The following is a 111,255-nucleotide window of genomic DNA, read 5'->3' on the forward strand; positions in this document are numbered from 1 at the left end:
GCGAGCGAATCATTCAACACTGCGCTTCCCGCTCAGGGCGCACCGAGCGTCAGCGAGGTGTGCGCATGAGCGGCCCCCGGGTGTTCCGGTTGATCCAGCCCGTCGACGACATCGAGGTCGCCGTCGCGTTCTACGCCGCCGTCTTCGGCGACCCCGGCGAGCGGATCGCGGTCAACCGGCACTACTTCACCTGCGGCGGCGTGGTGCTCGCCTGCGTCGAAGCGCCGCTCGAGCACCGTGAGCCGCGCCCGCAGCGGGACCCGCGGATCGTCTACCTCGCGGTCGAGGACGTCGAGGAGACCTTCGAGCGGGTGCGCGCCGCCGGGCCCCGCTGGGCCGACGACGTCATCGAGACCCAGTTCTGGGGCGAACGCTCCTTCTACGCCGACGACCCGTTCGGCAACCCGCTCTGCTTCGTCCAGGAGGACACGCTCTATTTGGGTGGGCCCGTCGGCTGACCGCCGTTGGCCGGGTTCAGCCGGAACGGCATGGCGAACCACAGGATCCCGAAGATCAGCAGGCACAGCACGCCCATGATCACCATGGCGATCCCGCCGTAGACCACCTTGGCGATCAGCGCGACCGTCGACGTGATCGCCAGGGCCAGGCAGACCAGCCCGACCAGCACGAGCCGGTTGCCGACGGCCAGGATCCGTTCCCGGCTGCCGGTGCGGAACAGCAGCCGGTGCCACGCCGCGGGCGCGGTCAGCAGGGCCGTGGCCGCCACCGCGAGCGCCACCGCGGACAGGTGCAGCGCCTTCTCGAACCCGCTGGCGTCGTGGAACCGGTCGGTGAACACGACCGACAGCAGGAAGCCGAAGAGGATCTGCACCCCGGCCTGCGCGACGCGCAGTTCCTGCAGGAGCTCGCCGATGTTGCGGGTGAGCTGTTCGTTGCGGGTTTCGCCGGTGTGTTCGGGCACGAAATGCACAATAACCGCACACCGGAGCGCCCACCGGGCGGGAATCCGTGAGTTTCCCACGAACCCCCGGACCCTCACCGTCCGAAATGGACTGCTCAGAACCCCCAGGAGCGCTCGGGCACCACGCGGACGCGGACGGAGTACTTGGCGTCGAACCCGTCGGCGGTCAGGCCGAGCGCCGCGTAGTGCGCGCCGTACTTGTCGAGGTACCCGGGTGCCTCGGAAGGCTTGCCCGCCTCCACGTGCGCCTTCCCGGTGACGACGAGGATCGAGCCGCCGCGGGAGTCGCTGTTGAGGTGGAAGCTGACGTCGGGGTTCGCCTCGATGTGCCGGAGCTTCGCGGTGCCGGGCTCGCTGAACACCACGATGTCGTCACCGTCGAGGACGAACCACACGGGCCGGGGCGCGGGACGCCCCTTCGGCGTGACGGTGGTCAGCCAGGCGATCGAGTCGCCGGCCCGGTCGGCGAGTTTCGGTTGTGCCATGTCGGTGCCCCCTGGTCGTCGGGTTGTGACCCAGGTAACCACGGGGCACCGACAATTCTTCCCGCCGCTAGCGCGATGCGACCCGCCGCGCGTACCGCGTCCCGGCCGCCAGCAGCACCAGGCCGGCGCCGAGGAACGCGCCGACCCTGGCCAGGCCGTCCAGCGCCGCCAGGTCGAACAGCACCAGCTTGAGCACCGCGGCGCCGACCAGGACCAGCCCGGTCACCCGCAGCGCGGCGACGTCGATCCCGCGCAGCAGCAGCACGAGCGCCGCGATCGTCCAGGACACCGTGATCAGCGCGTGGCCGAGGAGGAACCCCGTCCGGCCGGGGACCGCCAGCAGCGCCCCGCAGAGCACGACCCCGGCGGCGCCGTAGAGCGCCGAAACCCCGGCGAGCAGCCAGATCGGCAGGTCTTCGGCCGGGCCGCGGAACACCGCCAGGCGCGCGGCGGCCCACGGCAGCACGACCGACACGGCGAGGATCAGCGCGGCGACGGCGAGCGCGCCGGTCAGCTCGGCGACGGCGTGGGCGCGGGGCACGATCAGCAGCGCGGGCGTGACGTCGAAGGCCACGCCGAGCAGGCCACCGATCGCCGCGAACCCGAGCGCGGCGGCGAGCGCGCCCCGGTGGCGGCCGCCCACCGCGGCCACGGCCAGCAGCACCGCCTCGCCGAGCAGCACCCCGGCGCGCACCGGGCCGTCGAACTGGGTGACCGTCGCCTGCAGGAGCGCGACCAACCCGGCCAGCCCGGCCACCTGCCCGGCGAACCCGGGCCACCAGCGGCGCGCCGCCCAGACGGCGAGCAGCACGACGCCCGCCCCGGCGGTGATCGGCACCGCCTGCGCCTTCGGCAGCAGCACCGCCGCGACGAGCGCCGGCACCACCGCCGTGGCCAGCAGGGAAAGGGCCGCGGGGTCGTTCTCGCGGCGGCGCAGCACGATCAGCGCGAGCACGACGGACGTGAGCCCGGTGCCGCCGGCCGCGGCGGTGTTGGCCCAGCTGCCGCCCCCGCCGAGCCACGCCGTGCTGATCACGGAGGCGAGCAGCGGCGGGATGCCGGCGGCGAGCGTCAGCGACGGCCAGTCGCGGCGCAGCCGCACCGGCGCCGTCGCGAGCTGGACCATCAGCAGGAAGGTGACCAGTTCGGGGGTGAACCCGCGCACGATCATCGGCGAGCACACGACACAGCCGATGACGACGGCGGTGGCCAGCAGCGGCGACTCCCAGCGCACGGCCACGAGCAGGCCGCCGACGGCGACCGCCAGCCCGGCCGCGAGCCCGGCGAGCACCGGCAGGAACTCGTACAGCGACGTCGCGGCGACGACGTCCAGGTAGAGCGTCGCGATGCCGGTGGCGGCCAGCGCGAAGGCCCCGGTGCGGCCGGCGGGCTTGCGGTGCAGCCACACGCCGGCGCCGGTCAGCGCCAGCCCGAACGCAGCACCGACGAGCACCCGCGGCAGCGGCCCGAGCCAGCCCCGCTGCACGGCCAGCACGAGCAGCAGCACGACACCGAGCAGCGTCACGGCCCCGCCGACCCAGGCGAGCACGCGGCTGCCGGCACCTTCCCGGCCGAGCTTTTCGCCCAGCGTCGGCCGCGGAACCGGCATGGCGGGCGACGGCGGCGGACCGTAGTAGTGCTGCTGCGGCGGGAGGTACGGCTGCTGGTGCGGCGGCTGCCACTGGTACTGCGGCCACGGGACCGACTCGGGCCGAACCGGCCGGGGCTGTGGCTGCGGTTGCGGTTGGGGTTGGGGTTGGGGTTGCGGCTCAGGTTGCGGTTGCGCTGCCTGCTCCGGCTGTTCGGCCTGCTCGGGCTGAACCTCCCGGACGGTCCGCAGTTCGGAACCCACCACGGCGAGACGACGCCCCAGGTCGTCGATCTCGCCGGCGAGCCGGAGGAGCACATCTGCTTCGGTGGTCATACCGGACAGGGTCACGCACCGGCGTCCACCTGCGGATCCGTAGCACTACTCAATCCCGGGTCACGTCCTGGTCGCGGCCAGCACCGCGTCCACGGTCGTCATGATCGAGACGGTCTCGTCCAGCGGCATCAGCGGGCTCTCGATCTCCCCGGCGGCCAGCCGGAGCGCCACTTCGTCGGCCTCGTGCCGCAGGCCAAGGCCCTCATCGACGTACTCGAAGCGGCTTCGCTCCCCGTCGCGCGGGATCACGGTGAAGGAGGCGGGAGCGTAGAAGGGCCCGTCGACCTCGATGCGCGCGTCCGTGCCGACGATCGTCGCGGTGGTCGGCGAGACCGCGCTCAACGTGCAGGTCAGGACGGCCTGCGCGCCGCTCGCGTAGCCGAACAGCATCGACGTCTGGGCGTCGACACCGGTGAAGGCGGGCGTCGCCATCGCGGCCACGCGCTCGGGCGGCCCGAGGATCATCGACGCGAACGAAACGGGGTAGATCCCGAGGTCGAGCAGGGCGCCCCCGCCCAGTTCGGGAGCGAACAGCCGGAAGGCGGGGTCTTCGGCGAACCACTGCCCGTGATCGGCGGCGACGGTGACGACGTCCCCGAGCTGCGGCACCAGCTCACGGATGTGCCGGATGTGCGGCAGGAAGCGCGTCCACATCGCCTCCATCAGGAAGAGGTTCCGGGCTCGGGCCAGGTCGACGAGGTCGCGGGCCTCGCCGGCGTTCATCGTGAACGGCTTCTCGACCAGCACGGGCTTCCCGGCTTCGAGCGCGAGCTGGGCGTTGGCGTGGTGCATCGGGTGCGGCGTGGCGACGTAGACGACGTCGACGTCCGGATCGTTCGCGAGCGCTTCGTAGCTGCTGTGCCGGGTGGGGATGCCCAGCTCGTCAGCGAACTTTTCGGCGCTCCCGGCCGAGCGTGAGCCGACCGCGGCGACCACGCCGGACTCGGTGAGCCGCAGGTCCCGGGCGAAGGCGCCGGCGATCCCACCGGTACCCATGATTCCCCAGCGGAGGGGCGCGTTCGTCATACGCCGAACCCTATGCCTGTCTAGAGTGACCAAGCGATTACGTCGTGAGGGGGAGTGATGGCGGAGGCGAAGAAGGCCGGGTGCATCGCGGGAGCCGTCGCGCTGATGGGCGCGATCGGCGCACTGCTGACCGGTATCGCCGACTTCGGCGGGCTGTTCAAGAGCGCCGGCGACAGCCCGCCGGGCAGCAGCAGCTCCCCGGCGGCGCCCGGCGCCACGCAGCCCCAGGCAGCGAACACCCCGGCCGCCCCGGCGACGGTGTACTACCAGGGTCACCTGGAGTTCGGCCGCTTCAACTTCGACCTGAAGCCGCCGAAACGCACGGGCGACACGTACGTCTGGGGCGGTGGCGGCGTGTTCGAGAGCTACCACGACGCCGCGAAGCTGGCGGTGTGGACCAGCAGCGGAACCCCGGACCGCGCCGCTTGCGCCTCGGCGGTCGACGAGCAGGGCAAGACGTACATCAGCGGAACGGAGAAGGGCAACCACGTCTGCGGCCGGACGGCGGAGGGGCGCGTGTTCCGCCTCGACGTGACCGGGGTCGCCGAAACCTCCGACGGCGGCGCCACCGGGGACGTCACGGTCTGGGACAAGTGACCCTGCCCGGCGCCCCTGGTCGACGTGATCGACGCCACAAGCGACAATGGAGGACGTGACCGCGACCTTGAGCAAGCCCGCCCTGAAGATCGGCCCCTACGAGGTCGATCCGCCGGTCGTGCTCGCCCCGATGGCCGGCATCACCAACGTCGCCTTCCGGCAGCTGTGCGCCGAGTACGGCGCCGGCATCTACGTGTGCGAAATGATCACCGCCCGCGCCGTCGTCGAACGGCACCCCGGGACCATGCACATGATGACCTTCGGGGCGGACGAAAAGCCCCGGTCCATGCAGCTCTACGGCGTCGACCCGAAGACCATGGCCGAAGCCGTCCGGATCATCGTCGGCGAGGGGCTGGCCGACCACGTCGACTCCAACTTCGGCTGCCCGGTGGCGAAGGTGACGCGCAAGGGCGGCGGGGCCGCGCTGCCGTTCAAGCGGAAGCTGTTCGAAGCCATCGTGCGCGAGTCCGTGAAGGCGGCCGGGGACACGCCGTTCACGGTGAAGTTCCGGATCGGCATCGACGACGACCACCGCACCTTCCTCGACGCCGGCCGCATCGCCGAAGCCGAGGGCGCCGCCGCCGTCAGCCTGCACGCCCGCACCGCCGCGCAGCGCTACTCCGGCCAGGCCGACTGGACCAAGATCGCCGAGCTCAAGGAAGCCGTCACCAGCATCCCGGTGCTCGGCAACGGCGACATCTTCTCCGCCGCCGACGCGCTGCGCATGGTCGACGAAACCGGCTGTGACGGCGTCGTCGTCGGCCGCGGCTGCCTCGGCCGCCCGTGGCTGTTCGGCGAGCTCGAAGCCGCCTTCGCCGGACGCCCCCTCCCGACGCCGCCGAACCTCGGCGAGGTCGCGGCCGTCCTCCGTCGCCACACCGAGCTCCTCATCGAGCACGACGGCCACGACAAGGCCATGCGCGACATCCGCAAGCACATGGCCTGGTACCTGATGGGCTTCCCGGTCGGCTCCGAACTCCGCCGCGGCTTCGCGATGCTCTCGTCGATGGAGCAGCTCGACGACCTGATCGCCCAGCTCGACCACGACGCACCCTTCCCCGAGGCGGCCACCGGCCCCCGCGGCCGCCAGGGTTCACCGGGCAAGGTCACGCTGCCCCACGGCTGGCTGGACGACCCGGACGACGACTGCGTCCCCGAAGCGGAAGACATGCACTCGGGCGGCTGAGCGTCACCCGTTTCGGTGACTTCCCGCCCCGGGCGTCATGATCGCCGCCGCCTGCCCTCTTGTCCGGTGCCGAGGTGATCGGTCCGGCACGCCCCCCGACCGGCCCGACCATCGACGCTTCGGCTCGGCGGCAAAACGCCCCCCGTTTGCCGCCGAGCCCTCATCTCCGCCGAGAGCCCTGACGCAGGCATAAACGGGCCGTGAAATGAAACTTTCACGGTGCGGCACAACAAAAAGCGAGTTTGTGTTAGCGTTCACATTCCGCTCCTGCCCGGCTCGCCGTCAATGCTGATGGGGGTTCCGTTGTCGCACGCGTCCGCACCCGCCGCCCCGCCGCGCCGATCCTTCCGTCCTTTGTGGACGTCGTGGAAGGTGCTCGCGGCGATCCTGGGCCTGCTGTCCGCTTTCGTGGTCTTCGCGGCCCCGCCGAGTGCCGCGGCGGCGGCTCCGATCACCAAGCCGCCGATGGGGTGGAACTCCTGGAACTCCTTCGCCGGGACGATCGACCACACCGTCATCGAGCGGCAGGCGGACGCGCTCGTGACCTCCGGCATGAAGGACGCGGGCTACGAGTACGTCAACATCGACGACGGCTGGTGGACGGGCGCCCGCGACGCGGGCGGCAACATCACCGTCGACACCGCGAAGTGGCCCGGCGGGATGTCCGCCATCACCGCCTACATCCACAGCAAAGGGCTGAAGGCGGGCATCTACACCGACGCCGGCCGCAACGGCTGCGGCTACTACTACCCGACCGGGCACCCCGCCTACCCCGGCACCGGCGCCGAAGGCCACTACGACCAGGACTTCCTCCAGTTCTCCCGCTGGGGCTTCGACTACGTGAAGGTCGACTGGTGCGGCGGCCAGGCCGAAGGCCTCAACGCCCGCAACGCCTACACCGCGATCAGCGACTCCATCGCGCGCGCCACCGCCCAGACCGGCCGGCCGATGGTGTTCTCCGTCTGCGAGTGGGGCAGCAGCCAGCCGTGGAACTGGGCCCCCGGCATCGCCAACCTGTGGCGCACCAGCGGCGACATCATCTACTGGGGCGAGAAGCCCTCGATGTCGCGCGTGCTGGCCAACTTCGACGCCGCCCGGCACGCGAGCGCGCAGAGTCCCGGCCACTACAACGACCCCGACATGCTCGTCGCCGGCCTGCCCGGCTTCTCCGACGCGCAGAACCGCACGCACCTGAGCCTCTGGGCGATTTCGGGCGCCCCGCTGATCGCGGGCAACAAGCCCGGCGAGATGACCGCCGCCACGAAAGCCGCGCTCACCAACCCGGAGATGATCGCGATCGACCAGGACTCGCTCGGGCGGCAAGGCACGAAGGTCGCCGAGGACGCTTCGGGGCTCCAGGTTTACCAAAAGGTGTTGTCCGGCACCGGTCGCCGGGCCGTCGTGCTCCTCAACCGCACCGGCTCGGCCGCGACGATCACCGCCCGGTGGTCTTCCCTCGGCCTGACGGGCTCGGCCACCGTGCGTGACGTGTGGGCCGGCGCCGATCGCGGCACCTTCGCCTCGAGCTACGCGACTTCGGTCCCGGCCGGGGAGGCCGTCCTGCTCACGGTCACCGGATCCGACGGCACGCCCACCGGCGGCGGGGCGATCACCGGCAAGCCGTCCGGCCGCTGCCTCGACGTGCCGAACGCGACCTCGGCGAACGGCACCCAGCTGCAGCTGTGGGACTGCCAGGGCGGCCCGGGCCAGACCTGGACCCGGACGGCGTCGCGGCAGCTGACCGTCTACGGGAACAAGTGCCTCGACGCGTCCGGGCAGGGCACGGCCAACGGGACACCGGTGGTCATCTGGGACTGCAACGGCCAGGCCAACCAGCAGTGGACCGTGAACGCGAACGGCACGATCGCCGGGGTGCAGTCGAACCTGTGCCTGGACGCGAGCGGCCAGGGGACCGCGAACGGCACCAAGGTGCTCCTGTGGGCCTGCAACGGCCAGGCGAACCAGCAGTGGACGGTGCCCGCGGCGTGAGCCAGGCGGCTCACCCGCTCCGGCGGGTGAGCCGCACCAGAGGGTCTTCGCCGTCAGCCATTCGCAGAGGGGCCTGACGACGGATCCGACCGATACCAGCAAGCCGGCCATGACATCTGTCAGCCCGAAGTCGTGGCGGACGGCATCCTTCCGGAGCCGCTCGCCGCGACAAGCTCTTCCCATGACGACGAACCAGCCCGCCGGTGCCCCCCTCAAGTCCCTCGCGATCGAGATCGCCGTTCCCCTCGGCGTCTACTACGGACTCCACTCGCTCGGCGCGAGCGACTTCACCGCGCTCGCCCTCTCCGGGGTGTTCCCGCTCGCCCGGACCCTCTACCAGTTCGCCAAGAACCGGACCCTCAACGGGCTGGCCCTCGTCGTCCTCGTGACCAACGTCGTCGGCATGCTGCTGACCTTCGTCTCCGGGGACACCCGCATGATGATCGCGAAGGACTCGCTGGGCAGCGGCATCACCGGGCTGGTCATCCTGATCTCCGCCTTCACCGCGCAGCCGCTCATGACCAAGGCCCTGCGCCCCTTCCTCACCCACGGCAAGGCCGACCACGAAGCGGCCTGGGAACGGCTGCGGGGCACCCGGCGGTTCGACACCGTCCTGCGCCGCAGCAGCTTCATCTGGGGCGTCGGGTTCGTGCTGGAGAGCGCCGCCCGGGTGATCGGGGCCTTCACCCTGCCGGTGTCCACGATGGTGTGGCTGAGCACCGTCATCTTCGTCGGCTCGTTCACGGTGATCATGCTGGTCGCCGGCCTGAGCGCCAAGGAAGCGGGCATGATGGTCGCCGGAGAAGCCCGGCCGCGGGAACTCGTCGCCGCTTGACCTGCACCGACGCAGGGCGTACAGGTGTGGACATGTACAGCAAGCGGCAGCAGCTGGTCGGGGACCTCACCGACCTGATCCGCTCCGGACGGCTCGCCCACGGCGAACGCCTCCCCGGCGAGAACCAGCTCGCCCTGCGGTACCAGGTCAGCCGCGGCACCGTCCGCAGCGCGCTGTCCGAGCTCCAGCAGCTCGAGCTCATCTCCACCCAGGCCGGCGTCGGGTCGTTCGTCACCTTCGACGGCGTCCAGCTCGACCAGCGGATCGGCTGGGCCCGTGCCCTCGCCGACGCCGGTGCGCCGGTCACCACCGAACTGCTCGGCATCGAAGCCGTCGAAGACGTCGCCCTGGCCGAAGAATTCGGCGAGCGGGCCTACGTCGCCGTGCGGCGGCTGCGGCGGGAGCGCGAGCGCGGGATCTCGCTCGAAACCGCCACTGTGCCCGCCGTCGGGCCGCTCGCCGGCCTCCCCGGGACGGGCCTGCTGGACGGGTCCCTGACCAAGACCCTCGAAGCCGCCGGCCGGCTCTCCGTCGGCGGCGACCAGTGGATCAGCACCGAACGCCTCGACGCCTGCGCCGCCGGACTGCTCGGCCGCTCGATCGGCGAGCTCTTCCTCCGCGCCGAACGCACCTCGGTCGACGTCGAAGGCCGGCTCGTCGAGCGGGTCGTCAGCCTGCTGGACCCGGACCGGTTCCAGTTCCACCTCACGTTCGGACACCGGTGACCGCGCGGGACCGGGCGCTCGGCGCGTTCACCGGGCTGGCCGTCGGCGACGCGCTCGGCATGCCGACGCAGTCGATGTCCCGCGCCACCATCGCCGCCACCTACGGGCCGGTCACCGGGCTGCTCACCGCCGTCGCCGAGCAGCCGGTCGCGCCGTCGATGCCCGCCGGCTCGGTCACCGACGACACCGAGCAGGCCGTTCTGCTGGCCCGGCTGCTCATCGACGGCCGCGGCACGGTCGAGCCGCACGTCTTCGCCGACGCCCTGCTGACCTGGGAGGCCGACATGGTCCGCCGCGGTTCCGCGGACCTGCTCGGGCCGTCCACCAAACGCGCGCTCACCCGGCTCCGGGACGGTGTCCCGCCCGACGAAGCCGGCCGCACCGGCACCACGAACGGCGCTGCCATGCGGGTCACGCCGGTCGGCATCGCGACGCCGTCGGACGACCTGCACCGGCTGGTCGACGCCGTCGTCGCGACCGCGCGGGTCACGCACAACACCAGTCTGGGCATCGCGTCGGCCGCCGCGGTCGCCGCCGCCGTTTCCGCCGGGGTCGACGGCGCGAGCCTGGCCGAAGCGCTCGACGCGGGCGAGCGCGCCGCCGTCGTCGGCGGGGAACGCGGGCACTGGGCCCCCGGCGGGGAAATCGCCGCCCGGATCCGCTGGGCGCGCGACTGGGTGCGGGGCATGGCTCCCGCCGCCGTTGCCGACGCGGTCGCGCGGGTGATCGGGACGTCGGTCGCGTCGCAGGAGTCCGTGGTGGCCGCGTTCGCGCTGGCCGAGGCCATGGGCGACGACCCGCCGTCGGCGTTGCGCCTGGCCGCCGGGCTCGGTGGCGACACCGACACCGTCGCCGCGATCTGCGGGGCGATGCTCGGGGCCACGCACGGTATCGGCGCCTTCCGCCCCGACGTCGTCGAGACCGTGCTCGCCGTCAACCGGCTCGAATTCGGGCCGCTGGTCGACGAACTCCTGAAGCTGCGCCGCCGATGACCGGGCGGCTGGTGCACACCGGGCAGGTCGTCCTCGACCTCGTCATGGCGGTGCCGGCCCTGCCTCCGCCGGGCGGCGACGTGCTGGCCTCATCGACGAATCTGGTGCCCGGCGGCGGTTTCAACGTCATGGCCGCCGCCGCACGCTCCGGGGCGCGCGTGCTTTACGCGGGCAGCCACGGCACCGGCGGCTTCGGCGATCTCGCGCGCGCCGCCCTCGCGGCCGAGGGCGTGGAACTGGCGCACGAACCGGAGTCCGAAATGGACACCGGGGTCGTCGTCGTGCTGGTGGACGCGACCGGCGAGCGGACGTTCGCGACCGGCACCGGCGCCGAAGGACGGCTGCGGACGGATTTGCTCGACCGGATCCTCCCAAAGAAGGACGACGTCGTGTACGTCAGCGGATACAGTTGGTTGCACGAGATCAATCGCGCGGCCCTCATCGAGTGGCTGCCCCGGCTGCCCGGCTCGAAGATCCTGTTCGACCCCGGCCCGCTCATCACCGAAATCGACCCTGGAGACATCCATGACTTGCTGTCCACAACAGACATCTTGAGCTGTACTGCCCGCGAAGCCGAGGTGCTGGGCGAGCTGCCGCCCGTCGCCGTCGCCGTCGTCCGCGAAGGCGCGAAAGGCTGTCGTGTCCACGAAAACGGCCGGATCACCGACGTCCCCGGGTTCCCGGTCGACGCGGTGGACACCACCGGAGCGGGTGATACGCACTGCGGCGTGCTGGCCGCGGAGCTGTTGCGCGGCAGCACCGTCCTCGACGCCGCCGTGCGCGCCAACGCGGCGGCCGCGCTTTCGGTGACCCGGCGCGGCCCGGCGACCGCGCCGGGCCGGGAGGAGATCGACCAGCTGGTGGAGGCCACGCGATGACCGGTTCCCGCAAGCTCGAGGTGGAGACGAACGGCCTCGACGTGATCGACGACGCCGAGCGGCGCGGGCGCCCACGGCAGCTGTTCTGGCCGTGGTTCGGCGCGAACGTGTCGGTGCTGGGATTGAGCTACGGCTCGTTCACCCTCGGCTTCGGCATCTCGTTCGGGCAGGCGCTCGTCGCCGGCCTCGTCGGCATCCTGTTCTCGTTCCTGCTGTGCGGGTTCATCGCCATCGCGGGCAAACGCGGGTCGGCGCCGACGATGCTGCTCTCGCGGGCGGCGTTCGGCGTGCGTGGCAACCGGCTGCCGTCGGCGATCTCGTGGCTGCTGACGGTCGGCTGGGAAACCGTGCTCGCCGCGCTGGCGACGCTGGCCACGGCGACCGTGTTCGAGCGCCTCGGCTGGGGCGGTGGGACACCGACGAAGGTGGTCGCGCTCGTCGTGGTGGCGGCGCTGACCGTCGCCGCCGGTGTGCTCGGCTTCGACGCGATCATGAGGCTGCAGACGTGGATCACCTGGATCACCGGGGTGCTCACCGTCGTCTACGTGGTTCTCGTGGCCGGCGACGTGCACTGGGAAGCTGTCCGCGCGCTGCCGTCCGGTTCGGCGCAGCAGTGGGTGGGCGCGCTGGTGTTCCTGATGACCGGCTTCGGCCTCGGCTGGGTCAACGCGGCCGCGGACTACTCGCGCTACCTGCCGCGGTCGTCGTCGAGCCGGGGCGTGGTCGGCTGGACGACGTTCGGCGCGTCGGTGGCGCCGGTGGTGCTGCTGGTGTTCGGGCTGCTGCTGGCCGGCTCGTCGCCGGACCTGAACAAGGCGATCTCGGCGGATCCGATCGGCGCGCTGACGACGTTGCTGCCGCTGTGGTTCCTGGTGCCGTTCGCGATCGTCGCGGTGCTCGGCCTGGTCGGCGGCGCGGTGCTGGACATCTATTCGTCGGGCCTGGCCCTGCTCTCGGCGGGCCTGCGCATCCCCCGCCCGGCGGCGGCGCTGGTCGACGGCGTGATCATGATCCTCGGCACGATCTACATCGTCTTCTTCGGCGGCGAGTTCCTCGGCCAGTTCCAGGGCTTCCTGGTGACGCTGGGCGTCCCGGTGGCGGCGTGGTGCGGCGTGATGCTGGCGGACGTCCTGCTGCGCCGGCGTGACTACGCCGAGCGCGACCTGTTCGACCCGGCCGGCCGCTACGGCGACATCCGCGTCGGCCCGATCGCCCTGGTCCTGGTGTCGACAGCGCTCGGCTGGGGCCTGGTCACGAACACGTCCGCGGAGTGGCTGAAGTGGCAGGGCTACCTGCTGGAACCGTTCGGGCTCGGCGGCCGCGAAGGCGCCTGGGCCTTCGCAAACCTCGGCGTGCTGCTGGCGCTGGCCCTGGGCTTCCTGGCGACGTTGCTGACGCGGCGGCGGGTCCGCGAGCAGGAGGCAGCGTGAAGAGGATTCTGGCGGTCATCGACCTGCAGAACGTGTTCGCCGACCCGGCGAGCCCGTGGTTCACCCCCCGCTTCGCCGAGATCCTCCCCCCGATCCAGCGCCTGGTGACAACCTTCGGCAACGACGTCGTGTTCACGAGGTTCGTCGCACCTTCCACCCCGGAAGGAGCATGGCGGCGGTACTACGAGCAGTGGCCGTTCGCGTTGCAGCCACCCGACGCACCCCTGTACCAGGTGGTCGACCCGTTCGAGCCACAGTCCACTGTGGTCGCAACAACGTTCGGCAAGTGGAACGCCCGCATGGCCACCCGAGTGGGCGGCGCGGGCCTGGTACTCGCGGGCGTCTCAACGGACTGCTGCGTGTTGTCAACAGCCCTGGCCGCGGCGGACGCGGGCGTCGCGGTAACGGTGGTATCCGACGCTTGCGCAGGCGCGAACGACGAAAGCCACGCGAAGGCACTGGACATCATGAGGCTGTACGCCCCACTAGTGACCGTCGTCACAACCGCGGAGCTGCTCGGCTAGGCTCAGCTCGGTGAGCATCGAAGCCTCGGCGATCGCGTTGACGACTGCGGTGGTGAAGGCGGCCGCGAAGATCTGGCTGGGTGATCGCCCCGTCGCCGCCGACGCCTCGGCCAAGGCGCTCGATCTGCTGGAGAAGCAGGTCACCGGCCTCAACGACCGCCGCAAGCTCCGGCTGCTGTTCACCAACCTCGAAGACCGCGTCGCCGACAGGCTGCTGCCGTTCCTCGACGTCGAGTTCCGTGCCGTGCCGGAAAACGAGCGGGCGGCCGCGGTGGAGGCGGTGCGCGAGACGTTCGAGTGCGCCGCGTTGACCGATGACGACCTGTTCGACGCCGACCTCGACGCCGCGTACCTCTACCGCTACCTGCTCCGGACCGTCCCTCGCGTCACCCGGCTCCTCTCGGCCGACGCGACCGAGCTGTACCGGCGGGTGCTGCGGGAATGCTGCGCCTACCTGGTGCAGGTGACGAGCACCCTGCCGCGCTTCCAGCCCGGCGCACTCGTCGAGATCCTCCAGCGCGAGACGGAGATCCTCGAGACGGTCCGGAACGTGCTGGCGACGCTGCCCGAGCGTCGTCACCCGGACGACTTCGCCGCGGATTTCCGCCGCCAGGTCGTGACGAAGCTCGACCGGATGGAGCTGTACGGCGCGGGCCTGACCGAGGCGACCCGGCTGTACCCGCTTTCGGTCGCCTACTTGAGCCTGAGCGTCACGTCCGACAAGGACACCCCCGGCGACCGGATCGAGCACGTGCTGCCGCGGACGTCGAAAATCCTCCTCCGCGGCGAAGCAGGCTCCGGCAAGACCACGCTGCTGCAGTGGCTGGCCGTCCAGTGCGCGAGCCGGCAGCTGCCGGACGTCGGCGGCTGGGAAGACGTCGAGCCGTTCCTGGTGCGGCTGCGCCGGTTCAGCCACTCGCCGCTGCCGGCACCGGAACGCTTCCTCGACGAGGTCGGCAGGCACATCGCCGACGAGATGCCGCCCGGCTGGGTGCACCGGCACCTGCGCGACGGCCGGGCCGTCGTGCTCGTCGACGGCCTCGACGAGGTCCCGGACGAGCGCCGTCGCGAGGTGCACGAGTGGCTGCGCGAACTCGTCGGCGCGTTCCCCCGTGCCCGGTTCGTCGTCACCACGCGCCCGGCCGCGGTGACCGCCGGCTGGCTGAGCGGCGAGGGGTTCACCGAGGTGCGGCTCCAGCCGATGACCCCGCGCGACGTCCGGACGTTCGTCACGCGCTGGCACCACGCGCTGCCGGGCGAGCCGCTCGACGAAGAACGCGACGCCCTGATCACGGCCATCGGCGCCCGCAGCGCGCTGCGGCGGATCGCCGAGAACCCGCTGCTGTGCGCGTTGCTCTGCGCGCTGCACCACCAGGGCAGCGGACGGCTCCCGGAAAACCGGATGGAGCTGTACGAAGTCGCCTTGCGCATGCTGCTCGACAGCCGCGACATCGAGCGAAAGATCGAGGTCCCCGTCCGGCTTTCGCTGACCGACAAGCTGGTGCTGCTGCGAAGCCTCGCGTACTGGCTGGTCCGCAACGGCCACACGGACGTCCCGGCCGCCGACGCCGAAGCCCGCATCACGGCGAAGCTGCGTTCGATGGGCCAGATCGACGTCACGCCGCACACGGTGTTCCGCCACCTGCTGGATCGCGGAGGCGTGCTGCGCGAACCGGTCCCGGGCCGCATCGACTTCGTGCACCGCACCTTCCAGGAGTACCTGGCCGCCCAGGCGGCGATCGAAGAGGACGACATCGGCATCCTGACCGCGAACGCCCGTCTCGACGAGTGGCGCGAAGTGGTGGTCCTGGCGGCGGGCCACGCCCATCCCGCGCAGCGGGAGCTGTTGCTGGACGGGATCCTCCAGTGGGACACGGACGAGCAGGAGCGGCTGAAGCTCGACCTGGTGGCGCTGGCGTGCTTGGAGACGTCACCGGTGTTGAGCGAGCGCCTGCGGAACGAGATCGAGGACCGCGCCAGCACGTTGATCCCGCCTTCCAACCATGAGGAAGCCAAGGCGCTGGCAGGAGCGGGCGAGTTCGTTCTCGACCTCTTGGCCGACTGCGTACCCGAGACCCCCGAAGCAACGGCTGCGACCATCTACGCGATCGCCTTGATCGGCGGCGCCGGCGCCATGGAGTTGCTGACCCGCTACCGCGGGGCTCGGGATGAGGTTGTGGTCAAGGAGCTGATCGAGGCCTGGCAGCGGTTCGATCAGGTCGAATTCGCCGAACGCGTGCTGGCCGATCTGCCGATCGACTACCTCGGGGTGGATGATCCGGGCGACTTCGCAGCGCTGGAACACCTGCGCCACCTCGAACATCTCGAAATCTGGTGCGAAATACCGAACGTTGACCTGCGTTCACTGGTGAGCACGTCGCTGGAACGCATCAACTTGACAGGCTTCTCCGCCGGCTCGATCGACCTCGGACCACTTGCCGGGATCCCCACCCTGCGCGCCATCGTCGCCGAGGTGAAGACGCACGGGTGGGAACGGCTGGCCGAACTGCCGAACCTGGAATTCCTCCAGCTGAGCCACATCGAAGACATCCACCGGCTCACCGAGCTGGCCCCCTTGCGCCACTTGCCGGCGCTGACTTTGAGCTCGGTGCCGTACCTCGAAGATCTGCAGATACTGTCCTTTTTGGATCAACCCGCCAAGCTCACCTTCCAGGACTGTCCAAGCCTGCGGGACGTCCACGCCCTGATCCGCTGGACGGGCAGCCTGACGGAGCTCACCTTCGACGAATGCCCCAGGGTGGATCTGAGCTCGCTTCCTCCCTTGACCGAGCTCCGGCTGTTGCACATCGCGGAGACCCCCGTTCCGGATCTTCGGTTCTTGTCCGGTCTCAGCGCATTGCAAGAGCTGCGCCTGCACGGCACCAACGAGGTCGATCTGTCCTCCCTCGCCGATCGGCCTGGTCTCAAGATCCGAACGACCGCCCAGTAGACACCTTTCGACGAGGTCGGGGCGGCAAGCAGTAGATTCGGGCCGTGATCGACCACATCAGCATCCCCACCGAGGCCGGTTCCTTCGACGCCATCGCCGCCGGGCCCGAGGACGGGCGGCCCGTGCTGTTGCTGCACGGCTTTCCCGAAGCCGCGGTCGAGTGGGAGCACCAAGTCGCCACGCTCGGGGTGCTCGGGTTCCGGGCCGTCGCGCCGGATCAGCGGGGTTACTCGCCCGGGGTGCGGCCGGAGGCGGCCGGGGACTACTCCATCGATCACCTCGTCGGGGACGTCGTCACCATCACCGATGCGCTGGGGTGGCCGAAGTTCGACCTCGTCGGGCACGACTGGGGTGGCGCCGTCGCCTGGTGGACCGCCGACGCGCATCCCGAGCGGTTGCGCAGTCTCACCGTTGTCTCCACGCCGCACCCCGCCGCGCTCGCCGAGGCCATGAAGACCGACGAGGACCAGCACCTGCGCAGCCGGTACATGACCGAGTGGCGGCAGACCCGCGTCACCGAACGGCGGATGCTGGAGAACGACGGCCGCGCGCTGCGGGAGATGTTCGAGCGGCGGGTGGCGCCGTCGAAGGTCGATGACTACGTGGGGCGGCTGTCCGAGCCGGGGGCGCTCACCGCGGCCCTCAACTGGTACCGGGCCGGGCGGCCCGGCGGGAAGATCGGCAAGATCGCCGTGCCGACGCTGTACATCTGGAGCACCGAGGACGTCTCCTTCGGCTCCACCGCCGCGCTCGACACCGCCAACTGGGTCACCGGGCCGTACCGCTTCGAAATGCTCGAAGATGTCACGCACTGGGCGCCCGAGGAGGCGCCGGAAGCCGTCACCACGCTGCTCGTGGAGCACCTCCACGCGCGGTGACGGCGCGTCACCCCGCCGGGCGGATCACGGGTAACCCACCCGCCTCGCGGTACGGCGCGGCCCGGCCCGTCGTGTTCACTGGGGCACGTGGACATCGCGACCGAACCCGAGACCGAGCAGGTCGTCTTCGTCACCGAGGACGGCGTGCCCACCGGCGAGACCGGCCCGAAGCTGGCCAGCCACCACGAACACACCCGGTTACACCTGGCCTTCTCCTGCTACGTCCTGCGGCGCAGCGACAACGCCCTGCTGATCACCCAGCGCGCCCTCCACAAGAAGGTCTGGCCCGGGGTCTGGACCAACAGCGTCTGCGGCCACCCCGCGCCCGGCGAAGCCCTCGAGGACGCCGTCCGGCGCCGGGCCGGCTACGAGCTCGGGCTGCCGTCGCTGTCCGGGCTGCACTGCGTGCTGCCGAACTACCGCTACCGGACGCCGCCGTTCCAGGGCATCGTCGAAAACGAGTTCTGCCCGGTGTTCGCCGCCTGGGCCGACGCCGAGCCGGCGCCGAACCCCGAGGAGGTCGGCGACTGGCGCTGGGTGGCCTGGACTGACTACATCGAGTTACTGGACGACGCGACGGCCAATGTGAGCTACTGGGCGAAGGACCAGTTCTCGCAGCTCAAGGGCATCGAGCCGTTCTCCGGACTCTGAACTTTTCAATACTCCGGAGAGTAACTGACCGGGTCCCGTTTGAGCGAAATTCACCTTCTTCCGCACCGGCACCTCAAGCGCGACCGCCCCCACGACGACAACCAAGGGGTGGTGGAAGCGGGGATGGTCGCCGAGGGCGAAGGCACTCCGGGCCGGACAGCCGGCCCGCAGCCGCCGGACCTGCTCCGCCTGCACGAGGCCATCGCCGGTCTGTTCGCCACCCAAGGCGATTGGCGGCGCGCCTACCAGCACCTGCGGTCCGCGCTGGCCATCGCCCGCGACGGCAGCCTCCGCGACCCGCTGACGTCGAGCTACAACCGCCGTTACCTCGACGAGCGGCTGTACGGACCGTTCACCGACCGTCCGCCGCTGGCGCTCGCGCTGATCGACCTCGACCGGTTCAAGGGCATCAACGACACGTACGGTCACCTCGTCGGCGACCGCGTCCTGCGCCGGGTCGCCGATCTCCTCCAGGAGAACCTCCCGCCGGGCGGCTTCTGCGCCCGCTACGGCGGCGAGGAGTTCGCCCTGTGGCTGCCCGGGGTCGACGCCCGGGGCGCCCTCCGTGTGGTCGACGACGCCCGGGTGCGCGTCGCCCGTCACCCCTGGTCAGAACTCCAGCCGGGACTCCGGGTGACCATCAGCGCCGGCCTGGCGCACGAGCCCGGCCCGCCGGCGTCACCGGAGCGCCAGCTGCGCCGCGCGGACGTGCTGCTTTATGCGGCGAAACGCGCAGGCCGCAACAAAGTCGTCTATCGCGACGCGCAAACGACACAGTTAATAACCCACTCTGAGTAACACAAAGGCCGCATTACTCCGTCCGCCGACAAGGGCTATCACCCGTTTGTCGACGCACACCGGCCGTTCGTCGACTCAAGGTGAAGAAAATTCCGGGAGGGTGTCGTCACGAACGGGGGGTATCCGTACGATAACGAAAACCTCGGCGGGAACGATCACCTCCTGCGGGGGAAGACGGCCAAGTCGGAGCCACCCCCTGCGAACGCGCGAAAGGAGACCGAGTGCCGGACGAGCTCGACAGCCCGGGAACCGGTCGCCGCCTCGACGGTGCCGCGCGGCCGCGGCCCGGACGGCGCCGGTCCATGGAGGACCAGGGCGGGATCAGCGTCTCGGACGTCGTCGCCAAGACCACCGGCGCCCGCCCGGTGCCGCCCCGCGAGCAGCAGGACCGCTCCGACCAGCCCGGACGCCGGGTCCACGGCGCCGAGCCGGCGACCCCGGCGCGGTCTTCGCAGCCGCGTGCCGCGAGGCCGGCACAGGGGCCCGCTGAAGACCCAGTACCCACGGACGCCACTCGTCAACCGCGCGCCCCGCGACCTCGCCAGCCCCGCCGCACGACGGCCGCGGCCCCGCAGCCGGAGGCCCCCCTCCAGCGGCGCCCGCCGGCTGCGAACCCGGGCCCCCAGCAGACGACGGGCGCGCAGCAGCCGCCCCGCCGCCTCCGCCGCCCGGCACCCGAGGCCCCCCAGGCCGACGGCACCCCGCCGCGCCGCGCACCCCAGCGACCGACGCCGGACAGCCCGGCACCCCGCCGCGCCGCCGAAGGAGCCGCACCCCAGCGCGCGACCGGCGAGGGTCCCGCAGGCCGCCGCAGCGCAGGCCCGGCCGACGCGGCCGCCCCGCAGCGCCCCGGCCCGGCGAGCCCCGCCTCCCGGCGCCCCACGCCGGACAGCCCGGCGCCCCGCCGCACCACCGCCGAGGGAGCCGCATCCCCGCGCCCGGCTGGCGACGGCCCCGCAGCCCGCCGAGCCGCCGAAGGGCCCGCATCCCAACGCGCGGCCAGCGATGGTCCCGCGCCCCGCCGCACGGCAAACGCCGAAGGGATCACCTCCCAGCGAGCCACCGGCGAGGCCCCCGCAGGCCGCCGCCCCGCACCGGATGGCCCGCCGAGCCCCGCCTCCCGGCGCCCGGTGGCTCCGGCCGACGCCGACCCGGCAGCGCCCCCGCGCGCCACACCGGACAGCCCCGCACCCCGCCGCACGGCCAACGCCGAAGGGGTCACCTCTCAGCGCGCCACCGGCGAGGGCCCCGCAGGCCGCCGCACCGCCGCCTCGGCCAACGCCGAAGGGATCGCCCCCCAGCGCGCCACCGGCGACGCCCCCGCAGGCCGCCGCCCCGCTGCGGACGGCCCGGCCGCACCGCAGCGCGCCGCCGCTGAGGGTGGTTCCGCGGCCCAGCGGTCCGCCGCCGTGCCGGCGCGGGCCGAGCTCGATCCGCTGACCATGACCGATGAGATGGAAGCGATCGACGAGGCGACCCAGTACCGTCGCAAGATCGATCACACCCTCGCCCGGTTCTCCGCCGCCCACGACGAGATGGAAGCCGAGGAGGCCAAGCGGCGCGAACGCCGTGAACGGCTCTCGCCCACCTCCTTGATCGAGAGCACCCGCACCGCGCTGCACCGCGTCGTCGCCACGGCTCCTGAAGAAGCCCAAGCCGACGCCGAACAGACCCGGCTGCAGGAAAAGAAGCAGCGGAAGCTCGACCGGTCGGCCCGGTTCGGGCGGATCGCCGCCGCCGTCGTGGCGGGGCTCGTCTTCCTGGGGATCGGGGGTGCCTGGGGGGCGCAGACCTACTTCGACGCCAAGTTCACCCAGGTCTCCGCGCTCGACGAAAACTCCGCCGACATCCAGGACGCCGACGCGCAGGCCAACGACGAGAACTTCCTGATGGTCGGCTCCGACACGCGCGACGGCGCGTCCGACGAGGAAGGCGTCGGCACCGCCGACAGCACCCCGGGCGCGCGCAGTGACACCGTGATGGTCGCGCACATCCCGGCCGACCGGAAACGGGTCGTCGTCACGTCGTTCCCGCGTGACCTCGAGATCAACCGGCCCGCGTGCCAGCGCTGGGACCCGGCGCAGGGCAAGACGACCGACCAGGTCTCTCCCGCGCAGAAGATCGCCAAGCTCAACACCGCGTACGCCGTGGGCGGGCCGCCCTGCGTGACCAAAGTGATCCAGCAGATCACCGGCCTGCGGATCAACCACTTCGTCGGCATCGACTTCAACGGCTTCAAGGAGATGGTCGACGCCGTGCACGGGGTCACCATCCACACCGACATCCCGATCGACGACGAGATCCTCGGCAAGGTGCTGATGCAGACCGGTGACGTGACGATCTCCGGCGACCAGGCGCTGAACTACGTGCGTGCGCGGCACGTCAAGGCCGACGTGGCGAAGTCGGACTACGACCGGATCAAGCGGCAGCAGGCGTTCATCGGCGCGCTGCTGAAGAAGGTCATGTCCTCGGACGTCGTGCTCGACCCCGGCAAGCTCACCGACTTCATCAACGCCTTCGCGAAGGCCACCTTCGGTGACAACCTCGGCGTCAAGCAGATGATGACGCTGGCGCAGTCGATGAAGGGCCTCGACCAGTCGAAGATCACGTTCCTCACCGTCCCGACGGTCGGCATGGCCAACACCCGGGGCAACGAGGTCCTCGTCGTCAGCAAGACGAAGGCGCTGTTCGACGCGCTGCGCAACAACACTCCGCTGCCCGACCCGAAGGCACCGGTCCCGGTGAGCGAGCAGGCCCCGCCGACCAGCTCGTCGTCGAAGCCGAAGAGCAGCGGCAGCTCGAAGCCGACCACCACCAGCCGCAAGAGCACCACCACAGGTTGATCCGCGAGGATCGTTAGTCCGGGTTCACGTGCGGTTCACCGGGCGATGCGGTGTTTGGTCACGGTTGGCCGTAGGGTTGGGCCATGCGTGAGGCTTACCATGTCGAACTCGAACAGCTCGCCGTCAACCTGGCCGCGATGTCGGTCCAGGTCGCCGAAGCGATGGAGCGGGCCACACGGTCGCTGCTGGAGGCCGACCTGGGTCTCGCCGAGCAGGTGATCAGCGACGACGCCAAGGTCGACGACGCGCGCGCCCAGTGCGAGGAGCAGGCATACGCGCTGCTGGCCCTGCAGGCGCCGGTGGCGACCGACCTCCGCACGGTCCTCGCGGCGATCCACGCCGCCGAGAGCCTGGAGCGGATGGGCGACCTGGCGCTGCACGTGGCGAAGGCCGCGCGGCGCCGGCACCCCGATCCGGTGCTGCCGGAGGCGGTGCGGCCGTACTTCGCCGAGATGGGCGAGATCGCCGTCAAGCTGGCCCGGCAGACCGAGCAGGTCATCAAGACGAAGGACGTCGAAGCGGCGAAGACGCTCGAGTCCGACGACGACCAGGTGGACGACATCCACCGCCACCTCTTCACGGTCCTGATGGACCGCGAGTGGCCGCACGGCGTGGCCGCCGCGGTCGATGTGACGCTGCTGGGCCGCTTCTACGAGCGCTACGCCGACCACGCGGTGTCGGTCGCGAAGCGGATGATCTTCGTGGTCACGGGCAAGATGCCGGGCTACGGCTCCGACGAAGACATCTGAGCCGCACCGAACGAAGAAAGCCCCCGGCCGCGGCCGGGGGCTTTCTTGTTGCTCCACTTAGGACAAAACGAAAGGCCTTCCTCGCCGGCCCCGAGCGCCGGCGGGAAAGGCCTTCCGCAGCAACGGCTACTCAGCCGAAGCGACCGGAAATGTAGTCTTCCGTGGCCTTTTCATCCGGGTTGGAGAAGATCTTCTCCGTGTCGTTCAGCTCCACCAGCCGGCCCGGCTGGCCGACGCCGGCGAGGTTGAAGAACGCCGTCTGGTCGGAAACCCGGGCCGCCTGCTGCATGTTGTGCGTCACGATGACGATCGTGTAGTCCTTCTTCAGCTCGCCGATCAGGTCCTCGATCGCGAGCGTGGAAATCGGGTCCAGGGCCGAGCACGGCTCGTCCATCAGCAGCACGTCCGGCTGGACCGCGATCGCGCGGGCGATGCACAGCCGCTGCTGCTGACCGCCCGAGAGGCCGCCGCCCGGCTTGTTCAGGCGGTCCTTGACCTCGTTCCACAGGTTCGCGCCGCGCAGGGCGCGCTCGGCGATGTCGTCGAGGGTCTTCTTGCCCTTGGTGCCACCCAGCTTCAGCCCGGCCACGACGTTGTCCTTGATGGACATCGTCGGGAACGGGTTGGGGCGCTGGAACACCATGCCGATCGTGCGGCGCACCTGGACCGGGTCGACCGCCGACGCGTAGATGTTCTCGCCGTCCAGCAGGACGTCGCCCTCGACACGGGCGCCGGGGATGACCTCGTGCATGCGGTTCAGCGTGCGCAGCACCGTCGACTTGCCACAGCCCGACGGGCCGATGAACGCGGTGACGTTGCGCGGCGGCACGGAAAGGGTGACACCGTCCACGGCGTGGAACTTGCCGTAGTAGATGTCCACGTCCTTGACGTCGATTCGCTTTGCCATGGCTTACAGCTCACTTCTTCTTCGGGGCGACAAGGCGCGCGAACACGGTGGCGAGGAGGTTGATGATCGCGATGATGAGCACCAGGGTCAGTGCCGCGCCCCAGATCCGGTCGAAGCCGACCGAACCGGGATCCATCGAGTTGGTGACACGCTCGTTGTTCATCAGCAACGGCAGTGCCGCCTGCTCGCCGTGGAAGATGTCCCAGTTCGTGTAGGCGGAGTAACCGACGAGGACCAGCAGCGGTGCGGTCTCGCCCATCACCCGGGCCAGCGCCATCATGATGCCGCCGATGATGCCGGACATCGCCGTCGGCAGGACGATCTTCATGATCGTCTTCCACTTCGGCACACCCAGCGCGTACGACGCCTCGCGCAGGTCGTCCGGGACGATCCGCAGCATCTCCTCCGACGACCGGACGACCACCGGGATCATCAGCAGCACCAGGGCCAGCGACACGGCGAAACCGCTGCGCGGCAGGCCGAAGGTGGTGATCCAGAGCGCGTAGATGAACAGCGCGGCGACGATCGACGGGACACCGGAGAGGATGTCGACCATGAACGTCGTGGCCTTCGCGAGCTTGCCGCGGCCGTACTCGACGAGGTAGATCGCCACGAGCATGCCGATCGGCACCGCGATGATCGCGCAGACCAGGCCCTGCAGCAGGCTGCCGATGATGGCGTGCAGCACGCCGCCGCCGACCTCGTCGGACAGGTAGTTGCCCAGGTCCTGCGACCACCAGTTGGAGTACGGGATGCGCTTGATGCCGTTCGCGACGACCGTGTAGAGCACCCACACCAGCGGGACGACGGCGATCAGGAACGACAGCCAGACCAGCGTGGTCGCGATGCCGTTCTTGACCTTGCGGGCCATGCTGACCTGCTGGAACGCCGGCGTCGTGGCAGGGGCTTCGAGCGTGGTGGCGGACATGCTCAGTCTCCCTTCTTGCCGATGACGGACCGGGCCGCGAAGTTCACCAGGAACGTGAGCACGAACAGCACCAGGCCGGCCGCGATGTACGCGCCCGCGGAGATCTCGTTGTTGAACTCGCTGTAGTTGGCGGCGATCTTCGAGGCGAACGTGGCACCGCCGTCGAAGAGGCTCCAGTCGAAGTTCTTGCCCTGCGGGATCAGCAGGATGACGGCCAGCGCGATCGTCTCGCCCAGCGCGCGGCCGAGGCCGAGCATGGACGCGCCGACGTACCCGGCCTTGCCGAACGGCAGCACCGTGGTGCGGATGACCTCCCAGCGGGTGGCGCCGAGCGCGAGCGCGCCCTCCATGTGCGGGGTCGGCGTGCGCTCGAAGACCTCGCGCGAGAGCGACGTGATGATCGGCAGGATCATCACGGCCAGCACGATGCCGGCGGTGAAGATCGTGCCGCGCACGCTGGGCGCGACGTTGCCGGGCGCCAGCAGCGGGAACCACGAGAACGTGTCGTTGATCCACTGCGAGAACGGCTCGATCGCCGGGGCGAACACGAGGATGCCCCAGAGACCGAAGATGATCGACGGCACCGCGGCGAGCAGGTCGACGACGTAGGCGAACGTCCGCGCGAGCCGCTTCGGCGCGTACTGGGTGAGGAACAGCGCGATGCCCAGCGAGACCGGCATCGCGATGATCAGCGCCACGAACGACGTCGCCACGGTCACCTCGAGCAGGTCGAGGATGCCGAACGACATGTTCGCGGGATCGCTGGTCGACCAGCCGTGGTTGGTGAGGAAGCTGCCCTTGTTGGCCTGCAGCGCCGGGATCGCCTGGATGAGCAGGAAGAGCCCGATCAGGCCGATCAGGGCGACGACGAAGATACCCGCCCCGGTGGTCAAGTTCTGGAAGATGCGGTCACCGGGCCGCACCTTCTTCGGTTTCTCGCTCGCGGGCGGCTCCGGCGCCGCCGTCGAGGCTCGTTGCTCCGAAATCGGATCCTCCGGGGGCGTTGTGGCGGACGACGAACGCCCACCGGGGTCGCCGGTGGGCGTTCGCGTCGAGCTTGACTCGCTCATCGACTACTTCTGTCCAGCCTGTATCAACTCGGGGAACAGTCGCAAGACCAGGTCAGGAGATCGCCTTGACCGCGGCCAGGACCTTGGTCTGCAGCGACTGCGGGATCGGCACGTAGCCCTTGGCGGACAGCGGCTGCTGGCCGTCGGTCGCGGCCACCGTCAGGAACGCCTTGACGGCCTTGGCGACGTCCGCGCTGGCGTACTTCGAGCAGACGATTTCGTAGGTCGTCAGCAGCAGCGGGTAGGCACCCGGGGTGTTGCTGGCGTAGATGCCGTTGAGGTCGAGCGCGAGGTCGTTCGAGCCCTCGTTGAGGAACTTCGCCGCGTCGAGGGACTTCGCCACGTTCGCCGCGTTGAGCTCGACACCGCCGGAGCCGCTGTCGATCAGGGCCGCGGTCAGGCCGTCCTTGGCGAACGCGCCCTCGACGTAGGTGATGCCACCGTCGGAGGCCTTCACCGCGGTCGCGACGCCGTTGGAGCCCTGCGCACCGTTGCCGACGCCACCGTTGAACTTCTTGCCGGCACCCTTGGTCCAGTCGGCCTTCGCCGCCGCGCCCAGGTACTTCTGGAAGTTGTCGGTGGTGCCCGACTCGTCGGCGCGGGAGACGACCTGGATCGGCTTGTCCGGCAGGTTCAGGCTCTCGTTGCCCTTGACCGCCTTGATGGCCGGGTCGTTCCACTTGGTGATGCCACCGCTGAAGATCTTCGCGGTCACCGACGGGGTCAGCGTCAGCTTCTCCACACCGGACAGCTTGTAGGCGACCGCGATCGGGCCGACGACGAGCGGGATGTTCCAGGCGTCGCTGGCGCAGCGGGCCTTGGCGGCCGCGGCGTCGGCGTCCTTGATCGGCGAGTCCGAGCCGCCGAAGTCGATCTGGTTGGCGTTGAACTGCTTGACGCCCGCGCCGGAACCGCTCGGGTTGTAGTTGACCTGCTGGCCGGCGCACTTCTTGCTGTACTGCTGCGTGAAGATGTCGATGGCGTTCTTCTGGGCCGACGAACCTTCCGCGGAGAGCGGGCTCTTGCCACCGCACTCGACGTCGGCGGTGCCGGTCGCAGCGGGCGCCGAAGCCGAGTTCGAGCTGCCGCTGTTGGTCGCCGCGGGGTCGGAACCACAGGCGGCGAGCACGAGGGCGGCGCTCGCGACGATGCCCACCGCGCTCAGGGGCCGCATGATCTTCACTGCTGTTTCCTCCATCAGGAGCTTGACCGGGTCGTCGCGGCGTGCTGCCGCGCCGGATCCGGACACTAGGCAGCCCCGATGGACGGTCACCCCTGTCCAGGTGAACGCAAAGTGAACAAGGCCGCCGATGTGAGCAGTGCTACTAGTCTGAAAGTGCGCCGTGTCCCGGCCGTGACCTGCGCGTTCGCGCACCGTGACGAGGCGCTCTCGCGGCGTCCATTGTGGTCACCGACCGTACTGGACGTCGGTTTCGTGACGCGTGAACCCGAGCTTGGTGTAGACCGCCAGCGCCGCCGCGTTGTCACCCTCGACGTACAGGATGATCTGCCGCAGCCCGCGGCCCGCGAGGTACCGCAGCCCGGCGAGCGTGAGCGCCCGCCCGAGCCCGCCGCCCTGCGCGGCCGGGTCGACGCCGACGACGTACACCTCGCCGACGCGCTCGCCGCCGAACCGGCCGGGCGTCGGTTCGTGCACCTTCGTCCAGTGGAAGCCGATGACCGTGTCTTCCGAGCTGCCCTTTGCGGTGTCTTCTTCCACGGCGAGGAAGAAGCCGTCGGCGTCGAACCAGGGACGTGCTTCGTCGGCACGGAGTTCGTCGGCGGTCAGGGCGCCCTGCTCGGGGTGCCAGTCGAAGGCCCGCGCGTTGACCCGGATGACGGCGTCCTCGTCCTGGCCCGGCACGAACGTCCGCAGCGAGACGCCCTCGCGCAGGATCGGCTCCGGCCAGTCCGAGCCTTCGACGTCGACGCGCAGGATGAGCAGCTCGCGCTTGCGCTCCAGGCCCGTCTTCAGCGCCAGCTTCCGCGCGGCCGGGTGGTCGCCGTGCGCCCAGACGCGGAAGCCGACCGCGGCCCGCTCGTCGACCGCCTGAAGCAGCTTCGCGCCGTAGCCGCGGTCACGGTGGGCGGGATGCACGAACAGCTCGACGACCTGGTGGTCGAAGGAGTCGCCCGTGGTGTCGAGGTGCGCGTAGCCGACGACTTCGCCCTCGACGCAGGCGACGAGGTGCTCACCGCCGTCGAACTCGCCGGGCAGCGCGCCGGCCGGCTCGACCTCGGGCCGCCCGTCGGCTTCGCGCACGGCCAGCAGCAGCCGCCGCACGTCGTCGAGCTGCTGTTCGTCCAGTTCCTGGCGCCACTCGCCGTCTCCGCTCACCCTGCGACCGTACCCGTGACGGACGCAACGCGACGGCTGTGCGAGACGTCTTCCGTGTGCGAAAGGGGGATCAGTGGGTGAGTTCGGGAGTCTCCGCGGGAGCCTCGGGGGCGGCGGTAGCCTGGGCGGGCACGCCCGGACGCGGGCCGCCGCTCTTGGCCGGCCGCTCGAACTTGTAGCCGACGTTGCGCACGGTGCCGATCATCTGCTCGTGCTCGGGCCCGAGCTTGGCGCGCAGCCGCCGGACGTGCACGTCGACCGTGCGGGTGCCACCGAAGAAGTCGTAGCCCCAGACCTCCTGCAGCAGCTGGGCGCGGGTGAACACCCGGCCCGCGTGCTGCGCGAGGTACTTGAGCAGCTCGAACTCCTTGTAGGTGAGCTCGAGGGTGCGCTTGCGCAGGCGCGCGGTGTAGGTCGCTTCGTCGATCACCAGCTCACCGACCCGCAGCTCGGCGTCGACCTGCGCGGAACCGCCGTCGCGGGTCGTGACCAGGCGCAGCCGGGCGTCGACCTCGGCCGGGCCGGCGGTCGGGAGCAGGATGTCGTCGGTGCGCCACTCGGCGCTGACCGCCACCAGGCCACCTTCGCCGACGACCGCGATGATCGGGGTGGCCGCTTCGTCCTCGCCGGTGCCCTTGAGCAGGCGGCAAAGGCTCTTCGCCGAGGCCAGGTCGCTGCGGGCGTCGAGGAGGATCACGTCACGGTGGCCCGCGTCGAGCAGGGCCGTCACCTCGGGAGCACGGACGCGTACGGTGTGCGGCAGCAGGTCCAGCGCGGGAAGCACCGTGGTGGCGTCGGCCTCCGCAGTCAGTACCAGAAGGTCCAGGCTCATCGCCGCACCGCCTTCTCGAGTCGTCGCCGCAAAGCGGCGTTGGTCGGTGCTAAGTGAGAATAGCGGCTGAACGGCCGGGCACCTAACCCTTGCTGGATCGATCACACCTGGAGAAACCCGGGTGTCCCCGAAGAACAGGAGTACGGACGCGATGGTGAGCAGGCCCGTGACCCGGGACGACCGACCCGCACCGAGGCCCGACGCGCGACGCCGCGGCCGCCGCGCCCGGCGCTGGGTGATCGCTGTCGTGGTGCTGGTCTTGCTGCTGGTCGGCGCCGATTTCGGAGCCGCCGCGTTCGCCGAGCACATGATTTCGCAGAAGGCCCGCACGCAGCTGCAGCTGACCGACGACCCGTCGGTGACGATCCACGGTTTCCCGTTCCTGACGCAGGCGCTCGGCGGTGACTACAGTCACATCAGCGTGTCCGCCGCGGGCCTGCCGGTCGCGAACAAGCTGCAGGACGTCGCGGTGACCGCCGAGCTCGAGGACGTCAAGGCGCCGCTGTCCGACATCACGAACGGCAACACGAAGGCGATCACCATCGGGCAGCTGACCGGTGCGGTCACCATCAAGGCTGCCGACCTGGCGCGCCTGTCCCCGCTGGACAAGATCAAGGAGCTGCGGATCGAGCCGTCGACCGCGGAGTACGTCCAGAACGGCGACAGCGGGCAGAGCGAGCCGGCCCCGACCACGACGAAGACCACCGAGGGCCAGGCCGACCAGGACGAGTCGAGCACCGGTGTCCGCATTTCGGGACACCTTCCGTTCGCGGGCAAGGACCTGGAAATCTTCTGCTTCGCGATGATCGAGGCGGACGCCGCCAAGGGCACGATCAACTTCCTCCCCAAGCGGCTGCAGTTCGGGAACAACCAGGAGACCACCGTGGTCCCCGCGGCGGTGCAGAAGGCGCTGATGCCGAACTTCAACGTGTCGATCAGCACGAAGGACCTGCCGCTGTCGGTCACCCCGACCGGCGTGCGGGTGCAGAGCGGATCGGTGACGATCAAGGGCAAGGCGGCGAACGTGTCCTTCGCGGACCTGAGCAAGTAGGGAGCGGTGCGGTGACGGGGCTGTGGGTGCTCGTGGCGACGCTGGTGGCCGCCGGGGCCGTCGGTGCGCTGCTCAAGGCCCGGAACGGCCGGGTGCGCGCCGCCAAGCCCGCCGCCCGCGAGCTGCCCGCCCCCGTCACCGCCGCGCTGGACCCGGCCTCCGCCGTGACGCTCGTCCAGATCTCCACCACCTTTTGCGCGCCCTGCCGGCACGCGAAGGCCGTGCTCGCGCCGCTGGCCGAGCGAACCGAGGGCCTGCACCACGTCGAACTCGACGTGACGGAGCAGCCGGAGGTCGCGCAGTCGCTGTCCGTGCTGCGGACGCCGACCACGATCGCGCTCACCCCGGACGGCCGGGAGCTCCTGCGCGTCGGCGGCGTCCCCAAGGGCCCCGAACTGCTCGCCGCCCTGCGGCCGCATCTCACTTCCCGGACGCCCTGACCAGGGCGTTGTCCCAGGAATCGGGAATCGTCCCAAGGTATGAACGTGGTTCCCACTGTGAGGGAGCTCTGGGTACCCTCGCACCCGTGACCGGGCTGACCACCTTCTTGACGCAGCGACGCGCAGTCGACCTCTGCCGCGTCCGCAGCAGCCTGTGTCGTGTTCGGCCCGACCGGCGCTGAACCGTACGAACCGGTCCCCCACCAGCCCTGATGCCGCTGACGCGTGCCGTTCGCACGCACCCTCTTCGCCCAGCTGGAGGAACCATGCCCGCCGGACCGGCCGTCGACCCGCGAGGCCCGCGGTTCGCCGCCATCCTGACCACGATCGTGCTCGCGGTCGTCCTGGTCACCGAGTGGTGGCCGCTGCTGGCGGTCCAGACCGTCGTCTTCGCGATCGGTGCGTTCGTCGGCTTGAAGCAGGCGCCGTACTCGATCGTCTACCGGGCGCTGGTGGCCCCGCGCCTCGGCCCGCCCTCCGAACGGGAGGACGCGGCGCCGCTGCGGTTCGCCCAGGCCGTCGGGTTCGTGTTCGCCCTGGTCGGCACGGTCGGCTTCGCGGTGGGGATCACCCCGCTCGGCATCGTCGCGACGGCGTTCGCGCTGTTCGCGGCCTTCCTCAACGCGGCCTTCAACTTCTGCCTCGGCTGCGAAATGTACTTGCTCATCAAACGCTTCACGCCCGCCCGCGCGTCCTAGAAGTTCAACCCCAGAAAGAGAGTCCGTTCCATGAGCCGTGAAGACGTCCTGGTCACCACCCAGTGGGCCGAGGAGAACCTGGACACCCCCGGCGTCGTGTTCGCCGAGGTCGACGAGGACACCACCGCCTACGACGCCGGCCACATCCGGGGCGCGGTGAAGTTCGACTGGCGGAACGACCTGCAGGACGGGGTGCGCCGCGACTTCGTCTCCAAGGAGGGCTTCGAGAAGCTCCTCTCGGAGAAGGGCATCTCCAACGACGACCTCGTGATCCTCTACGGCGGCAACAACAACTGGTTCGCCGCGTACGCGTACTGGTACTTCAAGCTGTACGGCCACGACAAGGTCAAGCTGCTCGACGGCGGCCGCAAGAAGTGGGAGCTCGACGGCCGCGAGCTGAACTCCGACGAGGTCAAGCGCGACACCACCGAGTACCACGCGCAGGACCAGGACCTTTCGCTGCGCGCGTTCCGCGACGAGGTCGTCCAGTCGATCGGGTCGAAGAACTTCGTCGACGTGCGCTCCCCGGACGAGTTCTCCGGCAAGCTGCTCGCCCCGGCGCACCTGCCGCAGGAGCAGTCCCAGGTTCCCGGTCACATCCCCGGCGCGCTGAACGTGCCGTGGGCGAAGGTCGCCAACGAGGACGGCACCTTCAAGACCGAGGAAGAGATCAAGGAGCTGTACAAGGACGAGGGCATCGACGAGGGCAAGGGCACCATCGCCTACTGCCGCATCGGCGAGCGCTCCTCGATCGCGTGGTTCGCGCTCCACGAGCTGCTGGGCTACGAGGACGTCAAGAACTACGACGGTTCGTGGACGGAATACGGCTCGCTCGTCGGCGTGCCGGTCGAGTTGGGAGCCAAGTGATGGCGGTTGACGACAGCTGCGGCGCACCGGTCCAGGAGGCCACGCCCGCGGACTACGACACGCGCGGCCAGGTCGTGCTGGCCGGCAAGGTGACCGGCGCGAACGGGCCGGTCGGCGGCGCGTTCGTCCGGCTCCTGGACGGCGGCGGCGACTTCACCGGCGAGGTCGTCTCGTCGGCCGACGGTGACTTCCGCTTCTACGCGGCGCCGGGCGAGTGGACGGTGCGCGCGCTGCACCGCTCCGGCAACGGCGAAGCCTCGGTCACCGCCGAAGGACCCGGCGTGCACCAGCTGGCCATCTCGGTCGCCTGAGTTTCTCCCCCGTGAGGGCCTTCCTGCTGCGGCAGGGAGGCCCTCACGGCGTTTCCGGGCGGGTGACCGTCCTCACCGCGGCGACCCTGCGCAGGGCCGCCCGGGGCCGGACGGACTAAGCTGCTTGCCGTGGAAGCTCTGTTTACGACCTTGCTGGTCCTCGCCGGCGTGGCCATCACCTGGTTCGCCGTGTACGTCGTCTACCGGCTGTACGCGGACCAGCGCTGACCCATGACCGCAAGCGGCGACGAAGCCATCGTGGCAGCGGAGAGGCGCGCGGAAAGCACCCGCGCCCGCAACCTCCCGCTGTGGGACGACCTGCCCATCCCCAATGACACCGCGAACCTGCGCGAGGGGCCGAACCTCAACGACGCCTGCCTCGCGCTGCTGCCGCTCGTCGGCGTCTGGCGCGGTGAGGGCGAGGTCGGCTACCCGACCATCGACGGCCCCCGCAAGTTCGCGCAGCAGCTGACGATCTCCCACGACGGCCGCCCGTTCCTGATCCACGAGTCCCGCGCGTGGCTGCTGGACGACGACGGCAACGTCATCCGCCCGGCCGCCCGCGAGTCCGGGTTCTGGCGGCCGCAGGAAGACGACACGATCGAGCTGCTGCTCACGCACAACACCGGCATCCTCGAGCTGTACTACGGCAAGCCGCGCAACCAGACGTCCTGGGAGCTCGGCACCGACGCGGTGATCCGCACGGCCACGGCCAAGGACGTCACCGCGGCCCAGCGCCTGTACGGCCTGATCGAAGGCTCCCTCGGCTACGTCGAGGAGCGGGCGATGATGGGCCAGGAGATGCAGCCGCACACCTCGGCGCTGCTGCACCGCGTCGTCGGCTGACGCCGTGCGCTGGCGGCGGTGTGGCGAGGACGCCGCCCTGCTCGACTGCGACTCGCTGGACCGGATGCGGGCCGCCCACGCCACCGTGCTGGCCGCCCGCCCGCCCGGGGTCACCGATCTCGTGCCGGGCGCGCGCAGCCTGCTCGTCGTCGGCGGTGTGGCGGCCGTGCGGGCCCTGCTCGAAGACGCCGACCTCGCGCACCCGCCCGCGGGCGAGCCCCGGGAAGTGATCCTCGACGTCCGCTACGACGGCGAGGACCTGGCCCTGATCGCCGCCGACGCCGGAGTTTCGCCCGACGCCGTCGTCTCGATGCACACCGAAGCCGGCTACACCGTCGCGTTCACCGGGTTCGCCCCCGGTTTCGGCTACCTGACCGGCCTTCCCGAGCGGCTCCGGCAGCCTCGCCTGGAATCGCCGCGAACCCGCGTGCCGGCCGGGTCGGTCGGGCTCGCCGGCGAGTTCACCGGCGTCTACCCGCGCGAGTCGCCCGGCGGCTGGCGGCTGCTCGGGCGCACGTCGGCGACGCTGTTCGACCCCCACGCGGACCCGCCCGCGTTGTTCGCACCGGGGGACCGCGTCCGCTTCCGGAGCGTCCGGTGAGGAGCCTGGAGGTGCTCGACCCCGGGCGGTACGCGCTGGTCGAGGACCGGGGCCGGCCCGGCTACGCCCACCTGGGGGTGGCGCCTTCAGGGGCTCTCGACACCGCGTCGCTGCGACTGGCGAACCGGCTCGTCGGCAATCCCCAGGACGCCGCTGGGATCGAAGCCCTGCTCGGCGGCCTGTCCGTGCGGTTCACGGCCGCGGTGACGGCCGCGGTCACCGGCCCGGCGGTCGACGTCCGGATCGACGGACGGCCCTCCGGCTCCCACGCGCCGCTGGCGGTTCGGGCGGGCCAGACACTGGCGCTGGGGACGCCCTCGACGGGCCTGCGCTGCTACCTGGCCGTCTCCGGCGGCATCGCGGTGGAGCCGGTGCTGGGCGGCCGGTCCCGGGACGTCCTGTCCGGCATCGGGCCGCCGCCGCTGCGCGCCGGAGACGTCCTTCCGCTCGGCGAGCCCGGCATCCCCGCGGGCGCGGACGTCGTCGTGCCGGTCCGGGCGCCGGCCGAGCTCGTGGTGCCCGTGACGCTCGGCCCGCGCGACGACTGGATCGACGACCCGGCCGCCGGCCTCTCGGCGGGGTGGACGGTGACGGCCGAGTCGAACCGCGTCGGCCTGCGCCTGGACGGGACGCCGCTGCGCCGGGCCGTCGACGGCGAGCTGCCCAGCGAAGGCGTCGTCACCGGCGCGATCCAGGTGCCGCCGAGCGGGCTGCCGGTGGTGTTCCTCGCCGACCACCCGACCACCGGCGGCTACCCCGTCGCCGCCGTCGTCAAGAAAGCCGCCTTGAACGCCCTCGCGCAGGCTCGGCCGGGCACCCGAATCCGGTTCCGGCCGTCCTGAGCAAGGCGTACCGCCGCGCGGGTGAGACCCCGATCACCCGGTGCACCCGTCCGGGTAGGGGCCGGAACCATGTCGCGCCGCCGCCCGTCCTCATAAGCGTGGAACAGGTGACGATCAGCGGTGGCACGGGTTTCCTCGACGTGAACGCGCGGGCACGGGCGGAGCTGCCGCAGTCGCTGCGGATCGCGCTGGCCACCGGTCAGCTGCGCCGTCCGCTGGCCACCACGCTCGGACCGGTCCTCGACCTGCTCGTCGACGGCGACTACCGGGTCAGCGGCCCGGAACGGGTGCCGGCGGGCCAGGAGCTCACGCCGACCGACGCCTGGCCGCCGTCGGACGAGTCCCGCGTCGGCTACTACCGGACGGCCATCCGCACCGGGCACCGGCCGGTCGCGGTGGTGCTGGCCGGCGGCGAACGCGAGCTGATCATCGACGGCCACCACAAGATCGCCGCCTACCGCGCCGAAGAGGTCGCCCCCGCCGTCGTCCGGATCACCCGGGGTCAGGCGTATTCGCCCTCGTAGGCCGCGAGGAGCTCGGCGTACACCGCTTCGGAATCGGGCAGCCGCTCGCCGTCGAGGGTGTGCACCCGGGTCAGCTTGCGGACGCTCGAGGCCATGAAGACGCCGTCGCCCTCGACGAGGTCGCGCACGGTCAGCGGCTCCACCTTGACCGCCCAGCCCGCCTTCTCGGCGCCGCGGAACACCGCGGCCTGGGTGGTGCCCGGCAGGATCCCGATGCTCGACGGCGGTGTGTAGAGCGTCCGCCCCTTCGCGAGCACGACGGTCGACGTCGGCCCTTCGAACACCGATCCGTCGGCCGCGGTGAAAATCACATCCTCGGCTCCATGACGCGCCGCCTCCCGCACCGCGGCCATGTTCACCGCGTACGACAGCGGCTTCGCCCCGAGCAGCAGCCACGGCGCGCGCTCGGCGAGATCCGGCGGGAAACCGCGTTCGAGGGTGATCGCGGCGACGCCTCCGGCGCGGGCCTTGACGATCGACGGCGGGACCTCCGAACCGAGCGCGAAGCCGGTCGGCACCGCGGCCGGGTCGCCGTCGGATCCCCGCGTGTACACCAGTTTCAGCACCATTTCCGCCCCGCCGGTCCACCTTTCGAGCACCAGCGAAACGACCCGCTCCCAGGCCCCGAGGTCGGGCTCGGGCAGGTCGAGCATGGCGGCCGAACGGGCCAGCCGCTCCAGGTGCGGCCGCAGCTCCCGGGGCCGGCCGTCGACGACGAGGATCGTCTCGAAGACGCCGTCGCCGCGCATCAGCCCGAGGTCGTCGACCTTGATCTGGGCGAGGTCGGGGTCGGCCGGGGTTCCGTCCAGGAAGACGAGCACGCGCATGCGGACACGGTACTCACCTAGGCTGGGCGGTATGCCGTACCGCTCGCCGCTGCTGGACGTGCCCGGATCGATCCCTGCCCCCGAGTCGGACCCTGCGCACCCCGAGGCCGGAGTGCCCTGGCACTGGGGGGACCCGTTCGCGGAGCAGCGCACGGCCTCGCGCAGCGTGGTCGTGATCGACCGCTCGCACCGCGAGTTCCTCGCCGTGACCGGCGAAGAGCGGCTGTCGTGGCTGCACCTGGTCATCTCGCAGCACGTGACCGGGCTGGCCGAGGGCTCCGGCACCGAGGCGCTCGTCCTCGACAGCCAGGGCCGCGTGGAGGCGCACATGGTGCTGGCGCACCTCGACGGCACGGTGTACCTCGACACCGACCCGGGCCCGAGCGTGACGAGCGCGCTGCCCAAGGGCGGCCCGCAGACGCTGCGTGAGTACCTCGAGGCGATGAAGTTCTGGTCCAAGGTGGACATCCGGGACGCGACCGGCGAGCTCGCGCTGCTCACCGTGCTCGGCCCGGACGCCGAGCGCGTGCTGAGCGCGGCCGGCGCCGAAGTCGGCCCGGAGCCGTACGCGGTGGCGGCGCTGCCGGGTGGCGGGTTCGCGCGGCGGATGCCGTGGCCCGGCCGGTCGAGCGTCGACCTGGCGGTGCCGCGCGAGGCGCTGGTGGACTGGTGGAAGCGGCTCACCGACGCGGGCGCGCGGGCGGCGGGCAGCTGGGTGTTCGACGCGCTGCGCGTCGAGTCGCTGCGGCCGCGGCTGCGCGTCGACACCGACGACCGCACGATCCCGCACGAGGTCGGCTGGGTCGGCTCGGCCGCCCATGTCGCCAAGGGCTGCTACCGCGGCCAGGAAACGGTGTCGAAAGTCCACAACGTGGGACGGCCGCCGCGGAACCTGCTCCTGCTGCACCTCGACGGTTCGCCCGAAGTCACCCCGGAGACCGGCGACCCGGTGCTGCTGGACGGCCGCACGGTCGGCCGGATCGGCACGGTGATCCAGCACCACGAGCTCGGCCCGATCGCGTTGGCGCTGGTCAAGCGGTCGACACCGGTGGGCGCGGAGCTGCTGGCGGGGTCGGAGGACCACCTCGTCCAGGCGGCGATCGACCCCGACTCCGTGCCCTCGGAACAGCCGGCACCGGGCCGCGCGGCCGCGGCCCAACTCCGTGGCTGAACGAAAGCCCCTGACAGCGAGATCACGCTCAACCGGGATAAACTGCGCTGTGATCGAAGTGCGGCCCGGCGGCAGGCGGCGGATCGACCGCGTGCTCGGCCCGGGGTACCTCAGCGGCCTGGGTGAACTGCCGCTGAAGGTGCTGCGCGAGCGGCGCGACGAAGCCGCACAAGAAGAGACCGACCTGTCCTACCTGCGCCGTCTCCTGCACGCCCGGATCGACATCGTGCGCGCGGAGCAGGCGCGGCGCAGTTCCGGCGGCGAAGCGAGCATCGTCGACCAGCTGGCGACGATCCTCGCCGACAACGCACTGGGCCCGGCGGCGGGCTCGGGGCGGCACCAGCAGCTGGAGCCGTCCCGCGCCGGCGAGCACCGCCGGCACGCGGAGGCCCTGATCGGCGACACGGACCTGACCGACGTCGGGTCCCTCTCGGACGAGAAACTCGCCTCCGCTTTGGACACGTACGCGCGCGAAGAGCTGTCGGTGTCGTCGTTCCGCCGCGAGGTCCAAGGCGTGATGGACACGCTGAACGCGGAGATCGCCCAGCGCTACCAGCAGGGATCGGCCACAGTGGACGAGCTGCTGGAGAACGAGGGCGGCCGCGCCGAGTGACCAACCCCGTGCTCGCCGAAGTCGTCCGCTCCGGCTTCGTCGAAAGCGTCCACAGAGGCGCCCTCGTGATCACGGGCCCGGAAGGTTCTGTCCGGCTGGCCCTGGGAGACGTGGTCACGCCGGTGTACCCGCGGTCGTCGAACAAGCCGCTGCAGGCGGCCGGCATGCTGCGCGCGGGCCTGGACTTCACGGGCGAGGCCCTGGCTCTGGCGTGCGCGTCCCACTCGGGCGAGCCCGGGCACGTGAAGCGGGTGCTGGAGCTGCTGGACGCGGCCGGCCTGCGCGAAGACGACTTGGCGTGTCCACCGGATTTCCCCCTCCACGTGCCGAGCATGCGCGACGCGGCCGAGCCGCGCCGCGTGATGATGAACTGCTCGGGCAAGCACACGGCGATGCTGACGACGTGCGTCCGGGTCGGCTGGCCGACGGCCGGGTACGCCGCACCGGACCATCCCCTTCAGCAGGCGATCGCGTCCTGTGTCACGGAGCTGACCGGCGAACCGATCGCCCACACGGGTGTCGACGGCTGTGGCGCGCCGCTGTTCGCGTTCTCCCTGACGGGGCTGGCGCGCGCATTCGGCCGGATCGCCGGTGCTTCCGAGGGCCCTTCGGCGGCCGTGGCTTCGGCGATGCGGGCGAATCCGTGGCTGGTGGCGGGGACGGGCCGCGAGGACACGGCCCTGATGTCCGGTGTGGAGGGTCTGGTCGCGAAGGCCGGCGCGGAAGGGGTCCAGGCGTTCGCGCTGCCGGACGGGTTCGCCGTGGCGATGAAGCTGGACGACGGCGCGAAGCGGGCTTGCGCGCCGCTGGCGGTGGAGGCGCTGCGGTACCTCGGCGCGGACGTGTCCCGGCTCGAGGAGCTGGCGCGGCCGATCGTGTCCGGCGGCGGGCGTGCGGTGGGCGAGATCCGGGTGCCTGAGCTGCGCTGACGGACGTCGGTGACCGTGGCTGAGCAGCCCCCGTTTTCCACGCTACCGGGAGGCACCGACAGTTCCGGGGCGGAAAGCCGCCGGGCCGTCGGGTTGTCCACTGGTCGGCACGTTCGCGGGCTAGTTGGCGCGTTCGCGGGCTAGTTGGCGCGTTCGCGGTCTAGCTGGCGCGTTCGCGGTCTAGCTGGCGCGTTGCGGGCTAGTTGGCGCGTTCGCGGGCGGCCACGTCGCCCCAGAACTCCCGCAGGTCCGAGAACAGTTCGGCCAGCTCCTCGACGTTGCCCGAACGCAGGGCGTCCAGGATGTCGTGGACCTCGTCGGCCGTGTTGTCGGCTTCCAGGACCGGGTCCGTGAACAGCTGCACCAGGCCGCCGTAGTCGAGCTCGACCACCGAATCCGCGTGGAAGTTGTCCAGCCAGCGGCGCGTCTCGAACAGCACGCGGCCGGGTCCGGAGTCGCCGAAGGTCTGCTCGAGCAGCTCGCCGGCCTCGCGGGCACGGTGCTGCGCGTCGGCGAGGGTCGCCCGCCAGGACAGCTCGCGCCGGGGGTCGGTCCGGCCGTCGCCGAGCACCAGGCGCCGTTCCTCCGGCTCGACCAGCACGAACCACGGCAGCGGGACGGTCCAGGTCGTCGACAGCGTGTGCGCCGCCGACGTGCTCAGGTCCACCATCGCCGACTTCGTCCGGGCCCGGATCGTCTCCTGGGTGAAGCCCCCTTCCTCGAGGACGACGTTCTTCAGCGCCGGGTGCGCGTCGCCGAGGAAGGTGACCAGCGCGGCCGCCGAGCGGGCCCGCAGCTCCAGCGGGCAGACGAGCGGGCCGAGTTCGGCCTTGCCACCCGGCACTTCGCCGGGATCGAGCACCAGGACGTCGGTCAGCAGGCTCGGCGCCGGACGGCCGTCGGCGAGCTCGGCGGGCAGCAGCCGCCGCGGCGCGGCCACCTGTGACCTGAGCCACATGGCCTGCTCGCGCGCGCCCGCGTCCGTCCGCCGCAGCTTGGCCGCGGCGACGGCCGCACGCAGCCGCTCGTCCGGCGGATCGCCCAGGGCGAGCAGGGGTTCGTACACCCGCAGGTAAGCCACGAAGGGACGAAGCACGGGTAGATCGTGGCACGTCTACCTGCGCCGATCGCCACCGACCGGCCGGTAACCGGTGTCCGCCGAACACTGTCGCGACCGGCACACCGTGCCACGTCGCATCCAACCCCCCGGACACGGTACGGTGTGAGCAGGAAATAATTGTCGAGACGATGCGGGGCCGCCGATTCCCCCGGCCGCCCCGCCCCTGTGCGAGGGGGTCGAGCCATGGGGCGCGGCCGGGCTAAGGCCAAGCAGACGAAGGTGGCGCGTGAGCTCAAGTACAGCTCGCACGAGACCGACTTCGATGCTTTGCAGCGCGAGCTGTCGAGTAACTCCTCCAGTGTCCACCACGAGGAGTCCGACAGCGATGATCAAGACCCGTACGACGACGGGTATGACGATTACCGTCGTTGAGCACGCGTAACCGCGCGAGGGCGTAGCCGGAACACATCCGGCGACCGCCCTCGCGCGTCGCGTGCTGCCCAAAATCGCGTCCACAGTGTCGTCCGGGCGAGTGTTGCCCGGATGAGGCGCGCGGGCTGCGAAGCGATGAAGGAGTGAACCGGTGGTAAGTCGGGTTGGAGTCGTCGGGGCGGGCCTCATGGGGTCCGGCATCGCCGAGGTGCACGCGCGGTCCGGGTTGGACGTCGTCATCACCGAGGTGAACCAGCCGGCGCTCGACGCGGGCAGGGCGCGCATCGAGAAGTCGCTGCAACGCGGCGTCAAGAGCGGCAAGCTGACCACCGAGGACGCCGACGCGGCGCTCGCCAGGCTCCGGTTCACCACGGACATCGCCGAGTTCGCCGACCGCGAGCTGATCATCGAGGCGATCCTCGAGCAGGAGCAGGCGAAGGTCGACGTCTTCCGCCAGCTGGACAAGATCGTCGAGGCCGAGGACGCGCTGTTCGCGTCCAACACGTCGTCGATCCCGATCATGAAGCTGGGCATGGCGACGAGCCGGCCGCAGCAGGTGGTCGGCATCCACTTCTTCAACCCGGTGCCGGTGCTGCCGCTGGTGGAGCTGGTGCCCTCGCTGCTGACCAGCGAGGAGACCGCCCGCCGCGCGGAGGAGCACGCGACGACGGCGCTGGGCAAGACGGTGATCCGCTCGCAGGACCGCGCCGGGTTCATCGTGAACTCGCTGCTGGTGCCGTACCTGCTCTCGGCGATCCGGATGATCGAGTCGGGCTTCGCTTCGGCCGAGGACATCGACCGCGGCATGGAGCTGGGCACGGCCCACCCGATGGGCCCGCTGCGGCTGTCCGACCTGATCGGGCTGGACACGATCAAGGCCATCGCGGACTCGATGTACGCGGAGTTCAAGGAGCCGCTGTACTCGTCGCCCCCGCTGCTCCTGCGCATGGTGGACGCGGGCCTCCTCGGCAAGAAGACCGGCCGCGGCTTCTATTCCTACGGCTGACCGAAGGTCACAGGCGCCTCGAAGGCGGCCCGCCTGGCGGCGCGTCGCAGGACGCCCAGCACGGCCGGCCCGAGCAGGACGATCGCGACAGCGTTGGTGATCGCGCGGCCGGTGTCCCAGCCGAGGGTCGACGTCAGAACGGTGTAGACGGCGAACCGGTGCAGGTTCTCCGCCAGCGGCGCCCCGGGCACGAACCCGAGCTGCGCGGAGTCACCGGCGAGGAACGGCCACGACCACAGGCTCATCAGCAGCCCGAAGAAGTAGGCCGCGAAGACGCCGTACCCGACGAGCAGGGCAATCTCGGCCTTGCCGCGCGGTTTCCGCGGCAGCAGCCCGGCCCCGAGCCCGACCAGCGACGACGCGAGCATCTGGAACGGCAGCCACGGCCCGACCCCGGCGGTGAGCAGCGCGCTGGTGAACAGCGACGTCGAGCCGAGCACGAACCCGAAGCCGGGCCCGAAGACGCGGCCGGCGAGCACGAGCAGGAAGAAGACCAGCTCGATACCGCCGGTGCCCGCGCCGAGTGGCCGGAGCCCGGCGTTGACGGCCGAGAGCACGCCGAGCAGAGCGAGCGCCTTGGCATCGATGCCCCCGCGCGACAGCTCGGCGAGCACGACCAGGATGAGCACCGGCAGGGTCGCCATGAAGACGAAGGGCGCATCCGCGGTGTGCGCGGCCGCGGTCGGCTGCGGGTGGGCGAGCAGGGGCCAGCAGAACATGGCCAGCCCGAGAAGGCTCGCGACGGTGAGCACCAGGGCGGGCCGCGGGGTCAGGCGGACAGCGCGGGGCGGTGGGCCGAGGAAGTCGGTCATGCCGATGTCACCGCCGCTCCGAGGCAGGCCGAAGCCCGCAGATCACTGCTCGACCGTTCGCGCGCCTGCGGGCGGCTGTGAAAGCCCGCACGCTTGCGCACCGACGAGGCGCCGCCCACCGCGACCCGCAGGTCGGCGGCGAAGCGGTCGCAGACCTGCGGGCAGCCACCAACCACACACCGCGAGCCGGCGGCAAAGGCGTCGCACCTGCGGGCGGCCGAGTGCGCTCGTGGGCTTCGGCTCCCCGCCCCCGCCCCCCGCCCCGCCCACCCCCTCCTCCGCGTGCTCACGCCAGCGCTTCCGCTACCTCGTCCACCGTCAGCCACTGCTGCGGGGCCAGGATCTTCGCCACCTGCGGGGCGAACGCCGGCGAGGCGACGATCACCTCCTTCGTCGGGCCGTCCGCTACCACCTCGCCCTCGGCCATGACCACCACGCGGTCGGCCACCGTTGCCACGAACTCGACGTCGTGGGTTGCCAGCACTACCGCGTGGCCCTGCGAGGCCAGCTCTCGCAGGGCCGACGCGAAGCGCCGTTTCGCGTGGTAGTCCAGGCCGCGGGTGGGCTCGTCGAGCAGGACCAGCGGTGGGGCCGACGCCAGCTGGATCGCCAGCACCAACGCCAGTCGCTGCCCTTCCGAAAGGTCGCCGGGGTGCGCTTCACCGGCGATTTCGGGGGCGAGCCTGTCCAGCAGGGCCCGGGCCGTTCCCGCCGGGACCTCCGACTCGGTGTCCGCCTGGGCGCACTCGGCGTCCACCGAATCGAGGTACAGCAGGTCGGCCGGGGTCTGCGGGACCAGGCCCACGCGCTGACGGGCCACTCGTGGCTTGAGCGCTGCCGGGTCCGCTCCACCGACGTCGACCTTCCCCGCCGACCTCGGGCCGCTGCCCTGCACCGCCCAGAGAAGCGACGACTTGCCGGAGCCGTTGCGTCCCATCAGCGCGACCACCTCGCCCGGTCCGACGCGCAGGTCCACCCCGCGCACCGCCAGGACATCTCCGTATCGGACCACCACCCCTCGCACATCCAGTGCCGAACCGGTCACCGACAGGCTACGACCCACCACCGACAGTTTTTGGAGACTCGGTGCGAGCCGAGCGCGCAGCGGCCCCGCGACCCGCCGCGCGTCCCGCACCGACAACGGCAGCGGCGACCAGCCCGCGAGCCGCCCCAGCTCGGCGATCGGCGGGGCGATCGAGGACGTCGCCAAGATTTCGGCCGGCGGTCCGGAGCGCACCGAGCCGTCGCCCGGCAGGTACAGCAGCCGGTCCGCGTACTGGGCCACCCGCTCCATCCGGTGCTCCGCGACGATCACCGTCGTCCCCAAGTCGTGCACGAGCCGGGTGATCGCCGCGAGGACGTCCTCGGCCGCCGTCGGGTCCAGTGCCGACGTCGGCTCGTCCAGCACCACGACGGCCGGGTGGGCCGTCAGCACCGAACCGATCGCCACGCGCTGCTGCTGGCCACCCGATAGCGTCCGAAGTGGACGGTTGCGCAGCTCCGCGATGCCCAGCAGGTCCAGGGTTTCCTCGACGCGCTTGCGCATGACGTCCGGCGGCACCGCCAGCTGCTCCATCGCGTACGCGAGCTCCTCCTCGACGGTGTCCGTCACGAACCCCGCGAGCGGGTCCTGCCCGACGACGCCGACGACCGAAGCCAGCTCCCGGGGCGGGTACCGGGCCGTGTCCAGGCCGGAGACGACGACCCGGCCGGAAAGCCGGCCGCCGGTGAAGTGCGGGACGAGCCCGTTGAGGAGGCCGAGGACCGTCGACTTGCCCGCCCCCGTCGGCCCCGCGACCAGGCACAACTCGCCCTCTTCGACCAGCAGCGACACGTCCGACAGCACCGGCCGCGAGGCGTCCGGGTAGGTCACCGTGACCCGCGAAAGCTCGATCATCGGCCGACCTCCGGAACCGGGGGCGAAACGAACGCCGGCAGCGCCGCGACCAGGACGGACACCACGTGCACCCAGGAAACCTCCGGCCAGCGCAGCGGGCTCAGCGACGGGAACAACCGGCCCGCGTCGATCCGGGCGGTCGCGAACAGCAGCGCGCACGCCCCGACGCCGGCCGCGACGACCAGGGTCTCCGGCCACCGCCACGGGTCCGGCCGGTACGCCGTCCGCCGCACCCGCCGGCCGCCGAGGACGAAGCCGACGACGGCCACGATCAGCCCCACCGCCAGCAACGGCACCCCGAGCCAGGACGACGTCCCGTCGAGCACGCCGTAGACGCCGACGCACACGCCAGTCAACCCCGCCAAGACGCAGGAAGCGATCAGCGCCCGCAGGCCGCCGCTCAGGTAGGCCCGGCGGCCGTAGCCCCGGGAGTCCATCGCGGCCGCCAGCCGCAGGGACCGGTCCATCGCGTCCTCCAGCACCGGCACCACGATGCCCTTGACCGCCCGCAATCCGCGAGTCCGCCCCGCCCGCAGCCGGCGGGCCCGCCGCACCCGCTGCACGCTCTCGACGAGCTGCGGGGCGACCGTCAGCGCCACCGTCACCGCCGTACCCACCTCGTACAACGCCCCCGGCACCGCCTTGAGCAGGCGTTTCGGGTTCGCCAGGGCGTTCGCCGCGCCGACGCAGACGACCATCGTCGCCAGCCGCAGGCCGTCGTAGAAGCCGCCGAGCAGCGCCTCCGCCGACACGGGCCCGAACAGGGCCAACCCGGCGGCGAGCGGGATCCGCGGCAGCGTGACCAGCACGTGGCCGCCGTCCTCGCCGCCGATCAGGATCCGGAACAGCACGCGCGAGGCGACGATCACCGCGCCGACGTAGACGTACAGCCGGAACGCCAGCGCCCAGGGCGCGTCACTCCGCCGGTTCACCACGACGAACCCGGCGACGGCGATGATCAGCCCGAGCAGCAGCGGGTTCGTCGTCCGGCTCGCGGCGACGGCCAGCGCGAGCGCCCAAGCCCACCAGGCGCCGGGGTGCAGCGCCCTACCGGTCACGCCGGCGCCGGGCGACGACGATCCCGGCGCCGCCGACCAGCACGATCACGGCCGCCCCGATCACCAGCCCCCACGGGAACGACCCCTCGGCGGAGGCGGCGGGCGCGGGCGCCGGCGCCGAAACCTGGCGCACCGGCGGCACCCGCGGCGGCGCCGGCAGGTCGTTCGCCGACTTCGGCCGCGCGAACGCCCAGCCCTCGAACCCGCCCGGGGCCGGCTTCGCCGTCTGGGCGCCTTCCTGACTCGACGTCCAGCTGCCCCCGGCGGAGGCGTGCCAGTAGCTCCAGTACGCCGTCGCCGACGGCATGCCCGCGCAGGACTCGACGTCGGGACCCGGCTTGCCGTTGATCCGGCAGGCCACCGCGAGGCCGTACTTCTGCGAACCGGCCACCTCGATCCCGGCCTCCTGCAGGGCGGCGATGCCGTTCGCGGGCGTGCCGGCGGCGCAACGGATCAATGTCCCGGGCCCGAGGTCGCCGAAGTCGACGACCACCGTCACGCCGCCGCCGTCCGGGCAGGCCCCGTCGGTGCCCGCCGCCGAAGCGGGGGCGGCGCCGAACAGGAGAGCGCAAACGACGGCGAAGCGGGAGGCGATCATGCAGGCACTTTAACCAGGCCGGTGCCCGCGGCAGGTGCGGTTCCGGAGCGACGCGGGACACACCTAGACTGCGGGCCGTGGGACAGCTCATCGCGGACGGACAGCTGCGCGTCGGCCTGATCGGCGCCGGCCCGTGGGCGACGACGATCCACGCGCCCGGACTGGCGGATCACCCCGGCACGGTGCTGACCGCGGTCTGGGCCCGGCGGCCGGAGGCGGCGCAAACGCTTGCGGAGACGCACTGCGCGGTCGCCGCCGGCAGCGTCGAGGAGCTGTTCGAGCAGGTGGACGCGGTCGCGTTCGCCGTTCCGCCGTCGATCCAGGCCGAGCTGGGCGTGCGCGCGGCCGAAGCCGGGAAGCACCTGATCCTGGAGAAGCCGATCGCCGCCGACCTCGACGGCGCGCGACGGCTGGCCGACGCGGTCGCGGCCGCCGACGTGGCTGCGCTCGTGGTGCTGACCTTGCGTTATTCGGCGCAGACCCGGGAGTGGCTCGCCGATCTCGCCCAGGCGGGCGGCTGGGCGGGCGGCGGTGCGCGCTGGCTGTCCGGCTCGCTGCTCGGCGGCCAGTACGCCGCCTCGGAGTGGCGGCAGGAGGACGGCGGCGCGCTGTCCGACATCGGCCCGCACGCCCTCGACATGCTGGACGCGGCACTCGGCCCGATCACCGAGGTGGTGGCGGCCCGGCAGAGCCCCGGCGACCTCTGGCACCTGATGCTGGCGCACGACGGCGGCGTGGTCAGCACGGCGACGCTCTCGCTGCGGCTGCCGGTGCAGCCGACCGTCGTCGAAGTCGCGGTCTGGGGAGAGCACGGTTACCGGACGCTCGGGCGCGAACCGGGCTCCGCGCAGGAGTCCTACACCGCACTGCTGGACGATTTCGCGGCGATGATCGCGAGTGGCACGACGACGCACCCGTGCGACGTCCGGCGAGGTCTGCACCTTCAGCGTTTGCTCGAGCAGGCGCGCGCACTGGCCGCGAAGTAGTACACAGGGTCACCTCACGTCTTTTCCTTGCGACGCAAAGCTTTCGCACCTTTCCGGCGAATTCATCCACAGGGTTGTCCACAGGCTCCACTGTGGACAGTGTGTCTCCGGAACGCCGGTAAATCCGGTTGCCGGCCGTGCGATCATGGCTGCGAAGAGCCCGTTTCGACTTCGAGGAATGACCGCCTATGCCTGGCGCCGTCTCCGGCGTCGGCCCCCGCTAGGCCGACGCCCAGCGCCCCGCCCCGCACGCCCGTTCCGAGGGCTGCGGTTCCTTGATGTGCTCTCGAAAGGCTCACACCCAGCAATGTCCGCCATTCAGGCCTATGTCCGCACGACGGCGCCACGCGGCCGCGAGACCGAGCAGGTCGGCCCGTTCCTCGCGACCTACTCGCCGGGCACGCCCCACCCGATGCTCAACTACGCGATCCCGGACGACGGCGCGAAGCCGGCGGCGGCCGAGATCGGCGCGCTGACCGCGGCCTACCGGCGGCGGGACTTGCTCCCGCGGCTGGAGTACTTCACCGACGTCGCACCCGAGCTGGAGAAACTGCTGGTCGAAGCGGGGTACGAGCTCGAACGGCGGGTGCCGCTGATGACGTGCGCGCCGGCCGCGCGGGTCGACAAGCCGGCTCCGGCCGGGATCCGGCTGCGCCTGCCGGAGTCCGCCGACGACTTCCGGCGCATGCGGTCGGCGCAGAACACGGCGTTCGGCGAACCCGCGGAAATCGGCGACGAAGAGGTCGAACAGCTGAAAGCCGGCCGGCAAGCCGGCGTGCGGCACCTCTTGGCGGAGGATCTCGCGACGAAGACGGTGGTCGGCGGCGGGCTCGCGCTTGAAATCGTCGACGGCACCACCGAGATCGCCGGGATCGCCGTGCTCGAGCCGTTCCGCGGCCGCGGGATCGCCGCGGCGCTGACCGCGCGCCTCACCCGAGAGGTCCACGAGGCCGGCGCCCACACGGCGTTCCTGACCCCCGGTGACCTGGGGATCGGAAACGTCTACGCCCGCGTCGGCTTCCGGCCGGCCGGGGAGTGCGTGCACCTGTCGCTGCGTTAGTCGTCGAAGCGGCCGGAGCGGCCTTTCTTGACGTCGCTCCGGCGCTTCTTCGACGCCAGGCGGCGCTCTTTCGAACCGCGCGACGGCTTCGTGGGGCGCCGCTTGGCGGGCGGCGGTGCCGACGCGTCCAGCAGCAGGTTCGCCAGGCGCCCCCGCGCGGCCTCCCGGTTCTGCAGCTGCGACCGGTGTTCGCTGGCGGCGATCGTCAGGACGCCGTCGACCAGCCGCGAGCCGAGCCCGGTCAGCACCCGGTCACGCAGGTGCTCGGGGATCGACGGCGACGCGGCGACGTCGAAGGAGAGCTCGACCCGCGAGTCCGTGGTGTTCACGCCCTGCCCGCCCGGGCCGGACGAGCGCGAAAAGCGCTCGCTCAACTCGGCTCCCGGGATCGTGAACCGGGAGCCGATCACCACGTCTTCGGCTGCCACCCCTCAAGTGTGACAGCCGCGAGCAAGGGACTTCTGTCAGAAGCGGGGGTGGTCACCCGAGAGCACCGCGCGCGGGCCGTCGACGTCTTCGGCGGGCTGGACGTCACCCAGCACCCACGCCGGGACGTGCCGCGCGGTCAGCATGGCCAGCGCCCGGTCGACGTCTTCGGCGCCGACGATCGCGACCATGCCGACCCCCATGTTGAACGTCTTCTCCAGCTCGGCGCGCTCGACCTTGCCGCGCTGGCCGATCAGCGCGAACACCGGCGCCGGCGTCCAGGTGCCACGGTCGAGCCGGGCGACCAGGCCGCGCGGCATGACCCGGGCGAGGTTGGCCTCCAGGCCGCCGCCGGTGATGTGCGCGAACGTCCGGACCTCGGTCTCCGCGGCGAGGGCGAGGCAGTCCTTCGCGTAGATCCGCGTCGGCTCCAGCATCTCCTCGCCGAGGGTGCGGCTGAACTCCTCGACGTACCCGCCGAGCGGCATCCGGGCGATGTCCAGCAGCACGTGCCGGGCCAGCGAGTAGCCGTTCGAGTGCAGGCCCGACGAGCCGAGGGCCAGCACGACGTCACCCGGGCGGACCTTCTCCGGCGAGAGCAGCTGCGACGCTTCGACCACGCCGACGCCGGTGGCCGACATGTCGTAGTCGTGCTCGCCCATCATGCCCGGGTGCTCGGCGGTCTCGCCGCCGAGCAGCGCGCAGCCGGCTCGGACGCAGCCCTCGGCGATGCCGCCGACCAGCGCGGCGATCTTCTCCGGGTGCACCTTGCCGACGGCGATGTAGTCCTGCAGGAACAGCGGCTCGGCCCCGGTCACGACCAGGTCGTCGACCACCATCGCGACCAGGTCGATGCCGACGGTGTCGTGCTTGTCGAGCGCCTGCGCGACCGCGATCTTCGTGCCGACGCCGTCGGTCGACGACGCGAGCACCGGCTCCTTCCACTTGTCGAGCTTCAGGGAAAAGAGCCCGGCGAAACCGCCGACGCCACCCATGACCTCGGGCCGCGTCGCCCGCTCGGCGTGCGGCTTGAGCAGCTCGACGGCTCGGTCGCCGGCGTCGATGCTGACGCCGGCGGCGGCGTACGTGGCGCTCGTGGACTCGCTCACGGTGGAAGGACTCCCTACTGGAAGGAACTGCTAGGGACGCCGGACGGCGTCTTCGGCACCGTACCCGGCGGGACTGACGGGGGTCGCCGCGCCATTGACCGCGTCGAGGCTTTCGAGCAGGTGCTTCCCGATCAGCGCGTCCTCCGGCAGCGGAATCGGGTACTCGCCCGAGAAGCACGCCGTGCACAGCCGCGACTTCGGTTGTTCCGTGGCCGCGACCAGGCCGTCCAGGGAAATGTAGCCCAGCGAGTCGGCTCCGATCGAGCGCCGGATGCCGTCGAGGTCGACGCCGTTCGCGACCAGCTCGGCCCGCGAGGCGAAGTCGATGCCGTAGAAGCACGGCCAGCGCACCGGCGGCGACGCGATCCGGACGTGCACCTCGAGCGCGCCGGCCTCGCGCAGCATCCGGACGAGCGCGCGCTGGGTGTTGCCGCGGACGATCGAGTCGTCCACCACGACCAGGCGCTTGCCGCGGATGACGTCGCGCAGCGGGTTCAGCTTGAGCCGGATGCCCAGCTGGCGGATGGTCTGCGACGGCTGGATGAAGGTGCGCCCGACGTAGGCGTTCTTCACCAGGCCGGTGCCGTAGGGGATGCCGGAGCCCTGCGCGTAGCCGATCGCGGCGGGAGTGCCCGACTCCGGCACCGGCATCACCAGGTCGGCCTCGACCGGCTGCTCGGAGGCGAGGCGACGGCCGATCTCGACGCGGGTGGCGTGCACGCCGCGGCCGGCGATCGTGGTGTCGGGGCGGGCGAGGTAGACGTACTCGAAGACGCAGCCCTTGGGGTCCGGGTTCGCGAACCGGGACGAGCGCAGGCCCGCGGCGTCGATGGCGATCAGTTCACCGGGCTCGACTTCGCGGACGAAGGACGCGCCGACGATGTCGAGGCCCGCCGTCTCGCTCGAGACGACCCAGCCACGCTCGAGCCGGCCGAGCACCAGCGGGTGCACGCCGTGCGGGTCGCGGGCCGCGTAGAGGGTGTTCTCGTCGGCGAACACCAGGCAGAAGGCGCCCTTGAGGGTGGGCAGCAGCTCCATGGCCGCCGCCTCGATGCCCTTGTCGGCGGCGTTCGCGGCGAGCAGGCCGCAGATCAGGTCGGAGTCACTGGAGGAGCCGGTCAGGCCCGCGTGCGGCTTCAGCCCCGCTTCGAGGGTGCGTTCACGCAGCTCGGCCGTGTTGACGAGGTTGCCGTTGTGCGCGAACGAGAGGCCGCTGCCGGTCGCGGTGGTGCGGAAGATCGGCTGGGCGTTCTCCCAGATGGTGGCGCCGGTGGTCGAGTACCGGCAGTGCCCGACGGCGATGTGCCCCTGCAGCGACTGCAGGATTTGCTCGTCGAACACCTGGCTGACCAGGCCGAGGTCCTTGAAGACCACGATCTGCGAGCCGTCGGAGACGGAGATGCCGGCGGCCTCCTGGCCCCGGTGCTGCAAGGCGTAGAGGCCGTAGTAGGTCAGCTTCGCGACTTCTTCCCCGGGAGCCCAGACGCCGAAGACGCCACACTCCTCACGGGGTTCCGGGTCGGGCTGGTCGGACACGACTTGCGGGTCGGAAACCACCGAGGAGCTCCTGGGAAGACGTGGTCAGGCCGCTTTCAGTGTAGACGGTGCGGACATGAGCCAGGCCCCGCCCGACGTGGCACTGACCACTTCGGACGGGGCCCGCAAGCCTGTACCGCTAGCACGCATCCGGCAGCGAAAGGATCTCCGCCAGCACCTGCGCGCCTTCTCCGCGGCGGCGCCAAAGCCACCGCTCCGGCTCGAAGATGTTCTCTTCGGAGCCGGGCATCCTGGTCGCCACGACGTCGTCCTCGGCGTTGAGCCGGACCACGTCCACCACGTCGTCGTGCACCCGCACGCCGACGACGGCGAGGACTTCACCGCGTTCGTCGGCGGGGTGGACGAACTGGTAGCCGCGCGCCACCAGCTCCTGCAGTCCGGTTTCGATGTCGAAGACGGGGGCGACGGCCTCAGCCGAGGACATCGTCGAATTCACCGTCCTTCGCTCCCGCCAGGAACGCCGCCATTTCCGCGCGCGTGTACACCAGCGCGGGGCCGGTCGGGAACCGCGAGTTGCGCATCGCGATCTCCCCGTTGACCAGCGGCGCGACCTCGACGCAGTTGCCGTATGCACCGCTGTAGCTCGCCTTGCGCCATTCGGCACCGGACAGCCGATCGGCCGGGATGCCGTTCTCGAATCGCTCAGCCATGTGCCCACCTCTCGATGCGGGAAAGCTCCAGGGCGATGCATATGCATGTGCATCTGCCCGCGTGTCCGAGGCTAGCACGTGTGAGTGCAAAGTTAAATGCACGTGCAGAATTTCTTGCAAAGTTCGCCGACGGTAAGAATTGCCAGCCTGCCGTTAACCTATTGGATGACAAGAGGGTGCACGAACGGCGCAATGGCTACTGTTTGTCACCGCTCACCTGAGCGAAACCGGCCTCCGGAGCAAGGCGAGGGTGGCTAGATCTCCTGACGGCGCTTGCCGAGCATCGACCGGCTCCGCTCGGGCGTCTCCGCGTCGACCGCCAGCATGTCCAGCGCGCGGCTGTATTTCTCGATCTCTTCACGCTTCTCGATGTAGTGCGCGCCGGTCATGTATTCGACGTAGGCGATGTTCGGCAGTTCCGGCTCGCCGAACCGCAGCAGCGAAAACGCGTGCTCCGCGGAGAGGCCGCTGCGCGTGTACGGCAGGACCTGGATCGACACGTGCGGCAGCGCGCTCATCTCGAGCAGGTATTCGATCTGCTGCTTGAGGACCTTCATCCCGCCGATCGGGCGGTAGAGCACCGACTCGTCGAGCACCATCCAGACGCGTGGCGCGTCCGGCCTGCTGAACATCTTCTGCCGCCGCATCCGGAGCGCGACCAGCTGGTCGACCCGCTCGTCGGCCATCTCCGACCGGCCGTGGCTGAAGATCGCCCGCGCGTACGGCTCGATCTGGAGCAGGCCCGACACGTAGAGCGGCTCCCAGATCTGGATTCGCGCCGCGGCTTCTTCGAGGCCGACGAGGTCGGTGAACCAGTTCGGCATGGTGTCGCCGAACCGCCGCCACCAGCCCGGCTCGTTCGACTGCTTGACCATGTCGAGGAACGCGCGACGCTCCGTCGGGTCGTCGACGCCGTACATCGTCAGCAGGTCGGTGACGTCGCGTTCCTTGAACCCGACCCGGCCCAGCTCCAGCCGGCTGATCTTGGACTCGGACCCGCGGATGTTGTAACCGGCCTGCTGACGGGTGATGCCGGCCTCTTCACGGAGCCGGCGAAGCTGCGAGCCCAGGATCATGCGGCGCGCCGTCGGGCCGATGTTCTGTTCAGCTGCGGACGCGTTCACCGCGTTCATTCCCGGCCCTTCCGCGCTCACGTCACCAGGGGGTCCTAGCCCGACTACCGAAAGTACACGTTGGGCCGTCCTGCGCAAAGAGGTGACCCGGTTTACCGCGTGCGTGCGTAGTCCTACTCTACGTAGAGTACGAGACTTTCGACACAGAACTTGCGAGGTTCAACATGCCCGACGCCGCGACCCGGACCGAACGAGTTCCCGTCGGGGTCGACCCGACCCGAGCGAGCATCGCGCGCGTGTACGACGCCTTCCTGCTCGGGAAGGACAACTACGAGATCGACCGGGAGGTCCTGCACAAGGTGCAGAAGGCCGCCCCGGAAGCGCAGGACCTCGCGTTCGAAAACCGCGGCTTCCTGATCCGGGCCTGCCGCTTCCTCGCCAGCCAGACCGGCATCACCCAGTTCCTCGACTGCGGCTCCGGCCTGCCGACCGCCGAGAACACCCACCAGGTCGTCCAGCGGATCAACCCGGACATCGAGGTCGTCTACGTCGACAACGACCCGGTCGTGCTCGCCCACGGCCGCGCGCTGCTCGAGGAGAACGAGAACACCCACTTCGTCGCCGAGGACATCTTCGAGCCGCAGCGGATCCTCGAGAACGAGGTCGTCCGGCAGCACATCGACTTCACCGAGCCGGTCGCCCTCCTCCAGATGGGCACGCTGCACCACTTCAACGGCGACCCGGAGCGGCCGGCGGAGATCATGAAGGAGTACATCGCCGCCCTGCCGTCGGGCTCCTTCGTGGCGCTCTCGCACTTCTTCGACCCCGACGACGAGGACTCCGCGACCGCCCGCAAGATGGAGGACTTCTTCCTGCACAGCCCGATGGGCTCGGGCACCTTCCGGAAGCAGGCGGAGATCGAAGGCCTGTTCCCCGGCCTCGAAATGGTGCCCCCGGGTGTGGTCCGGTGCGCCGACTGGTGGCCGGACGGCCCGCGGCTCAAGGAGCTCAACGTGGCCCAGCGGACCATCGCGGGCGGGATCGGCCGCAAGCCCTAGTCCCGGCGCGCGCCTCGCCCACCCGTCAAAGGCGGAGCAGCGGGAGCCAGTGGGACAGGTCGGCGCGGGTGCCCGACGCGGTCACCCGGCCGTCCGCCACGGCCGTGGTCCAGTCCAGTTGCCCGGTGGCCAGTTCGAGCCATGTGCGCGGGTCGGTCTCGATCACGTTCGGCGGGGTGCCTCGGGTGTGCCGCGGCCCCTCGACGCACTGCACGGCGGCGAAGGGCGGCACCCGGACTTCGACCGTCCGGCCCGGTGCGTCCGCCGCCAGCGCGCGCAGCGAAAGGCGCACCGCCGCGGCCAGTTCCGGGCGTGCCGGAGCGGGCGCATCGCCCTGCAGCCACGGGGAAATCGCCAGCACCGCCGCACGTAACTGTCCGGGGTCGACCGAACGCGAAGAGGCCATGGGCAAACAGTAGAGTGGCGCACCAAGACTTGGCAGGCACACCCGAGAACGTGGGGATGACGATGGCGCAGCGGGACGAGGCGGATCGGATGGTTTCGCAGCAGCCCACCGGAAGCGGAGCCGATCGCCCCGGCAGGCACGGCAAGCACAACCGGGCCGCGCGGCGGGAGGGCCAGCAGGCCCGGCGCACCGGCAAGCACGGCACACCCGAGATCACCGCGGAGATGCGGGCGAACGCCCGCGCCAACCCCGACAGCTGGCTCTACGTCATCGACGAGGCCTTCGACCCGAACGGCCCGGTGCCGTCGTGGGCGGTCGTCGGCGCGTACCCGGTGAACGGCGCCGGCGACGTCGTCGCCGACTTCCACCCCAACGACCGCTACCGGCCCTCGCCCAAGGCGCTCGGCTTCCCGGAACCGGCGAACGACCTCGAACACCTGCTGCAGCTCGTCCGCACCGAACACCGCCCGCCGTCGGACCTGCCGAAGGCCGTCCTCGACGCGACGCTGTTCGTCTACGCGATGTCGCCGGTGCAGCGGACCGTCATCGGCTTCCACAACACCGACGGCCGGGTCATGGTGCCCGCCTACACCCGCAAGTCGCTGGTCCCGCGCGAGTGGCCGCACGCGCGGGCGGTGGTCGGCCGCGACATCGTCGACCTGCTCGGCGGGCACCCGGTCGCGATCAACCCGCACGACCTCATCACGGCGGTCGTGCCGGCGGAGCACCTCCTGAAGGCCGTCGCCGACGAACGGCGCTGACCTGCGGGTCCCACCCCATCGAGTGATCATCGAGTCGCCGATCCGGCGACGCCGGTGCATCGTGAGACTGAAGAAGTCTCACGAGATCGGTGGGGAGCAAGAGGGTGAAACGACGTTCGCTGCCCTTCGCCGCCGTCCTCGCGTCGGTCCTGCTCGTGGCCGGGCAGGCGCCGGCGAAGGCCGTCGACCGCTACACCGGTGCCGAGGACCACTACGCGGGTTCGCAGATCGCCAAGGTCGAGGGCGTCGGCGAGGGCCCCGACGTGCTGTACGGGGGTGCCGACCAGCAGCTCGGGCACGACGTCAGCGGGCACCAGGGGCCGGTCGACTGGCCCGGCGCGGCGGGGTCGGGCGCCAAGTTCGTCTACGTCAAGGCGACCGAGGGCACCGGGTTCGTGAACCCGCAGTTCGCCCAGCAGTACAACGGCTCGTACAACGTCGGCCTGATCCGCGGCGCCTACCACTTCGCGCGGCCGGACATCTCCGACGGCGCGGCCCAGGCGCGGTACTTCCTCGCCCACGGCGGCGGCTGGTCGGCCGACGGCAAGACCCTCCCCGGCGCGCTCGACGCGGAGTACAACCCGTACGGCGAAACGTGTTACGGCAAGGACGCCGCGGGCATGGTCGCCTGGATCCGCGCCTTCTCCGACACCTACCGCGCGGCGACCGGCCGGTTCCCGACGATCTACACGTCGACGAGCTGGTGGAAGCGGTGCACCGCGAACGACGGCGGCTTCGGCGCCAACCCGCTGTGGATCGCGCGCTACAACAGCTTCATCGGCGAACTGCCGGCCGGCTGGGGCATCCACACGATCTGGCAGTTCGCCGACCGCGGCACGCTGCCCGGCGACCAGAACTGGTTCAACGGCTCGGCGGACCGGCTCCGGGCCCTGGCGCTGGGCTGAACGGCGCAACCGTCGAATAATAGGTGTTAACTCGTCACCAATTAACGATCTTCTTCCCGGGAAAATCACCCACACGTATACCCAATTTCACGGAACTGAGTGACAAACGCCACTTCGTCCTCAACAATCGTGCACGGGCGGCTACCTGCAGTAAGCCGCTCATCGCGAGGGTTTCCGTGAAGGGATTCAACGATGTCCACCTCCCGAAGAGGGCGGCTGTTCGCTGCCCTGGTCGTCCCGGCCACGCTGCTCCTGCTCGGCAGCACGGCGCAGGCGACGACCTTCTCCCCCGAAGTCGACCCCGTGGCCGCGATCAACGCGGACATCGCGCAGCACAACCACGAACTGGGTTCACAGATCCGGCGCGTCGAAGGCGACAAGTCGACTCCGGACACCCAGAAATCGGCGCAGCAGCCGCAGCCCGGCCAGGCCATGCCCGGCCAGGTGCTGGCGACGGTGGCCGGCATGGACGTCGCCAGCTACCAGGGCAACGTCGACTGGGCGAACTGGTGGAACCAAGGCAAGCGGTTCGTCTGGACCAAGGCGACGGAGAGCACCAACTACACCAACCCGTACTTCGCCCAGCAGTACAACGGTTCCTACAACCAGGGCTTCATCCGCGGCGCCTACCACTTCGCCACGCCGAACACCTCGAGCGGCGCGGCGCAGGCCCGCTACTTCGTCGCCCACGGCGGCGGGTGGTCCAAGGACGGCCGGACGCTGCCCGGCGCGCTGGACATGGAGTACAACCCGTACGGCGCGACCTGCTACGGGCTGAGCAAGGCCGGGATGACGTCGTGGATCCTCGACTTCCACGACACGTACCACTCCTTGACCGGCCGTTATCCGGCGATCTACACGTCGGCGAGCTGGTGGGGCAGCTGCGTGAGCGGTGACTTCTCCAGCACCGCCCCGCTGTGGGTCGCGCGGTACGCGTCGACGGTCGGCGCCCTGCCCTACAACTGGGGCTACTACACCGTTTGGCAGTACACCTCGAGCCCGCTCGACCAGGACACCTTCAACGGTGCCTACGACCGGCTCCAGGCACTCGCCAACGGCTGACCCACCCCCACCCGGCTCCCGGATCGTGACGGCTTGGCGTCGCCACGACCGGGAGCCGGTTTCATGCCGTACCGTCCGAGCTTGCAGAATGCCGCAGCCACGTCCCCGGGGGGAACCGCACATGCCCGCCGGACGTCGGAAGCGCACGAACACCCAGCGCCCGGAAGGCATGAAAGATGACCTACCCGCCTCAGCCGGGCCAGCCCGGCCAGCCCGACCCGTACGGCCAGCCGCAGTCCGGTGGCTTCCAGCAGCAGGGCGGGTGGGACCCCAACCAGCAGCAACAGCCGTACCCGACGCAGCAGTACCCGCAGGGCTGGGACCCGAACCAGCAGGCCCACCCGCCGGCGTCGGGCGGTTTCCCGGCCAACCCGCAGCAGCCGTGGGGCGACCCGTACGCGCAGCAGGCCTGGGCTGACCCCAACGCGCAGCAGCAGTCGGCGTGGGCGGACCCGAACGCGCAGCAGTACGGCCAGCAGGCCTGGAACCCGAACGCGGGCGGCCAGGTGCCCGGCTGGGACCCGGCGACCGGCGGCTACTCGCAGGGCTTCGGCGGGCCGCCCGCGCCGCCGAAGAAGAGCAAGACCGGGATGTGGATCGCCATCGGCGCCGCCGTGGTCGTCGTGCTCGCCCTGGTCGGCGTCACGGGCTTCGTCGCGCCCGGGTTCTTCCTCTCGAAGGACGACACCAACACGGCCGCGGCCCCGTCGTCGAGCACGTCGGCCAAGCCGTCCCCGTCGAAGCCGACGACCAAGAAGCCGACGGCCTCGGCCACGAAGCCGACGACGCCCGACGGCGGCGGCGGGGGCAACTCGGACGCGAAGGTCCTGCTGCAGGGCTTCATCGACAAGCTGAACGCGGGCGACAACGCCGGGGCGGTCGCCATGGGCTGCGCCGACTCGAAGGAGCTGCTCAGCTCCTGGCTCGACACGTTCCTCAAGCCGCCGCTGCAGCTGCAGCTCGGCAACGTGCCCACCGACAAGTACCTGGTCGAGGGCGAGGTCACCGGGACGTCCGCCGGCAAGCCGGTCAAGGGCACGCTGAGCGCCACGAACTTCGACAAAAAGGGCTTCTGCGTCAGCACGATGCTGGTGTCCTGAGCCGGTGAAGCTGTGGCGATCACCGCTGGCGTGGACGTTCCTCGCGTCGCTGGTGCTGCTGCTCGGGGTCGGCGGCTGGCTGCTGACCGACCCCGCCACCAGCCGCAGTGACGCGCTGAAGACGGGCGGCCTGGCGGGCGGCGCGATCGTGGCGCTGTACGCACTGTGGCTCAACGACCGGCGGCGCCGGGTCGAGGAGCGCCGCCAGGAAATCGAGCGGCGGCGCCACGAACTCGAGGCGCAGCGCGCGGAACAGGACCGCGAGCGGGTCGCCGACGAGCGGTTCGCGAAGGCGGTCGAGCTGCTCGGGCACACGGCCGACCAGGTGCGAGTGGGGGCGTTGCACGCGCTGGCGGGCTTGGCGCGGAGCCGGCCGGCCTACACGCAGACGGTGCTGGACGTGCTGTGCTCGTACCTGCGGCGGCCGTTCGAGCACCCGCGGTACGACGAGGGCCTGGACCGCCGCGATCGGGAGACCATGCGCGGCGAGCAGGAGCAAGAGCAGGAGCTCACGGTCCGGCTCACCGCACAGCGGCTGGTCAAGGAGCTGCTCCCGGCCGCGACGGACGCCGAGGCGCCGGCCTACGACCTGGATCTGACCGGCGCGGTGCTGGAGTACCTCGACCTGACCGACCGCAAGATCGGCAACCTCCTCCTGCGCTACGCGTCCCTGCACAGCAGCACGCACTTCAGCCGCTGCCTCGTGGCCGGCAAGGCGTACTTCACCGGCGCGGGCACGGGAAAAGGTCGCTCGGTGGGCTACTTCCGTTGCCGTGACGCGGTTTTCGCGAGCGTCGCCTGGTTCAGCGGAACCCGGTTCAGCGAGATCGCCGACTTCAGGAACACCAAGTTCGCCGGGCCGACAACGTTCAAGGACGCGGAGTTCGGGGGCGACGTCGAGTTCACCGGGGCACACGCGACGGATTCGCTGGACTTGCGGCGGACCCGGTTCGCCGGGCAGACCGACCTGCGGTTCGCTTCGCTGCCGGAGTCGGTTTCGTTGTACAACACGATGGTTCGGGGTGAGAAGAATGTGCGGCTGCCCTCGGCTTGGGACTTCGAGGAACTGCACGATGGGGCTTTGCGGGTGATTGCCAAGGTGGGCTGAGCCCACCGGGCATCCCCTGGGCGCGGCCCCCGCCCTCCCTTGGGGGGCGTCCCCAGTTCCAGTCTACCGGCGGGGTCCGACGAAAAGCCCGGAAACGCTTGCGAACCCTCGACCTGTCCACAACCCCGCAGGGCTGTGGACAGGTCGGGGTCCGTGTCAGTCGAACAGGGCCGGGAGCGTGCGCTCCCAGGCCTCACGCAGCTCGTCGAGCGTGAACTCCGTGATGTCCTGCAGCTCCAGCGTGCCCGACTCCGGGTCGACCACGCCGGTCTTGCGCCACGGCAAACCGCGTGCGGTGCACATCTCCGTGAAGCGGAGCTCTTCCGTGCGCGGGACCGCCACCAGCACGCGGCCCGCCGACTCCGAGAACAGCTGCACGAACGGGTCCTGGTCCGCGTCGAGGAACACGCGGGCGCCGCACTGTCCGATGAGGACGGTCTCGACCAGGGTCTGGATCAGGCCGCCGTCCGAGAGGTCGTGGGCCGCCGAGATCATGCCGTCGCGGGAGCCCGCCACCAGGATCTCGCCCAGCAGCTTCTCGCGGGCCAAATCGACCCTTGGCGGAACGCCGCCGAGGTGGCCGTGGAGCTCGCGGGCCCACGCCGAGCCGTCCAGCTCGTCGTGCGTTTCGCCCAGCAGCAGCAGGGTTTCGCCCGCCTCCGCGCCGATGCCCGTCGGGATGCGGCGGGTGACGTCGTCGATCACGCCGAGGACGCCGATCACCGGCGTCGGGAGGATCGCCGTCGAGCCCGTCTGGTTGAAGAAGCTCACGTTGCCGCCCGTCACCGGGATGCCCAGCTCGACGCAGCCGTCCGCCAGGCCGTGCACCGCCTGCTCGAACTGCCACATCACACCCGGGTCGGTTGGGGCGCCGAAATTGAGGCAGTCCGACACCGCGACCGGCGTCGCGCCGCCCGTGGCCACGTTGCGGTACGCCTCCGCCAGCGCCAGCTGCGCGCCGCGGTACGGGTCCAGGTAGACGAACTTGCTGTTGCAGTCCGTCGCCACCGAGACGCCGCGGCCCGACGACTCGTCGATCCGGATCATGCCGGAGTCCGACGGCTGCGCCAGCACGGAATTCCCGCGCACGTACCGGTCGTACTGCGACGTCACCCATTCCTTCGACGCCTGGTTCGGCGACGAAACCAGCTTCAGGACGTCCGCGCGCAGTTCGTCCGGAGTGGACGGACGCGGGAGCGACGCCGACGTGTCGGCGATCAATGCGTCCTGAGTGGACGGACGCTCGATCGGCCGGTCGTACACCGGGCCCTGGTGGGCGACCGTGTGCGCGGGGACGTCGACGACGACCTCGTCGTGCCAGGTGATGACCAGGTGCTCGCCGTCGGTGACCTCACCGATGTCGGTCGCGATGACGTCCCACTTGCGGCACACCGCCATGAACGCCTCGACGTTCTCCGGCGAGACGACCGCGCACATGCGCTCCTGCGACTCGCTGGAGAGCACCTCGGCGGGCGTCATCCCGGTGGCGCGCAACGGAACGCGGTCGAGGTAGATGTGCATGCCGCCGTCGCCCGCCGCGGCCAGCTCCGACGTCGCGCAGGACAGGCCGGCGCCGCCGAGGTCCTGGATGCCGACGACGAGCTTCTGGGCGAACAGCTCGAGGCAGCACTCGATGAGCACCTTCTCGGTGAACGGGTCGCCGACCTGGACGCTCGGCAGCTTCTTGCGGCCGCCCGAGGACTCGTCACCCGAAAAGGTGTCACTCGCCAGGACGGACACGCCGCCGATGCCGTCGAGGCCGGTGCGGGCGCCGAAGAGGATGATCTTGTTGCCGGTGCCGGACGCGAACGCCAGGTGCAGGTCCTCGACGCGCATCGCGCCGACGCACAGGGCGTTCACCAGCGGGTTGCCGGAGTAGGACGGGTCGAACACCAGCTCGCCGCCGATGTTCGGCAGGCCGAGGCAGTTGCCGTAGCCGCCGACGCCGGCGACCACGCCGGGCAGCACGCGCTTGGTGTCGGGGGCGTCGGCCGGGCCGAAGCGCAGCGCGTCGGCGACCGCGAGCGGCCGCGCGCCCATCGCCATGATGTCGCGGACGATGCCGCCGACGCCGGTCGCCGCGCCCTGGTAGGGCTCCACATAGGACGGGTGGTTGTGGCTCTCGACCTTGAAGGTGACCGCCCAGCCCTCGCCGATGTCGACGACGCCGGCGTTCTCGCCGATGCCGGCCAGCATCTTGGCCTTCATCTCGTCGGTGGCGGTCTCCCCGAAGTAGCGCAGGTGCTTCTTCGACGACTTGTACGAGCAGTGCTCGCTCCACATGACCGAGTACATCGCCAGCTCCGCGTCGGTGGGCCGGCGGCCGAGGATCTCCCGGATGCGGGCGTACTCGTCGTCGGCGAGCCCGAGCTCGCGGTAGGGCTGGGTGTGGTCCGGGGTCGCCCCGGCACGCTCGGTGGTGTCAACGGTGCTGGTCACGGTGTCCGTGTCAGGGTTCGCCACGGCCGTCAGGATACGTGCCGGGCCGGGCCGCCCCGGACGGTGGGCCACCGAACCCGGACACCCCGCCGGGGGTGTGACCGAGGCGACATCGGACGGGTCCGGGTGGGCGGTGCGCGTTGTGGACAACTCGGGGTGCGGCTCGGGTGCGCGGCCGGAATTGTCGGGGGGCGCGAGTAGCGTTGAAACCGGGGGTCCCCCAAGGGGTCGGGGGTGCTTCTGGGGATAACTCGGGCGTCGGCGCGACCTTGGGGACAACCCGGGGCGTGGCTCGGGCGGAGGCCCGGAAGTGTCAGTGTCCGGGAGTAACGTTGAAACCGGGGGTCCCCCGAGCGGCGAGGGTGCGCGGCTGCCCGGAAGGGCACCCGGCGGCGGCGGCCGGAGCGCGCGAAAATCGGTCGCCTTTCCCCGGGGTGCGGCTTACCGTCGGAAATCGTGCTTTCCGCCACGTATCCCTTTCCGCCGCTGCGGCTGCCCGTGCGGCCGACCGCGAGCCGCTTCCTGCTCGCCGTGTTCCGGGCCCGGCTCGGCACGGTGCTGGGCGCCGCCGCGATCGGTGTCGTCTGGGCGCTGCCGGGTGCGCTCATGCCGCTGGTGATCGGCCAGGGCATCAGCGCGATCGGCGCGCACGACGGTGCCGCCGTCGGGCGCTGGGCGCTGGTCGCGGCGGCGCTCGGGGTCGCGCAGACGCTGTCCGGGACCTGGATGCACTTCCTGAACTACGGCCTGTGGCTGCACGGCGCGGGCTCCACCCAGCGCGCCGTCTCGGCCCACACCACGCGCGTCGGCGCCGCCCTGCGGGAGCAGACGACCACCGGGAACCTCGTCGCGGTCAGCACGACGGACATCAACCACATCGGCAACACCGTCGAGATGACCGGGCGGACGTTCGGCTCGCTGCTGGCGTTCGTCGTGGTCGCGGTGTGGCTGATCTCGACGTCGCCGCTGCTCGGCGTGGTCGCGCTGGTCGGCGTGCCGCTCGCGGTGCTGGGCATCGGGCCGCTGCTCGCGCCGCTGCAGAAGCGCAAGTCCAAGCAGCGCGAGAAGCGCGGGGACGTCAACGCGCTCGGCGCGGACATCGTGTCCGGCCTGCGGATCCTGCGTGGCATCGGCGGCGAGCGGCGGTTCTTCGCCCGCTTCCGGGAAACGAGCCAGCGGGTGCGGCGGGCCGGCATCGAGGTCGGTCAGGCCGAGGCCTGGCTGGCCGCCGCGGAGATCGCGCTGCCCGGCCTGGTCACCGTGGTGATCACCTGGCTGGGCGCGCGGCTCGCCGTGGCCGGTGAGATCGGCCTCGGGCAGCTGGTGGCGTTCTACGGCGTTTCGGCGTTCCTGATCTGGCCGGTCACCGCGGCGACGGAGGCGGTCGGCTCGATCACGTCCGGCCTGGTCGCCGCGCGGAAGGTCGTCGCGCTGCTGGCGATCCGCCCGAAGCTGGCGGATCCGGAGACGCCGGTGCCGTTGCCCGAAGGGCCGTTGGAGCTGGTGGACACCGAATCCGGGATCCGCGTCCCGGCCGGCCGGCTGACGGTCGTCGACCTCGGCGCCGACGGCGAAGCGGTGGCCGACCGGCTGGCCCGGTTCGCGGATCCGGCCGAGGGCGAAGAGGTGCTGACCGGCGGCGTCCGGGCGGACCACGTCGCGCTCGCGGAGCTGCGGCGGCGGATCGTCTACGCGCACAACCAGGACATCTGGTTCTCGGGCGTGCTGCGCGAGCAGCTGGCGCCGGCGCGGCCGGGCGGGGTCAGCATCACCGAAGCGCTGTACGCGGCCGATGCCGACGACATCGTCGAGGCGCTGCCCAACGGCGTCGACGAGGTGATCGGCGAGCGCGGCCGCGAGGTGTCCGGCGGCCAGCGGCAACGGCTGAACCTGGCCCGCGCGCTGGCGACCGACGCCGACGTCCTGGTGCTCGACGAGCCGACGTCGGCGGTCGACGCGCACACGGAGGCCCGCATCACCGAACGCGTCACCGCGCTGCGGCACGGCAAGACGACGGTGGTGTTCAGCCAGAGTCCCTTGTGGACACATGTGGCAGACGAGGTATTCACGGCGAAGGTGGTGACGGTGTGAAGCGGCTCCCCACGGCGTCCCGGCGGGACGTCCGGCGCTGGGCGCTGAAGACGGCGGCGAGCCGCAGGCGCGAGTTCGGCCTGCTGCTGGGCTCGCTGGCCGTGGCCACGCTGATCGGGCTCGCCGGGCCGCAGCTGCTCGGCGCGCTGGTCGACGATGTCGCGGCCGGCACCACGACCGGGCACGTCGACGTGCTGGCGGCGGCGTTCATCGCGATCCTCGTGCTGCAGGCGCTGGCGCGGAAGGTCGCGCGGATGCGCGGCGCGGTGTTCGGCGAGCTGGTGCTGGCCGAGACGCGCGAGGAGTTCGTCGGGACGGCGCTGCAGCTGCCGCTCGGCACGGTCGAAGCGGCCGGGACGGGCGACCTGCTCAGCCGGGCCACCACCGACCTCGGCCGGATCGACCACGCCGCGCGGTTCGCGGCGCCGGAGATCCTGGTCGCGGCGGTGACCGTGGTGTTCACGGTCGTCGCGATGGTGCTGACGTCCCCCCTGCTGTCGCTGGGCCTGCTGGTCGCGCTGCCGCTGCTGGTCCCGGTGAACGTCTGGTACCAGCGGCGGATCCCGTCGGTGATGCAGTGGATGCTGGACCGGTGGGCGGACCTGACCACCAGCGTCCACGAGACGGCGGAGGGTGCGCGCACGGTGGAGGCGCTCGGGCTGACCGAGCGGCGAGTCGACGCCGCGCACCACGCGCTGGACCAGAGCATCTTCGGGGAACGCCGGATGCGGGCGCTGCAGCTGCGGTGGCTGCCCTCGCTGGAGATCAGCTACGTGCTGCCGCTGGCGGTGATGCTGCCGCTCGGGCTGCTCGCGTACACGCGCGGCTGGGCCGGGCTCGGCGAGATCACCACGATGCTGCTGTACATGCAGGCCATGGCGGCGCCGCTCAACGAGGCGCTGTTCTGGCTGGAGGACCTGCAGGTCGCGGCGGCCGCGGCCCGGCGGATCCTCGGCGTCCGGACGGTCGCGGCCGAGCACGTGGCGAAGGTGGACGAGGTGCCGCGCGGGCGTGACATCGACGTCCACGGCGTCCGGTTCAGTTACACCGCCGACCGCGAGGTGCTGCACGGAATCGACCTGCGGGTCCCGCGCGGCGAACGGCTCGCGATCGTCGGGCCGTCGGGCGCGGGCAAGTCGACGCTCGGCCGGCTGCTGGCCGGCATCGCGGCGCCGTCGTCGGGTTCGGTGCGGATCGGCGGCCAGGACGTCTCGGCGCTGGCCGACGACGTGCTGCGCGGCGAGGTGCTGCTGCTGACCCAGGAGCACCACGTGTTCTCCGGGACGCTGCGGCAGAACCTGGCCCTGCCGGCCCGCCGCGCGGGCGGCGACTGGACGGACGAGGAGCTGACGGCGGCCCTGGCCTCGGCGGGCGCGGCCGACTGGGTCGCGACGCTGCCGTCCGGGCTGGACACGAAGCTGGGACCGGGCGAGCACCCGGTGCCGCCGGCGATCGCGCAGCAGCTGGCGCTGGCCCGGGTGGTGCTGGCGGACCCGCACACGCTGGTGCTCGACGAAGCGACGTCGCTGCTGGACACGGGCTCGGCCCGCGACCTGGAGCGGTCGTTGAACAGCGTGCTGGCGGGCCGGACGGTGATCGCGATCGCCCACCGCCTGCACACGGCGGCGGCGGCCGACCGGGTGGCGGTGGTCGAAGGCGGCCGGATCACCGAGCTGGGCCCGCACGACCAGCTGCTTGCCGCGGGCGGCTCGTACGCCCGCCTGGTCGCGGCGGCCAGTTAGTCCGGAATGTCCGGAGTGATCGGCGTGTTGCTCCCCGGTGGATGACCATCTACCCGGGGAGTGACATGTCGTCGTTCGTGATGACCGCCGCGGAACGCGAAGAGTTCCTGAGCGGGGTGCACGTCGGGGTGCTCGCGGTGGAGCGCGCCGGCCGGGCCCCGCTGGCGGTACCGGTCTGGTACGACTACTCGCCCGGCGGCGAGCTGCTGATCTGGATGGAACGAGACACGGTCAAGGACCGCTCGATCCGCGCGGCCGGAAGGCTGAGTTTGGTGGCGCAGGACGAGAACCCGCCGTACAAGTACGTGACGGTCGAGGGCCCGGTGGTGGCGAACGACGAACCGCCGACGCGCGAGCAGGCCTTGCGGATCGCGAAGCGGTACTGGCCGTCGGACCAGGCCACGGCCTACGTCGACTCGGCGCTCGGAGAGCGATCGGTGCTGGTCCGGGTCCGGCCCGAGAAGTGGCTGTCGAACGACCAGAGCAAGAGCTGATCCGGTCCGAGCTGTGGACAACTCGCGTCCACGGCCCCGGAACTGCCCGAAACTGTCGGTGCCCCCCGGTAGAATGGTTACCGGGGGGCGCGGCCCGCACTCACGCCTTCACAAGCGCGTCCACCGCGCTGAAGAACATGCCGAGCCCGTCGTCCGACGGCCCGGTCAGCGCGTCGATCGCGTGCTCCGGGTGCGGCATCAGCCCGACGACCCGGCCGTTCTCGCTGCGGATCCCGGCGATGTCGTTGCGCGAGCCGTTCGGGTTCCCGCCGACGTACCGGAACACCACGCGACCCTCGCCCTCCAGCTCGTCCAAAGTGGACTGCTCGGCCATGTAGCAGCCGTCGATGTTCTTCATCGGGACGAGGATCTCGGCGCCGGTCTCGTACCGGGTGGTCCACGCCGTGTCGGTGTTTTCCACCCGCAGCCACTGGTCACGGCAGATGAAGTGCAGGCCCTGGTTGCGGATCATCGCGCCCGGCAGCAGGCCGGCCTCGCACAGGATCTGGAACCCGTTGCAGATGCCGAGCACCGGCATGCCGGCGCGGGCCGCCTCGATCACCGGCGTCATGACCGGCGCGAACCGGGCGATCACGCCCGCGCGCAGGTAGTCGCCGTAGGAGAAGCCGCCCGGGACGATCACGGCGTCGACCTCGTGCAGGTCTTCGTCGGCGTGCCACAGCGGCACGGCCTCGCCGCCGGCGTAGCGGACCGCGCGCGCCGCGTCGCCGTCGTCCAGGGTGCCCGGGAAGGTGATGACGCCGATGCGCGCGCTCACGCGTCGACCCGCTTGATGGTCCACTGCTCGATGACCGGGTTCGCGAGGAAGCCTTCGGCGATCTTCTCCAGCGTCGCGTCGTCGACCGTGTCGTCGACCTCGATCTCGAAGTGCTTGCCCTGGCGGATCTCGGTGATCCCGGTAAAGCCGAGGCGGCCGGCGGCGCCGAGCGCGGCCTGCCCCTGCGGGTCGAGGATTTCGGGCTTCGGCATGACGTCGACGACGACTCGGGCCACGGCAGGCTGCTCCTTATTCACGCAGGTCGTGGGTACCCCGCGAGCATAGTTCACCCGCTCGACCCCCTGGCGGGGCCCACCGGGAAACCTAGACTGGCCGAGGGCGCGGGGGTGCGCCATGATGAGTCGTTGACATCTCGCCAACAGGAGGCACCGTGGCCGTCCAGGAGTCCTACGACTACGTCATCGTCGGCGCCGGCAGCGCGGGGTGCGTCCTCGCCAATCGCCTCACCGAGGATCCTTCGGCCCAGGTCCTGCTGCTCGAAGCGGGCGCCGAGGACACCGCGGACGAAATCCACATCCCGGCCGCGTTCGCGTCGCTGTTCAAGACCAAGTGGGACTGGAACTACGAGACCGTCGAGCAGAAGCACACGGGCAAGACGTCGTACTGGCCGCGCGGGAAGATGCTCGGCGGCTGCTCGTCGATCAACGCGATGATCTACATCCGCGGCAACCGCGCCGACTACGACGGCTGGCGCGATTCGCACGGCGCCGTCGGCTGGGGCTGGGACGACGTCCTGCCGTACTTCAAGCGCGCCGAGGGCAACCAGCGGCTCGGCGGGCCGCTGCACGGGACCGACGGCCCGCTGCACGTCGAAGACCGCCGGTTCACCCACGAGCTGTCGCAGGCCTGGGTCGACTCGGCCGTCGCGTGGGGGCTCAAGCGCACCGACGACTTCAACGGCGAGAGCCAGGAAGGCGCCGGCGTCTACCAGGTGACGTGCAAGAAGGGGCGCCGGTGGTCCACCGCGGACGCCTACCTGCGCCCGGCGCTTTCGCGGCCGAACCTGACGGTGCAGACCCTCGCGCCCGCCACTCGCGTCGTGTTCGAGGGGACCCGCGCGGTGGGCGTGTCCTATTTGGACAACGGCGTGGAGCGCACGGTGCGTGCTTCGGCGGAGGTCATTCTCTCGGGTGGCGCCGTCAACTCACCTCAGCTGCTGATGGTCTCGGGTGTCGGCCCGGCCGAGCACCTGCGCGAGCACGGCATCGACGTCGTCGCGGCACTGCCCGGCGTCGGCGAGAACCTGCACGACCACCCGGCGTGCGGGATCATCTGGTCCACAAAGGACACAACCGACCTGGTCGACGCGGCCACTCCTCGTGGTCTGATCCGCTACCAGCTGACGAAGCGCGGGCCGCTGACGTCGAACATCGGCGAAGCGGGGGCGTTCTACCCGACCACGGACGGCCTGGGGGCGCCGGACATGCAGATCCACGTCGCGCCGACGTTGTTCTACGACAACGGATTGCGCGAACCGACGGTGCCCGGGTTCACCTCGGCGGCGACACTGGTGGACGTCGCGAGCCGCGGACGGCTCCGGCTGAAGTCGGCGAATCCGTTGTGGAAGCCGGAAATCGATCCGGCTTACTACGCGGAACCGCGGGACATGGAGACGATGATCGCCGGGTTGCGGTCGCTGATCGAAATCGGGCAGGTGGGACCGCTGCGGCGGTTCCTGGACAAGCCGTTCCTGCCGTTGCGGCACGACCTGAGTGATTCCGAGCTGGCCGAGCACATCCGGGAGAACACGCAGACGCTTTATCACCCGGTCGGGACTTGCTCGATCGGGTCGGTGGTTGACGCGGAGTTGCGGGTTCAGGGGGTGGACGGGTTGCGGGTCGTGGATGCGTCCGTGATGCCGGTGGTGCCGCGGGGGAATACCAATGCGCCGACGATCATGGTGGCGGAGAAGGCGGCGGATTTGATTCGGGGGCGGTCGGTTTAGCTGCGGGCGGTTGTTCCGGTGGTTTGCGGCGGCGGTGCCTTGGCGCGAGAGGCTTCGCGCCTGGCCGGCCGCGGCGGGCTTTCGCGCGAGGGCGGCCGTGCGTTCGGTTCGCGCAGAGCCGGTTCGCGCGGCGGCGAAGCGCGGCCCTCGGCCCCCCGGTATCCAGTTTACCGGCGCGCACCGACACTTCCGGTGCGTTCCGGGGTTGCGGACCCGAGTTGTCCACAACCCCGGAACAGCTCAGCGCTTGCCGTGGAGGATCGTCACCAGCTTGGCCACCAAGGCGTCCGTTGATTCCTTGCGGGTGAACGATGTCAGCGTCAGCGGGGCCGTGAACCGCTGGCGGGCGATCGCCTTGGTGCGGGCGAACTCGCGCAGCCCCTCCGGTCCGTGGATGCGGCCGAAACCCGAATCGCCCACGCCGCCGAAGGGCAAGGAGGCTATTCCGGCGAAGGACAACGGTGCGTTGATCGCCGTCATGCCCGTGCGCAGCTTCTCCGCCAGCTCCACTCCTCGGGACTTCGAGAACACCGTCGAGCCCAGGCCGTACTTCGTCCTGTTCGCCTTCTCGATCGCTTCGTCCATGTCGCGGACCTTCGCGATCGTCACCGTCGGGCCGAACGTCTCCTCCGTCACCGCCTCGGAATCCTCGGGGACGTCGATCAGGACCGTCGGCTGCGCGTAGCGGTCGCCCACCGCGTCCTCTCCTCCCAGCACCGCCTTGCCGCCGCGGGAGAGGGCGTCGTGGATGTGGCGCTTGATCACGCCCAGCTGGGACGGCATCGTCACCGGGCCGTACTGGGCCGCCTCGTCCGAACCCGCGCGGACGTCCTTCGACTTCTCGACCACCTTCGCCACGAACTCGTCGTGGACCTTCTCGTGGACGTACACCCGCTCGACGCCGATGCAGGTCTGGCCGGAGTTGGAGAATGCGCCCCACACCGTTGCGTCGGCCGCCGCCTCCAGATCGGCGTCCGCGTCGACCAGGACCGGGTCCTTGCCGCCCGCCTCGATCACCACCGGGGTGAGCCTCTCGGCGGCCGCGGCCATGATGCGCTTGCCCGTTGCCGTCGAGCCGGTGAACGCGATCTTGTCGACCCCCGCCGTCACCAGTGCCGCGCCCGTCTCGCCGAAGCCCGTGATCAGCTGCAGCACCGGCTGCTCCGGGACGATCTCGGCGAACGCGTCGACCAGCCACTTGCCCACGCCCGGCGTGTACTCACTCGGCTTGAACACCACGGCGTTGCCCGCCGCGAGCGCGTACGCGACCGAGCCGAGCGGGGTGAACACCGGGTAGTTCCACGGGCCGATCACACCGACCACGCCCAGCGGCTGGTACTCGACCGTCGCCGCCTGGTTCGACATCAGCAGGCCGGCCGAGCGCTTCTGCTTGCCGAGGATCTTCTTCGCGTGCTTGCCCGCCCACGCGATGTGCTCGATGGCCAGGACGCTCTCCAGCTGCGCGTCGGCGATCGGCTTGCCAGTCTCGTCGCGGACCACCTGGCACAGCTGCGGCAGCCGCCGGGTCAGCACGCCCTTCCAGCTCCTGAGCCGCTCGGCGCGCCCGGCGAAACCGAGGCCGGCCCACCACTCCGCCGCGACGCGCGCCCGTTCGACGGCCGCCTTGACGTCCTCCGCGGTGTGGATCGGGTAGGTTCCGACCACCTCGTCGGTCGCCGGGCTGAGCGAGTCGAAGGTCTCGCCGACCGTCGTCGGCTTCGGCTGGACGGCAGTCATCGGCGTCTCCCTGGAGGTCGCGGGTCAGCCCAGGTTACGACGTTACTGACATCGTGCCAATAGCTCGTGCGGGCTTCCGCACCAGCATTGCACCGGCGGTCGCCGCGGCAAAGACACCGAGCAGCGGCGGGAGCCACAACGGCAGCACGCCGACCGCCAGCGAGCCGAGCCCGAAGCCGGCCGCCTGCACCGTGAAGCTCAAGGAGAACCCCGCTGACCTGCGGTTCTTCGGCAACACTCGCTGGAGGTTGACCGACGTCGTGGCGACCAGCGGCCCGCCGAACGCGCCGATCACCGCCACCGACGCGATCAGGCCCGGCCAGCCGAGGTCCGCGCTGAGCACGAGCCCGCCGAGGACGAACCCGGCGAGGAACAGCCGCGGGTCACCGATCTTGCCCCGCCACGCGTAGCAGGCGCTGCCCGCGATGCTCGCTCCGGTCAGCACGGCGATCACCACCGGCGCCGCCGTCTCCGGCGCACCGAGGCACTGGACCAGCGGCAACGGCGCGACCTCGATCGTCGACGTCAGCAGCCCGATGGTGAAGGCGCAGCACAGCCACGGCAGGGCGGCGCCGGGTCGCGCGGGCGGGACGCCGGGCCCGGATTCCACCCGATCGCGGGCTGCCGCGCGACGCGGGACGAGCAAAGCGGCGGCAACGCAGGCGGCCGCCATCGCGGCGAGCGGCACGAGCGGACCGGCCAGGTCGAGCAGCGTGACCAGCACGAGCAGCGCGGCGCTCGGCGCGCCGTTCGCGGCGGCCAGCGTCAGCACCCCGTACCCGGCGGCGGTGAGCAGGAGCAGCGCGGGCAGGCCCCGCGAAGGGCCGACGCGGTCGAGCAGCCGGCCGACCGGCACCGCGCACACCATCTCGGCGGCGACGAAGACCGACATCAGCACGCCGCCCAGCCGGTAGGAGCCGGTCGTCGCGGTGGTGAGCAGGGTGAACGCGAGCGGCGCCATGGTCGACGGCAGCCGGGCGAACTGGACGCCCGCCGACCAGCGCCAGTACGCGCGATGGGTGAACAACGACATGCTCACACGCTTGCGGGCCACCCGCGTGCGGCACACTGATTCGGGTGAGAGCGAATCAGTCGTGATCGAGCTGGTCCTGACCGCGGCCGGGAGCCACCGCGTCCGGTTCGCCATCTCGCCGCTGGAGGAGGTGCTGGGCGCGGTCCAGACCCTGCTCGGCATCCGGCAGCACCCCGCGCCACCGCCGTGGCTCTCCGCCGTGCCCGACGTGCCGGAGCTGGCCGCGGTGCTGAGCGCGCGGCACTACCTCACCGAGTTCCTGAGCCCGCCGCCCGACGGGCCCGAGACGACCGCCGAAGCGCAGCTCGCGGTGGTCCGGGCGACGCCGCCCGCGCAGGTGGCGCTGGAGCTGGGCATGGTCGACGCGGACCTGTCCGGGCTGCCGGCCGACCCGGCGGCCGCGCGCGACCTGCTGGCCGATCAGCTCGAGACGGTGTGGGACGCGCTGCTGGCCCCGGAGTGGCCCCGCCTGCGCGAGCTGCTCGCGGCGGACATCGCCCACCGGACGCGGCAGCTGGGGTCGGGCGGGCTCGCGGCGATGCTGGCGGAACTCCACCCGCGCGTCCGGCTGTCGGGGACGTCGGTGCTGGTCGACGTCCGGTCCCGGGAGCGCTTGCCGATCGACGCGCGGGGGCTGCTGCTGATCCCGGCGGTGTTCGCGTGGCCCAACGTCGGGGTGGTGACGGTGCCGCCGTGGCAGATTTCGCTGCTGTACCCCGCCCGGGGCGTGGCTTCGCTGTGGACTTCCACCGCCGAGCCGCCGGAACCGCTGGCGGAGGTGCTCGGCCGGACGCGGGCCCTGCTGCTGACCACGCTCGACCGCCCGGCGGCGACGACCGAGCTGGCCCGGCGCCACGAGCTGGCACCGGCGACGGTTTCGGCCCACCTGACGGCGCTGCGCGGAGCGGGCTTGCTGGCGTCGGAACGCCGGGGGCACCGGGTGCTGTACCGGCGCACGGAACTCGGCGACGCGCTCCTCTCGGGCAAGCTGTGACAGATGGACAGAGCCGTGGCCTGGGAAGGCTTCTACAACACCAGGGACCTCGGTGGCCTGCTGGCGCACTCGGGCACGACCCGCCGCGGCGCGTTCTTCAGGGCGGCCGACCTCCGGTTCGTGACCGGCGCCGGGTGGGCCCAGGCGCGGGAGGCCGGCGTCCGGACCGTCATCGACCTGCGCAACCCCGACGAGATCCGGCCGACGGCGGGCGCTCCGACGGCGCTGGCAGGGTCCGCGCAGTTCGCCGCCGCGGCCGACCCGGTCACCCCGGCGGGCCTCGACCGCGTCGAGGTTCCCCTCGACGACATCGCCGACCTCGAGTTCTGGCGGTACGTCAACGGCGAGCGGCTGAACGGCAGCCCGCTCTACTACCGCGTCTTCCTCGAACGGAAGGCCGGGCGCTGCGCCGCCGTCATGACCGCGATCGCCCGGGCGGCCCCCGGCGGCGTCCTGTTCCACTGCGGTTCCGGGCGCGACCGGACCGGTCTCGTCGCGCACCTGCTCCTGGCGCTGGCCGGCGTCGGCCCCGACGCCATCGCCGCGGACTACGACCTGTCCACCGAAGCCGTGAGACCGCTGTACGCCGCGATGGGCACCGACGACCAGGGGCCGGTCATCGCGGCGATCCTCGCGGAGCGGGGCACCACGACCGCGGCGGCCGTCCGGGACACGCTCGACGGCTTCGACGTCGAGCGGTACCTCCTCGACGCCGGTGTTGCCGCCGGCGACCTCGCCGGCATCCGGCACCGGCTGACCCGGCGGGACTAGGCTGGGATCGACCACCCGTGAAGGAGAACCATCGATGCGTATCGTCCATTTCGGACACGCCTGCCTGTTGCTGGAGACCGGCTCCGAGCGGATCCTGATCGATCCCGGCGCCTTCTCCACCGGCTTCGAGGGTGAGCGGGAACTGTCCGCCGTGCTGGTCACGCACCAGCACTTCGACCACCTCGACGTCGAACGGCTGCCCCGGGTCCTCGAAGCCAACCCCGGTGCCCGGCTGATCGTCGATCCCGGGTCCGCTCCTGAGGTCGAGAAGCTCGGCCTGGAGTTCGCCGTCGCCAACGTCGGGGACGCCTTCGCCGTCGGGGACACCGCCATCAAGGCCGTCGGCGGGGAGCACGCCGTCATCCACTCGGACATCCCCGTCATCCCGAACATCGGGTACGTCTTCGACGACGGCGCTTTCTTCCACCCCGGCGACTCGTTCTTCGTGCCGGAGCAGAGGATCGACGTCCTGGGGCTGCCCACCGGCGCGCCGTGGCTGAAGGCCGGGGAAGCCGTCGACTACCTGCGGGCCGTCGCGCCGCGGGTGGCCGTGCCGATCCACGAAGCCGTGCTCGCCAACCCGGCCATGCACTACGGCCTCTTCGGGAACCTCGCCCCCGAAGGCACCGAGGTCAAGGTGCTCGACCGGGGCGAACCCGCGAAGATCTAGGCCGCCACCACGCGCAGCGAGCCGTAGGTCGCGCCGAACGCGCGGTTCTCCAGGGCGACGTCCACCGCGTCGAGCAGGGCCTGGCGGAGGCCGGGGCGGGTCAGGTCCGTGGCATCGACCCCCAGCCGGACCAACCCGCCCCGGCGGGCCGCGCGCGCCGCCGCCAGCACCAGCGCGAAGCAACGCACCGTCTCCGTGCGGTGCGACTGGCTCGTGAACTCACTCACCCGCGCGCGGCGCACCTCGCCGGTCACGAGGTCGCGCACCGCGCCGAGGTCCGCGCACAGCCGGAACCCGTGCTCGGCCAACGCCTGCAGCGTGCCCTGGGACGCGATCCAGCGCGGCGGCGCGAAGCCGTCCACCGACAGCCCCGCGTTGTCCAGCGCGGCCTTCGCGGCGATCAGGCGCAGGCGTGCCTCGTGCGCCGGCAGCGTCGCGAACTCCGCCCGCTTGCCCAGGTAGACCGTGCGGTGCGTGGGCGTGACGGTGTGGTCGTAGCCGTGCAGCAGCACGGAATCACCGCCGCGGGCGCGGGTGCGCACCCACTCCGTCACCGGGCCTTCGCCGGTGCGGGCGGCGTACAGCATCGAGAGCGGCACCTTGCGGCGGTCGAGCTCGGCCGCGAGGTCGGCGCACCGGTGCAGCGTGCGCGGGGTGATTCCCGACAGCGAAACCAGCAAGCGAGCTTCCACGACCACCATTGGGACGCACGCGTCTGACACCCTCGTGAACTGCGCAGAACGGGCGGGCGACCGTTGCCGGAAAGCCCGGCACCAGCCGGCTCAGACGCCCTCACGCAGGCGCTTCACGGCCACCGCGATCCGGCCGCGCAGGTCGGGGTCGGCGACCTGACCGTCGGCGACGTCCGCCCGTGACACCGGGATCCGCGCGCACGCCTCTTCGACGATCTTCGCGCCCGCGTACGTCAGGACCTTCCGCAGCGAGTCGTGCGCGTCCCGGCCGCCGGTCGGGGCCGCGATCGAGGACGCGTTGATCCACGCCACCGGCTTGCCGTACATCTCGCCGCCGCCGACCGTCCAGTCGAGGAGGTTCTTGAACGAGCCCGGCAGCCCGCCCGCGTACTCCGGCGTGCAGATCAGGACGGCGTCGGCGTCCTTCAGCGCGGCCCGCAGCGAAGCGACCTCGGGGTGCAGCGGGTCGCGGTCGTCATCGGGGTTGAAGTGCGGCAGATCGGCAAGGCCGGTGTACGTCCGGCTCGCGGTGAGGGTCGCGACGGTCCCCAGCACCGCCGCATTGCCCGAGCCGGCTCGCAGGCTGCCGCAGATCAGCAGGATCACGGGGCCAGTCTGCCAGCGAAAGCCCGGTGATGCGCTGGTACGCCTCGATGTACCGGTCGCGCGTCGCCGTCACCACTTCGGGCGGCAACGGCGGCAGCGGGGAGACGCAGTCCCAGCCGGACGCCGGGTCGACCAGCCAGTCGCGCACGTGCTGCTTGTCGAACGACGGCTGCGGGACGCCGGGCTGATGACCGTCGGCGAGCCAGTAGCGGGCCGAATCCGGCGTCAGCAGCTCGTCCGCGAGCACGAGCCGGCCGTCGGCGCCGATGCCGAATTCGAATTTCGTGTCGGCCAGCAGCAGGCCCTGCTCCGCCGCGCGCGCGGCGGCCCGGCGGTACAGCTCCAGAGAGGCCTCCCGGACCTCCTCGGCGAGCGCGCGGCCCAGCACCGAGACGCACCTACCGAAGTCGATGTTTTCGTCCTTGCAGCCGCGGGGCGCCTTGGTGGACGGCGTGAAGATCGGCTCGGGCAGCCGCGCCGACTCGGCCAGGCGGGGCGGCAGCGCCAGCCCGCACACCTCCCCGGACCGGCGGTAGTCCGCGTATCCGCGGCCGGTCAGGTAGCCGCGGACGACCGCCTCCACCGGCAGCATGTCGAGCCGCTCGACCAGCAGCGCGCGGCCGCGGACGGCCTCCGGGATCAGCGGCCCCTCGCAGGTCACGAGGTGGTTCGGGAGGACGTCGGCGAGTTCGCGGAACCAGAACACGCTCATCGCGGTGAGCACGCGGCCCTTGCCGGGGACCGAGGTGGGGAAGACGCGTTCGAAGGCGGAGATGCGGTCGGAGGCGACGACCAGCAGGTGCTCGTCGCCGACCGCGTAGAGGTCGCGGACCTTGCCGGTGGCGAGCCGTTCGAGGGTGGGGAGGGGTGTCACGCGCTGAACCCTAACGCGCACCCTCCGCCACCATGGATGATGCTGGCATGGCGTACGACTGGATCTCGGTGACGACCGACTACGGCCGGCGCGACGGCTTCGTGGCGGCCTGCCACGGCGTGATCGCGCGGCTGGCGCCCGCGGTGCGGGTGATCGACGTGACCCACGAAGTGCCGCCCCAGGACATCCGGCACGGGGCGATGGCGCTGGCCCAGACGGTCCCCTACCTGCCGGAATCGGTGCACGTGGCGGTCGTCGACCCCGGTGTCGGGACGGCCCGGCTCGGCGTGGTCGTCGTCGCGGAGGACGGGCTGCTGGTCGGGCCGGACAACGGCCTGCTGCTGCCCGCCGCGCAGGCGCTGGGCGGGGTCCGGGCGGCGTACGAGCTCACGGAGCCGTCGCTGCGGCTGGCGACGACGTCGGCGACCTTCCACGGGCGGGACGTCTTCGCGCCCGCGGCCGCGCACCTCGCTCTCGGAGTGGCACCGGCCGACTTCGGCGACCCGGTGGACGGCCTGGTCGCGATGCCCGAGCCGTTCGTCGCCGCGTTCCCCGGAAAGCTCGTGTCGGAGGTGCTGACGGTCGACCACTTCGGCAACGTCCAGCTGGCCGCGACCCCGGCCGACCTCGAGCTCTCGGGCCTGTCGGGCGCGGTTTCCGTGCACAGCGAGCGCGTGGCGGTGACCACGGTGCTCGGGCGGACCTTCGCGGACGTGCCCGCCGGCGCTTCGGTGCTCTACACGGACTCGGCGGGCCGGCTCGCCGTCGCCGTGAACGGTGGCTCCGCGGCGGCCGTGCTCGGGCTCGGGCCGGCCCAGGAGTGCACGATCACCTCGTCGCCGACGGCGACCTGACCCGGCCGCAGCACCGCGGCCTTCATCCCGAAGACGACGCCCCCGCTCGGGCCGCGCCGGTAGGTCGCGAGCGTGCGGATCGGCTCGGGGCCGGCCTTCGCGCCGGTCTCCTGGTCGACCATCGGGACCGTGCAGCGGACACACTTCTCGGCGTACCCGAACTTCGCGGTGCCGGCGGTCAGCTCGCGTGCTTCGTCTTCACGGTGGGGTTCGGCCCAGCCGGCGATGACGACGTTGGGGCGGAAGCGGTCCATCGGGACGGGTTCGCCCTGCCCGGCGGCGATCCGCTCGTTCAGGCTGTCCAAAGAGGACTCAGAGGCGACGAGCAGCGCGTGCCCGTCGGCGAACGCGGCCGTGCCGGGGGTGTCGCCGCCGGTGACGCGATCGTGCCCGGGCGCGACGCCGATCAGCTCGGCCGGCCGGCCGAGCAGGTCCGAGAACCACTCGTCGGCCCGCGGATCCTGCCGGACGCCTTCGCCGTCCCAGGCCGACATCGACACCGGGCGCCGCGGGCCGTCACGCCGGATGGCGAAGACGACGTCTTCCCGCCCGGGGGCGGACAGCGCGAGCCGGTCGCCGAGCACCCGCGGCCGGACGGTCGCCATGACCGGGTGCGGCCGCTGCGTGAGGACGTCGCTGTCCGGGGTGATGACCTGGAAGACGCGGTCGTGCGCCAGCCCGGCGGGGGTCACCTCGGCGGACGGCACGTCGATGCCGGCGCAGGCCTTGACCGGGTAGTACGTCAGCCGAGCGATTCTCGCCATCTTCGCAGGCTACCCGGGCAACGGCCGCCGAAGCCTCTTCTTTCAGAGCACCTGGGAGAGGAACCGCTGCAAGCGCGGGCTCTGCGGTTCGTCGAAGATCTCCGCCGGTGGGCCCTGCTCGACGATGCGGCCCGCGTCCATGAACGCCACCTCGTCGGCCACGCTCCGGGCGAACCCCATCTCGTGCGTCACCACGATCAGGGTCAGCCCGCGCGAAGCCAGGCCCGCCATCAGGTTCAGCACGCCCTTGACCAGCTCCGGGTCCAGCGCGCTCGTGGCCTCGTCGAAGAGCATCACCTCGGGGTCCATCGCCAGCGCCCGCGCGATCGCCACTCGCTGCTGCTGGCCGCCGGACAACGCGCTCGGCCGGTACGGCGCCTTGTCCGCCAGGCCGACGTCCGCCAAGCGGGCGCGGGCGATCGCCGACGCCTCCTCCTTGCTCAGCTTCTTCACGCTGCGCAGCGGCAGCACGATGTTGTCCAGCACGCTCCGGTGGCCGAAGAGGTTGAAGTGCTGGAACACCATGCCGACGCGCTGGCGCAGGGCGTCCGGGTCGGCCTTGATCACCGATTCGCCGTCGAGCAGCAGGTCGCCGGAATCGGGCTCCTGCAGACGGTTCACGCAGCGCAGGAGCGTCGACTTGCCGGAGCCGGACGGGCCGATGACGCACGTCGTCTTCCCGCTCTCGACCTTCAGGTCGACCCCGCGCAGGACTTCGAGCGTGCCGAAGCTGACGTGGATGTCGCGCAGCTCCACACTGGACGAACGCACCGCCGTGGTCACGAGGGCACCTTCCCGCTGGCGACCAGGTCCAGCTCGTCTCCGTCGCCCGGCTCGTCGACGCGTACCTTGCGGCCGGTCCGGAGCTTCTTGTCGATGTAGTTGACCAGGTGCGTCAGCGGCACGGTGATCACCAGGAAGAACACGCCGGCGGCGACCAGCGGCGACAGGTTGCCCGTGTTCGCCGCGAGGTCCTGGCCGATCCGGAACAGCTCGCGCTGCCCGGACAGCAGCCCGAGCACGTAGACGAGGCTGGAGTCCTTGACCAGCGCGATGAACTGGTTCACCAGCGCCGGCAGCACCCGCCGGACGCCCTGCGGGATGATCACCAGCAGCATCGACTTGGTGTAGCTCATCCCGAGTGCGCGGCTGGCCTCCATCTGCCCCTTGTCGACGCTCTGGATGCCCGACCGGAAGATCTCGCCGATGTAGGCCGCGGCGATCAGGGACAGCGCCAGGATGCCCATCGGGTACGGGTTCGTGCCGACGACGTCCCGGGCGAGTGTGCCGAGGCCCTGGCCGATCAGCAGGATCGTCAGGATGGCGGGCAGCCCGCGGAAGATGTCGGTGTAGATCCGCGCGGGCCAGCGCAGCCACCACTTGGTGGACAGGCCCATCACCGCCAGCACCATGCCGAGCACGGTGCCGATCAGCGCCGAGGACACCGACAGGACCAGCGTGTTGAGCAGCCCGGTCTTCAGCAGGTCGGGCAGGACTTGGGAGATGTAATCCCAGTTCAGGAACGTGTTGACGAAATCTCCCACCCGTCACCCACCCCCACCCTCAACGGAAGCGCTTCGCGCTACTGGCTTGTTCACAGTGGACTACTGCCCCGCCTTGAACTCGGCGGGCACCGGCGCGGTGGGTTCGAACTGGTCGTGCACCTTGACCCACGTGCCGTCCGCGATGACCTTCTTCAGGCCGTCGTTGATCTTGTTGATCAGGTCCGTGTTGCCCTTCTTGAAGGCGAACCCGTGCGGGATGGTCGTGGTGATCGCCTTGGTCACCTTGAGCTTCGCGTCGGCGTTGTTCTTCGCGTAGTCCTCGGCGGTGGCCTGGTCGAACACCGCGCCGTCGATCGCGCCGGTCTTGAGGGCGTTGAGGGCGGCGGCGTCGTTGGGGAACCGGACGGCCTGCGCGGTCGGCGCGTTCGAGCCGAGCCAGGTGTCCGAGACCGTGCCCTGGACGACGCCGATCCGCTTGCCCGCCAACGAGTTCTCGTCGGTGATGCCGGCCGTCTCCTTGGCCTCGATGCCGAGGGCCTGGTAGTTGTACGGCGCCGAGAAGTCGACGGTCTTCTTGCGGGCGTCGGTCTGGGAGATCGCCGAGCTGCCGATGTCGAACGTGCCGTTCGCGACCTGACCCAGCAGGGCCGAAAACTCGGTCGCGGCGAACTCCAGCTTCAGGCCTTCCTTGGCCGCGATGGCCTTCAGCAGCTCGTTGTCGAAGCCGGTGTAGTTGCCGTTCTCCTGGTAGGCGTTCGGCTTCGAGTCGCTCAGCGTGCCGACGCGCAGGGTCTTGTCGCCGCCGCTGTCCGAGCCGCCGCACGCCGTGAGCGCGGCCAGCAAGGTCGCGGTGAGCGCCGTGACCAGTGTCTTCTTCATGCTTCTCCTAACCCTGGAACCCGGCCGGCACCGGAGCGGTCGGCAGGAACTGCTGGTGCAGCTTAAGCCAGGTCCCGTCGGAGATCACCTGCTTGAGCCCGGCGTCGATCTTGCCCAGCAGTTCGGCGTTGCCCTTCTTCACCGCGAAACCGTGCGGCACGTCCGTGACGAAGCTCTTCACGACGACCAGCTTGGCGTCCGGGTTGTCGGTGACGTTCTTCTCGGCGATGGACTGGTCCAGGATGTACGCGTCGACCGCGCCGCTCTTCAAGGCGGTCAGCGCGGCGGCGTAGTCGGGGAAGCGCACGGCCTGGGCGGCCGGCACCGTGCTGGTCAGCCAGTGGTCGCCGACGGTCGCCTGGATGACGCCGACGCGCTTGCCGGCCAGCCCCTTTTCGTCGGTGACCGGGGTGCCCTGCTTGGCCTGGATGCTCATCGTTTCGAAGTCGTAGGCCGCGGAGAAGTCGACCGTCTTCTTGCGCTCGTCGGTCTGCGCGATCGCCGAGCTGGCGATGTCGTAGCGGCCCGACGCGACCTGCCCGAGCAGCGCCGAGAAGTCGGTCGCGGCGAACTCCAGCTTCAGGTTCTGCTTGGCCGCGATGGCCTTGAGCAGCTCGTTGTCGAAGCCGGTGTAGTTGCCGTTCTCGAGGTAGATGTTCGGGGGCGCGTCGCTCAGCGTGCCCACGCGCAGCGTCGAGGAAGCGTTGTCCGAGCCGCCGCAGGCGGTCAGCGTGAGCGCGGCGGCCAGCACGGTGACGATCAGCTTCTTCATGTCACGCCCCCAGGTTCTTCACGGTCAGGCCGGGGCCGCCCGGCTGCAGTTCCTTCGACAGCGGCGTGTTCTTGTAGAACTGCCCGTAGATGCGGGCAACCGTGCCGTCCGCGACGGCCTTGGCGAGGCCGTCGTTCAGCTTGTTCAGCAGGTCGGTGTTCTTCTTGGCCACCGCGAACGCCGACGGCGTGTCCTTGTCCTCGACCGTGTACCCGAGCTCGAGCGGGACGCTCGGGTTCTGGTCCAGGTACTTCTGCCCGATGTCCTGCGGGACGACCCAGCCGTCGAAGGTGCCGTTCTTCAGCTGCGCGAAGCCCGCGTTGTAGTCCGGGAAGCGGACGACCTGGGCGCCGGCGACCTTGCCCGCGAACTCGTCCTGCACCGAACCCTGGACCACGCCGAGGCGCTTGCCGCCGAGCGAAGCCGCGTCCTTGAGGTTCGCGCCCTTCGCCGTGACGACCGTGGTGAAGCCGGTGTTGTAGCCGTTGGAGAAGGCGACCGTCTTCTTGCGCGCCTCGGTGCTGGAGATCGTCGAGCTGCCGATGTCGAACTTGCCGCCCGCGACGCCGGCGAGCAGGCTCGAGAACTCGGTGCCGACGAACTCGACCTCGAAGCCCTCACGCTTGGCGATGTCGCGCAGCAGCTCGTTGTCGTAGCCGGTGAACCGGCCGTTCTCCAGGTAGATCGACGGCGGGGCGTCGCTCAGGGTCCCGACGCGCAGGGTGGTCGACCCCGCGTCGGAGCCACCGCAGGCGGCGAGGGTCAACGTCAGCGCGCCCGCGGTCAGGGCGGCGGCGATCTTGGACAGCGTGGATCTCATCGCTTCTTCCATGGTGAGGACTGGCGCCGGACAGCGCTCCGTGGGTCAGCGATCGAGATTAGGGATTTCGCCCGTTCGAGTGGATTCGTTCCAGTCCGTGGACTCGTGCGTCAGCTCACAGGATGGGCTGCGGCACGTAGCCCGTGGCCTCGGGGAACCGCTCGAGGACGCGGGTGACGCGCTCGGCCACCTGCGCGACCTGCCGTCCCGCCGTGCCGGTGAACGAAATCCGGTCGGCGAGGAGTTTGTCCAGCTCACCGCGATCGAGCGGGATGCGGTCGTCGGCCGCGAACCGGTCGAGCAGGTCGTTCTCGGCGCGACCCTCGCGCATCTCGAGCGCGACGGCGACCGAGTGCTCCTTGATCGCTTCGTGGGCCGTCTCACGCCCGACACCGGCGCGGACCGACGCCATGAGCACCTTCGTCGTGGTCAAGAACGGCAGGTAGCGATCAAGCTCACGCTCGATCACCGCCGGGAAGGCACCGAACTCGGCGAGCACCGTGAGGAACGTCTCCAGCAGGCCGTCGAGGGCGAAGAACGCGTCCGGCAGCGCGACCCGGCGGACGACCGAGTCGGAGACGTCACCCTCGTTCCACTGGTCGCCGGCCAGCTCGCCGATCATCGACAGGTAGCCGCGCAGCACCACGGCCAAGCCGTTCACGCGCTCGCACGAGCGGGTGTTCATCTTGTGCGGCATGGCGGACGAGCCGACCTGGCCGGGCTTGAAGCCCTCGGTGACCAGCTCGTGGCCGGCCATCAGCCGGATCGTCTTGGCCAGGCTGGACGGCGCCGCGGCGAGCTGGACCACAGTGGACAGCACGTCGAAGTCGAGCGAGCGCGGGTACACCTGGCCGACGCTGACGAACCGCCGGTTGAACCCGAGGTGCTGCATCACGCGGTCCTCGAGCTGGTCCAAAGTGGACTCTTCGCCGAGCAGGTCGAGCATGTCCTGCGCGGTGCCGACCGGGCCCTTGATGCCGCGCAGCGGGTAGCGCTCGATGAGGTTGTCGAGCCGCTCGAAGGCGACCAGCAGCTCGTCGGCCGCCGTGGCGAACCGCTTGCCGAGGGTGGTGGCCTGCGCGGCGACGTTGTGCGAGCGCCCGGCCATGACGGTGTCGGCGTGCTCGACGGCGAGCGCCGCCAGCCGCGCCAGCACGGCGGCGACGCGGGTGCGCACGAGCTCGAGGGAGCGGAGCAGCTGCAGCTGCTCGACGTTCTCGGTGAGGTCGCGCGAGGTCATGCCCTTGTGGATGTGCTCCTGGCGGGCGAGGTCGCTGAACTCCTCGATCCGCGCCTTGACGTCGTGGCGGGTGACGCGCTCGCGGGCCGCGATCGACTCGAGGTCGACGTTCTCCAGCACGCGCTCGTAGGCCTCGACGACCCCGTCCGGCACCTCGACGCCGAGGTCCTGCTGTGCCTTGAGGACGGCGAGCCAGAGCTGCCGTTCGAGGACGACCTTCTGCTCCGGGGACCAGAGCGAGACCAGGTCCGCCGAGGCGTAGCGGGCGGCGAGTACGTTCGGAATGCGGGGCTTGTCCGTCACGCCTTCACCCTACCTGCGCAGGTCAGCGCGATGACGGCCCGGGTTTCACCATTCCGCGAAGCTGCCGTCGTCGTGGCGCCACACCGGTGAGCGCCAGGTGTGCCCGATCTCGTCCGCGCGGCGCACGGCCGCTTCGTCGACGTCGATGCCGAGGCCGGGCTTGAGCGGCCGGGCCGCGTAACCGTCCTGGAAGGCGAAGACCGACGGATCGGTGAGGTACCCGTGCTCGCGGCCCTCGTGGTAGTGCATGCCCGCACTTTGTTCCTGGATCAGGAAGTTCGGCGTCGCGAAGGCCACTTGCAGCGACGCCGCCAGCGAAATCGGGCCGAGCGGGCAGTGCGGCGCCAGTGAGGCGCCGTAGATCTCGGCCAGCGCGCCGATCCGCCGCAGCTCGGAAATGCCGCCGGCGTGCGACGGATCCGGCTGGACGACCGCGACCCCGGCGTCGAGCACCGGCTTGAACTCCCACCGCGAGTAGAGGCGCTCGCCGACCGCGATCGGCACCGTGGACGCCTCGACGACCGCGCGCAGCGCGTCGCCCTGGGTCTCCGGCAGCACCGGCTCCTCGACGAACATCGGCTGGACGTCCTCCAGCAGCCGCACCAGCCGGCGCGCCATCGCGGGCGAGACGCGGCCGTGGAAGTCGATGGCGAGGTCGCGGTGCGGGCCGAGCGCCTCCCGCGCTTCCCAGGCGCGCGCCACCGCCGCGTCGGCTTCGGCCGGGGAGGCGATCGCCGTCAGCGGGCCGGCGACGTTCATCTTCACCGCCGTGAACCCCGCCTCGACCTGCGCGGCCACCGCTTCGCGGAGGCCGGCCGGGCGGTCGCCGCCGACCCAGCTGTAGACCCGGACGCGGTCGCGGACCGGCCCGCCGAGCAGCTCGTGCACCGGCGCGTCGCGGACCTTGCCGGCGATGTCCCACAGCGCTTGGTCGAACCCGGCCAGCGCACTGGAGAGCACCGGGCCGCCGCGGTAGAAGCCGCCGCGACGCACCACCTGCCAGTGGTCCTCGATGCGCAGCGGGTCCTGGCCGATGAGCAGCTCGGACAGTTCGTGCACGGCCGCGCGCACGGTCTCCGCGCGGCCCTCGACCACGGGTTCGCCCCAGCCGCTGATCCCTTCGTCCGTGCTGACCTTGAGGAACAGCCAGCGCGGCGCGACCAGGAACGTTTCGATCGCGGTGATCTTCACCCGGGTGCCTCGTTTCTACGCGGAATCCTTGGCGGCGGACCAGCCGCCGTCGACGGTCAGTTCGGCCCCGGTGACGAACGACGCGGCGGGCGAGAGCAGGAACGCGATCACGTCCGCAACCTCCTCCGGCCGGCCCAGGCGGCCCGCCGGCGTCGCCCGCGCGCTGCGTTCGCGGTCCGCCGGCGAGATGTCCTTCCAGGCTTCGGTGAGCACCGGCCCCGGCAGCACGGAGTTGACCCGCACTTCGGGGGCGTACTCGACGGCCAGCTGCCGGCCGAGCGCGACGAGCGCGCCCTTGCTCGCGGCGTAGGCGGGATGGCCCGGCAGGCCGAAGCGCGCGTGCACCGACGAGACCAGCACGATCGCGCCACGCCGTTCCCGCAGCGACGGCAGGCACGCCTTCACGGCCAGGTAGGCGCCGGTCAGGTTGACGTCGAGCTGGCGCTGCCACTCGGCGCGGCCGATCTCGTGCAGCGGCCCGGTGCTGGGCACGTAGGCGTTGCTGACCAGCGCGTCCACCTCGCCGATGGCCGCCCAGGTCGCTTCGTCGCTCACCGAACCCCGGATCGGCGTGACGCCGCCGGGGAGCTCGGCGATGTCCACGCCCAGCACACGGTAGCCGTCGCCGAGGAGCTTCCGCGCGGTCGCCGCCCCGATCCCGGACGCCGCTCCGGTCACCACCGCTGTGGGCATCGCCGCTCCTTCCAGCACGCGTGCTGCCGTGACAATAAATCCTAAAATAATATTTCACAAGGTAGCCTGCACCCAGGATGTACCGCTGGGAAATCACCGCATCCGCTCGGCCCTCGAAGGCGGCCTGCGCTCGATCGAACTGCCGCTGACGAACCCCGGCGCACTGGCCGCGATCTCCGGACGGTGCTCGCGATCCGCGCGGGCGTCCGGACTTCGGCGCCGGGGCCGTCGTGGGTGGCGGACGTGCGGGCCGCGCTGCCGCAGGCCCCGCTGGCACCCACGGGCGGCATCGGCCCCGGCGACGTGCCAGGCTGGCTCTCGGCGGGTGCGGTCGCCTGCGGGATCGGCTCGGCGCTGACCCGCGGCACCGCCGCGGAGATCTCCGCCCGGGTCGAAACGCTGTTGAGGAGCGCGCATGGCTGAGCTGGTCTTCGTCGGGTGCTACACCGGCGATGCGGGGAACGGCACCGGGATCACGACGCTCTCGCGGTCGCCGTCCGGCTCGTTGCGCGAAGTGGCTTCGCTGCCGCTGGAGTCGCCGTCGTGGCTCGCGCAGCACCCGTCGTTGCCCGTGCTGTACGCGGCCAACGAGCTGTCCACCGGTGGCGTGACGGCGTTGGGCATCTCCCCTTCGGGCGAACTGTCGGTGCTGGGCACGGCCGAGACGGGCGGCGCGCACCCGTGCCACCTGGCGGTGACGCCGGACGGCCGCTTCCTGTTGTGCGCCAACTACACCGGCGGCAGCGTGGCGGTGTTTTCGCTGTCCCCGTCCGGCGCGTTGACCGCCCGGACGGCACTGGTCGAGCACCACGGCAACGGCCCGGTGTCCGACCGCCAAGAGGCGGCGCACGTCCACATGGCGGTCCCGTCGGCGGACGGGACGATCGTGAGCGCGGTCGACCTGGGCACGGACGAGATCCGCAGCTACACGCTGACGTCGTCGGGGACCCTCGAGCCGCTGGCGGTGTCTTCGCTGCCGCCGGGCACGGGACCGCGCCAGCTGGTCCGCCGCCCCGGCACGGACCTGGCGTACGTCGTCGGCGAGCTGGCCGGGACGCTGGTGACGGTCCGCGAGAAGGCGCCGGGCGCGTTCGAGGTGGTGTCCTCGACGCCGTCGACGCTGTCTTCGGTGACGCCCAACCTGGTGGCGCACCTGGAACTGGCCGACTCGCGCCTGTACGTGTCGAACCGCGGGCCGGACTGCGTCACGGAGTTCGCGCTCGACGAGGCGGCCGCGGTGGCGGACCAGCCGTGCGGCGCGAACCCGCGGCACTTCGCGTTGGTGGACGGGACTTGCTACGTGGCGGCGCAGTCGGAGGACGCGATCACGGCGTTCACGCTGACCGCGTCCGGCGAAGCGGAGCTGCGGTACTACCCGACGGGGTCGCCGACGTTCGTGCTGCCGGTTTCGCGGCCTTGACCCGGCATTCATAATGCGGTCACCACCTCCCCGGCTGAGAGGGCCCTCCATTGACCGAACACCGGCCACGCGGGCTGCACGGCCAGACCGTGGAGGCACTGGCCAGCCGGATCCTCTCCGACGAGTGGGGCGAGGGCACCGTCCTGGACCTGCCCGCGCTGCGCGAAGAGCTCGACATCAGCCTGACCGCGCTGCGCGAAGCGCTGAAGGTGCTGGCCGCCAAGGGCATGATCGATGCCCGGCAGAAGCGGGGCACCTTCGTGCAGCCGCGCGAAAAGTGGAACATGCTCGACGCCGACGTCATGCGCTGGCAGACCGCGGCCGCCGATGATCCGGTGCTGCTCGACGAGCTCACCGAGGTGCGCGCGGTCGTCGAGCCCGCCGCCGCCCGGTTCGCGGCCGAGCGGGCGACGGAGGAAGACCTCGAGGCGCTGCGGAGCGCGCTCGCCGACATGGCCGCCGCGGGGGATGATCCGGCGGCGAGCGTCCAGGCCGACCTCGCCTTCCACCGGCGGCTGATGGCCGCCACGCACAACAACTTCCTGACGCGGGTGGAACGGGTCATCGCGATCGGGCTGGCCGAGCGCGACAAGCTCGTGCACGGCTCCGCGGCGGCGGAGGACCCGGTACCCGACCACCGGAAGGTGTTCGACGCGATCGTCGCGGGCGACCCGGCCGCGGCGGAACAGGCGATGCTCGCCCTCGTCACGAAGGCCCGCGAAGACCTGGAGAAGGCTCAGCGCGCGCGGTCGTGAGTGGTAACGCGGGTTCTAACCCGCGTTACCACTCACGACGGCCGCGGCAGAGTGCTCAGCCGGCGAGCGCGGTTTGGAGCATCCGGGCCGCCGCCGCGCGGGGCTCGGGGTCGACCTCGACCAGCGCGTTGACGACGGCGCCGTCGACCAGCGCGACCAGCCGCTCCAGCTCGGTGGGGGTGACCGGGGTGCCCGAGCGGGCGAAGATCTCCGTCAGCAGCTCGTTGAGCTGGGCCGACAGCGTCCGCATCAGCGGCCGCAGGTACGGGCGGCGGCCGGTGGCGACCAGCCGCTCGTACCGCAGGAGGACGGCTTCGGCGTCGGCCGCCGGGTCACCGCTCTCCGGGCCGAGCAGCAGGTCCAGCACCAGGTCGACGGTCGCCTGCACCCCGCGGTTGCGGGTCGCGAGCTCTTCCAGCCGGCGGCGGCCGGTCGCCAGCTCGGCGTTCGAGTGGTGCTCGACGGCCGCCGTGACCAGGTCTTCCAGCGAGTCGAAGTAGTACGTCGTCGACGCGAGCGGCAGGGCCGCCCGCTCGGCCACCGCCCGGTGCCGGACGGCGTCGAACCCGCCCTCGACGAGCAGTTTCGCGGCGGCCTCGACGAGCGCGGCGCGCCGTCGCTCCCCTTTCGGGGTGGTCGCAGCGGTCATGGCCGGTCATTCTGCCAACCGGGCGGACCCGGGCTCAGAAGCGGGGCGCGAGATCGAGCGCGAACCGGTCCACCTGGCCCGCGTACGGCGCCGCCGCTCCCGCGGCCGGCACGCTGACCAGCACCAGCACCCCACCGGACGCCGTTCCCGCCCGGGCCGTGACCGTGCCGGCCGGCTGGGACTTGAAGACCTCCGGGATGCCCTTCGGGTAAACCGCCGCGGCGACTTCGCCGCCCGGAACCGGGAACCCGGCGGACCGCGACACCGTCGAACAGGCGCCGCCCGGGACGGCCTGGGCGGCGGCGACGTGGCCGGGGAGCTCGCCAGCGAGGGCGATGGCGAGCTCCCCGTCCACCTGTTCGCACCCGGAGGTGCCTTCGGCCAACGGGCCGGTCTTCCCGTCCCCGGCACCCCCCTGCTGAGGTGACTGGGACGAGAAGTTCGGTGACTCCCCGCCGAGCTGAGGACGCAGTGGGTCGTCTCCGGGTTGCGTGGAGCCCGGCCTCCCCTGTGCGGGTACGGCGTTGTCCGCCGCGGTCATCGACTTCTGGACGTTCCCGGACAGCTGGCCGTACGCGCCGAACCCGGCGACGACCAGCACGGCGGCACTCACCCCGGCGGTGATCCGGTTCCGGCGGCGCACGGTCTGGCGGCGGGATTCGCGGACGACGTCGCCCTGGGTGAACGACGGTTCGGGGGCGTCACCCGGCGCGGCGGAGAACAACGAGCGCAGCTCCTGCTCATCCATTGGTCTCCACCTCCCGTTCGAGGACCTGCCTCAGGTTCGCCAGCCCGCGGGCGGTCTGGCTCTTCACGTTGCCTTCGCTGCAGCCCAGCACCTTCGCCGCGCCGGTCACGTCGAGCCCTTCGAAGAACCGCAGGACCAGCACCGCCCGCTGCTTGGGCGGCACTTCCTTCAGCGCCGCGAGCAGGTCTTCCCTGGTCGCGACGAGGTCGTCGAGGCCGGGCGTGTCGTCGGCCGGCTCCGGCAGCGTCTCGGTCTGCCACTCGCGCCGCCACGGACGCCGCGATTCGTCGATCGACGCCCGGACGAGCGTCGTGCGGACGTACGCGTCGGTCGCCGCGCGATCCCTGATCTTCTTCCACCTCCGGTGCAGTGCGACGAACGCCGTCTGCGCGAGGTCGTCCGCCCGGTGCCAATCGCCGCAGAGCATGTACGCGGTCCGGCGCACGGCGTCCCGCCTGGCGGCGAAGTACTCCGCGAACTCCTGCTCGTCGCGCTGGTCCACGCGCAGTCGTGCTCCGCTCGATCGTCGTTCGCCCGGGAGGACGGAATCAGGGGCGTCCACGGTTGCACGGACCGAAGGGGTTCGACCACCCGAGGGCTCATTGATCCCCACGACGTGGGTGTGATGTGATCACACCGTGACCTTCTCCCCGCCCGTACTGGACTTCCGCTCCGACACCGTCACCCGGCCGGACGAGACGATGCGGGCGGCGATGGCGTCGGCCGAGGTCGGCGACAACGTCCTCGAACGCGACCCCACGGTCGCGGAACTGGAGGAACGGGCGGCGCACGTCCTGGGCATGCCGGCCGCCCTCTGGGTGCCGAGCGGGACGATGGCCAACCTGATCGCGCTGAGCCTGCACCTGCAGCGCGGCGACCGGTTCCTCGCCACCCGGGGCGCGCACGTGCTGGCCAACGAGCTGGGCTCGGCGGCCTGGCTGGCCGGCGGCATGCCGGACATCCTCGAGCACGACGGCGGCCCGGGCCGCCCATCGCCCGGCGCCCTCGCCGCCGCGATCGGACAACCCGGGCCGTACTTCACATTACTGACATCGCTGCTCTGCCTCGAGAACACCCACAACGCGGCCGGCGGCGCGGTGACGCCGCCCGACGAGCACGCCCAGCTGCTGTCCGTCGCCAAGGAAGCGGGCCTGACCGTGCACCTCGACGGCGCCCGGCTGTGGCAGGCCGCGGTCGCCCTCGAAGTCCCGCCGGCCGCGCTGACCGTCGGCGTCGACACCGTGTCCGCCTGCTTCAGCAAGGGCCTCGGCGCGCCGGTCGGCTCGGTCGTCGCGGGCAGCGCGGCGTTCGTCGAACGGGCGCGCCGGATGCGGCAGATGCTCGGCGGCGGCGTCCGGCAGGGCGGCGTCCTGGCCGCGGCCTGCCTGATCGCGCTGGACCGCATCCCCGACCTGGCCGAGTCGCACGAGAACGCCCGGCGGCTCGCCGAGGGCCTGCGCGAGCACGGCTGGCCGGCCAACACACCCGACACCAACATCGTGCTCGCCGAAGTTCCCGACATCCCGACCGCGCTCGCCTGGCTCGACTCGCTCGGCATCCGGGCGGTGCCGATGGCGGGCAAGGTCCGGTTCGTCACCCACCGGGACCTGAGCGCGACCGACGTCGAAGAAGCCGTGCGCCGGATCAAGACCGGCGCCTGAGGAGTTCCGGGGGACAGCGTGAACTGGATCGTGTTCGACTACGGCGACGTGCTCAGCAAGCCGAGCGCCGCCCTGCCCGACCTGGCCGCGGCGATGGGCGCGCCGCTGCCGGAGTTCCTGAAGGCGTATTGGGAGTACCGGATTCCCTACGACGCCGGCAGCACCCCGCTGGAGTACTGGCAGGCGGTCGGCGACGCCGTGGGCGTGCCGGTCGACGAGACCTTGTCGGCCGAGCTGACCCGCATCGACGTCGAGGGCTGGGGTCACCTGGAGCCGTCGTCGGCGGCGCTGCTCGAAGCGCTCTCCGAGGCCGGCGCGAACCTGGCGCTGCTCTCGAACGCACCGATCGCGTTCGGCGAGTGGGTCCGCGCGCAGGACTGGGCGCGGCACTTCCGCGTCACGCTGTTCTCGGGCGACGTCCGGTGCGTCAAGCCGGACGCGAAGATCTTCCGCCTCCTGCTCGACGAGCTCGGCGCCGAGCCGGCGGACTGCCTGTTCTTCGACGACCGTGAGTCCAATGTGGAGGGAGCGCGGGCGGTGGGGCTCCGGGCCCACGTGTGGAACGGCGCCGAGGCGGCCGGCGCCTGGCTGGACTGAGCGCTCACGCGCACCGCACAGCCGCCTACCCGCCGTGATCTCCATGTCCTAGGCTGAGCGTCCCCACACTCCCCGGTAGGTGCGCATGGCGACGAGCGAACGACCCTCGGTCCGCGTCGACTTCGAACGACCGAGCATCGCTCGCGTCACCGACGCGCTGCTGGGCGGGCAGAACCACTACGAGCCCGATCGTGCCGTCCTCCGGCAGCTGGTGGCCATCGCGCCGGAAGCTCCGGCGATGGCGCGGGAAGTGCGGCAGTGGCTGGTGCGCGCCGTCCGCTACCTGACCGAGCGGCTGGACGTCGACCAGTTCCTCGACCTCGCCTCCGGCTTCCCGACGGCGGAAAACACCCACCAGGTGGCGCAGAAGTACAACCCGGAAGCGCACGTCGTCTATGTCGGCGACGACCCGGTGGTGGAGGCGCACGGCCGGGCCCTGCTCGTCGACAACGACTTCACGCACATCTGCGGCACCGACCCCCTGAACCCCGGCGAGACGCTCGCCGGGGTCGGGCGGTTCATCGACTTCGACCGGCCCGCCGGGCTCGTGCTGTGCGGGGTCGTCGACCACATCGCCGACCTCCAGCAGGCGCAGCAGGTGGTCAAGTCCTACGTCGGTGCGCTGGCGCCGGGTTCGTACCTGATCCTGCTGCACCGGCACAACCCGGCCGACGGCTCCGACGCGGCCGCCGTCGCGACGTCCCTGCAGGACCGCTTCGCCCGCACCGGGCTCGACTCCGTCTACCGGTCGCGGGCCGAGATCACGTCGTTCTTCGACGGGCTCGACCTGCTCGAGCCCGGGCTGACCGAGCCACACCTGTGGTGGCCGGACGGGCCGCGCCTGGCGCCGCTGACGCCGGTCAACCGGACGGCGCTGGGCGGCGTGGCGCGGATTCCCTAGAAGTCAGTAGCGGTTGATGCGCCGGGGGTCCTTCTTGCCGCCGGTGACCGCCTTGTAGCCGGCGGCGCCGAGGAAGGCGATGCCGCCGATGATGGCGATCCACAGGACGGCCTTGAACACGAAGCCGATCACGGCGCCCAGCACCATGAACGCCACCCAGGCGATGAGCAGGGCGCCGACGATCTTCCAGAACATGGTTCCTCCGATGTTTCCCCGTGGCCCCACCGGCCCGATGACTCCACACTGCCACCCGGCGCGGTGAAACTCCCCTCGGAAGGCCAACGTTCGGGGTTTATTCAGGGTTCCCCCTGGCCAGCCAGGCCCCCAGGCGCCGGACCCCTTCGTCGATGTCCCCGGCGCTGCCGGCGAAGGAGAAGCGGACGTACTTGCCGCCGTCGACCGGGTCGAAGTCGACGCCGGGGGTGATGGCGAGCCCGGTGTCGGCGAGCAGCCGCTGGCACCAGCTCAGGCTGTCTTGGGTGTAGGCGCTGACGTCGGCGTACGCGTAGAAGGCGCCGTCGGCGGGGGCGAGCTTGCCGAGGCCGATGCGCTGCAGGCCGGCGAAGAGGCGATCGCGGTTGGCGCGGTAGTGCTCGACGTGCGCGTCGGCTTCCGCGTACGCCTCGGGCGTGAAGGCGGCGAGGGCCGCGTACTGCGAGACCGCGGGCGGGCAGATGGTGAAGTTGCCGGTCAAGACGTCGATCGCGCGGTGCAGCCGCTGCGGGGCGAGCATCCAGCCGAGCCGCCAGCCGGTCATCGCGAAGTACTTCGAGAAGCTGCCGAGCACGATCGGTTCACGCCCGTACTGCCACGCGCAATCGAGCTCGGCGCCGTACGAGATGCCGTGGTAGATCTCGTCGCTGATCAGCTGGACCCCGTGCGACGAGCACCAGCCGGTGATGGCGGCGAGCTCCCCGGGCGGCAGCACGGTGCCGGTGGGGTTGCTCGGGCTGGCGACGATCAGGCCGTCGATCGGCCCGAGCTCGTCGAGCAGAGCCACGGTGGGCTGGAAGTTCGTCTCGGCGGTGGTGGCGAACTCGACGACCTCGCAGCCCAGGACGGAGAGCAGGTTGCGGTAGGCCGGGTAGCCGGGCCGCGCCATGGCGACCTTCGCGCCGGGATCGAAGGCACTGAGGAAGGCGAGCAGGAAGCCACCCGAGGAGCCGGTGGTCAGGACGACGTCGTGCGCCTGGACGTCGACGTCGTACCGCGTCCGGTAGTGCCCGGCGACCGCCTCGCGCAGCTCGGGGATACCGAGCTGCTCGGTGTAGCCGAGCGTGCCCTGCTGGAGCGCCTCCTGGGCGGCTTCGAGCACGGGCTTCGGGGCGGGCGCGGACGGCTGCCCGGCGGCGAGCGACACGAGATCACCGTGGCTGCGCTGCCGGGCCCCGGCCGCGGAGAGCACGTCCATGACGTGGAAGGGCGGCACGCCGGCCCGCAACGCGGGCCCGGCGAAAGCTCCGAGGTCGGCCATGGGGCCAGGCTAGTAGCCGCGGTAGGCACCACCGTGCGCCATGGCCTTGATGCCGGGCACGTTGTCGAGGCCGCCGTACCGGTCGAAGGAGTACCGGACACCGGCGATGATGTTGTCGACCGGGTTGTAGATGTTGTCGTGCCCGGGCAGCTTGTGGGCGTTGAACGTCGAGTCGATGCACTGCATGAGCCCTTTTGACGGGTGCCCTGCGGCCGCGTTCGAATTGCCGGTCAAGAAGATGTGGTCACCCTCCTGCGCCGTCCACGTGCCCAGTTCCGTGGTCACGCACCACACGTCGCCCCGCCCGGCGGCTTCCTGCCGCAGGAAGGCGCCCGTGATGATCGGGTTGTTCAGGTGCACGGAGAATTCCCGCTGCCAGGTTTCCGGCTGGTTCGCCCGCGCCACGGGGAGCACCCGAGGCCGCGCGCCGGATAGGTACCCGGCCAGCGCAATCGCGTCGAGGACGGCACCGGGAGCCTGGTAGATGACGACCTGCGGTCGCGAATAGCCGGGACGCACGTATCGGGTGCCCTCGGCGTCGGTGATCGCCTCGAGCCACGCCTCACGCTGCACAGCGGACATCGCCAGTACCTGAGCCACGGCGTCGGACCGGGGATGCCCGGCGCGCGCCAGCAGGTCCTGGGCGTAGTCGTGGTCCAGCCGGAACTGGTGCCGGGGTCCGCACCCGCCGCGGTCGTCGACGTACACCGCATGCGGCACGCCGTCGAGGAGCTTGCGGAGCTTCGCCACCATTTCGGGCTTCGACTGCGCGATGGACATGGTCGGGCGGTGCCGGCGGCTCTCGATGTGACCATCGCCGGCGATCCACCCGAGGATGGCCGCTTCCGGCACGCTGACGTCCAGCGAGGATTCGGTGGCGGCCGGTGCCGCCAGGAGAATCCGGTCGCGTGACCGGACGTCCTCGGTGGTCACGAAGGCAGCCTCGGTCTCGTAACGGTTCTTCTGCTTCGGCGGAACGAAGCCGTGCTTCTTCCGCCGGTGCACCGCGACGCCGTTCCCCGGCTGCTGTGCCGCACGCGGCTCCCAGCCGCACTCCGGACAGACCTCAGGCAGGTCGGTGCGGCCCACCGCGACCCGCGGCAGGTTGAGCCAACGGTGGTTCGGTGTCGTGGTCGCCTGCCACCGCGAGTTGGACATCCGGACCAGCTCGGCGTCTTCGTAGTGGACGACCCGGGTGATCCGCGTCCACTCGCTCTGACCGGTGGCCCGGTTGTAGCCGATCGTCTCGTCGCCGACCACAACCGCGTCGTGCTTCAGCAGGCCACGCCGGGTCACGATCAACGTGTCCAGCGGTACGCAATCCCAGTTGTTGATCGCGTTCGGGTTTCCGCCGGATTCGTGCTGAATGATCGCCCAGATCTTCGGGATGTCCGCGTCCGTCACCGGGATCCCGGCGGCCTGCAGCGCCTTCATGGCTTCCTGGATCCACTGCTGGACGTTCCCCGGCGGCGGCGAAGAAGGCGGGCCGCCGCTCGGGCCGAGGCCGCCGCCACCACCGCCTCCGCCACCCCCACCGCCGCCGCCTCCGCCGCCGTGGGAGGCGCCGTTGCTGTGGATGCCGCCCGTGCTCTTGGGGGCCGCGGCGGAGCTGCTCGGCAGGGGGACCTGGTCGTAGCCGCCCTCGATCTGCTGGGACATCAGCTGCTGGGACGCCTTGATCGCCGTGTCGGCCTGGGTTTGCAGGCCGGTCACGTCGCCGTCGAAGCCGGCGGTGATGTTGTGGATGTCCGTCTTGGCGGTGGCCAGGATCTCGTCGGCGCTGGGACTGGGGCCCGGCTTGCCTTCGTCGTGCGCCTTCTTCGCCGCGGCCAGGGCGTTGTTGATCTGGGTTTCGGCGGTGGCGTTGCGCTCGTTGACCGCCTTTTCCGCGGCGAGCTGCTTGTCCCCGACGTTCTTCTTGATCTGGTCGAGGGACTTCGCGAGGTCGTCGAGGTCCTTGGCGACGTCCTCGAGGTGGGTCTGGACCTTGGTCCCGGCGTCGCGGACCTGGCGGACGTACTGGAAGAACTGGTCCGCCGCGGGGCCGCCCCAGACGCTGCCGTTGAGCGCGTCGGTCGAATTCTTCAGGGACGCATTGTGGTCGCCGGCGTTCTTGCCCGCCTCGCGGAACTGCGTCGCCGCCGCCGAGATCTTTTCCAGGTCGACCTTTTCGACCTGGTCGACCTTCTTCATGAAGGCGTCCCAATTGTCCGGCGTTCCGGCGCCGACCGCGTTCAAACCCACTCTCGTGCCCCCCGCTTACTTGTCGACGTGCAGTTTCAGGTCGCTCGCGCCGACCTGGTCGGTCTCGGCGATCAGGCCGGCGGCCTTGCGCATGGCGAAGCCCAGCGCCTCCATGTGCTTGCCCGCGGCGTCGAACTGGTTGTGCACGCCGTCCTTGAACTTGCCGACCGCGCCGTGCGCGTCGCCCGTTTCGTCCATCCCGCCGAAGGGACTTTCCTTCTCGTGGTCCAGCCCGGTGACCTTGTGCTTGGACTTTTCGAACTCGTCCTTCAGCTTCTCCACCTGGCGGGCCGCGATGGCCATGGAGTCCGGGTCGTAGACAGGCACGGTTCGTCATCCCCTTCGGAAACTTGTCTCCGCCCGATCGGACGTTGCCATGACCAGGACGGTTCCCGCGCTTACTTTATGACTTCGCCCGGGGCGCGGGTACGGATCTCCGCCAACTTCCACCCCAGCGGGGATCAGGCCTCCGCCACCAGTTCGCGGATCCTCGTGGCCAGCAGCGTGTTGTCCGCCGGGGTGACGGTGGCCCACTCGCGGCCGTCGCCGTCGCGGCCCACCTGGAACAGGTAGCGGCCCGCGTCCGTGTCGAAGAACGCCACCACCCGGCCCGCCCGGTGCACCACGCCGTCGCGCGAGGTGCGTTCCGCGCCGAACTGGCCGCGGGCCTCCTGGCCCAGCAGCATGCCCGAGAGCTCCTGGGCCTGGAACAGCGGGATCCCGCGGTCCTCCAGCGCGGTGACCAGCGCCTTCGGGTCACCCTTCGCGGCCGCGTCGGCGGACTTCACCACGTCGTAGGGCAGGCTGACCGTCTGGCCGATGCCCGGGCCCAGGTCACCCGCCACCGAGACCGCCGCTTCCGCCAGGCCGTCCTCGGTGGCCGGGATCAGCCAGACCTCGCCGTCGTCCACCACCGCCAGCACCGCCTGGCTGCGCAGGCTGACCGCGCGGGCGCGGATCTCGCGTTCCGCCCACACCCACACGTCGATCCCGAACTGCGGGCGCGCCAGCAGGTGCAGCAGGTCGGCGAGCTCGCCGGAGACCCGCCGGTTGCGGGCCAGGCGCCGCTCGCTCAGCGACACCCATGCCGACTCCACCAGCTCGAGCCGTTCGGCGCGAGTGGCTCCTTCGCTGGGCACTTCCACCGCGACGTGCCGCCGGGGCAGCTCGAAGGACTCCCAGAGCACGTCGAACTCGAGGGCCGACAGGACGAGCGACACGGTCAGCGCACATCCCCGCCGTGGTCACCGAGCACGTCGGGGGAGACCATCCGCTGGTCGGCGAACAGGTCCTGGTCGTCGACGCCGTAGCGGCGGACGTGCTCGGCGTCCTCCTCCTGCGGGGCCGCCTCGGACAGGAACTTCGCCTCGCCGGGCTGCTGCTTCGGGCTGATCTGCTCCGACTTGCGCAGCGCGACGGCCTCCTCTTCGGGCAGCTCGCCGACCGGGAGCGGCCGCACCGGGCCCTTCGGCTGGCTCTTGTCGCGCCGCAGACGCTCCTTGTCGCCGCTCAACGCGCCGCCGGCGGCACCCGCGCCGATCGCCGCCGCGCCGGCACCGATGTCGCCGGGGGTGGCGCCGGGCTTTCCCGCGAAACCGCGTTCACCCGTGTACTGGGCGGGCTGGAGCGGGGGCTGCGGCATCGCGCCGACCGTGCGGCCCTTGGCCAGCAACCCGTCGGGCCCGCGGGTGGTGGAACTGTCGATGCCGGTCGCACCACCGGGTGTCCCCCCGCCACCGCCGCCGAGCGACTTGATCGGTGTCGTTGCCGGGGCCGAGCCGGGCGGCTGCGCGCCGGGGGCGCCCGGCGGGACGAACGGGTCGCACTCGCCCCCGGTCGCCGGACCGGGGGTGAAGCGGCCGGACGGGCCGCCGGGCGACTGGTCGCCGGACGGGCCGCGGCCCGGGCTGTGGACCCAGCCGGGCCCGGGCGTCGCCGTCGGCGGCTTCGCACCGGACGGCGTCGTCGAACTCGGCGTCAGGTGCTGGGCAGCCGGGGCGCCGGCCGAGCCGGCCGAACTGCCCGCGCCGGCCGCGCTGGTCCGGCGCGGCGGCTGCTGCTGCGCGGAGCGGGACGGCTGCTGCGCGGCGACGCCGTAGACCGGAGTGGGCGGATCGGCGTGCACGGTGTGGGACACCGGCTGCACCACCGGCGGCTCGACGTGCACCGACCGGACCTTGTCCGAGGCCGGCTTCACGCCGCCGTCCGGCGTCACCGCGACCGCGGCGCCGGCGACGTCCAGCACCCCCGGCGTGATGCCCGGGGCGGCCAGCTTCAGCGACTCGGGGTCGGACAGCGACTGCGTCGAGAGCAGGTTCGTGCCGCTCTGCTGCGCGTACTCGTTCAGCGCCTGCTGGGCCTGGGCCTTGGCGTCGTTCGCGGCCTCGACCTGCCGGGCGTGGTCGGTCTCGAAGCCGATGAGGCTCAGCAGGCCGTCGCCGATGGTGAAGCCGCCCGCGCCCTTCCGGACCGTCTCGGCGTCCGGCAGCTTGTACTTGGTGCGGTTGAACGCCTCACCCTGCTCGAACACCATTTCCGCGGCGTGCGCGACCTTCGTGGTGGCGTCCTGGGAGAAGCCGGCCTGCTCGGTGAACACCTGGCTCGCCGCGCCCCCGGCCTGGCTCTGCCATTCGACGCCGAGCTTCAGCAGCTGCGCGCGCAACGTCTGGTCGGTGTGGGCGAGCGCGGTCGCGACGGCCTTCAGCGCGTCGACGGCGGTGCCGATGCTGCCGGTGCCGTCGCCGTTGATCATCCGCGTGATCTGGTCGGCGATCGCGGTGTTGGTCCAGCCGTCGAACCGGTGGTTCTGGATCCCGGCCGCGAGCTCGGAGAATTCCACGCGCCCTCCCTAGTTGCGTGCTTTCAGGGACTGCAGCGCGATGTCGGCGGCGTGCACCGACATCTCGCACAGCTGCGGCTGCGTGAGCTTGCCGCGGGTGATGGCGAAGGTCTGGACGGCCAGCGTATGCCCCTTCGCGACGCCGACGAGCGTCTCGCAGTCGGCCGGGTCGCCGGCCGCGCGGTAGTTCGTCAGCGCCGGGTAGCCACCGATGGTCTTCGGCTCGGTGGTCATGCTGTTCTTCTTGCGCGCCCCGGTGATCCACTGGTCGAGGTCCGCCGGCACCGCCCGCACGTGGTAGGAGTGCACCGGCTCGGCGCCGTCGGCGTCGAACACGCAGGTCGGGCCGTCCTGCTCCGGAGCCGCGCGCGGGAGGCTGGTGATCTTCAGCGCGTCGAGCTGCACCTGGGGGAAGAGCGCGCACAGATCGACGCCCTGCAGCGGCAGGTCGGCCGGCCGCTGCGGCAGCTGGGCGGCCTTGGCGCTCTGCGAAGCGGCTGTCGCGGCCGTCTCGACCGGGTACGGCGTGCCTTCGGTGCCCGCGGAACAGCCGGCGAGCGCCGCCGTCGCGAGCACGCCGCCGGCGATCCGGTTACGCACCATGCTTGCCGCGGTCACCGAACACCGCCGCCTTCTCCTCTTCGCTGACCTTGTAGTCCTTCGCGGCTTCGCGCAGCTGGGAGACCAGGCGCTTCAGGCCGGCGACGTACTCACGGACCTGCCCGGCGTAGGACCGGTCGCCGTCGGCGATGAGGGAGTTCCAGGCCTGGATCGACTGGGTGCTGATCACGTCCGCGGACGGCGCGTCGATCCGCAGCTGGCCGAGCCGGGTCAGCAGCTGGTCTTCGAGGGCGTTCGCCTGCTCTTCGACGATCCGGGCGACGTCGAGGAGCTTGTCCGGGTGGACCAGGACGTCCGCGGCGGCCGGTACCACCGGGACGGCCGAGCTGAGGTCTTGCGGGGGTCCGGGTGGCGGAGCCCCCGGCCCGGGGCGAAGCCCCGGAACAACGCTGTCGTACGAGGGTCCTGACATGCGCTCCCCTGACGTCATACGGACAGTGACCGGCCGGTTCCCGTCGAGGCTACCAACGCGGAGGTGGCAGCAGCCTGAGTTTGGACGAAGAGTGCGCCCGGCCGGTTCCCCCGATCCGCGGAATCAGGCGCGCTGTTTCGCCGCCGGGGCGCCGACCTCGCCGTTCGCCGCCTTCAGCGCGATGTCCGTGCGGTGGTGGGAGCCCGCGAGGTGGACCTTCTCCACCGTCTCGTACGCGTGCTTGCGCGCCGACTTGAGCGTCTTGCCGGTGCCGACGACCGACAGCACGCGGCCGCCGGAGGAGACGACGGCGCCGTCGTCACGACGGCGGGTGCCGGCGTGCAGGACGCCTTCCAGCTCGGCCCCGGTGATGACGTCACCGGTGCGCGGCTTGCCCGGGTAGCCGTCGGCGGCGATCACCACGGTGACCGCGGCGCCGCCCGCCCATTCCAGCGGCGGGTGCTCGGCGAGCTTGCCGGTGGCGGTGGCGTGCATGAGCCCGGCGATCGGGGTGCGCAGCAGGGCCAGCACCACCTGCGTCTCCGGGTCGCCGAAGCGGCAGTTGAACTCGATGACCTGCGGACCTTCGGAGGTCAGCGCGAGGCCGGCGTAGAGCAGGCCGGAGAACGGCGCACCGCGGTTCACCAGTTCGTCGGCGACCGGCTGGACGACGGTCTCGACGAGCTCGTCGACCAGGTTCTCGGGCGCCCAGGGCAGCGGCGCGTAGGCGCCCATGCCGCCGGTGTTCGGGCCGGCGTCGTCGTCGCCGACGCGCTTGAAGTCCTGCGCGGGCAGCAGCGGGACGACGGTGTTGCCGTCGACGAAGCAGAACAGCGACGCCTCCGGTCCGTCCAAATAGGACTCCAGGAGGACCGGGTGGCCGCCGTCGAGGAGCATGATGGCGTGCTTGCGCGCGACGTCGTAGTCGGTGGTGACGACCACGCCCTTGCCGGCGGCGAGCCCGTCGTCCTTGACGACCCAGGTCGGGCCGAAGCGGGCGAGCGCGGCGTCGAGGCGGGCCGGGTTGTCGACGACCTCGCAGCGCGCGGTCGGCACGTTCGCGGCGGACATGACGTCCTTGGCGAAGGCCTTCGACCCTTCGATCCGGGCGGCGGCGGCCGAGGGGCCGAAGCAGGCGATGCCGGCCTTGCGCACGGCATCGGCCACGCCGGCGACGAGCGGCACCTCCGGCCCGACGACGACGAGGTCGGCCAGCCAGCTCTTGGCGAGCCCGGCCACCGCTTCGGGATCGGCCGCTTCGACGCCGAGCTGCTCGGCGACCGCGGCGGTCCCGGCGTTGCCGGGCGCGCAGGCCAGGGCCGTGACAGCGGGATCACCGGACGCCGCGAGGACGAGTGCATGCTCTCGGGCGCCGGAGCCGATTACCAGTACGCGCACGCCGCACAGCGTATCCGGCCGGGTTCGCGGGGGACATCGCGCCGTCCGTCGGCGTCACCCGTACGCCGGACGGGCCTGTCCACAAGTCACCACCGGTGTGGACAACCCGGCCTCCGGCCCCGGCGATCCGGCGATTTCGCCGGAGGCCGCCGATACGCTGGAAGCGGGGGCTGCCCCCAGGGAGGGCGGGGTGCCGCGCGAGCAGGAGTCCACGTGCCGTTCACCGCCGTGTTCGCCCGGATACGCACTTCGGACGCTTGCGACACCGAGGGTGGCGCGAGTAGATCAGGGCACACCCTGTGTGGAAAGAGGTCACCAGATGAAGCGCAAACGTGTCGGTCTCCTGGCACTGGCCGGGCTGGCGTTGCTGAGCGTCACCGGCGTGGCGGCCGGGTCGGCGAGTGCCGCCGAGAGCGGGTCCGCCGATGCGGCCGCGCGCGGGCGGGGCCACCATGACCCCGTGATCATCGGACACCGCGGCGCGCCCGGGTACCGGCCGGAGCACACGCTCGCCTCCTACGAGCTCGCCTACCGGATGGGCGTCGACTGGGTCGACGTCGACCTCGTGCCGACCAAGGACGGCCAGCTGGTCGCCCGGCACGAACCCGAGATCGGCGGCACCACCGACGTCGCGAAGCACCCGGAGTTCGCGGACCGGAAGAAGACCGTCGTCCTCGACGGGGTCACCACGACCGGGTGGTTCACGCAGGACTTCACGCTGGCCGAGCTGAAGACGCTGCGCGCGGTCGAGCGGATCCCGCAGAACCGGCCGCACAACACGCTGTACAACGGGCGCTACCAGATCGCCTCCTACCAGGAGGTCCTCGACCTGACCCGGCGCCTCGGCCGCGAGCTGCACCGGACGCTGGGCACCTACCCCGAGGTCAAGCACTCGACGTTCTTCCAGTCCATCGGCAACCCGACCGAGCCGAAGCTGGTCGCGATCCTCAAGCGCAACGGCCTCGACCGGCCGGACGCGCCCGCGATCATCCAGTCGTTCGAGGTGTCGAACCTGATCGCGCTGCACAGGCAGGTCCGGACGCCGCTGCTGCAGCTGACGTCGGCGAGCGGTGCCCCGGCGGACTTCGTCGCGAACGGCGACAAGCGGACGTACGCGGACCTCGTGACGCCGCAGGGCCTGCGCGAGGTCGCGAAGTACGCGAAGTACCTCGGCCCGGACAAGGCGCAGGTCATCCCGCGGGACAAGAACGACAACCTGGGCACGCCGACCGCGCTCGTCGCGGACGCGCACCAGGCGGGCCTGAAGGTGCAGCCGTACACGTTCCGGAACGAGAACCCGTTCCTGCCCGCGAACCTGCGTTCGTCGGCCGAGCCGGACGCCTACGGTGACGTCTTCACCGAGGAGGCGGCGTTCTTCAAGGCCGGCGTCGACGGCTTCTTCGCCGACCAGCCGGACACCGCACTGGAGTCGCTGCACGCGTTCCTGGGCCGTTAATCGCTTGGCCGTGAGGGGCACCTTCGGGGACGCTTGGTCCGTGAAGGTGCCCCTCACGGCATTGGCGGAAGAACACGGCTTCTCCGGTGTCGTGCTGGTGACCCGCGGCGAGGAGGTCCTCGTCGAGCGGGCGTTCGGGTACGCGCACCTCGGTTACGGCGTCGAGAACACCCCCGGCACGCGGTTCGCGATCGCCAGCGGCACCAAGGGGTTCACCGCCCTGGTCGTGGTGGGACTGGTCGCCGAGGGGCGGCTGGCGCTTTCGACGACCGCGCGCGAGGTCCTCGGCGACGACCTGCCGCTGATCGACGACCGGGTGACCGTCGAGCACCTGCTGACGCACACCTCCGGCATCGGCGACTACTGCGACGAAGAGGCGGATCCACCGCCCCCACCGACGCCGCTCCTGGCCACGTCGGCCGACTACCTCGCCGCCCTCGACGGGTACCCGCAGGTTTCGCCGCCCGGCACGGAGTTCCGGTACCACAACGGCGCCTTCGCCGTGCTCGGCCTGATCGCCGAACGGATCGCGGGCAGACCTTTCGCCGACCTCGTCCGGATCCGGGTGACCGAGCCGGCGGGCATGGCGGACACGGCGTTCCTCCGCTCGGACGCGCTGCCCGCCCGGACGGCCACCGGCTACCTCGAAGACGGCCGCACCAACGTGTTCAGCCTCCCCGTCGTGGGCTTCGCCGACGGCGGGATCTACAGCTCCGCACCGGACTTCCGGAAGTTCTGGCCCGCGCTGCTCGACGGCCGGATCCTGCCGCGCGAGTGGGTGGACGGATGCTCCGCCCGCACGCGGAGCGCTACGGGCTGGGCTTCTGGCTGCCCCGGCCGGGCGTGGTGCACCTGAACGGCGGCGACCACGGCGTCACCTTCTGGAGCACGCACGAGCCGGCGTCCGGGCTCACCGCGACCCTGATCTCGAACAACCACCGAGGTGGCGGGCCCCTGCTGCGGTGGCTGGACGAGTTCTTCACGAAGGCTTGACACCCTCCGGGACCAGGGCTACCTTCGGCGAATTCAATGGTCTGGCCGCATACCTTTCAAGAGGTGCCCGATGGATGTTTCCGACCAGCAGACCACCCCCGACGACGACGCCGCCCGGCTGCACCAGCTGGGATACGCCCAAGAGCTCAAACGGACGATGTCGGCGTTCTCGAACTTCGCCGTCTCCTTCACGATCATTTCGATCCTCTCCGGCTGCCTGACCCTCTACGGCACCGGCATGAAGACCGGTGGGCCGGCCGCGATGATCTGGGGCTGGGTCCTGGTCGGCTTCTTCGTGATCCTCGTCGGCCTCGGCATGGCGGAGGTGTGCTCCAGCTACCCGACCGCGGGCGGGTTGTACTACTGGGCGGCGAAACTGGCCCCGCGCAACGGTGCGGCCTGGTCGTGGTTCACCGGCTGGTTCAACCTGGTCGGCCAGATCGCCGTCACGGCGGGCATCGACTTCGGCGCCGCGCTGTTCCTCAACGCGTTCCTGGATCTGCAATGGGGCTTCACCGCCACGCCGGGCCACACGATCCTGCTCCTGGCGATCATCCTCGTGGTGCACGGCCTGCTGAACACCTTCGGCGTCCGGCTGGTCGCGCTCCTCAACAACGTCAGCGTGTGGTGGCACCTCATCGGGGTGCTGATCATCGTGGGCGTGCTGACCTTCGTGCCCGCCAAGCACCAGGACGCCTCCTTCGTGTTCGGGGAGTTCGTCAACAAGACGGGCTGGACCTCGCCGATCTACGTGTTCGCGCTGGGCCTGCTGCTCGCGCAGTACACGTTGACGGGGTACGACGCTTCGGCGCACATGACGGAAGAGACGAAGAACGCCGCCAAGGCCGGGCCGCGCGGCATCGTCACCTCGATCCTCGTCTCCCTGGTCGCCGGCTGGATCCTGCTGATCGGCCTGACCTTCGCGATCCAGGACTACGACGGCGCCGTCAACTCCGGGACCGGGGTGCCGCCCGCCCAGATCTTCATCGACGCCACCGGGGTCACCACCGGCAAGTTCCTGCTGCTCATCTGCATCGGCGCGCAGCTGTTCTGCGGCATGTCGTCGGTGACGGCGAACTCGCGGATGATCTACGCCTTCGCCCGTGACGGCGCGATCCCGGGCTCGAGCTTCTGGCACCGGATCAACAAGCGCACCCAGACCCCGACCAACGCCGTCTGGCTTGCCGCGATCGGCGCGTTGATCCTCGCCCTGCCGTACTTGTGGAGCGCGACGGCGTACTACGCGGTCACCTCGATCGCGGTCGTGGGTCTCTACGTCGCCTACGTGATCCCCGTGTTCCTCCGGGTCCGGCGCGGCGACTCGTTCGAACCGGGCCCGTGGAACCTCGGCAAGTGGGGCAAGCCGATCGGCATCATCGCGTCGGTCTGGGTCGCGTTCATCTTCGTGCTGTTCATGCTCCCGCCGGCGTCGCCGGTGACCGTGGACTCCTTCAACTACACGCCGATCGCCTTCCTCGTGGTGCTGGGCGGGGCCGGCCTGTGGTGGGTGGTTTCGGCCCGGAAGTGGTTCACGGGGCCGAAGGTCCAGGGGTCGGAGGCGGAACTGGCCGCGGTGGAACAGGAACTGAAGGAACTGGGCTGACCTCGGGCCCCGGGCGAACTGGTGAAGGAGTCTTCCGCCCTCCCCTGTGCGGAAGACTCCTTCACCGCCCCCGGCGGCCTCACGAGACCGGCTCCAATGTCGCAGGCCGACCTTGAACGAACCTTGTGCGCGGTTCCCCGCCATCGGCAAGGCGAAGATGCCTCAGCACCGGTAACCCGCGCGGGGCCGTCCAGCCGACGTCAGGTGGTGGCGGGACGGGATTCGCCCGGGCTGACCTCCGGCGCCGGGGAGCGGTGGCCGGGCCGGACCACCGCCACGGCCGCCGCACCCAGTGCGCCGACGCCCGCGAACGCGTAGAAGCCCCACGGATAGGCGATGCCAGCCGTCAGCAGCGCGCCGCCGAGCAGCGGGCCCGAGATCGCGCCGATCCGGCCGATGCCCGCCGACCAGCCGAGGCCGGTCGCGCGGATCGCGTCCGGGTAGAGCCGGCCGATGTAGGCGTACACCAGCACCTGGGCGCTGAACACGAAGCACCCGGTCAGGAACACCGCCACGTACAGCCCGACCGCGGGCAGCTTCACGCTCAGCAGGGCGAGGAACACCGCACCCGCGCAGAACCAGGCGATGGCCGACGGGCGGATGCCGACGCGGTCGGCGACCCGGCCCGCGACGAGCAGGCCCGCGATGCCGCCGACGTTCAGCGTCAGCAACAGGCTCAGCGCGGCGCCCAGCGGGTACCCGGCCTGGCGCATGATCTCCGGCAGCCACGTGTTCAGGCCGTAGACCAGCAGCAGCCCCATGAACGAGGTGACCCAGAACGCGATCGTCGCGCGCAGCAGGCCGCCGCGGAACAGGCCCGCGACGGCGTGCCCCGCCGAGCGTTCGGCCGCCCGGACCCGCTGGAACGTCTCGGACTCCGGCAGGAACTTCAGCATCAGCGGAACCAGGACCAGCGCGGGCAGCGCGCCGGCGACGAACATCGCGCGCCAGCCCAGCGGCGAGATCAGGACGATGCCCAGCAGCGCCGTCAGCACCGCGCCGACGTGGTAGCCGGTCATCACCGTGGTCGTCGCGCTGCCGGACTTGCCGTGGCGCGCGTACTCCGTGACCAGCGTGATCGCCGTCGGCAGGCAGCCGCCGAGGCCGAGCCCGGCGACGAACCGCAGCAGCCCGAAGACGAACGTCGACGGCGCGAAGGCGCACAGCAGCGTGCACAGCGAGAACAGCGTCACGGAGATGATCAGGGACTTCCGGCGGCCGATGACGTCGGTGACCGTGCCGATGGCCAGGCCGCCGAGCATCATCCCGGCGAGCCCCACGGTCGACACGACCGACGCCGTGGCCGGGGTCAGGCCCCAGACGTGGCCGCGGAGCAGCACGGGCAGCACCGTGCCGAGGACGACCAGGTCGAACCCGTCGAGCAGGACGGCGGTCCAGGCCAGGGGCACGACCCAGGAGCGGGGGCCAGGGGACATCGGAACCTCCGGAGGTGCGTCGGTGCACGCCTGCCGCACAGGTGTGCGTATTGCGCACAAGTATGCCTGCGGGGTACGACACAATCCAGCGCGCTTCCATTGACCGGAAGCCGAGCAGAGGCCCGCGACCTGCGGAAAGATCGGGCTCGTGGAGATCCTGACGCTGATGGGCGTGCTCGCGGGTTCGCTGGCGCTGACCGCCCTCGCCCGGCGCTACAACCTGTCCGCGCCACTGCTGGTGGTAGTCGTCGCGCTCGGCGTCGCGCTGATCCCCGGCGTGCCGCGGTTCGAGCTGGAGCCCGAGCTGGTGCTCACCGTGGTGCTGCCGCCGCTGCTCTACTCGACGTCGCTGGAGAGTTCGCTGACGCACTTCAAGCGGGCCCTGCGGCCGATCGTCGCGCTCGGCGTGGTGCTGGTCGCCGTCACCGCCGTGGTCGTCGCCCTCGTCGTGCACCTGCTGCTGCCGGACGTGCCCTTCGCGTCCGCGCTGGTCCTCGGGGCGGTCGTGGCCCCGCCGGACGCGGTGACGGCGGTGGCGATCGGCCGCAAGCTCGGCCTGCCCCGGCGGGTGATGACCGTGCTGACCGGGGAAAGCCTGGTCAACGACGCCGCCGCGCTGACGCTGTACAAGGTCGCGCTCGCCGCCGTCGCGGGCACCGCGGGCTCGGCGGGGCACGGGTTCGCGGTGTTCGGCGTCGCGACCGTGCTGGGCATCGGGGTCGGCCTGGCCATCGGCGGGCTCGTCGTGCTGATCCGCCGCTTGCTCGACGACCCGCTGGTGGAGTCGGCGTTCGGGATCATCGTGCCGTTCGCCGCGTACGTCACCGCCGAGCACCTGCACCCCTTCAGCGCCGACTTCAGCGGGTCGGGCGTGCTCGCCGTCGTCGCGGCGGGCCTGCTGCTGGGGCACCGCGCGCTGTACGCCTCGCCCGCGACGCGCATGCAGGACCGATCCGTGTGGGCGTCGATCGACGTCCTGCTCGAAGCGCTGGTGTTCGCCCTCATGGGGCTGCAGCTGCCGTTCGTGCTGGACGGCGCGCACCACGCCGCCCGCGACAACGGGACGCTCGCGCTGGTCGCGGTGGCCGTGCTCGCGGTGACGATGCTCGTGCGCGTCCCGGCGGTGTTCGTGTCCGCCTACCTGCCGCAGACGATGCGGCTCTTCGGCCGCGACCGCTCAGCGCCGTCGTGGCGGACGCTGGCGGTGGTCTCGTGGACGGGCATGCGCGGCGTGGTGACGCTCGCCGCCGCGGCGGGCATCCCGGCGAACACCCCGGGCCGCGCGGAAATCCAGCTGTTCGCGTTCACGGTGGCCATCGGCACGGTGCTGATCCAGGGGCTGACGCTGCCGCCGCTCATCCGGGTGCTGCGGGTCGAGGACCCCTCCGAGGCCGCCCGCGACGAGGCCGAAGAGCTGGCCGCGCGCGAAGTCGCGAAGCAGGCCGCGCACGAACGGCTGCGCGAGATCAGCCACGAGCGGCTGACTTCCCTGGACCTGCCCCCGGACCGGGTCACCCGGCTCAAGGAGCGCCTGGAACGCCTGATCGACATGCGCTACCGGTTCGCCAAGGCGGCGATCACGCTGTCCGGCGAGGAACACTCCGGCAGCCCGCAGGCGCAGTTCGCGAAGGCCCGGCGCGAACTGCTGATCACCCAGCGCAAGGCGATGATCGAGGAGAACCGCGCGGGCCGCCTCGACGACGAAGTGCTGCGGAAGGTGCTGCGGGAGCTGGATCTGGAGGAACTGTCGGTGTCGGCGACCCTCACGAACCGGATGGGCTGAGCGCCGCCCAGGTCCGCAGGCGCTCCTCGGCGGAGCGGATCCCGGTCGACGTCAGGACGACGTCGGTGGCGCCGGCGTCGTAGTAGCGCCGGATCCCCCGCGCGACGGTCTTTTCGTCACCGATGAGCGCGAGTTCCACGGGGTGGTCCACGCCTTCCGCATCGAGGATCTTCCGGTACGACGGAATTTGCGCGTAGAAGGCCATTTGCTCGGCGGCGAGCGCGCGGACGGCGTCGGGTTCGTCCGTGACGACGGCCGGAACGGCGGCGATGATCCGCTTCCCGCCGGGCAGAGCGGGGACGATCCGCTCGGAAAGCGCTCGCGGCCCGGCGAGGTACGGGAGGGTGCCGTCGGCGAGTTCCCCGGTGACGGCCAGCGCCTGCGGCCCCATGGCCGCGACGATGATCGGCACGTCCCCACCACCGGCCACAGTGGACGGTCCGGGCGAGTGGGCCCGGACGGTCTCGCCGTCGAAGTCGGCGGCTTCCCCGGCGAAGACCTGCCGCAGCACGGTCAGGTACTCGCGCAGGTGCCGGATCGGCGGCGGGTACTCGACGCCGTAGACGGGCCCCAGGAAGCCCTTCGAGCCGAGCCCGATCCCGAGCGTGAACCGGCCACCGGTGGCGGCCTGGGCGGTCTGCGCCGCGCTCGCGACCAGCAGCGGGTGGCGCGGATACGTGGGCACCACGGAGGTGCCGACCTCGATCCCGGGCACCTCCCGCCCGGCGAGCGCGGCGATCGCGATGGCGTCCTGGCTGAGCGGCAGCTGCGAGAACCAGACGGACTTCATCCCGGCCTCGGCGGCTTGCCGGGTCTGGGCGATGAGCTCGTCGACGAGGTTCGGCGCCCGGTCCGTGTCCCCGGCCGGCAGCGCGACTCCGATGGTCATGGTCCCAAGCTAGCCACCGGCGCCAGCGGTTTTCCGGCTTCCCAGGAATTGAGAACCCGAGCGGGCCGGCGTGAGATCGCCCACGCTGGAGCGAAATCCCGATCTTCAGGAGAGCCCATGTCGCTGACCGAAGTCATCGAAGGCACCCGCAAGGCCGTCGACGCCGATCCGCACAACGCCGCCGCCTCCTTCAGCGTCGGCCACGTTCTCAAGCCCGGCACCAAGACCGAGGTGGCGGTCACCGTCCGGGACCACACCTTCACCGTCGACGAACCGCCCGCGCTCGGCGGGACCGACCAGGCCGCCAACCCCGTCGAGTACGCGCTGGCGGCCCTCGGGTCCTGCCAGGTCATCACCTACCAGTTCTGGGCGGCGAAGCGCGGGATCCCCCTCGACTCCATCAAGGTTACCGTCGACGGCGACCTCGACCTGCACGGCTTCTTCGGCTTCTCCTTCAACACGCGGCCCGGTTTCGGGGACGTCCGCGTGTCCGTCGAACTCGACGGGCCGGCGAGCCGGGAGCGCTACGAAGACCTCAAGCGCGAGGTCGACGAGCACTGCCCGGTGCTCGACCTGTTCCGGAACGAAACGCCGGTCAGCACCAAGCTGACCTAGACGAACTGGTGCCGCACGATCGTCTGCTCGCGGCCCGGACCCACGCCGATCGCGGAAATCCGCGCGCCCGACAGCTCTTCCAGGCGCTCGACGTACGCGCGGGCGTTCGCCGGGAGCTCCTCGAACGTGCGGCACGCGGAGATGTCCTCGAACCAGCCGGGGTGCTCTTCGTAGATCGGGATCGCGTGGTGCACGTCGGTCTGCGTCATCGGCATGTCCTGCGTGCGGAACCCGTCGACTTCGTAGCCGACGCACACCGGGACCTTCTCCAGGCCGGACAGCACGTCCAGCTTCGTGAGGAAGTAGTCGGTGATGCCGTTGACGCGCACCGCGTACCGCGCGATCACCGCGTCGAACCAGCCGGTGCGGCGCGAGCGGCCCGTCGTCACGCCGAATTCGCCGCCCTGCTTGCGCAGGTACTCGCCGGACTCGTCGTGCAGCTCCGTCGGGAACGGGCCGGAGCCGACGCGCGTGGTGTAGGCCTTGAGGATGCCGAGCACCGTCGTGATGCGGCCCGGCCCGATGCCCGAGCCCGCGCTCGCGCCGCCGGACGTCGGGTTCGACGACGTCACGAACGGGTAAGTGCCGTGGTCGACGTCGAGCAGCGTGCCCTGTGAGCCCTCCAGCAGCACGGTTTCGCCGCGCTCCAGGGCCTGGTTGAGCTGCAGCCGCGTGTCGGCGATGCGGTGCGCGAACTTCTCGCCCGCCGCCAGCACCTCGTCGGCGACCTGGTCGGCGTCGAGGGCCTTGCGGTTGTAGACCTTCACCAGCACCTGGTTCTTGAACTCCAGCGCGGCTTCGACCTTCTGGCGGAAGATCTTCTCGTCGAGCAGGTCCTGCACGCGGACGCCGACGCGGGCGATCTTGTCCTGGTAGCACGGGCCGATGCCGCGGCCGGTGGTGCCGATCTTGCGGCTGCCGAGGTACCGCTCGGTGACCTTGTCGATGGCCACGTGGTACGGCATGATCAAGTGCGCGTCGGCGGAGATCAGCAGCTTGGACGTGTCGACGTCCCGCGCTTCCAGTCCGGACAGCTCTTCCAGCAGCACGCCCGGATCCACGACCACGCCGTTGCCGATGACGTTCGTCACGCCGGGGGTGAGGATGCCGGACGGGATGAGGTGCAGGGCGAAGTTTTCGCCGTTCGGCAGGACGACCGTGTGACCGGCGTTGTTGCCACCCTGGTAGCGGACGACCCACTGGACGCGGTCACCCATCAGGTCGGTGGCCTTGCCCTTGCCTTCGTCCCCCCATTGGGCCCCGATGAGCACGATGGCCGGCATGTGACACTCCAGGTGTTCGACGACGTGAGGTTTAGTGTCCCGGACGGACACCGGTGGCGCTGCTCAATGCCGGTGCATGAGCGTAACGGAGGACCCGCGGGTGCGCGGAATAGTGGTGGCTTGTGGCGACGAAGCGGCCGGCTTCGAAGAGGTCGACGACGTCGAGTCGATCCGCGTGCCGAGCCGTCCCGGCAAGGCGGAAATCGACCCCTTGCTGGGCGAACACGATCACCTGGTGGTCTCCGGCACGGACGCGGACCTCGCCGCCGTCGTGCTGCGCCTGCTCCGCAAGGACGCGCTCTCCGGCGTGTCGGTCGGGTTCGTGCCGTCGTCGCCGGACTCGGTCGTCGGCGCGCTCTGGGGGCTGCCGAAGACGCCGCTGCGGGCGCTCGCGCTGGCGTTGCGCGGCGAGGTCGACCCGGTGCCGCTGATCCGCGACGACGTCGGCGGCGTGCTCGTCGGGCGCGGGCAGCTGCGGATGGTCCGCGGTGTCGCCTACGCCGACGAGCGGGTGGCACTGCGGGGGCCGGCCGCGTCGATCGAGGTGCTGCCGGACCCCGGCGGCCCCGGCCTGGCCGTCCGCGTCGTGAAGGGCACCCTCTTCAAGCGGCCGATGACGCTCTACTCGCGGGCGTTCCAGATCGGCTGCATCCCGACCCGGCCGGTGCTCGACGACGTCGTGCACGAGCGCGCGGTGAACAAGTGGACCTGGTACCGGCACACCGAGGACCTGCGGCTGGTCCGGGGCGCCGTCTGACGGACAGCAACATGTCACCTATACGTGTTGTACCCGACACTCCCGTGCTTGAGGGTTGGCTGTCCCCACCCCTGACACGGAGGGCAGCAAAATGCCAACCAGGCGTGCTGTTCGTCATTCGTTCACTGTGCTGGCCGTCACCGCGGTGCTGTCCGGCACGCTGGCCGGCGTCGCGGACGCGACCCCGCCGGGCATCCCGTCGGCCACCACGGCGAAGTCCGAGCTCGCGGCGCTGACCGTCAAGGCCGACGGCTCGCAGACCGGCTACAGCCGCGACAAGTTCCCGCACTGGATCGACCAGGGCGGCAGCTGCAACACCCGCGAAGTGGTGCTCAAGCGCGACGGCACGAACGTGGTGACCGACTCCAGTTGCGCCGCGACCTCCGGCAAGTGGGTCAGCCCGTACGACGGCGCGACCTGGACCGCGGCGTCCGATGTGGACATCGACCACGTCGTGCCGCTGGCCGACGCGTGGCGCACCGGCGCGTCGTCGTGGACGACCGCGCAGCGCC

114 protein-coding genes and 2 pseudogenes (1 of these 116 only partly in view) are annotated in these 111,255 nt (G+C 71.1%); 60 read left to right on the forward strand and 56 right to left on the reverse strand.

Features of this window, described 5'->3' with window-relative positions; all coding sequences use genetic code 11:
* Window positions 1-65 precede the first annotated feature (65 nt).
* Window positions 66-458 carry a VOC family protein gene (locus C2L58_RS13155; RefSeq protein WP_103337862.1) on the forward strand — a complete coding sequence of 131 codons (393 nt, stop codon included), beginning with the start codon at window positions 66-68 and terminating at the stop codon, window positions 456-458.
* Here the strand turns inward: C2L58_RS13155 and C2L58_RS13160 are convergent.
* The 4 genes from C2L58_RS13160 to C2L58_RS13175 form a co-directional block, all read right to left on the reverse strand.
* Window positions 434-922 carry a DUF6328 family protein gene (locus C2L58_RS13160; protein ID WP_199191246.1) on the reverse strand — a complete coding sequence of 163 codons (489 nt, stop codon included), beginning with the start codon at window positions 920-922 and terminating at the stop codon, window positions 434-436. The two genes, C2L58_RS13155 and C2L58_RS13160, sit on opposite strands and share 25 nt — an antisense overlap.
* A gap of 95 nt (window positions 923-1,017) precedes the next feature.
* A complete protein-coding gene (locus C2L58_RS13165; RefSeq protein ID WP_103337864.1) occupies window positions 1,018-1,407 on the reverse strand; it encodes a TIGR03667 family PPOX class F420-dependent oxidoreductase in 390 nt (129 codons plus the stop codon).
* Window positions 1,408-1,474: 67 nt separating this feature from the next.
* Window positions 1,475-3,331, reverse strand: a complete 1,857-nt coding sequence (locus tag C2L58_RS13170; RefSeq protein ID WP_233225700.1) for a DUF2339 domain-containing protein — start codon at window positions 3,329-3,331, stop codon at window positions 1,475-1,477.
* 60 nt (window positions 3,332-3,391) lie between these two features.
* Window positions 3,392-4,357 (reverse strand): Gfo/Idh/MocA family protein, encoded by a 966-nt coding sequence (locus C2L58_RS13175; protein ID WP_103337866.1) that lies wholly within the window; start codon window positions 4,355-4,357, stop codon window positions 3,392-3,394.
* Window positions 4,358-4,414: 57 nt separating this feature from the next.
* On the opposite strand from C2L58_RS13175, the gene C2L58_RS13180 reads away from it, so the two are divergent.
* The 15 genes from C2L58_RS13180 (at window position 4,415) to phoU (ending at window position 22,382) form a co-directional block, all read left to right on the forward strand.
* A complete protein-coding gene (locus C2L58_RS13180; protein ID WP_103337867.1) occupies window positions 4,415-4,954 on the forward strand; it encodes a hypothetical protein in 540 nt (179 codons plus the stop codon).
* 46 nt (window positions 4,955-5,000) lie between these two features.
* Window positions 5,001-6,140 carry a tRNA dihydrouridine synthase DusB gene (gene dusB / locus C2L58_RS13185; RefSeq protein WP_103337868.1) on the forward strand — a complete coding sequence of 380 codons (1,140 nt, stop codon included), beginning with the start codon at window positions 5,001-5,003 and terminating at the stop codon, window positions 6,138-6,140.
* Window positions 6,141-6,494: 354 nt separating this feature from the next.
* Window positions 6,495-8,129, forward strand: a complete 1,635-nt coding sequence (locus tag C2L58_RS13190) for a glycoside hydrolase family 27 protein (RefSeq protein WP_103337869.1) — start codon at window positions 6,495-6,497, stop codon at window positions 8,127-8,129.
* A gap of 181 nt (window positions 8,130-8,310) precedes the next feature.
* Window positions 8,311-8,964, forward strand: coding sequence for a VC0807 family protein (locus C2L58_RS13195; protein ID WP_103337870.1), 654 nt, complete (start codon window positions 8,311-8,313; stop codon window positions 8,962-8,964).
* Window positions 8,965-8,996: 32 nt separating this feature from the next.
* Window positions 8,997-9,689: a GntR family transcriptional regulator gene (locus tag C2L58_RS13200; protein WP_199191247.1), complete on the forward strand. Its 693-nt coding sequence runs from the start codon at window positions 8,997-8,999 to the stop codon at window positions 9,687-9,689.
* Window positions 9,686-10,681, forward strand: a complete 996-nt coding sequence (locus C2L58_RS13205; protein ID WP_103337872.1) for an ADP-ribosylglycohydrolase family protein — start codon at window positions 9,686-9,688, stop codon at window positions 10,679-10,681. The genes C2L58_RS13200 and C2L58_RS13205 overlap by 4 nt, the downstream gene beginning before the upstream one ends.
* Window positions 10,678-11,559, forward strand: coding sequence for a PfkB family carbohydrate kinase (locus tag C2L58_RS13210; RefSeq protein WP_103337873.1), 882 nt, complete (start codon window positions 10,678-10,680; stop codon window positions 11,557-11,559). The genes C2L58_RS13205 and C2L58_RS13210 overlap by 4 nt, the downstream gene beginning before the upstream one ends.
* Window positions 11,556-12,989, forward strand: coding sequence for a purine-cytosine permease family protein (locus C2L58_RS13215; protein WP_103337874.1), 1,434 nt, complete (start codon window positions 11,556-11,558; stop codon window positions 12,987-12,989). Before C2L58_RS13210 ends, C2L58_RS13215 begins: the two co-directional genes overlap by 4 nt.
* Complete coding sequence (locus tag C2L58_RS13220; RefSeq protein WP_103337875.1) at window positions 12,986-13,513, forward strand: cysteine hydrolase family protein; 528 nt, start codon at window positions 12,986-12,988, stop codon at window positions 13,511-13,513. Before C2L58_RS13215 ends, C2L58_RS13220 begins: the two co-directional genes overlap by 4 nt.
* Window positions 13,514-13,523: 10 nt before the next feature.
* The gene (locus C2L58_RS13225; RefSeq protein ID WP_103337876.1) at window positions 13,524-16,463 is read left to right on the forward strand and encodes an NACHT domain-containing protein; all 2,940 of its coding nucleotides are present in this window, start codon (window positions 13,524-13,526) and stop codon (window positions 16,461-16,463) included.
* A gap of 44 nt (window positions 16,464-16,507) precedes the next feature.
* Window positions 16,508-17,341, forward strand: coding sequence for an alpha/beta fold hydrolase (locus tag C2L58_RS13230; RefSeq protein ID WP_103337877.1), 834 nt, complete (start codon window positions 16,508-16,510; stop codon window positions 17,339-17,341).
* A gap of 87 nt (window positions 17,342-17,428) precedes the next feature.
* Entirely contained in the window at window positions 17,429-17,992 is a 564-nt protein-coding gene (gene idi, locus C2L58_RS13235) for an isopentenyl-diphosphate Delta-isomerase (protein ID WP_103337878.1), read from the forward strand.
* A gap of 123 nt (window positions 17,993-18,115) precedes the next feature.
* Entirely contained in the window at window positions 18,116-18,790 is a 675-nt protein-coding gene (locus C2L58_RS13240; RefSeq protein ID WP_103337879.1) for a GGDEF domain-containing protein, read from the forward strand.
* Window positions 18,791-20,199: 1,409 nt separating this feature from the next.
* On the forward strand, window positions 20,200-21,633 hold the full coding sequence (locus tag C2L58_RS13250; protein ID WP_103338074.1) for an LCP family protein: 1,434 nt from the start codon (window positions 20,200-20,202) through the stop codon (window positions 21,631-21,633).
* An 83-nt stretch (window positions 21,634-21,716) separates the two neighbouring features.
* Window positions 21,717-22,382: a phosphate signaling complex protein PhoU gene (gene phoU / locus C2L58_RS13255; RefSeq protein ID WP_103337880.1), complete on the forward strand. Its 666-nt coding sequence runs from the start codon at window positions 21,717-21,719 to the stop codon at window positions 22,380-22,382.
* A 130-nt stretch (window positions 22,383-22,512) separates the two neighbouring features.
* Here the strand turns inward: phoU and pstB are convergent, their stop codons facing one another.
* The 6 genes from pstB to C2L58_RS13285 form a co-directional block, all read right to left on the reverse strand.
* A complete protein-coding gene (gene pstB, locus C2L58_RS13260) occupies window positions 22,513-23,289 on the reverse strand; it encodes a phosphate ABC transporter ATP-binding protein PstB (RefSeq protein WP_103337881.1) in 777 nt (258 codons plus the stop codon).
* Window positions 23,290-23,299: 10 nt separating this feature from the next.
* Window positions 23,300-24,217 carry a phosphate ABC transporter permease PstA gene (gene pstA, locus C2L58_RS13265; protein WP_103337882.1) on the reverse strand — a complete coding sequence of 306 codons (918 nt, stop codon included), beginning with the start codon at window positions 24,215-24,217 and terminating at the stop codon, window positions 23,300-23,302.
* Window positions 24,218-24,219: 2 nt separating this feature from the next.
* Window positions 24,220-25,140, reverse strand: coding sequence for a phosphate ABC transporter permease subunit PstC (gene pstC, locus C2L58_RS13270; RefSeq protein WP_103337883.1), 921 nt, complete (start codon window positions 25,138-25,140; stop codon window positions 24,220-24,222).
* 199 nt (window positions 25,141-25,339) lie between these two features.
* The gene (gene pstS, locus C2L58_RS13275; protein WP_103337884.1) at window positions 25,340-26,470 is read right to left on the reverse strand and encodes a phosphate ABC transporter substrate-binding protein PstS; all 1,131 of its coding nucleotides are present in this window, start codon (window positions 26,468-26,470) and stop codon (window positions 25,340-25,342) included.
* A 225-nt stretch (window positions 26,471-26,695) separates the two neighbouring features.
* Window positions 26,696-27,625, reverse strand: coding sequence for a mycothiol synthase (mshD, locus tag C2L58_RS13280; RefSeq protein ID WP_103337885.1), 930 nt, complete (start codon window positions 27,623-27,625; stop codon window positions 26,696-26,698).
* A gap of 70 nt (window positions 27,626-27,695) precedes the next feature.
* Complete coding sequence (locus C2L58_RS13285; protein ID WP_103337886.1) at window positions 27,696-28,457, reverse strand: winged helix-turn-helix transcriptional regulator; 762 nt, start codon at window positions 28,455-28,457, stop codon at window positions 27,696-27,698.
* A gap of 151 nt (window positions 28,458-28,608) precedes the next feature.
* Here C2L58_RS13285 and C2L58_RS13290 point away from each other — a divergent pair, with 151 nt between their 5' ends.
* The 9 genes from C2L58_RS13290 (at window position 28,609) to C2L58_RS13330 (ending at window position 34,637) form a co-directional block, all read left to right on the forward strand.
* Window positions 28,609-29,508 carry an LmeA family phospholipid-binding protein gene (locus C2L58_RS13290; protein WP_103337887.1) on the forward strand — a complete coding sequence of 300 codons (900 nt, stop codon included), beginning with the start codon at window positions 28,609-28,611 and terminating at the stop codon, window positions 29,506-29,508.
* An 11-nt stretch (window positions 29,509-29,519) separates the two neighbouring features.
* The gene (locus C2L58_RS13295) at window positions 29,520-29,948 is read left to right on the forward strand and encodes a TlpA family protein disulfide reductase (RefSeq protein WP_103337888.1); all 429 of its coding nucleotides are present in this window, start codon (window positions 29,520-29,522) and stop codon (window positions 29,946-29,948) included.
* 266 nt (window positions 29,949-30,214) lie between these two features.
* Window positions 30,215-30,646, forward strand: a complete 432-nt coding sequence (locus C2L58_RS13300) for a DUF4395 domain-containing protein (RefSeq protein WP_103337889.1) — start codon at window positions 30,215-30,217, stop codon at window positions 30,644-30,646.
* Window positions 30,647-30,676: 30 nt separating this feature from the next.
* On the forward strand, window positions 30,677-31,513 hold the full coding sequence (locus tag C2L58_RS13305) for a sulfurtransferase (protein ID WP_103337890.1): 837 nt from the start codon (window positions 30,677-30,679) through the stop codon (window positions 31,511-31,513).
* A complete protein-coding gene (locus tag C2L58_RS13310) occupies window positions 31,513-31,824 on the forward strand; it encodes a DUF1416 domain-containing protein (RefSeq protein WP_014467851.1) in 312 nt (103 codons plus the stop codon). The genes C2L58_RS13305 and C2L58_RS13310 overlap by 1 nt, the downstream gene beginning before the upstream one ends.
* Window positions 31,825-32,055: 231 nt before the next feature.
* Window positions 32,056-32,670 carry an FABP family protein gene (locus tag C2L58_RS13315; protein WP_103337891.1) on the forward strand — a complete coding sequence of 205 codons (615 nt, stop codon included), beginning with the start codon at window positions 32,056-32,058 and terminating at the stop codon, window positions 32,668-32,670.
* Window positions 32,671-32,674: 4 nt separating this feature from the next.
* On the forward strand, window positions 32,675-33,271 hold the full coding sequence (locus tag C2L58_RS13320) for a 5-oxoprolinase subunit B family protein (RefSeq protein ID WP_103337892.1): 597 nt from the start codon (window positions 32,675-32,677) through the stop codon (window positions 33,269-33,271).
* On the forward strand, window positions 33,268-34,113 hold the full coding sequence (locus tag C2L58_RS13325; protein WP_369904182.1) for a biotin-dependent carboxyltransferase family protein: 846 nt from the start codon (window positions 33,268-33,270) through the stop codon (window positions 34,111-34,113). The genes C2L58_RS13320 and C2L58_RS13325 overlap by 4 nt, the downstream gene beginning before the upstream one ends.
* Before the next feature lie 98 nt (window positions 34,114-34,211).
* Window positions 34,212-34,637 (forward strand): hypothetical protein, encoded by a 426-nt coding sequence (locus C2L58_RS13330; protein ID WP_199191248.1) that lies wholly within the window; start codon window positions 34,212-34,214, stop codon window positions 34,635-34,637.
* On the opposite strand, the gene C2L58_RS13335 is transcribed toward C2L58_RS13330, so the two are convergent.
* Window positions 34,616-35,464 (reverse strand): aminodeoxychorismate lyase, encoded by an 849-nt coding sequence (locus tag C2L58_RS13335; RefSeq protein ID WP_103337894.1) that lies wholly within the window; start codon window positions 35,462-35,464, stop codon window positions 34,616-34,618. The two genes, C2L58_RS13330 and C2L58_RS13335, sit on opposite strands and share 22 nt — an antisense overlap.
* A 31-nt stretch (window positions 35,465-35,495) precedes the next feature.
* Here C2L58_RS13335 and ygfZ point away from each other — a divergent pair, with 31 nt between their 5' ends.
* The 3 genes from ygfZ to C2L58_RS13350 are packed head-to-tail and all read left to right on the forward strand — an operon-like array spanning window position 35,496 to window position 38,177.
* Window positions 35,496-36,635, forward strand: a complete 1,140-nt coding sequence (gene ygfZ, locus C2L58_RS13340) for a CAF17-like 4Fe-4S cluster assembly/insertion protein YgfZ (RefSeq protein WP_103337895.1) — start codon at window positions 35,496-35,498, stop codon at window positions 36,633-36,635.
* Between the two features lie 49 nt (window positions 36,636-36,684).
* A complete protein-coding gene (locus C2L58_RS13345; RefSeq protein ID WP_103337896.1) occupies window positions 36,685-37,248 on the forward strand; it encodes an RsiG family protein in 564 nt (187 codons plus the stop codon).
* Window positions 37,245-38,177 carry an asparaginase gene (locus tag C2L58_RS13350; protein WP_103337897.1) on the forward strand — a complete coding sequence of 311 codons (933 nt, stop codon included), beginning with the start codon at window positions 37,245-37,247 and terminating at the stop codon, window positions 38,175-38,177. The genes C2L58_RS13345 and C2L58_RS13350 overlap by 4 nt, the downstream gene beginning before the upstream one ends.
* 199 nt (window positions 38,178-38,376) lie before the next feature.
* On the opposite strand, the gene C2L58_RS13355 is transcribed toward C2L58_RS13350, so the two are convergent.
* Entirely contained in the window at window positions 38,377-39,273 is an 897-nt protein-coding gene (locus tag C2L58_RS13355; protein ID WP_199191249.1) for a hypothetical protein, read from the reverse strand.
* 207 nt (window positions 39,274-39,480) lie between these two features.
* Between C2L58_RS13355 and C2L58_RS13360 the strand changes: the two genes are divergently transcribed.
* Together C2L58_RS13360 and C2L58_RS13365 are read left to right on the forward strand one after the other, a co-directional pair.
* Window positions 39,481-39,669 (forward strand): DUF3073 domain-containing protein, encoded by a 189-nt coding sequence (locus C2L58_RS13360; protein ID WP_103337899.1) that lies wholly within the window; start codon window positions 39,481-39,483, stop codon window positions 39,667-39,669.
* A 151-nt stretch (window positions 39,670-39,820) separates the two neighbouring features.
* Window positions 39,821-40,675 (forward strand): 3-hydroxybutyryl-CoA dehydrogenase, encoded by an 855-nt coding sequence (locus C2L58_RS13365; RefSeq protein ID WP_255410534.1) that lies wholly within the window; start codon window positions 39,821-39,823, stop codon window positions 40,673-40,675.
* On the opposite strand, the gene C2L58_RS13370 is transcribed toward C2L58_RS13365, so the two are convergent.
* The 4 genes from C2L58_RS13370 to C2L58_RS13385 all read right to left on the reverse strand — a co-directional run bounded on the left by C2L58_RS13370 (window position 40,666) and on the right by C2L58_RS13385 (window position 45,040).
* Entirely contained in the window at window positions 40,666-41,487 is an 822-nt protein-coding gene (locus C2L58_RS13370) for an ECF transporter S component (RefSeq protein ID WP_103337901.1), read from the reverse strand. The two genes, C2L58_RS13365 and C2L58_RS13370, sit on opposite strands and share 10 nt — an antisense overlap.
* 286 nt (window positions 41,488-41,773) lie before the next feature.
* Window positions 41,774-43,384, reverse strand: a complete 1,611-nt coding sequence (locus tag C2L58_RS13375) for an ABC transporter ATP-binding protein (protein ID WP_103337902.1) — start codon at window positions 43,382-43,384, stop codon at window positions 41,774-41,776.
* Window positions 43,381-44,442 carry a CbiQ family ECF transporter T component gene (locus C2L58_RS13380; RefSeq protein ID WP_199191250.1) on the reverse strand — a complete coding sequence of 354 codons (1,062 nt, stop codon included), beginning with the start codon at window positions 44,440-44,442 and terminating at the stop codon, window positions 43,381-43,383. The genes C2L58_RS13375 and C2L58_RS13380 overlap by 4 nt, the downstream gene beginning before the upstream one ends.
* Window positions 44,432-45,040 (reverse strand): hypothetical protein, encoded by a 609-nt coding sequence (locus C2L58_RS13385; RefSeq protein ID WP_103337903.1) that lies wholly within the window; start codon window positions 45,038-45,040, stop codon window positions 44,432-44,434. Before C2L58_RS13385 ends, C2L58_RS13380 begins: the two co-directional genes overlap by 11 nt.
* A 77-nt stretch (window positions 45,041-45,117) precedes the next feature.
* On the opposite strand from C2L58_RS13385, the gene C2L58_RS13390 reads away from it, so the two are divergent.
* Window positions 45,118-46,026 (forward strand): Gfo/Idh/MocA family protein, encoded by a 909-nt coding sequence (locus tag C2L58_RS13390; RefSeq protein ID WP_103337904.1) that lies wholly within the window; start codon window positions 45,118-45,120, stop codon window positions 46,024-46,026.
* 307 nt (window positions 46,027-46,333) lie between these two features.
* Window positions 46,334-47,086 carry a GNAT family N-acetyltransferase gene (locus tag C2L58_RS13395; RefSeq protein ID WP_103337905.1) on the forward strand — a complete coding sequence of 251 codons (753 nt, stop codon included), beginning with the start codon at window positions 46,334-46,336 and terminating at the stop codon, window positions 47,084-47,086.
* Here the strand turns inward: C2L58_RS13395 and arfB are convergent.
* The 6 genes from arfB to C2L58_RS13425 form a co-directional block, all read right to left on the reverse strand.
* Complete coding sequence (gene arfB / locus C2L58_RS13400) at window positions 47,083-47,499, reverse strand: alternative ribosome rescue aminoacyl-tRNA hydrolase ArfB (protein WP_103338078.1); 417 nt, start codon at window positions 47,497-47,499, stop codon at window positions 47,083-47,085. The genes C2L58_RS13395 and arfB overlap by 4 nt on opposite strands.
* Before the next feature lie 51 nt (window positions 47,500-47,550).
* Complete coding sequence (gene purM / locus C2L58_RS13405) at window positions 47,551-48,621, reverse strand: phosphoribosylformylglycinamidine cyclo-ligase (RefSeq protein WP_103337906.1); 1,071 nt, start codon at window positions 48,619-48,621, stop codon at window positions 47,551-47,553.
* 30 nt (window positions 48,622-48,651) lie between these two features.
* Window positions 48,652-50,178 carry an amidophosphoribosyltransferase gene (gene purF, locus C2L58_RS13410; protein WP_103337907.1) on the reverse strand — a complete coding sequence of 509 codons (1,527 nt, stop codon included), beginning with the start codon at window positions 50,176-50,178 and terminating at the stop codon, window positions 48,652-48,654.
* Between the two features lie 118 nt (window positions 50,179-50,296).
* Window positions 50,297-50,602, reverse strand: a complete 306-nt coding sequence (locus C2L58_RS13415; RefSeq protein WP_091304778.1) for a hypothetical protein — start codon at window positions 50,600-50,602, stop codon at window positions 50,297-50,299.
* Entirely contained in the window at window positions 50,589-50,828 is a 240-nt protein-coding gene (locus C2L58_RS13420; RefSeq protein ID WP_103337908.1) for a DUF397 domain-containing protein, read from the reverse strand. Before C2L58_RS13420 ends, C2L58_RS13415 begins: the two co-directional genes overlap by 14 nt.
* Window positions 50,829-51,082: 254 nt before the next feature.
* Entirely contained in the window at window positions 51,083-51,961 is an 879-nt protein-coding gene (locus tag C2L58_RS13425; protein WP_103337909.1) for a helix-turn-helix domain-containing protein, read from the reverse strand.
* Window positions 51,962-52,125: 164 nt separating this feature from the next.
* Between C2L58_RS13425 and C2L58_RS13430 the strand changes: the two genes are divergently transcribed.
* Window positions 52,126-52,959 carry an SAM-dependent methyltransferase gene (locus tag C2L58_RS13430; protein WP_103337910.1) on the forward strand — a complete coding sequence of 278 codons (834 nt, stop codon included), beginning with the start codon at window positions 52,126-52,128 and terminating at the stop codon, window positions 52,957-52,959.
* Window positions 52,960-52,984: 25 nt separating this feature from the next.
* Here the strand turns inward: C2L58_RS13430 and C2L58_RS13435 are convergent, their stop codons facing one another.
* Window positions 52,985-53,365: a sterol carrier family protein gene (locus tag C2L58_RS13435; protein ID WP_199191251.1), complete on the reverse strand. Its 381-nt coding sequence runs from the start codon at window positions 53,363-53,365 to the stop codon at window positions 52,985-52,987.
* A gap of 56 nt (window positions 53,366-53,421) precedes the next feature.
* Between C2L58_RS13435 and C2L58_RS13440 the strand changes: the two genes are divergently transcribed.
* From C2L58_RS13440 to C2L58_RS13460, 5 genes are all read left to right on the forward strand, one after another.
* Window positions 53,422-54,126, forward strand: a complete 705-nt coding sequence (locus C2L58_RS13440) for a type VII secretion system-associated protein (RefSeq protein WP_103337912.1) — start codon at window positions 53,422-53,424, stop codon at window positions 54,124-54,126.
* A gap of 104 nt (window positions 54,127-54,230) precedes the next feature.
* Window positions 54,231-55,031, forward strand: coding sequence for a lysozyme (locus C2L58_RS13445; protein WP_103337913.1), 801 nt, complete (start codon window positions 54,231-54,233; stop codon window positions 55,029-55,031).
* 192 nt (window positions 55,032-55,223) lie between these two features.
* Window positions 55,224-56,093 carry a lysozyme gene (locus tag C2L58_RS13450; protein WP_103337914.1) on the forward strand — a complete coding sequence of 290 codons (870 nt, stop codon included), beginning with the start codon at window positions 55,224-55,226 and terminating at the stop codon, window positions 56,091-56,093.
* Between the two features lie 176 nt (window positions 56,094-56,269).
* Entirely contained in the window at window positions 56,270-57,193 is a 924-nt protein-coding gene (locus C2L58_RS13455; protein WP_103337915.1) for a hypothetical protein, read from the forward strand.
* Window positions 57,194-57,197: 4 nt separating this feature from the next.
* Entirely contained in the window at window positions 57,198-58,301 is a 1,104-nt protein-coding gene (locus C2L58_RS13460; protein WP_103337916.1) for a pentapeptide repeat-containing protein, read from the forward strand.
* A gap of 156 nt (window positions 58,302-58,457) precedes the next feature.
* Here the strand turns inward: C2L58_RS13460 and purL are convergent, their stop codons facing one another.
* Window positions 58,458-60,764, reverse strand: coding sequence for a phosphoribosylformylglycinamidine synthase subunit PurL (purL, locus tag C2L58_RS13465; protein WP_369904183.1), 2,307 nt, complete (start codon window positions 60,762-60,764; stop codon window positions 58,458-58,460).
* Between the two features lie 432 nt (window positions 60,765-61,196).
* On the opposite strand from purL, the gene C2L58_RS13470 reads away from it, so the two are divergent.
* The 3 genes from C2L58_RS13470 (at window position 61,197) to C2L58_RS13480 (ending at window position 65,067) form a co-directional block, all read left to right on the forward strand.
* On the forward strand, window positions 61,197-62,831 hold the full coding sequence (locus C2L58_RS13470) for an ABC transporter ATP-binding protein (protein WP_103337917.1): 1,635 nt from the start codon (window positions 61,197-61,199) through the stop codon (window positions 62,829-62,831).
* Window positions 62,828-64,573, forward strand: coding sequence for an ABC transporter ATP-binding protein (locus tag C2L58_RS13475; protein WP_103337918.1), 1,746 nt, complete (start codon window positions 62,828-62,830; stop codon window positions 64,571-64,573). Before C2L58_RS13470 ends, C2L58_RS13475 begins: the two co-directional genes overlap by 4 nt.
* Window positions 64,574-64,638: 65 nt before the next feature.
* Window positions 64,639-65,067, forward strand: a complete 429-nt coding sequence (locus tag C2L58_RS13480; protein WP_103338080.1) for a pyridoxamine 5'-phosphate oxidase family protein — start codon at window positions 64,639-64,641, stop codon at window positions 65,065-65,067.
* Window positions 65,068-65,167: 100 nt separating this feature from the next.
* Here C2L58_RS13480 and purQ read toward each other — a convergent pair whose 3' ends face one another.
* Together purQ and purS are read right to left on the reverse strand one after the other, a co-directional pair.
* A complete protein-coding gene (gene purQ / locus C2L58_RS13485) occupies window positions 65,168-65,845 on the reverse strand; it encodes a phosphoribosylformylglycinamidine synthase subunit PurQ (RefSeq protein WP_103337919.1) in 678 nt (225 codons plus the stop codon).
* Entirely contained in the window at window positions 65,842-66,081 is a 240-nt protein-coding gene (gene purS, locus C2L58_RS13490) for a phosphoribosylformylglycinamidine synthase subunit PurS (RefSeq protein WP_003056885.1), read from the reverse strand. The genes purQ and purS overlap by 4 nt, the downstream gene beginning before the upstream one ends.
* Before the next feature lie 155 nt (window positions 66,082-66,236).
* On the opposite strand from purS, the gene C2L58_RS13495 reads away from it, so the two are divergent.
* Window positions 66,237-67,811, forward strand: a complete 1,575-nt coding sequence (locus tag C2L58_RS13495; RefSeq protein WP_103337920.1) for a GMC family oxidoreductase — start codon at window positions 66,237-66,239, stop codon at window positions 67,809-67,811.
* 240 nt (window positions 67,812-68,051) lie between these two features.
* Here the strand turns inward: C2L58_RS13495 and C2L58_RS13500 are convergent, their stop codons facing one another.
* Both C2L58_RS13500 and C2L58_RS13505 read right to left on the reverse strand, forming a co-directional pair.
* Entirely contained in the window at window positions 68,052-69,548 is a 1,497-nt protein-coding gene (locus C2L58_RS13500; protein ID WP_103337921.1) for an aldehyde dehydrogenase family protein, read from the reverse strand.
* Window positions 69,549-69,582: 34 nt separating this feature from the next.
* Window positions 69,583-70,581 carry an MFS transporter gene (locus C2L58_RS13505; protein WP_103337922.1) on the reverse strand — a complete coding sequence of 333 codons (999 nt, stop codon included), beginning with the start codon at window positions 70,579-70,581 and terminating at the stop codon, window positions 69,583-69,585.
* Window positions 70,582-70,642: 61 nt separating this feature from the next.
* On the opposite strand from C2L58_RS13505, the gene C2L58_RS13510 reads away from it, so the two are divergent.
* The 3 genes from C2L58_RS13510 to C2L58_RS13520 are packed head-to-tail and all read left to right on the forward strand — an operon-like array spanning window position 70,643 to window position 73,016.
* Window positions 70,643-71,575 carry an ArsR/SmtB family transcription factor gene (locus C2L58_RS13510; RefSeq protein ID WP_199191252.1) on the forward strand — a complete coding sequence of 311 codons (933 nt, stop codon included), beginning with the start codon at window positions 70,643-70,645 and terminating at the stop codon, window positions 71,573-71,575.
* 3 nt (window positions 71,576-71,578) lie between these two features.
* Window positions 71,579-72,346: a tyrosine-protein phosphatase gene (locus C2L58_RS13515; protein WP_233225701.1), complete on the forward strand. Its 768-nt coding sequence runs from the start codon at window positions 71,579-71,581 to the stop codon at window positions 72,344-72,346.
* Between the two features lie 34 nt (window positions 72,347-72,380).
* Window positions 72,381-73,016: an MBL fold metallo-hydrolase gene (locus C2L58_RS13520; protein WP_103337924.1), complete on the forward strand. Its 636-nt coding sequence runs from the start codon at window positions 72,381-72,383 to the stop codon at window positions 73,014-73,016.
* On the opposite strand, the gene C2L58_RS13525 is transcribed toward C2L58_RS13520, so the two are convergent.
* From C2L58_RS13525 to C2L58_RS13535, 3 genes are all read right to left on the reverse strand, one after another.
* Entirely contained in the window at window positions 73,013-73,717 is a 705-nt protein-coding gene (locus tag C2L58_RS13525; protein ID WP_199191253.1) for a DUF2334 domain-containing protein, read from the reverse strand. The two genes, C2L58_RS13520 and C2L58_RS13525, sit on opposite strands and share 4 nt — an antisense overlap.
* Window positions 73,718-73,798: 81 nt before the next feature.
* Window positions 73,799-74,263 (reverse strand): NADPH-dependent FMN reductase, encoded by a 465-nt coding sequence (locus C2L58_RS13530; protein ID WP_103337925.1) that lies wholly within the window; start codon window positions 74,261-74,263, stop codon window positions 73,799-73,801.
* Window positions 74,184-75,188 (reverse strand): phosphoribosylaminoimidazolesuccinocarboxamide synthase, encoded by a 1,005-nt coding sequence (locus C2L58_RS13535; RefSeq protein WP_103337926.1) that lies wholly within the window; start codon window positions 75,186-75,188, stop codon window positions 74,184-74,186. The genes C2L58_RS13530 and C2L58_RS13535 overlap by 80 nt, the downstream gene beginning before the upstream one ends.
* Window positions 75,189-75,235: 47 nt before the next feature.
* On the opposite strand from C2L58_RS13535, the gene C2L58_RS13540 reads away from it, so the two are divergent.
* A complete protein-coding gene (locus C2L58_RS13540) occupies window positions 75,236-76,042 on the forward strand; it encodes an SAM hydrolase/SAM-dependent halogenase family protein (RefSeq protein ID WP_103337927.1) in 807 nt (268 codons plus the stop codon).
* Here C2L58_RS13540 and C2L58_RS13545 read toward each other — a convergent pair.
* From C2L58_RS13545 to C2L58_RS13585, 9 genes are all read right to left on the reverse strand, one after another.
* Window positions 75,925-76,806: an MOSC domain-containing protein gene (locus C2L58_RS13545; protein ID WP_199191254.1), complete on the reverse strand. Its 882-nt coding sequence runs from the start codon at window positions 76,804-76,806 to the stop codon at window positions 75,925-75,927. The two genes, C2L58_RS13540 and C2L58_RS13545, sit on opposite strands and share 118 nt — an antisense overlap.
* A gap of 42 nt (window positions 76,807-76,848) precedes the next feature.
* A complete protein-coding gene (locus C2L58_RS13550) occupies window positions 76,849-77,589 on the reverse strand; it encodes an amino acid ABC transporter ATP-binding protein (protein ID WP_103337928.1) in 741 nt (246 codons plus the stop codon).
* Window positions 77,586-78,350 (reverse strand): amino acid ABC transporter permease, encoded by a 765-nt coding sequence (locus C2L58_RS13555; protein ID WP_103337929.1) that lies wholly within the window; start codon window positions 78,348-78,350, stop codon window positions 77,586-77,588. The genes C2L58_RS13550 and C2L58_RS13555 overlap by 4 nt, the downstream gene beginning before the upstream one ends.
* A gap of 60 nt (window positions 78,351-78,410) precedes the next feature.
* Entirely contained in the window at window positions 78,411-79,190 is a 780-nt protein-coding gene (locus tag C2L58_RS13560; RefSeq protein ID WP_103337930.1) for an ABC transporter substrate-binding protein, read from the reverse strand.
* Between the two features lie 7 nt (window positions 79,191-79,197).
* A complete protein-coding gene (locus C2L58_RS13565) occupies window positions 79,198-79,962 on the reverse strand; it encodes an ABC transporter substrate-binding protein (protein ID WP_103337931.1) in 765 nt (254 codons plus the stop codon).
* A gap of 1 nt (window position 79,963) precedes the next feature.
* The gene (locus C2L58_RS13570; protein ID WP_103338083.1) at window positions 79,964-80,782 is read right to left on the reverse strand and encodes a substrate-binding periplasmic protein; all 819 of its coding nucleotides are present in this window, start codon (window positions 80,780-80,782) and stop codon (window positions 79,964-79,966) included.
* A gap of 115 nt (window positions 80,783-80,897) precedes the next feature.
* Complete coding sequence (gene purB, locus C2L58_RS13575) at window positions 80,898-82,325, reverse strand: adenylosuccinate lyase (protein ID WP_103337932.1); 1,428 nt, start codon at window positions 82,323-82,325, stop codon at window positions 80,898-80,900.
* A gap of 45 nt (window positions 82,326-82,370) precedes the next feature.
* A complete protein-coding gene (dgoD, locus tag C2L58_RS13580) occupies window positions 82,371-83,516 on the reverse strand; it encodes a galactonate dehydratase (protein WP_103337933.1) in 1,146 nt (381 codons plus the stop codon).
* 15 nt (window positions 83,517-83,531) lie between these two features.
* Window positions 83,532-84,209 carry an SDR family NAD(P)-dependent oxidoreductase gene (locus tag C2L58_RS13585; protein ID WP_103337934.1) on the reverse strand — a complete coding sequence of 226 codons (678 nt, stop codon included), beginning with the start codon at window positions 84,207-84,209 and terminating at the stop codon, window positions 83,532-83,534.
* A 183-nt stretch (window positions 84,210-84,392) separates the two neighbouring features.
* On the opposite strand from C2L58_RS13585, the gene C2L58_RS13590 reads away from it, so the two are divergent.
* From C2L58_RS13590 to C2L58_RS13600, 3 genes are read left to right on the forward strand one after another with little or no spacing between them, the layout of a single operon-like run.
* Window positions 84,393-84,632: a hypothetical protein gene (locus tag C2L58_RS13590; protein ID WP_233225702.1), complete on the forward strand. Its 240-nt coding sequence runs from the start codon at window positions 84,393-84,395 to the stop codon at window positions 84,630-84,632.
* Window positions 84,625-85,629: a lactonase family protein gene (locus tag C2L58_RS13595; protein ID WP_103337935.1), complete on the forward strand. Its 1,005-nt coding sequence runs from the start codon at window positions 84,625-84,627 to the stop codon at window positions 85,627-85,629. Before C2L58_RS13590 ends, C2L58_RS13595 begins: the two co-directional genes overlap by 8 nt.
* 50 nt (window positions 85,630-85,679) lie before the next feature.
* Complete coding sequence (locus tag C2L58_RS13600; RefSeq protein ID WP_103337936.1) at window positions 85,680-86,384, forward strand: FadR/GntR family transcriptional regulator; 705 nt, start codon at window positions 85,680-85,682, stop codon at window positions 86,382-86,384.
* A 55-nt stretch (window positions 86,385-86,439) separates the two neighbouring features.
* Here the strand turns inward: C2L58_RS13600 and C2L58_RS13605 are convergent, their stop codons facing one another.
* From C2L58_RS13605 to C2L58_RS13615, 3 genes are read right to left on the reverse strand one after another with little or no spacing between them, the layout of a single operon-like run.
* Entirely contained in the window at window positions 86,440-87,033 is a 594-nt protein-coding gene (locus C2L58_RS13605) for a TetR/AcrR family transcriptional regulator (protein ID WP_103337937.1), read from the reverse strand.
* Between the two features lie 34 nt (window positions 87,034-87,067).
* Window positions 87,068-87,781 carry a hypothetical protein gene (locus tag C2L58_RS13610; RefSeq protein WP_103337938.1) on the reverse strand — a complete coding sequence of 238 codons (714 nt, stop codon included), beginning with the start codon at window positions 87,779-87,781 and terminating at the stop codon, window positions 87,068-87,070.
* Window positions 87,774-88,283, reverse strand: a complete 510-nt coding sequence (locus C2L58_RS13615; protein ID WP_103337939.1) for a SigE family RNA polymerase sigma factor — start codon at window positions 88,281-88,283, stop codon at window positions 87,774-87,776. The genes C2L58_RS13610 and C2L58_RS13615 overlap by 8 nt, the downstream gene beginning before the upstream one ends.
* Window positions 88,284-88,419: 136 nt before the next feature.
* Between C2L58_RS13615 and C2L58_RS13620 the strand changes: the two genes are divergently transcribed.
* The 3 genes from C2L58_RS13620 to C2L58_RS13630 all read left to right on the forward strand — a co-directional run bounded on the left by C2L58_RS13620 (window position 88,420) and on the right by C2L58_RS13630 (window position 90,940).
* Window positions 88,420-89,442 carry a threonine aldolase family protein gene (locus C2L58_RS13620; RefSeq protein WP_103337940.1) on the forward strand — a complete coding sequence of 341 codons (1,023 nt, stop codon included), beginning with the start codon at window positions 88,420-88,422 and terminating at the stop codon, window positions 89,440-89,442.
* An 18-nt stretch (window positions 89,443-89,460) separates the two neighbouring features.
* Window positions 89,461-90,039: an HAD family hydrolase gene (locus tag C2L58_RS13625; protein WP_103337941.1), complete on the forward strand. Its 579-nt coding sequence runs from the start codon at window positions 89,461-89,463 to the stop codon at window positions 90,037-90,039.
* A gap of 85 nt (window positions 90,040-90,124) precedes the next feature.
* Window positions 90,125-90,940 (forward strand): SAM-dependent methyltransferase, encoded by an 816-nt coding sequence (locus tag C2L58_RS13630; protein ID WP_103337942.1) that lies wholly within the window; start codon window positions 90,125-90,127, stop codon window positions 90,938-90,940.
* Window positions 90,941-90,943: 3 nt separating this feature from the next.
* Here C2L58_RS13630 and C2L58_RS13635 read toward each other — a convergent pair whose 3' ends face one another.
* From C2L58_RS13635 to purD, 10 genes and pseudogenes are all read right to left on the reverse strand, one after another.
* A complete protein-coding gene (locus C2L58_RS13635; RefSeq protein WP_103337943.1) occupies window positions 90,944-91,135 on the reverse strand; it encodes a hypothetical protein in 192 nt (63 codons plus the stop codon).
* Window positions 91,136-91,232: 97 nt separating this feature from the next.
* Entirely contained in the window at window positions 91,233-92,414 is a 1,182-nt protein-coding gene (locus C2L58_RS13640; protein ID WP_103337944.1) for a pyridoxal phosphate-dependent aminotransferase, read from the reverse strand.
* Window positions 92,415-92,423: 9 nt separating this feature from the next.
* Window positions 92,424-92,639: pseudogene (locus C2L58_RS13645) on the reverse strand (transglycosylase SLT domain-containing protein); the annotation flags it as partial.
* Between the two features lie 1,095 nt (window positions 92,640-93,734).
* Window positions 93,735-94,658: pseudogene (locus C2L58_RS51700) on the reverse strand (WXG100 family type VII secretion target); the annotation flags it as partial.
* A gap of 15 nt (window positions 94,659-94,673) precedes the next feature.
* Window positions 94,674-94,985, reverse strand: coding sequence for a hypothetical protein (locus C2L58_RS13655; RefSeq protein WP_103337945.1), 312 nt, complete (start codon window positions 94,983-94,985; stop codon window positions 94,674-94,676).
* A gap of 134 nt (window positions 94,986-95,119) precedes the next feature.
* Entirely contained in the window at window positions 95,120-95,878 is a 759-nt protein-coding gene (locus tag C2L58_RS13660; protein ID WP_103337946.1) for an ESX secretion-associated protein EspG, read from the reverse strand.
* A gap of 2 nt (window positions 95,879-95,880) precedes the next feature.
* A complete protein-coding gene (locus tag C2L58_RS13665) occupies window positions 95,881-97,497 on the reverse strand; it encodes a hypothetical protein (RefSeq protein WP_103337947.1) in 1,617 nt (538 codons plus the stop codon).
* Between the two features lie 9 nt (window positions 97,498-97,506).
* A complete protein-coding gene (locus C2L58_RS13670) occupies window positions 97,507-98,100 on the reverse strand; it encodes a DUF3558 domain-containing protein (protein WP_233225703.1) in 594 nt (197 codons plus the stop codon).
* The gene (locus tag C2L58_RS13675; protein ID WP_233225704.1) at window positions 98,090-98,530 is read right to left on the reverse strand and encodes a hypothetical protein; all 441 of its coding nucleotides are present in this window, start codon (window positions 98,528-98,530) and stop codon (window positions 98,090-98,092) included. Before C2L58_RS13675 ends, C2L58_RS13670 begins: the two co-directional genes overlap by 11 nt.
* Window positions 98,531-98,653: 123 nt before the next feature.
* Window positions 98,654-99,928, reverse strand: coding sequence for a phosphoribosylamine--glycine ligase (purD, locus tag C2L58_RS13680; RefSeq protein WP_103337949.1), 1,275 nt, complete (start codon window positions 99,926-99,928; stop codon window positions 98,654-98,656).
* 319 nt (window positions 99,929-100,247) lie between these two features.
* On the opposite strand from purD, the gene C2L58_RS13685 reads away from it, so the two are divergent.
* The 4 genes from C2L58_RS13685 to C2L58_RS13695 all read left to right on the forward strand — a co-directional run bounded on the left by C2L58_RS13685 (window position 100,248) and on the right by C2L58_RS13695 (window position 103,980).
* Window positions 100,248-101,384 (forward strand): glycerophosphodiester phosphodiesterase, encoded by a 1,137-nt coding sequence (locus tag C2L58_RS13685; RefSeq protein WP_103337950.1) that lies wholly within the window; start codon window positions 100,248-100,250, stop codon window positions 101,382-101,384.
* A gap of 40 nt (window positions 101,385-101,424) precedes the next feature.
* A complete protein-coding gene (locus C2L58_RS13690) occupies window positions 101,425-102,240 on the forward strand; it encodes a serine hydrolase domain-containing protein (RefSeq protein WP_233225705.1) in 816 nt (271 codons plus the stop codon).
* On the forward strand, window positions 102,171-102,377 hold the full coding sequence (locus C2L58_RS50385; RefSeq protein WP_233225706.1) for a hypothetical protein: 207 nt from the start codon (window positions 102,171-102,173) through the stop codon (window positions 102,375-102,377). Before C2L58_RS13690 ends, C2L58_RS50385 begins: the two co-directional genes overlap by 70 nt.
* A 70-nt stretch (window positions 102,378-102,447) precedes the next feature.
* A complete protein-coding gene (locus C2L58_RS13695; protein ID WP_103337951.1) occupies window positions 102,448-103,980 on the forward strand; it encodes an amino acid permease in 1,533 nt (510 codons plus the stop codon).
* Window positions 103,981-104,180: 200 nt separating this feature from the next.
* On the opposite strand, the gene C2L58_RS13700 is transcribed toward C2L58_RS13695, so the two are convergent.
* Window positions 104,181-105,416: an MFS transporter gene (locus C2L58_RS13700; protein WP_103337952.1), complete on the reverse strand. Its 1,236-nt coding sequence runs from the start codon at window positions 105,414-105,416 to the stop codon at window positions 104,181-104,183.
* 148 nt (window positions 105,417-105,564) lie between these two features.
* Here C2L58_RS13700 and C2L58_RS13705 point away from each other — a divergent pair, with 148 nt between their 5' ends.
* Window positions 105,565-107,199, forward strand: a complete 1,635-nt coding sequence (locus C2L58_RS13705) for a Na+/H+ antiporter (RefSeq protein ID WP_103337953.1) — start codon at window positions 105,565-105,567, stop codon at window positions 107,197-107,199.
* Here the strand turns inward: C2L58_RS13705 and C2L58_RS13710 are convergent.
* Window positions 107,180-108,088: a TIGR03564 family F420-dependent LLM class oxidoreductase gene (locus tag C2L58_RS13710; RefSeq protein WP_103337954.1), complete on the reverse strand. Its 909-nt coding sequence runs from the start codon at window positions 108,086-108,088 to the stop codon at window positions 107,180-107,182. The two genes, C2L58_RS13705 and C2L58_RS13710, sit on opposite strands and share 20 nt — an antisense overlap.
* Before the next feature lie 117 nt (window positions 108,089-108,205).
* Here C2L58_RS13710 and C2L58_RS13715 point away from each other — a divergent pair, with 117 nt between their 5' ends.
* Window positions 108,206-108,703: an OsmC family protein gene (locus C2L58_RS13715; protein ID WP_103337955.1), complete on the forward strand. Its 498-nt coding sequence runs from the start codon at window positions 108,206-108,208 to the stop codon at window positions 108,701-108,703.
* On the opposite strand, the gene C2L58_RS13720 is transcribed toward C2L58_RS13715, so the two are convergent.
* Window positions 108,700-109,986 carry an adenylosuccinate synthase gene (locus tag C2L58_RS13720; RefSeq protein WP_093946017.1) on the reverse strand — a complete coding sequence of 429 codons (1,287 nt, stop codon included), beginning with the start codon at window positions 109,984-109,986 and terminating at the stop codon, window positions 108,700-108,702. The two genes, C2L58_RS13715 and C2L58_RS13720, sit on opposite strands and share 4 nt — an antisense overlap.
* 76 nt (window positions 109,987-110,062) lie before the next feature.
* On the opposite strand from C2L58_RS13720, the gene C2L58_RS13725 reads away from it, so the two are divergent.
* Together C2L58_RS13725 and C2L58_RS13730 are read left to right on the forward strand one after the other, a co-directional pair.
* Window positions 110,063-110,743, forward strand: a complete 681-nt coding sequence (locus C2L58_RS13725) for a hypothetical protein (RefSeq protein ID WP_369904184.1) — start codon at window positions 110,063-110,065, stop codon at window positions 110,741-110,743.
* A 91-nt stretch (window positions 110,744-110,834) separates the two neighbouring features.
* Window positions 110,835-111,255: the 5' portion of an HNH endonuclease family protein gene (locus tag C2L58_RS13730; RefSeq protein WP_199191255.1), read on the forward strand. It continues 218 nt past the right edge of the window; only the first 421 of its 639 coding nucleotides appear in the window; it begins with the start codon at window positions 110,835-110,837; its stop codon lies beyond the right edge, outside the window.

Origin of the sequence: Amycolatopsis sp. CA-126428 (assembly GCF_002904335.1) — a bacterium.
Classification (GTDB): Bacteria; Actinomycetota; Actinomycetes; order Mycobacteriales; family Pseudonocardiaceae; genus Amycolatopsis.

What these genes read in the sequence shown, in the direction of transcription:
- C2L58_RS13155 (WP_103337862.1), top strand. Translation starts at nt 66, where the DNA reads ATGAGCGGCCCCCGGGTGTTCCGGTTGATCCAGCCCGTCGACGACATC.
- C2L58_RS13165 (WP_103337864.1), bottom strand. Translation starts at nt 1,407, where the DNA reads ATGGCACAACCGAAACTCGCCGACCGGGCCGGCGACTCGATCGCCTGG.
- C2L58_RS13170 (WP_233225700.1), bottom strand. Translation starts at nt 3,331, where the DNA reads ATGACCACCGAAGCAGATGTGCTCCTCCGGCTCGCCGGCGAGATCGAC.
- C2L58_RS13175 (WP_103337866.1), bottom strand. Translation starts at nt 4,357, where the DNA reads ATGACGAACGCGCCCCTCCGCTGGGGAATCATGGGTACCGGTGGGATC.
- C2L58_RS13180 (WP_103337867.1), top strand. Translation starts at nt 4,415, where the DNA reads ATGGCGGAGGCGAAGAAGGCCGGGTGCATCGCGGGAGCCGTCGCGCTG.
- dusB (WP_103337868.1), top strand. Translation starts at nt 5,001, where the DNA reads ATGGAGGACGTGACCGCGACCTTGAGCAAGCCCGCCCTGAAGATCGGC.
- C2L58_RS13195 (WP_103337870.1), top strand. Translation starts at nt 8,311, where the DNA reads ATGACGACGAACCAGCCCGCCGGTGCCCCCCTCAAGTCCCTCGCGATC.
- C2L58_RS13200 (WP_199191247.1), top strand. Translation starts at nt 8,997, where the DNA reads ATGTACAGCAAGCGGCAGCAGCTGGTCGGGGACCTCACCGACCTGATC.
- C2L58_RS13210 (WP_103337873.1), top strand. Translation starts at nt 10,678, where the DNA reads ATGACCGGGCGGCTGGTGCACACCGGGCAGGTCGTCCTCGACCTCGTC.
- C2L58_RS13215 (WP_103337874.1), top strand. Translation starts at nt 11,556, where the DNA reads ATGACCGGTTCCCGCAAGCTCGAGGTGGAGACGAACGGCCTCGACGTG.
- C2L58_RS13240 (WP_103337879.1), top strand. Translation starts at nt 18,116, where the DNA reads ATGGTCGCCGAGGGCGAAGGCACTCCGGGCCGGACAGCCGGCCCGCAG.
- phoU (WP_103337880.1), top strand. Translation starts at nt 21,717, where the DNA reads ATGCGTGAGGCTTACCATGTCGAACTCGAACAGCTCGCCGTCAACCTG.
- pstB (WP_103337881.1), bottom strand. Translation starts at nt 23,289, where the DNA reads ATGGCAAAGCGAATCGACGTCAAGGACGTGGACATCTACTACGGCAAG.
- pstA (WP_103337882.1), bottom strand. Translation starts at nt 24,217, where the DNA reads ATGTCCGCCACCACGCTCGAAGCCCCTGCCACGACGCCGGCGTTCCAG.
- C2L58_RS13285 (WP_103337886.1), bottom strand. Translation starts at nt 28,457, where the DNA reads ATGAGCCTGGACCTTCTGGTACTGACTGCGGAGGCCGACGCCACCACG.
- C2L58_RS13290 (WP_103337887.1), top strand. Translation starts at nt 28,609, where the DNA reads ATGGTGAGCAGGCCCGTGACCCGGGACGACCGACCCGCACCGAGGCCC.
- C2L58_RS13300 (WP_103337889.1), top strand. Translation starts at nt 30,215, where the DNA reads ATGCCCGCCGGACCGGCCGTCGACCCGCGAGGCCCGCGGTTCGCCGCC.
- C2L58_RS13305 (WP_103337890.1), top strand. Translation starts at nt 30,677, where the DNA reads ATGAGCCGTGAAGACGTCCTGGTCACCACCCAGTGGGCCGAGGAGAAC.
- C2L58_RS13310 (WP_014467851.1), top strand. Translation starts at nt 31,513, where the DNA reads ATGGCGGTTGACGACAGCTGCGGCGCACCGGTCCAGGAGGCCACGCCC.
- C2L58_RS13315 (WP_103337891.1), top strand. Translation starts at nt 32,056, where the DNA reads ATGACCGCAAGCGGCGACGAAGCCATCGTGGCAGCGGAGAGGCGCGCG.
- C2L58_RS13335 (WP_103337894.1), bottom strand. Translation starts at nt 35,464, where the DNA reads ATGCGCGTGCTCGTCTTCCTGGACGGAACCCCGGCCGACCCCGACCTC.
- ygfZ (WP_103337895.1), top strand. Translation starts at nt 35,496, where the DNA reads ATGCCGTACCGCTCGCCGCTGCTGGACGTGCCCGGATCGATCCCTGCC.
- C2L58_RS13360 (WP_103337899.1), top strand. Translation starts at nt 39,481, where the DNA reads ATGGGGCGCGGCCGGGCTAAGGCCAAGCAGACGAAGGTGGCGCGTGAG.
- C2L58_RS13370 (WP_103337901.1), bottom strand. Translation starts at nt 41,487, where the DNA reads ATGACCGACTTCCTCGGCCCACCGCCCCGCGCTGTCCGCCTGACCCCG.
- C2L58_RS13375 (WP_103337902.1), bottom strand. Translation starts at nt 43,384, where the DNA reads ATGATCGAGCTTTCGCGGGTCACGGTGACCTACCCGGACGCCTCGCGG.
- C2L58_RS13385 (WP_103337903.1), bottom strand. Translation starts at nt 45,040, where the DNA reads ATGATCGCCTCCCGCTTCGCCGTCGTTTGCGCTCTCCTGTTCGGCGCC.
- C2L58_RS13395 (WP_103337905.1), top strand. Translation starts at nt 46,334, where the DNA reads ATGTCCGCCATTCAGGCCTATGTCCGCACGACGGCGCCACGCGGCCGC.
- C2L58_RS13415 (WP_091304778.1), bottom strand. Translation starts at nt 50,602, where the DNA reads ATGTCCTCGGCTGAGGCCGTCGCCCCCGTCTTCGACATCGAAACCGGA.
- C2L58_RS13420 (WP_103337908.1), bottom strand. Translation starts at nt 50,828, where the DNA reads ATGGCTGAGCGATTCGAGAACGGCATCCCGGCCGATCGGCTGTCCGGT.
- C2L58_RS13425 (WP_103337909.1), bottom strand. Translation starts at nt 51,961, where the DNA reads ATGAACGCGGTGAACGCGTCCGCAGCTGAACAGAACATCGGCCCGACG.
- C2L58_RS13430 (WP_103337910.1), top strand. Translation starts at nt 52,126, where the DNA reads ATGCCCGACGCCGCGACCCGGACCGAACGAGTTCCCGTCGGGGTCGAC.
- C2L58_RS13435 (WP_199191251.1), bottom strand. Translation starts at nt 53,365, where the DNA reads ATGGCCTCTTCGCGTTCGGTCGACCCCGGACAGTTACGTGCGGCGGTG.
- C2L58_RS13440 (WP_103337912.1), top strand. Translation starts at nt 53,422, where the DNA reads ATGACGATGGCGCAGCGGGACGAGGCGGATCGGATGGTTTCGCAGCAG.
- C2L58_RS13450 (WP_103337914.1), top strand. Translation starts at nt 55,224, where the DNA reads ATGTCCACCTCCCGAAGAGGGCGGCTGTTCGCTGCCCTGGTCGTCCCG.
- C2L58_RS13455 (WP_103337915.1), top strand. Translation starts at nt 56,270, where the DNA reads ATGACCTACCCGCCTCAGCCGGGCCAGCCCGGCCAGCCCGACCCGTAC.
- C2L58_RS13480 (WP_103338080.1), top strand. Translation starts at nt 64,639, where the DNA reads ATGTCGTCGTTCGTGATGACCGCCGCGGAACGCGAAGAGTTCCTGAGC.
- C2L58_RS13500 (WP_103337921.1), bottom strand. Translation starts at nt 69,548, where the DNA reads ATGACTGCCGTCCAGCCGAAGCCGACGACGGTCGGCGAGACCTTCGAC.
- C2L58_RS13505 (WP_103337922.1), bottom strand. Translation starts at nt 70,581, where the DNA reads ATGTCGTTGTTCACCCATCGCGCGTACTGGCGCTGGTCGGCGGGCGTC.
- C2L58_RS13515 (WP_233225701.1), top strand. Translation starts at nt 71,579, where the DNA reads ATGGACAGAGCCGTGGCCTGGGAAGGCTTCTACAACACCAGGGACCTC.
- C2L58_RS13520 (WP_103337924.1), top strand. Translation starts at nt 72,381, where the DNA reads ATGCGTATCGTCCATTTCGGACACGCCTGCCTGTTGCTGGAGACCGGC.
- C2L58_RS13525 (WP_199191253.1), bottom strand. Translation starts at nt 73,717, where the DNA reads ATGGTGGTCGTGGAAGCTCGCTTGCTGGTTTCGCTGTCGGGAATCACC.
- C2L58_RS13540 (WP_103337927.1), top strand. Translation starts at nt 75,236, where the DNA reads ATGGCGTACGACTGGATCTCGGTGACGACCGACTACGGCCGGCGCGAC.
- C2L58_RS13545 (WP_199191254.1), bottom strand. Translation starts at nt 76,806, where the DNA reads ATGGCGAGAATCGCTCGGCTGACGTACTACCCGGTCAAGGCCTGCGCC.
- C2L58_RS13560 (WP_103337930.1), bottom strand. Translation starts at nt 79,190, where the DNA reads ATGAAGAAGACACTGGTCACGGCGCTCACCGCGACCTTGCTGGCCGCG.
- C2L58_RS13565 (WP_103337931.1), bottom strand. Translation starts at nt 79,962, where the DNA reads ATGAAGAAGCTGATCGTCACCGTGCTGGCCGCCGCGCTCACGCTGACC.
- C2L58_RS13570 (WP_103338083.1), bottom strand. Translation starts at nt 80,782, where the DNA reads ATGAGATCCACGCTGTCCAAGATCGCCGCCGCCCTGACCGCGGGCGCG.
- C2L58_RS13585 (WP_103337934.1), bottom strand. Translation starts at nt 84,209, where the DNA reads ATGCCCACAGCGGTGGTGACCGGAGCGGCGTCCGGGATCGGGGCGGCG.
- C2L58_RS13595 (WP_103337935.1), top strand. Translation starts at nt 84,625, where the DNA reads ATGGCTGAGCTGGTCTTCGTCGGGTGCTACACCGGCGATGCGGGGAAC.
- C2L58_RS13605 (WP_103337937.1), bottom strand. Translation starts at nt 87,033, where the DNA reads ATGACCGCTGCGACCACCCCGAAAGGGGAGCGACGGCGCGCCGCGCTC.
- C2L58_RS13610 (WP_103337938.1), bottom strand. Translation starts at nt 87,781, where the DNA reads ATGGATGAGCAGGAGCTGCGCTCGTTGTTCTCCGCCGCGCCGGGTGAC.
- C2L58_RS13630 (WP_103337942.1), top strand. Translation starts at nt 90,125, where the DNA reads ATGGCGACGAGCGAACGACCCTCGGTCCGCGTCGACTTCGAACGACCG.
- C2L58_RS13635 (WP_103337943.1), bottom strand. Translation starts at nt 91,135, where the DNA reads ATGTTCTGGAAGATCGTCGGCGCCCTGCTCATCGCCTGGGTGGCGTTC.
- C2L58_RS13640 (WP_103337944.1), bottom strand. Translation starts at nt 92,414, where the DNA reads ATGGCCGACCTCGGAGCTTTCGCCGGGCCCGCGTTGCGGGCCGGCGTG.
- C2L58_RS13670 (WP_233225703.1), bottom strand. Translation starts at nt 98,100, where the DNA reads ATGGTGCGTAACCGGATCGCCGGCGGCGTGCTCGCGACGGCGGCGCTC.
- C2L58_RS13675 (WP_233225704.1), bottom strand. Translation starts at nt 98,530, where the DNA reads ATGTCAGGACCCTCGTACGACAGCGTTGTTCCGGGGCTTCGCCCCGGG.
- C2L58_RS13685 (WP_103337950.1), top strand. Translation starts at nt 100,248, where the DNA reads ATGAAGCGCAAACGTGTCGGTCTCCTGGCACTGGCCGGGCTGGCGTTG.
- C2L58_RS50385 (WP_233225706.1), top strand. Translation starts at nt 102,171, where the DNA reads ATGCTCCGCCCGCACGCGGAGCGCTACGGGCTGGGCTTCTGGCTGCCC.
- C2L58_RS13695 (WP_103337951.1), top strand. Translation starts at nt 102,448, where the DNA reads ATGGATGTTTCCGACCAGCAGACCACCCCCGACGACGACGCCGCCCGG.
- C2L58_RS13700 (WP_103337952.1), bottom strand. Translation starts at nt 105,416, where the DNA reads ATGTCCCCTGGCCCCCGCTCCTGGGTCGTGCCCCTGGCCTGGACCGCC.
- C2L58_RS13710 (WP_103337954.1), bottom strand. Translation starts at nt 108,088, where the DNA reads ATGACCATCGGAGTCGCGCTGCCGGCCGGGGACACGGACCGGGCGCCG.
- C2L58_RS13715 (WP_103337955.1), top strand. Translation starts at nt 108,206, where the DNA reads ATGTCGCTGACCGAAGTCATCGAAGGCACCCGCAAGGCCGTCGACGCC.
- C2L58_RS13720 (WP_093946017.1), bottom strand. Translation starts at nt 109,986, where the DNA reads ATGCCGGCCATCGTGCTCATCGGGGCCCAATGGGGGGACGAAGGCAAG.
- C2L58_RS13725 (WP_369904184.1), top strand. Translation starts at nt 110,063, where the DNA reads ATGAGCGTAACGGAGGACCCGCGGGTGCGCGGAATAGTGGTGGCTTGT.